The sequence below is a fragment of the Acidovorax sp. M2(2025) genome (genome assembly GCF_049330835.1).
GTDB lineage: Bacteria > Pseudomonadota > Gammaproteobacteria > Burkholderiales > Burkholderiaceae_C > Acidovorax.
Genome location: NZ_CP186262.1, coordinates 339377 through 451512, shown reverse-complemented (window position 1 = coordinate 451512; position 112136 = coordinate 339377). Strand labels below are relative to the sequence as shown.

The window sequence follows — 112136 nt, the reverse complement described above, 5'->3', positions numbered from 1 at the left end:
GTGCAGGCCCAGGGCCACCTTCAGCGCCTCGCGGTCGAACAGCTCGGGGTGGGCAGCCAGCAGGTCCTGGAAGATGCCGCGCTTGAGCGGGCGGAACACCGCGCCAAACAGGTGAGGGTACAGGTCGGCCAGCTGCTCCAGCACCGGGTGCGTGCGCGCTGCGGGGCGCGGCGTCGCGGCGGGCGCACCGGCGCTGCCGCCCGCGGCGTCCGGCGCTGCGGGGCGCCCGCCCGGCTTGCGGCGGTTGCGGCCACCACGGCGCGCGCCCGCTGCGGGCTGCGGGCGCGCAGCGGCGTCTGCCGGCACGGCGGCAGCGGGCGCGGCGGCAGGGGCACTTTCGGCCGGAGCCGGCACGGGCGCGGCCGGGGTGGTTTCTTGGGCGGACACGGAGTCGGTCATGGGCAATGCAGGAGCAACAAAACCCTCAATCATGCCAGCGCTTCGTCCAGCACCTCGATCCAGTGCCGCACTGGCGTGGCCGTGCCGCTTTGCAGGTGGGTGATGCAGCCGATGTTGGCCGACAGGATCACGTCGGGCGGCTGCTCGCCAAACGCCTCGCCGAGCACGCCCAGCTTGCGGTCGCGCAGCGGGGTGGCCAGCCCGGGGTGGAGGACCGAATAGGTGCCCGCGGAGCCGCAGCACAGGTGCGCTTCGTTGGGCGCGGTGCGCAGGCGAAAGCCCAGCTGGTTCAAATGCAGCTCCACGCCGCCGCGCAGCTTCTGGCCGTGCTGCAGCGTGCAGGGCGGGTGGTAGGCGTAGAGCGTGTCCGGCCGCTGCACGCGGCCGTGCAGCCGGGCGGCGAGCTCGGGCAGCAGGTCCGGCAGCAGCTCCGACAGGTCGCGCGTGAGGGCGCTGATGCGCGCGGCCCGCTCGGCGTACTGCGCGTCGTCCTTCAGGATGTGGCCGTACTCCTTGACGGTGACGCCGCAGCCCGAGGCGTTCATGACGATGGCCTCCACGCCCCCGGCCTCCACCAGCGGCCACCAGGCGTCGATGTTCGCCCGCATCTGGGCCATGGCGCCGTCCTGGTCGTTGAGGTGGAACTTCATGGCCCCGCAGCAGCCCGACTGGGGCGCGACAACGGTCTCTATGCCCACGGCGTCCAGCACGCGGGCGGTGGCGGTGTTGATGTTGGGCATCATGGCCGGCTGCACGCAGCCCGCCAGCATCAGCACCTTGCGCGCATGCGGGCGCACGGGCCAGGCGCCGGCCGCACGGGGCGCGGGCACCTTGGCCTGGAGCGAGACGGGCAGCAGGCCGCGCACGGCCTGGCCGGCCTTCATGGCGGGGGCGAACAGGGGCGAGGGCAGGCCTTCCTTGAGCGCCCAGCGCAGGGCTTTTTCGCCCAGCGGGCGCGGCACCTTCTCGTCGACGATCTTGCGGCCGATGTCCACCAGGTGGCCGTACTGCACGCCGCTCGGGCAGGTGCTCTCGCAGTTGCGGCAGGTCAGGCACCGGTCCAGGTGCAACTGCGTGGCACGCGTGGGCTCGGCACCCTCGAGCACCTGCTTGATGAGGTAGATGCGGCCGCGCGGGCCGTCCAGCTCGTCGCCCAGCAACTGGTAGGTGGGGCAGGTGGCGGTGCAAAAGCCGCAGTGCACGCACTTGCGCAGGATGGCTTCGGCCTCACGGCCTTCGGGGCGCGCGGCGTATTCAGGGGCGAGTTGGGTCTGCATGGTGCGTGGAGGATCGAAACAGGGGAAGGCAGCCGGAGGCCGGGCCACAGGTTCAATGGGGCGCTTGCGCGTCCGTCCCGCGCTCCGCAGGGGCGGCCGGCGGCGGCGGCACCGGCGCGGTCGCCGGGGAGCCCCGCTGCAACAGCAGCAGGCGCAGGCGTTCGCGGTCGGTCCACAGCGGCGGCAGGGACAAGCCCAGCAGCACCAGCGCCAGCGGCACCACAAACACGAAGCCGACGTGCTTGAAGCCCGCAGCCCCCACCAGGCCGCCGGCAAAGAACATCCCCACCAGCCCCGCGAACAGGCGCAGGCGCTCGCGGTTGGCGCGCACCTGCTGCTCGGGCGCGATGCCCTGGCGGTTCCAGTACAGCATCTTGCCCATCTCGATGCCCAGGTCGGTGACCACGCCCGTCATGTGCGTGGTGCGGATCTGCGCCGACGACATCTTGGTCACCACGGCGTTCTGCAGCCCCATCAGGTAGGCCAGCACCAGCACCGTGAGCGGCACCGAGAACGGCGTGCGCCAGCCCAGGGTGATGGCGCCCATGAGCCCGAAGAGCAGCATCAGCGCGGCCTCGATCAGCAGCGGCAGGGCATAGGTGCTGCGCAGGTGGTGGTGGCGCGCCCAGTTGACCAGGATGGCCGTGCTGCCCGCACCCGACATGAACGCCCACAGCGCCCCGACCGCGCCGAGCGCGAGCTTCATGTTGCCCAGCACCAGGTTGTCGGCCAGCGACGAGAGGAACCCCGTCATGTGCGAGGTGTACATGTGCACCACCAGAAAGCCCCCCGCGTTCACCGCGCCGGCGTTGAAGGCCAGCAGCAGGCCCAACGTGCGGTTGCCGGCGATGGTCCGGCGGTGTCCGGTGAGGTGCAGGAGGCGTCGCATGCGAAACGGTTCAGAAACGGGAGGGACAGGAGACGGAGAACGGCCGGGCGTGCCTACCAGCCCGTCGCCATGCGGCCGGGATTGAAGATCCCGGCGGGGTCGAAACGCTGCCGGAGGCGGGCGTGGATCTGCTCCAGTGCCCGGGAAGGCAGGGCCCAGGGGCTGTGCGCGTCGCGCGCACCCTCGTCCGCCGCCCTGAAAATCGTAGCGCTTCCGCCGGCCGCACGCGCGGCGTCGCGCAGGGCGTCGCCCGCGCCCTCCGGGGCCTGCACCCAGCGCAGCGCGCCGTGCCACTCCACCAGCGGCTGCGCGCCGCCGGGCAGCGCCAGCACCGGCGCCGCGGCCGGCACGGACAGGCGCCACAGCGCGTGGCCCGGCTGCTCGGCGCGGGCCAGGAACCAGGGCAGGGTCTGTTCGCGGCAGGCGGCCCAGTCGGCCTGCACGCTGGCTTGGTCCGCCATGCGCGTGCCGCCCAGGGTGCGGCAGGCAGCTTCCACCGCCGCGGCGGCCCCGCGCAGCCGCACATACAAGGTGCCCAGCCCGGTGCCGGGCACCCAGCAGCTGGCATTGAGCGGCAGCGGGCGGCCGCCCCACGCCTGCAGGCTGCGCAGGGCCTCGGCCTGGGGCATGTCGTCAAACCGCAGCGTGGCTTCGCCCGGCGCCACGGGCAGGACCTTGAGGCTCACCTCGGCCAGCAGGCCCAGCGTGCCCCAGGCCCCGGCCATGAGGCGCGACACGTCGTAGCCGGCCACGTTCTTCATGACCTGCCCGCCAAACTGCAGCACCTCGCCGCGGCCGTTGACCAGCGTGGTGCCCAATACGTAGTCGCGCACCGCGCCCACGCTGGCCCGCGCAGGGCCCGACAGGCCCGCCGCGACCATGCCGCCCACGGTGGCCTGGCCGCCGTCCTCGCGGGCGAAGTGGGGCGGCTCGAACGGCAGGCACTGCCCGCGCTCGGCCAGTGCGGCCTCCAGGTCGGCCAGCGGCGTGCCGGCGCGCGCGGTGACGACCAGCTCGCTGGGCTCGTAGGCCACGATGCCCTGCAGGGCGCGGGTGTCGAGCACCTCGCCGCGCAGCGCCCGCCCGTGGAAATCCTTGGTGCCCCCGCCCCGGATGCGCAACGGGGTCTGGTCGGCGGCGGCGGCGCGCACGCGCTCGGCAATCTGGGCAAGGGCGAGATCCATCCGTGCATCGTACCGGCAGCCGCGGCCCGTGCCGCCGGCGGCAAGCGTGAATTTTTTAAACAAGGTGCGTGAAGCGCGGCCCGGCCGGAGCCTGCACCCGCCGGGGCAGCACCCGCCAGACGGAAAAAAACCCGCCCTGGGGGGGCGGGTTGGGGAACCTTGGAGTAACTCTCGCTTGTTCTTGTTGCGACGCTGCGGCGCCACCAGACACCGCAGCGCGTGGGGTGCCGGCAGGTCAGCGGTTGTACGCCGTCTCGCCGTGCGAAGTGATGTCCAGGCCTTCGCGCTCGTCTTCTTCCGACACGCGCAAGCCGACCGTGAGGTCCACGATCTTGTAGGCGACGAACGAAACCACCCCCGACCACACGATGGTCAGCAGCACGGCCTTGGCCTGCGTCCACACCTGGGCGGCGATGGAGTAGTCGGCCGCAGTCACCATGGAAGCAGTCACCCAGTCGGCCACGTAGCCGGGGCCGCCCAGGCCGGGCGCGTTGAACACGCCGGTGAGCAGCGCACCCACGATGCCGCCGATGCCGTGCACGCCGAACACGTCCAGCGAGTCGTCGGCGCCCAGCAGGCGCTTGAGGCCATTGACACCCCACAGGCAGGCGAAGCCGCCCACCAGGCCGATCACCAGCGCGCCGCCGATGCCGACGTTGCCGGCCGCAGGCGTGATGGCCACCAGGCCCGCCACGGCGCCGGACGCAGCACCCAGCATGGAGGCCTTGCCGCGCATGAGCGCTTCGCCCACGCACCAGGCCAGCACGGCAGCGGCCGTGGCCACCAGCGTGTTGATGAAGGCCAGGGCGGCGAAGCCGTTGGCTTCCAGGGCGGAGCCGGCGTTGAAGCCGAACCAGCCCACCCACAGCAGCGAAGCACCCACCATGGTCAGCGTCAGGCTGTGGGGCGCCATGGCTTCCTTGCCGTAGCCGATGCGCTTGCCCACCATGAAGGCGCCCACCAGGCCCGCCACGGCGGCGTTGATGTGCACCACGGTGCCGCCGGCGAAGTCCAGCGCGCCCCATTGCCAGATCTGGCCGGCCTTGCCGGTCATGGCATCGGCCACTTCCTTGGAGGCATAGGCGTCCGGGCCCATCCAGAACCACACCATGTGGGCGATGGGCAGGTAGCTGAAGGTGAACCACAGCACCATGAACAGCATGACGGCGCCAAACTTGATGCGCTCGGCGAACGCACCGACGATCAGCGCACAGGTGATGCCGGCAAACGTGGCCTGGAAGGCGGCGAACACCACTTCCGGGATCACCACGCCCTTGCTGAACGTGGCCGCGTTGGCGAAGGTGCCGGCGGCGTTGTCCCAGATGCCTTTCATGAACAGCCGGTCAAAGCCGCCGACGAAGGCGCCGCCCTCGGTGAAGGCCAGGCTGTAGCCGTAGATGAACCACAGCACCACGATCAGCGAGAACGTCACCATCACCTGCATCAGCACGGACAGCATGTTCTTGCTGCGCACCAGGCCGCCGTAGAACAGGGCCAGGCCGGGCAGCACCATCAGGATGACGAGCAGCGTGGAGGTCATCATCCACGCGGTGTCGCCCTTGTTGGGCACGGGTGCGGGGGCTTCGGCGGCCGCCGGTGCGGCAGCGGCCGGGGCCGGTGCGGCGGCAGGAGCCGCGGCCGCAGCGGGAGCTTCGGCTGCAGGGGCCGCAGCGGCAGGCGCTGCAGCGGCCGGCTCCGAAGCCGCCGGTGCCTGGGCCAGGGAAAGATTGCCCAGGGTCAGCAGGCCCAGCCCCAGGATGAAGGAAGCAAGCAGTTTTTTCATGGCGTTTCTCTTCTTGGATGCAATGCGGCCGGCCCTTACAGGGCTTCCTTGCCGGTTTCGCCAGTGCGGATGCGCACCACCTGCTCCAGGTGGGTCACGAAAATCTTGCCGTCGCCGATCTTGCCGGTGCGGGCAGCGCTTTCAATCGACTCGATCACGCGGTCCACCAGGTCGTCGGCCACGGCGGCCTCGATCTTCACCTTGGGCAGGAAGTCGACCACGTATTCCGCGCCGCGGTACAGCTCGGTGTGGCCCTTTTGCCGGCCAAAGCCCTTGACCTCGGTCACCGTGATGCCTTGCACGCCGATGTCGGACAGGGCTTCGCGCACCTCGTCCAGCTTGAAGGGCTTGATGATGGCTGTCACCATTTTCATTGGAAGGTCCTCCTATGCGGGCGCCCTGGGCGCCCACTGCGATTTACAGGGTTTTCGTGAGCGTGACGATCAGGCGCGACTTGTTGACGGGGCCGTAGTACGCCTTCTTGGTGGCGCCCACCACGGCCGCGCCCAGGGACACGCCCGAGCCGAAGTCATAGGCACCGCCCAGGCTGTAGTCCATGAAGTTCGGCGCCGTGATGTCGCCGCCGAAGCGCGTGAAGCCGACCGATGCCTTGAGCGTGATGCTGGGGGCCACTTCCTGGGCGAACGCCAGGTTCAGGTAGCCGGTATTGCGGCCCTTCAGGCCGGGGCCGGCGTAGGCGAAGTAGTCCTTGGACAGGGTGTGCGAGTACTTGGCGGTGACCGGGCCGAAGGTGGCGGCGCCATACACCTCGGTGGTGTTGCCGGCGCTGTTGCCGGGGTAGATGTAGGTCAGCAGGCCCACGTCCAGGTCGGCGCCGCCGGCCTTGAACTTGTAGCCGCCGTACAGGTCGGACTCCAGCGAATTGCCGGAGAGCCAGTCCACGCTGGAGTTCCAGTTGCCCACATAGAAACCGCTGTCGCCGAAGGCGTAGTCAAAACCGCCCTGCAGCGCCGGCTTCACGGCCTTGACCTTGGAGATGTCCTGGTCCTGGCCGCGAAACTTGTAGTTCGTGGTCAGGCTGACGTTGCCGGTGAGCTGGGCACTGGCCAGCACGGGAAGGGTTGCAACGAGGGCGACGCCCAGGGTCTTGATGATGGCGCGGTTCATATGTTTCCTCCGGTGGGACAAAGTAGGGACATGCGGCTCTAAGCACGGACCGTGCCACGCGCCGGTGCACCGCACCCCGGGCTGTTGCGCCGCGTTACAACGATCCCCGGTACAGTGACAGGCACACGCCTGCCGCCACGCACACTCTTGGTGCAATACGCAGGCCCCCCGCACTAAAACAACAGAGATCGCACCCAACTGGGGAGAAACCGTTTCATGAGTCTTGCTTTGGTGCAAAGCCGCGCCCTTCTGGGGCTGCAGGCACCAGCCGTCACCGTCGAAGTGCACCTGGCCAACGGCCTGCCCAGCTTCACGCTGGTCGGCCTGGCCGAGGTGGAGGTGAAGGAGGCGCGCGAGCGGGTGCGCTCGGCGCTGCAGAACGCGGGGCTGGAGTTCCCCCACAACAAGCGCATCACCGTCAACCTGGCCCCGGCCGACCTGCCCAAGGACTCCGGCCGGTTTGACCTGCCCATCGCCCTGGGCATCCTGGCGGCCAGCGGCCAGGTGGACGCCGCCCGGCTGGCAGGCTACGAATTTGCGGGCGAGCTGTCGCTGTCGGGCGAGCTGCGCCCCGTGCGCGGCGCCCTGGCCACCAGCCTGGCCCTGCAAAGCCAGCAGGTGGACGTGGCCCTGGTGCTGCCCCCGGGCAGCGCCGAGGAAGCCGCCCTGGTGCCCAGCGCCCGGGTGGTGCGGGCGCGGCACCTGCTGGACGTGGTGCGCGCCTTCCTGCCGCCCGGCAGCCAGGCCGTGCCGGACGCAGGCGGCCCCGCGGCCGACGCCGACGGTGGCGACGGCTGGACGCGCCTGCAGCCCACGCCCCTGGCCGCCGCCGGCACCGGCCCCGACATGGCCGACGTGAAGGGCCAGGCCACGGCCAAGCGCGCGCTGGAGATCGCGGCGGCCGGCGCCCACAGCGTGCTGATGGCGGGGCCGCCCGGCTCGGGCAAGTCGATGCTGGCGCTGCGCTTTGCCGGGCTGCTGCCGGCCATGACGGTGGACGAGGCCCTGCAGAGCGCGGCCGTGGCCAGCCTGGCCGGGCGCTTCCAGCCCGCGGCCTTTGGCGTGCGCCCGACCGGGGCGCCGCACCACACGGCCAGCGCGGTGGCCCTGGTGGGGGGCGGCTCGCCGCCCCGGCCCGGCGAGATCTCGCTGGCCCACAACGGGGTACTGTTCCTGGACGAGCTGCCCGAGTTCCCCCGTGCCGCGCTGGAGGCGCTGCGCGAGCCGCTGGAGACGGGCCACATCACCATTGCCCGGGCGGCCCAGCGCGCGGACTTTCCGGCGCGCTTTCAGCTGGTGGCCGCGATGAACCCCTGCCCCTGCGGCTTTCTGGGCTCCAGCCAGCGCGCCTGCCGCTGCACGCCCGACCAGATCCACCGCTACCAGGCCAAGCTCAGCGGCCCGCTGCTGGACCGCATCGACCTGCATGTGGAAGTGCCCGCCCTGCCGGCCGAACAGCTGGTGCAGGCGCCCGCCGGCGAGGCCACGGCCGCCATCCGCACCCGGGTGGAGGCGGCCCGCGCCCGCGCCGTGCAGCGCCAGGGCAAGGCCAACCAGGCGCTGCAGGGCCAGGAGATCGACGCCCACCTGCACCTGGAAGACGCGGCCGCCAAATTCCTCAACACCGCCGCCGCGCGCCTGGGCTGGTCGGCCCGCAGCACGCACCGGGCGCTGAAGGTGGCCCGCACCATTGCCGACCTGGCCGCCAGCGACACCACCCAGGTGGCCCACGTGGCGGAAGCCGTGCAGTACCGCCGCGTGCTGCGGCAATCCCCGTGACCTGCAAACTATAAAAATGATAGCTGCCTGCGCTTGCTGCACAAGCGCCAGGGGCTGATTTTCATCAAACCCCACGCAACGCGCTGCCGCAACCCGCAGGCGGCCCGGCACAATCGGCCCATGTCTTCCACCAGCGTCCGCACCCGCAAGAAACCCCAAGGCACCGCAGCCCCTGTCAGCGAGCCCCCCGCCCAGGGCGTGGAGACGGTGGACACCGGCTTCCTGCGCACGCTGGTGGGCTACAACACGCGCCGTGCCGCGCTGGCCATCATCGAAGTCTTCATGGAGCGCATGGCCGTGTACGACCTGAAGGTGGTGGACTTCTCGGTGCTGTCGCTGGTGGCGCACAACCCGGGCGTCACCTCGCGCCAGCTGTGCGCCACGCTGGGCGTGCTGCCGCCCAACCTGGTGGGCCTGATCGCTGGGCTGGAAAAGCGCGGCCTGATCGAGCGTCGCCCCCACCCCAGCGACGGCCGCGCCATGGGCGTGCACCTGACGCCCGCGGGCGCCGACCTGACGGCCCAGGCCGAATACACCGCCGCGCAGCTGGAGGTGGACGCCACCGCGCGCCTGACGGCCACGGAGCGCAAGACGCTGATCCGGCTGCTGCAAAAAATCTATCTGCCCGCAGGGGCGTAAGCGCACGCTGCACGTCCACGGCGCTGCTGCGCTTCGCCAGCGCCCACGCCGCTTGCGCTGAGCTTGCTATTGATTCGGCTCCCTTGAAGTTACCCCCCCGTTCGGGCTGAGCTTGCCGAAGCCTCGCGCGGCGCTTCGACTGCGCCCAGTGAACGGTTTCAAGTTCGTTGATGCCGACTGGATAAAGGGCTTTGGCGGGGCGCCCAGGCTTCGACAGGCTCAGCCCGAACGGATGGTGAGGGCAAAGGGCAAAACAAAGGGCAAAAAAATGGGGCGCATGTCGCGTGCCTCAGGCCGCGTGTGCCGCCGCCTTGGCCGCCAGCGCCGCGGCCAGCCCGCCCCACTGCTCCTGGAACAGGCCCGGGTCCATGGTCTTCACATCGCGCAGGATGGGCTTGAAGCCCATGTGGGCCAGCACGTCGCGCTCCAAGTCGATGCCGGGCGCGATCTCGATCAGCTCCAGCCCTTCGGTGGTCAGGTGGAACACCGCGCGCTCGGTGACAAAGAGCACGTTCTGCTCGCGCTTCGCGGCATCCAGCCCGTTGAAGGTGATCTGCTCAACCTTCTCGATGAACTTGCGCGAGCGGCCTTCTTTCACAATTTCAAGGCGCCCATCGCCCACCTTCACCTCCAGGCCGCCTGCGGTGAACGTGCCGCAGAACACCAGGTTCTTGGTGGAGCGCGTGATGTTGACAAACCCACCGCAGCCCACGGGCCGGCCGTTGAACTTGCTCACGTTCACGTTGCCGTGGTTGTCGGCCTGCGCCAGGCCCAGGAAGCTCGCGTCCAGGCCGCCGCCGTCGTAGAAGTCGAACTGCAGCGACTGCTCGATGATCGCGTCGGCGTTGTAGGCCGTGCCGAAGTCGCCCAGCTGCGCCGGGATGCCGCCGGTGATGCCGCTTTCCACGCTCAGCGTGAACTGGTCGGACACGCCCTCTTCCGCCGCCACCGAGGGCACGCCGGCCGGGATGCCGATGCCCAGGTTGGTGATGGCGCCGCGCTTGAGCTCCATGGCCGTGCGGCGCGCGATCACCTTGCGCTCGTCCAGCGGCATGGGCTCCAGCGTGTGCAGCGGCACGCGCACGTCGCCGGCCAGCGCCGGGTTGAACTGCGTGGCGATGGTCTGCATGTGGTTCTCGGGCTGGCTGACCACCACGTAGTCCACCGACACGCCGGGCACCTTGACCGACTTGGGGTGCAGGGTGCCGGCCTTGACGATGCGCTCCACCTGCGCGATCACGATGCCGCCGCAGGCCTTGGCCGCGTGGGCGATGTTGATCTGCTCCAGCAGCACGCCTTCCTTGTCCAGCGTGAGGTTGCCGTTCTCGTCGGCCAGCGTGCCGCGGATGATGGCCACGTCGATCTTGGGCGAGGGGTAGAACAGCCATTCCTCGCCGTTGAACTCCACCAGCTTGACCAGGTCTTCGGTGGACTTGCTGTTGAGCTTGCCGCCTTCGATGCGCGGGTCCACAAACGTGCCCAGGCCCACCTTGGTCAAGAGCCCCGGGCTGCGGCTGGCGATGTGGCGCGTGAGGTGCGACAGGCTGCCCTGCGGGAAGTTGTAGGCCTCCACCTCGCCGTCGAACACCATCTTCATCATCTCGGCGCCGGTCTGGCCGAAGTGGCCCGCCACGGTGCGCTTGATCATGCCGGGGTGCGCAAAGTGCACCATGCCCGCGTCCTTGCTGTTGCCGATGGCGCCGCAGGCCCAGGTGGTCACGTTGCGCGGGTGGCCTTTTTCCAGGAAGTTTTTCTCGACGCCCTTGAGTACTTCCTCGGGCAGGCTGGAGACGGCCAGGCCGCCCAGGAAGATGGTGGCGTTGTCGGGGATCAGGGCCCCGGCCTGGGCTGCGGTGATGATTTTCATGGTGCTGTGCTCTGCAAGAAGATGGGGAGACTGGGTTTACGCGTCGGTGTTTTCAATGAGCAGCGCAATGCCCTGCCCGCCGCCCACGCAGGCGCTGGAGATGCCGTAGCGCAGGCCACGGCGGCGCAGCTCGCGCGCCAGCGTCACCGTCAGCCGCACGCCGGTGGCTGCCAGCGGGTGGCCCAGCGCAATCGCACCGCCGTTCACGTTGAGCTTGTTCAGGTCCAGGCCCAGTTCGCGGCCCACGGCCAGGGTCTGCGCGCCCTGGGCTTCGTTGATTTCAAAGAGGCCGATGTCCTCCAGCGTGAGCCCAGTGCGCGCCAGCAGCGCGCGGATGGCCGGGGCCGGTCCGATGCCCATGTACTCGGGCGCCACGCCCACGGCCGCCACGCCGCGCAGGCGAGCCAGGGGCTTGAGGCCCCGCTGCTGCACATAGGCGTCGCTCGCCACCACGGCGCCGGCTGCGCCATCGACCAGGGCCGAGCTGTTGCCGGCCGTCTGCACCCCGCCGGGGTACACGGTGCGCAGGCCTGCCAGGGCCTCGACGGGCGAGGGGCGCGGGTGCGTGTCGCGGTCCAGCTGCGCCACCTTGCGCGGCAGCGTGATGCCGCGCGTGGCGTAGCCTTCCAGTTCGAACTTTTCGCTCGCCACGGGCACGATCTCGCCGGCCAGGAAGCCGTCTTCCTGCGCCTTGAGCGCGCGGGCGAAGGACTGCGAGGCGTAGGCGTCCACGTCCTCGCGGGTGATGCCGTACTTCTTGGCCAGGTTCTCGGCCGTCTCGATCATCGTCACCGGGCCGGCGGTGTCGATCAGCGCTTCCATCAGGAAGTCCTTGAACTCCACGGGCGCGCCCAGCTTGAAGCCCGTGCGGTGCGTGTAGGCCGCAATCGGGTTGCGCGTCATCGATTCCGTGCCCACGACCAGCGCCACATCGGTGTAGCCCAGCGCGATCTGGTCGGCCGCCTGGCGGAACAGCTCGAAGCCCGTGCCGCAGATGCGCGCCACCAGGATGGCCGGCACCGCTTGCGGCACGCCCGCGTACAGGCCGATGTGGCGCGGCAGCACGTAGGCGTCAAAGTCGGCCTGCGCCATGGAGCCGGTGATGACCGAGCCCACGTCCGCCGCGGGCACGCCGCTGCGTTCGAGCACGGCGCGGGCCACCTTGATGCCCAGGTCGGTGGGCGACACGTGGCCCAGCGCGCCGCAGTAGTCCACCATGGGCGTGCGCACGCCGTCCACCAGCCAGGCGTTCAACGGTGCAGAAAAGGAAGAGGTTGCAGTGGTCATGGGGATCAGGCCTTGGAAGTCACTTTGCTGTCGGTCACGCGGATCACCGTGGCATAGCCCGTGTCGCCGGCCGCGCAGCCGGTGAACAGGCCCACGCCGCCGCCGCGCAGCACCAGCTCTTCGATCAGTTCGATGATGGCGCGCATGCCGGTGGGCGCCTGCGGGTGGCCCCAGATGATGGAGCTGCCGTAGTTGTTCATGCGCTCCCAGGCAAAGCCGGTGTCGCGGGCCAGGGCGATGTCGTTCACGGCAAACGGGTTGTGCGTCTTGATGGCGGCCACGTCGCCAATGGACAGGCCCGCGTTCTTGAGCGCGTTGAACGCGGCAGGCGACGGCGCCATGGGCATGTAGCCGGCTTCCACGCGCGACATGCCAAAGCCCAGGATCTCGACTTCGATGCCGGGGTCCGTGGCCACGGCGCGGGCGCGCTCGCGGGTGGTGACGATGGCGCCCGCATTGCCGTCGGCCGGGTGCGTCTGGCCGCCGAAGGTGACGGTGCCGCCTTCCTTGACCGGCTTGAGCTTGGCCAGACCTTCGGCCGTGGTGGGGAAGATGCCTTCGTCGGCGCTCAGCGTGCCGGTCTGCTTGCGGAACTTGGAGTCGGTGACGGGCACCTCGGCCATGTAGCGCTTCTGGAAGGCGCGGTCGCCCGCCAGTGCCTCCTGGTACTGGTGGTAGCGGTGCAGCTTGAGCGCGTGCTGCTCTTCGGTGCTGATGCCATAGCGCGCGGCCACGTTCTCGCCGGTCTGCAGCATGGGGTTCTTGGCGTAGGGGTCGTGGCCCATGTTGTCGGGCACCCAGTGCTCGGTGATGCCGTAGCCGCCGGTGCCGCTCGAATCGGGGTAGTACACCACCGGCCCGTTGGATTGGCGGTCGGCCATCACCAGGAGCGCGCTGGTGGCCGTGCCGCAGGCCACCTCTTGCGCGGCCATCTGCAGCGCGCGCACGCTGGTGGCGCAGGCCTGCTGCACCGTGGGGCCGGCCACGCGGTCGATGCCCATCATGCCGGTCACCCAGGGCAGGCCATAGAAGCTGCCCTTTTGCGGGTTGGTGATGCCCAGGATGGCCAGGTCCACGGCCGAGAGGTCGTAGCCGCGCGCGGTGAGCGCCTGCTTGCCCACGGCGGCAGCCAGCGGCAGCGCGTTGAGGTTGGCCAAGGTGCCCTGCCACTTGGCAAAGGGCGACGACCAGTAGATACCGTAGGGAATGAAGGCGTTCATGGCAGGTCCTTGGTGGCGGTTGCGCTGTATTTTAGTTATTTATCATAACCAAATGTGCACGCACGAAAGCTAGGGAAACCACCTACCAAAGAGCGCGCCTGCGGCCTTGTTTTAGTTATTTTCGATAACCATAATTTGAGCAACCTCAATGCCACACACCATGACCCAATCCCCCGACATTTCCCTGGAAATCCGCGGCGAACGCGAGGAAATCGCGGTCATCCGCCTCACCCGTCCCGCCAAGCGCAACGCGCTGAACGACGGCCTGATCCTCGCCCTGCGCGATGTGATGGAGCGCCTGCCGGCCAGCGTGGGCGCGGCCGTGATCGACGGCGAGGGCGAGCACTTCTGCTCGGGCCTGGACCTGTCGGAGCTGAAGGAGCGCGATGCCGGCCAGGGCCTGCACCACTCGCGCATGTGGCATGCCGCGCTGGACCGCGTGCAGTTCGGCCCCGTGCCCGTGGTGGCCGCGCTGCACGGCGCCGTGGTGGGCGGCGGGCTGGAGCTGGCCAGCGCCTGCCACATCCGCGTGGCGGACGAGACCACCTTCTACGCGCTGCCCGAAGGCTCGCGCGGCATCTTCGTGGGCGGCGGCGGCGCGGTGCGCATTCCGCGCCTGATCGGCACGGCCCGCATGACCGACATGATGATGACCGGCCGCGTCTACAACGCGCAGGACGGCGAGCGCGTGGGCTTTGCGCAGTACCTGGTGCCCACCGGCACGGCCTTCGACAAGGCCTTCGAGCTGGCCCAGCGCATCGCGCAGAACGCGCCGCTCACCAACTACGCGCTGATGCACGCCCTGCCGCGCATCGCCGAGCAGCCCGCCGACCAGGGCCTGATGGCCGAAGCCATGATGGCCGCCATCGCCCAGAGCGCGCCCGAGGCCAAGGCCCGCGTGCGCGCGTTCCTGGACGGCAAGGCCGCCAAGGTCAAGAAGGCCTGACCATGCGAGCCCCCAACCGCGCCAGTGAGTTCCTGAAAGCACCCATGATGGCAACCGACTCCACCCCCCGCTTCCGGCCGCTGCGCTTCGGCGTGACCGAGGTCACCACCCGCCCGGGCGCCAACGGCGTGCTCTACGTGCGTGCCACGCAGGACCTGCAGCCCCACCCCGTGCGGCTGACCGACCGCCTCGCGCATTGGGCCGAAACCACGCCCGACCGCACCTGGATGGCGCAGCGCGTGCGCAACGCCGACGGCAGCCTGGGTGACTGGCGCCACATCAGCTACCGCGAGGCGTGGGCATCGGCGCGCCGCATTGCCCAGGCGCTGCTGGACCGCAAGCTGAGCGCCGACCGCCCCGTGGTCATGCTCAGCGAGAACGACCTGGAGCACGCGCTGCTGTCGCTGGGCTGCCTGGTGGCGGGCGTGCCGCAGTGCACGGTGTCGGCCGCCTACTCCACCGTGAGCAAGGACTACGACAAGCTGCGCCATGCCGTGAACACGCTCACGCCCGGCCTGGTGTTTGCCAGCAGCGCCGAGCGCTTTGGCCCCGCCATCGAGGCCACGGTGGGCGCCGACGTGGAGGTGGCGCTGATCGAAGGCACGCTGCCCGGCCGCAGCGCCACGCCGTTCAGCGCACTGCTGGCGGCCGAGCCCACGCCCGCCGTGGACGCCGCACACGCCGCCATCACGCGGGACAGCATCGCCAAGTTCATGTTCACCTCGGGCTCCACCAAGTCGCCCAAGGCCGTGATCATCACGCACGGCATGTGGACGGCCAACATGCAGCAGATGAACCAGTCCATGCCGGTGCTGACCGAGGAAGACCTGGTGCTGGTGGACTGGCTGCCCTGGAACCACACCTTTGGCGGCAACCACAACTTCGGCATCGTCATCTACAACGGCGGCACGCTGTACCTGGACGAAGGCCGCCCCACGCCCGCCGGCATGGCAGAAACCATCCGCAACCTGCGCGAGATCGCGCCCACGGTGTACTTCAACGTGCCCACGGGCTTCGAGGTGATCGCGCACACCATGAAGACAGACGCCCAGCTGCGCAAGAACCTGCTCAGCCGCGTGAAGATGTTCTTCTTTGCCGCCGCCGCGCTGTCGCAGCCCATCTGGGACGCGCTGTTCGAGGTGGCCGAGCAGGAGGTGGGCGAGCGCATCGTGATGAACACCGGCCTGGGCATGACGGAAGGCTGCCCCTTCTGCCTGGCCGTGAACAGCCCCTTTGTGCAGGCTGGCGACATCGGCGTGCCCACGCCGGGGCTGGAGCTGAAGCTGGTGCCCATCGACGGCAAGACCGAGGTGCGCTACCGCGGCCCCAACATCACGCAAGGCTACTGGCGCAATGCCGAAGCCACGCAAGAGGCGTTTGACGAGGAAGGCTTCTACTGCTCGGGCGATGCCGTGAAGTGGATCGACGAGGCCGACCACAACCGGGGCCTGAAGTTCGACGGCCGCATTGCCGAGGACTTCAAGCTCTCCACCGGCACCTTCGTGAGCGTGGGGCCCATGCGCGCCAAGATCATCGCCGCCTGCGCACCCTATGTGCAGGACGCGGTCATCACCGGCATCAACCTCAAGGAAGTGGGCGCGCTCCTGATCCCCACGCCGCACGTGCGCACCCTGGCGGGCCTGCCGGAGGACGCCAGCCTGCAGCAGGTGCTGGAGAGCGCCCCCGTGCAGCAGCATTTCCAGAACCTGCTCAACCAGCTGGCCGCCCAGGCCACCGGCAGCGCCACCCGCGTGGCCCGCATGCACCTGATGGCCGCGCCCCCGTCGCTGGACAAGGGCGAGATCACCGACAAGGGCTCCATCAACCAGCGCGCCGTGCTCAAGCACCGCGCCAGCCTGGTGGAAGCCATGCACGACGGCAAGCTGCCATTCACCCTCGTGCCCCAGCAATGAACTGACCTGAACTGAACGACTACCCAAGGAAAAGCACCATGCAGATTCAAGGACAAGCCGCCCTCGTGACCGGCGGCGCATCGGGCCTCGGCGAAGCCACCGCGCGCGCACTGGCAGCCCAGGGCGCCAAGGTGGCGGTGCTGGACCGCAATGCCGAGCTGGCCGAAAAAGTCGCTGCCGACATCGGCGGCGTGGCCTGCCCCTGCGACATCACCGACCCGGCCAGCGTGCAGGCCGCCATCGACAAGGCGGCGGCCGCCCACGGCCCCGCGCGCATCCTGATGAACGTGGCCGGCATCGGCAGCGCCAAGCGCGTGGTGCAGCGCGACGGCAGCGCCGCGCCGCTGGAAGACTTCGTGCGCGTGGTCAACATCAACCTGATCGGCACCTACAACGTGAGCCGCCTGTTTGCCGCGGCCTGCAGCAAGCTGCCCGTGCTGGACAACGGCGAGCGCGGCGTGATGCTGTTCACCGCGTCCGTCGCCGCCTTTGACGGCCAGGTGGGCCAGCAGGCCTACAGCGCGTCCAAGGCGGGCCTGGCCGGCATGACGCTGCCCATGGCACGCGACCTGGCCCAGCACGCGATCCGCGTGTGCACCGTGGCGCCGGGCCTGTTTGCCACGCCGCTGATGAAGGAGCTGCCCGAGGCCGTGCAGCAGTCGCTTGCCGCGAGCATCCCGTTTCCGCCACGCCTGGGCAAACCCGAAGAGTTTGCCGAGCTGGCCTGCCATATCGTGACGAACGGGCACCTGAATGGCGAGGTGATTCGCCTGGACGGCGCCCTGCGCATGGCACCACGGTAATGCACCCCCTGAGTCGCTTCGCGCCTTCCCCCTCTCCTGCGGGAGGGGGACGCCACCCGTGGCCTGGCAAAGCCAGTTCCACGGTGGCACTGGCTTGCGCAGCGCCCGTTTGAAGCGCCTCAGGAAATGAGTCGCCATTCGCCAGATAACAAGAGAGCGTGCAAGCGCCCCCGTTTTAGTTCTTGAGAGTTCCGTCAGACACAACCAGGAGACACACCATGACCATCACCCGCCGTCAACTCGTAAAAGCCTTGGGCGCCAGCGCCGCGCTGGGCGCCCTGCATCCCTTTGCCGCCCATGCCCAGGTGGACCAGGTGAAAGTGCTGTTCGGCTTCCCGGCCGGCAGCTCGGGCGACACGGTGGCGCGCCGCGTGGCCGAGAAGTGGGCCGGCAGCGCGTTCAGCAAGAACGCCGGCGTGGTGGAGAACAAGCCCGGCGCGGGCGGGCGCATTGCGCTGGAAACGCTCAAGGCCGCCCCGGCCGACGGCTCCGTGCTGGCGCTGGCGCAGGTGTCGGCCATTGCCAACTACCCGCACATCTACAGCAAGATGAACTACACCGACAAGGACTTCGCGCCCGTGTCGATCGCGGCCATCATGCACCACGGCCTGGCCGTGGGCCCCATGGTGCCCGCCAGCGTGAAGACGGTGAAGGACTTCCTGGCCTGGGCCAAGGCCAACCCCAAGGACGCCAGCTACGGCTCGCCCGGCGCGGGTTCCACCCCCCACTTCCTGGGCGCGCTCCTGGGCATCAACAGCGGCGTGGAGCTGCGCCATGTGCCCTACCGCGGCTCCATCCCCGGCGTGACGGACGTGGTGGGCGGGCAGATCGCCGCCATGGTCACGCCGCACGGTGACTTCATCGCCAATTACAAGGCCGGCAAGCTGCGCATCCTGGCCACCTCGGGCCCCAAGCGCTCCATCTACGTGCCCGACGTGCCCACGTTTGCCGAGCAGGGCTTCCCCGAGCTGACCACGGAAGAATGGTTCGGCTTCTACGCCCCGGCCGCCACGCCCAAGCCGGTGATTGCTGCCGCCAACGCCGCCATCAATGCCGCGCTGAAGGAAAAGTCCGTCATCGACAGCCTGGCCATCGTGGGCCTGATGCCCCACGGCTCCACGCCCGAAGAGCAGGCGCGCTGGCAGAAGGCCGAGTACGACACCTGGGGCCCGCTGATCAAGAAGATCGGGTTCACGGCAGAGTCCTAGAGAGCCCCCCCTGAGGCGCGTCGCGCCTTCACCCCCTCTCTCACGCTGGCGCGTGGGAGGGGGGACGCCGCCAGCGCGGCGGCCCTCGCCTGGGGCGCGCCGGTATCGGCGGGTGGAGGGGAAGCGCGACGGTTGCAGTGCGCCGCCGCCCACCTCGCCCCGAACCGTTCGGGCTGAGCCTGTCGAAGCCGTGGCGCGCCTACCCCCACCGTTCGGGCTGAGCCTGTCGAAGCCAAGGCACGCCGCGGTGACAGCCCTTCGACAGGCTCAGGGTGAACGGTTTCGTGTCACTTCAAACCAAAACAGCCTCCAGCGCTTACCCATCAAGCGCAAGCAGCTATCAAAACAAGAGCATCCCATGCCCGCACGCGACTCCCTTGCCGACATCCAGTTCCTGCTGACCGAGGTGCTCTGCGCCCCAGCGCAGTGGCAGGCGCTTGCGCCGTTTGCCGACACCGATGGCGGGCTTGCGGCGCAGGTGCTGGACGAGGCGGCCAAGTTTGTCGACACCGCCGTGGCCCCGCTACAGCGCACGGGCGACGAGGTGGGTTGCCGGTTTGAGGCAGGCACCGTGACCACGCCCCCCGGCTTCCGCGACGCCTACCAGGCCTTCTGGCAAGGCGGCTGGCCGTCGCTGTCTTGCGCGCCAGACGATGGCGGCCAGGGCCTGCCAGCAGTGCTGGAGTGTGTGCTGTTTGAATGGCTGGCCGGTGCCAACCACGGCTGGACCATGGCCCCCGGCCTGCTGCACGGCGCGTACGAGTGCATCAAACACCACGCCAGCGACGCGCTGAAAGCGCAGTACCTGGAGAAGGTGGCCACCGGCGAATGGCTGGCCACCATGTGCCTGACCGAAGCCCACGCGGGCAGCGACCTGGGAATGGTGCGCACGCGGGGCACCCCGCAGCCGGACGGCAGCGCGCGGGTGAACGGCAGCAAGATCTTCATCTCCGGCGGCGAGCACGACCTCACGGACAACATCGTGCACCTGGTGCTGGCGCGCCTGCCCGATGCGCCGGCGGGGCCCAAGGGCCTGTCGCTGTTCCTGGTGCCTAAGGTGCTCCAGGATGGCAGCCGCAACGCCGTGGTCTGCGAACGCATCGAAGAAAAAATGGGCCTGCACGGCAGCCCCACCTGCGTGATGCGCTTTGACGACGCCACCGGCTGGCTGGTGGGCGAGCCGAACAAGGGCCTCGCCGCCATGTTCGTGATGATGAACGCCGCCCGCCTCCATGTGGGCCTGCAAGGCATCGGCCTGCTGGAGGCCGCGTGGCAAAAGGCCAGCGCCTACGCCGCCGAGCGCCGCCAGATGCGCGCGCCCGGTGCCAAGGACACCAGCCTCATTCAAGACCACCCCGCCATCCGCCGCATCCTGCACACGCAGCGCGCGTGGATCGACGGCGGCCGCGTGCTGGCCTACCACACCGCCCTGCAGCTGGATGTGGCCAAGCACCACCCCGACGCGGCCGAGCGCGCCGCCGCGCAGCGCTGGTGCGCGCTGGTCACGCCCGTGCTCAAGGCCGCGCTCACCGACCAGGGCTTCCACGGCGCCAGCGCCTGCCTGCAGGTGTTTGGCGGCCACGGCTACGTGAGCGAATGGGGCATCGAGCAGATCGTGCGCGATGTGCGCGTGGCCATGATCTACGAGGGCACCAACGAGATCCAGGCCATCGACCTGCTGGTGCGCAAGGTGCTGGCCGATGGCGGCCAGGGTTTGGCGGCGCTGCTGGCCGCGCTGCCCGGCAAGGCCCCCACGGCCGCAGCCAGCGCCCGCCGCCACGCCCTGGTCGAGATCACGCAGACCCTGGCCATTGCCGCGCAGACCGACCCCGAGCTGCCCTACTGGGTGGCCGACGACTACCTGCGCGCCGTGGCGCTGGTGCTGCTGGAATGGGCCTGGGGCCAGATCGGCGCCGCCCGCGACGCGACCGCCGCGCCAGACCGCTGGAGCGCGCCCGCCCAGGCCTTTGCGCAGTGGGTGCTGCCCGAGTTCGACCTGCGCGCCGGCATCCTGCGCCAGCGCATCGCCCAGGCCTTTGAGGTACGCCCCAAAGAGGCCGCCAGCGCTTGATGCGCAAGCGCTAGCAGCTCCTGATTCAGTAGCAAATCCATCTTCCGCCGTTCTCCCACCCACAGCGTGTAGAGGCCGCGCTGCGGGCTGTCCTGCGCCTCGATAAACCACAGGAGACAACGCCATGCGCTTGAAGATGATGAGAAGACACCGGATGCGTGCCCACCACCCCCTGGCCGTATCGGCCGCGGCGGCCGCGCTGCTCATGGGCTGCGGCGGCTCGTCCGATGCCGCCCTGCCCCAGCTCTCGGCCGCCACGCCGGCCACGCTGCAGTCCTGCGCCACGCTGGCCACCAGCCTGGCCCTGCCCGACACGCGCATCACCTCGGCAGAGCAAGTGCCCGCCGGCCCGCTCACGCTGCAGGGCGCGACCACCCAGGCGCCCGCGCACTGCCTCGTCAAGGGCAAGATGAAAGAGCGCACCAGCCCCGTGGACGGCGCCAGCTACGCCATCGGCTTTGAGATGCGCCTGCCCGTGGAGTGGAACGGCCGCTTTCTGCACCAGGCCAACGGCGGCCTGGACGGCAGCGTGGTCACCGCGCTGGGCTCGGTGAGCGGCGGCGCCCCCGTGGCGCCCGGCCTGGTGCAAGGCTTTGCCGTGCTCAGCTCCGACGCCGGCCACGGCGCGCCCACCCCCTTCTTTGGCGTGGACCCGCAGGCCCGGCTGGACTACGGCTACCAGGCCGTGGGCACCCTCACCCCCATGGCCAAGAACCTCATCAAGAGCGCCTACGGCAAGGCCCCCGACCGCTCGTACCTGGCCGGCTGCTCCAACGGCGGCCGCCACGCCATGGTGGGCGCATCGCGCTATGCCGACCAGTACGACGGCATCCTGGCGGGCAACCCCGGCTTCCACCTGCCCAAGGCCGCCACCACGCAGCTGTGGAAGGCCCAGCAGTACGCCCAGGTATCCACCAAGGACGCCACCACCGGCCTGCCCGACCTGACCACCGCCGTCACGCCCGCCGAGTTCAAGCTCATCAGCAGCAAGATCCTGGCGAAGTGCGACGCGCTGGACGGCGTGGCCGACGGCCAGGTCAACGACGTGGCCGCCTGCCAGGCCGCCTTCAACCTGCAAACCGACGTGCCCACCTGCACCGGCGCACGCGACGGCAGCTGCATCACCAGCGCGCAAAAGAGCGTGCTGGCCAGCATCTTCGCCGGCCCCAAGAACAGCAAGGGCGAAGCGCTGTACGCCGGCACCTGGTGGGACCCCGGCATTGCCGGCGCCAACTTTGCGTCCTGGCACTTCGGCTCCCCCGCCACGCGGGACGCGGGGGCCGTGGCCTTCATCTTCACCTCGCCCCCCTCCACCGTGCCGGCGTTCACCGCCATCCCCGGCATGCAGTACGCGCTGGGTTTCAGCATGGAGACGGACTATCCCAAGATGTTCGCCACCACGGCGCAATACGCCGAGTCGCCCTGGTCCTATATGACCCCGCCCGATGAGGCGGACCTGAGCCCGCTGAAGAACCGGGGCGCCAAGATGATCGTCTTCCACGGCGTGGCCGACGGCGTGTTCTCGCCCATGGACACCGCCCACTGGATGGACCGCCTGCAGGCGAATCACAACGGCAAGGCCGCCGACTTTGCCCGCCTGTTCCTGGTGCCCGGCATGAACCACTGCTCCGGCGGCCCCGCCACCGACCAGTTCGACATGCTGGCCCCGCTGGTGGCCTGGGTGGAGCAAGGCAAGGCGCCCGACAGCGTGACGGCGAAAGCACGCGGCGCAGGCGCCAACGTGGTCAACACCGAGCTGCCCGCCAGCTGGTCCGCCCACCGCACCCGGCCGTTGTGCGTGTACCCGAAGGTGGCGCGCTACAACGGGACGGGGGATGTGGAGAGTGCGAGCAGCTTCACCTGCAAGTGATCCGTGCTTGAAAAGCGGGAAGTCCGGCGCAAGCCGGGCTTCCCTTTTCTTTTTATGCCTTGGCGCGGGGCTTCATGCGGAAACTGACGCCCATGCGGTTGATGGCGTTCATGGTGGCAATCGTGAGCGTCAGGTCCACCAGGTCCTTCTCGCCAAACACGGCCAGTGCGGCCGCATAGGCTGCATCGGAGGCATGGGTCTCGCTCACGCGGGTCACTTCCTCGGCCCAGGCCAGCGCAGCGCGCTCCTGCTCGGAGAACAAATACGCCGCCTCATGCCACACAGGCACAAGCACCACCTTCTCCACCGACATGCCTTGGGCCAGCAGGTCGCGCGTGTGGATGTCGATGCAGTGCGCGCACCCGTTGATCTGCGACACGCGCAGGAAGATCAGGTGCGTCAGCAAGCTGGGCAGGCCCGTGCCCTGGGTGGCGAAGTGGTGCAGCGTCCCGATGGCCTTGGCCCCCTCGGGCGACACGTTGAACCAGACAGCGCGATTCATACAGCAGTTCCTTTACGTTGAATGTTGGGCGGGGGCGATATCGGCCTCCTGCTCTCAAGACGTGTGAAGTGAAGCGCTGTGACAGATGCGGGGAAATGGCGGCGGACCTCTTTCGTGGTTGCCTGGGAAGAACACGGCAAGGCACCTGACAACGTGACGGCGAAGACACGCGATGCAGGCGCCAATGTGGTCAACAACGAGCTGCCCGCCAACTCGGCCGCTGTGTGCACCCGAAGCTGACACCTACAACGGGCCGTGGACCTGTCCGGAAGTATCAGAGGGGTTTTATTAAAAGTGTAAACTTGACAAAATTCCTCTGGAGATAGAAACAAATGGGCAAGCCGCTGAAGAATCCGCCGGTGTATTTCACGGTGGTTCAGGTCCGCTTCAACGCCGTTCTTAACCTCAAGGAGAAATACCTTCCGCTGATTCAGGACGGCCTGCGCAAGATGGGCTATCCGGTCTATCTGCAAAAACAGGCGTTTGCCCTTCACCTGGAGGGTGGACAGGGTGCCCCCAAGATGGTGCCTATCGAACAGTACTTCTTCAGCAATCCGGCGCAGACCCACGTGTTTGTGCTCGGCAATGATGTGCTGACCTTCCAGTCCACTGACTATGGGAACTTCGAGAGCTTCTCCGAAGCGTTTCTGAAAGGGCTCGCGCTGGTGCATGACGTTGTCGAGCTGGCGTTCACCCAGCGCATCGGCCTGCGCTATCTCGACTTCGTTCTACCCAAAGAGGGCGAGCCGCTGGAGCTCTATCTGCATGCCGGGGTGTTCGGTCTGAGTGCGGAACTCGGAGGTGCGTCGATACACGCGTACACCGAGTCACTGACCCAGCACGGTCAGGTACAACTGCGCTCGCGCATCGTGCTGCAGGATGGCGGTGTGGCGTTTCCACCGGACGTCGCTCCCGACGACATGAAACTGCAGCCTCGCTTCCTAGAAGGAAAGGGGCGACATGCAATTCTGGACAGCGACGGGTTCGTGGAGGAGCGGCATGACTACTCCCTGGATAATGTGAAGAGTCGGCTTGTTGACATCCACAAGGTCATTGGTGAAGCCTTCAAGAAGGCCACCACCGAGCACGCACACCAATTCTGGGAGGAATGATGGTCGCTTTCGTGGCAGATTTGCCCTCTTGGCAGGCAGGGTCGTTCGGATATCAGAGCCCGGCGGCGTTGTATGCGCGTGCTCCGGTGCAACAGCGGCCACTGCCGGCGCTCCAGCCCGGCACCGGCGGCTTCGCATCGGCTGAACTGCTGCGTCAGCCCTGGGGCTACGCCATGGTCTCCGTCGAGTACGAGGAACCGGCTTCGCCCTACGCGTCGATGATGGAGCAGGTACGCACCGGCTTTGGCCGCAACATGTCGCGACTGCCCGAGGTGTTCGGCGTCTCTCGTCAGGCACTCTACAACTGGCTCAACGGGGATACGCCCGCCGCGTCCCAGCACGCCCGCATCAGAAGCCTTGCGGAGGCCGCAGCCGTGTTCCAGGCGAGGGACTTCAAGCCGACCGCTGTTTCACTGGACCGGGTTCTGAGCGGCGGGAAATCGTTTCTCCAGCTGATGTCCGAAGGCGCAGATGGACGAGCCACGGCTGAAAAGCTGGTCAGGGTCATGGAGCGTTCCGCGCAGGCCAAGGGGCGGCTGACCAGTCTCTTGGTAGACGAAAAGCCAGTTGCCCTGTCGGCGTCGGACCTTGGGTCGGCCGCGCGTGACGAACTCTGATTGGCAGGAAGACCGATGGAAAGCTGGTCGCGCGAGACCTCTTGGCGACAGGGCTGTGTCCTGAAGGAGTCGACTGCGAGCGCACTTGGACTGGCGCATGAGAGTGACCCCGCATGCACCTGTGTGATGGTCGTCTCGCACGACTGCGACCTTGCCAACGACAACCTTATGATTGAACCGGACGTCGAGGTCATCGTCGGCCGCACGGTCGACAAAGAGGATGGGAACTACGCCTGGGCCAAGGCGCCCAGGACCCTGCATTTGCGCCTCCAGGAAGATGGAGCCGACCAGGTGGTCGAACTGGTGTCCACCCGCAAGCGCACGATCCCCAAGTCAGCCTTGGCCGCACACGAGCCGGATGCGGCTTACGCTCTGGATGCACGGGGCCTTAGTGTGCTGCGCGAGTGGCTGTCATCGCGCTACCAGCGAGCAGCGTTCCCGGATGCGTTTGTGGAGCGGATGAAGAGCACCGAAGCCGACCGGAGGCTGGCCAGGGCTCTGAAGGGATATGGCGCACACATCTCGTTCGTGTTCTTCAAGCTTCAGGGCGGTATTGTGGAGCGCGCCGCCGGGGACCCCTATGTGTTAGACGTGGTCCTTGTCCACCCAGAAGGGGACGATGCCGAGGAGGCCATGGACGCAGCCGAACAGGCCGCATCAAAGGTTGAATCGGTGCTGCGCACAAGGCTCACCGACCCATCGGTTATCCAGCTACGCAGCTGCATCACTCTGTGCGAGAGTGAAATCACCATCGCCCAGTCACGCCTGCTGATCCAGTGGCGCTTGGAGTACATGACGCTATCTGCCGACGACGAACAGCTCGGCATGCCATTGCATTGACCGGACCGGAGCGCCGATCAGCGAAGTCAGCAGCGCCCTGGTGTCATCGGCGTCCTGCGGTTGCCTGTGTGCAGGCGACACACAGCGATGCATCCAAGGGGCATATATGACATCTGTCGGTCAACGCACTTGACTGCAAATAGCCGCTTTCCGCGTCATTCAATCCGTCGATCCTCAGACTTGAACGACCGAGTCCCGCCTCAAGCAGCCAGTCCATAGCGCTGACGTTCCGCAAAATCATGGCCTGGGCAGGATTGAACTCCCGAGCTGGGGTGGTTTGCACTTAGTTGGATTGATGCAGCCAAGACCTTCGCAGCAATCAGCGCCTATTCCGACGCGTCCAGTGCCCGTCCGGGCAAGCCTTGACGCTTGCTGGCTTCCTCTTTCGCCTTCTTCCCTTGGTCGTAATGCCACTTGATGGCAAAGAACATGCCGGTGCCAAACACGGCCACCTTGAACACAATGAAGACTATCGGGACCCAATCCATCTTTGAGATTTTCCTGGCTGTTGATGGGCACTGTCGGATGTGAAGTGCACTGCCTCAAAACGCTGCATCGGCAGCTTCATCGTGTTCAAGCCATCGTCGAATCGCACATCGACAGCACCGGGCAAATGATCTGAAAACTAGGTGCGATGCTATCCAGCCTGCGTTGCGGGCGTAAGCATCAGTTCTGTTTAAATTTACCGTAGCAGATAGTGAGTAGCGTGCAAGGCGGTTACCGGTGGATCAGCGCACCAGGTGGAGCGTGTCGAAGGGGCGTGAAGGGAAGTAAACGAATAGCTCGTTTCGATTGCACCGCGATAACGAGTTGCAGAGCCGGAAACGAAGCAAGCGTTTCTATTTCAGCTCATGCTTCCGCCGGACCACCCGGAAGGGACGGCACGCCGGCGCCACGATCCGCGCAAGTGAAAAAGGCTTGCCAGGGGAATCCCTGCGCAAGCCTTTCGTTGGTTGCTGCACTCTCTCTATTGGGTCGGCGTCAACGCACTTGAAACCGTTCGCACTGAGCTCATCGAAGCGCCGCGCGAGGCTTCGACAGGCTCAGCCCGAACGGGTGTTGTAAGTTCAAAGGCGTCCACTTTCAGATGGACGCTCAACACCGCCCCCTCCGGCAACCAGCGCGCCAATGCGCGCTACCAGATGCTCAGAACGGCAACCCCACGTAGTTCTCCGCCAGCGAGCCCAGCGCCTTCTCCGACGAGAACAGGTACGCCAAATCCGTGTCCTGCAGCTTCTGGTCGTAGGCCAGCGAGTCGGGGAAGGTGTGCAGCATGGTCGTCATCCACCACGAGAAGCGCTGGGCCTTCCACACGCGGGCCAGGGCCTTTTCGGAGTACTTGTCCAGGCCGGTGCTGTCGCCGTTCTTGTAGTGGGCGACCATGGCGTGGTACAGGTAGTAGATGTCGGATGCGGCGCTGTTCAGGCCCCGGGCGCCGGTGGGCGGCACGATGTGGGCGGCGTCGCCCGCCAGGAACAGGTTGCCGTAGCGCATGGGCTCGGCCACGAAGGAGCGCAGCGGGGCGATGGACTTTTCGATGGAGGGGCCGGTGATCAGGCGCTCGGCCACCTCGGCGGGCAGGCGGCGCTTGAGTTCGGCCCAGAAGGCCTCGTCGGACCAGTCTTCGACGTTGTCGGACAGCGGCACCTGGATGTAGTAGCGGCTCAGCACCTGCGAGCGCAGCGAGCACAGCGCAAAGCCGCGTTCGTGCTTGGCGTAGATCAGCTCGGGCGAGACGGGCTTGGTGCGCGAGAGCACGCCCAGCCAGCCGAAGGGATACACCTTTTCGTATTCCTTGAGCACGTCGCGCGGGATGGACTTGCGGCTCACGCCATGGAAGCCGTCGGCGCCGATGACGAAGTCGCAGTCGATGCGCACCACCTCGTCGCCCTTGCGGTAGGTCACGTAGGGGTTGGCGCTCTTGAGGTCGTGCGGCTGCACGTCTTCGGCGTTGTGGATGACGATGCCCTTCATGCGGTCGCGCGCTTCGTACAGGTCGCGCGTCAGCTCGGTCTGGCCGTAGACGACCACGGAGCTGCCGCCGCTGTACTTGTGCAAATCGACCCGGTCCATCTTGCCGTCGTGGGCGATCATGAAGCCGTCGTGGATCTCGCCTTCCTTGTCCATGCGCTCGCCGCACTGGGCTTCGCGCATCAGCGCGGCAAAGCCGTGCTCCAGCACGCCGGCGCGGATGCGGCCCAGCACGTATTCGCGGCTTTGGCGCTCCAGCACCACGGTTTCAATGCCCTTGAGGTGCAAGAGTTGCGACAGCATCAGGCCCGAGGGGCCTCCGCCGATGATGCAAACCTGGGTTTTCATGGATGTCTCCTTCGGATGGTGGTTCATGACATTGATCAAAACGACCACCCAAAGATACGTGTCACAGTCGCCGGCATGAATGGACGGATGGAGCCAGAACATGCACTTTTCGAACATTGAGGGTATACGCTCATACAGCCTGTTCGGCGAGTCGCAACACCTCCCCGACGTGCTGCACTGCGAGACGATTGCCGAGCGCTCGGTGCTGCACGACTGGGAACTGGCGCCCCACCGGCACGCGCGGCTGCACCAGGTGCTGCTCATTACCTCGGGCGGGGGCGTGGCGCACCTGGACGGCGAACGGCACCCTCTGTTTGCGGGCGCGCTCATCAATGTGCCGCAGGGGCATGTGCACGCGTTCCGCTTCACGCAGCACACCGAGGGTTGGGTGGCCACGCTGGCCGATGAGCTGATGGACGAGATCCTGGTGCGCGTGGGCGATGTGCGGCGCGACCTGGCCCGCCCGGCCGTGGCGCCCGCGCCCCCGGAGCTGCACCAGGCCATGGCCCAGGTGTGGGCCGAGTTCTCGGGCCGTGGCAAGGCGCGGGCACTGGTGCTGCGCGGCCTGGGCGCCACGCTGCTGGGCTGGGTGGCGCGCGCCATCGACGAGCACGACCCCGCCGACGCGCCGGCGCCGGAGTCCGGCCTGGTGCAGCGGCTGGAGGCGCTGATCGAAGCGCATTTTCTGGAGCATTGGCAGGTGGCCGACTACGCGCGGGCGCTGGCCGTGTCGCCCACGCACCTGAGCCGCGTGGCCCGCGCCGCAACGGGCGTCTCGGCCCAGCGGCTGATCGAGGCGCGCCTGATGCGTGAAGCGCGGCGCAACCTGGCCTACACGCACCTGGGCATTGCCACCATTGCCTACACGCTGGGCTATGCCGACCCGGCCTACTTCACCCGGGCCTTCACCCGCGACGCGGGTTTGTCGCCGCGCAGCTTCCGGGCGCAGGTGGCGGCTTCGGTGGCAGCGCACGCCGGGCCGTGACGGCCTGCTGACACGCCGCTGTCAGCAGGCCCCGCACACCATCAGGGCTTCGGTCATTCATCTTCCCCAACGACAAGGAGCCCCTCATGAAAAACGCCATCGCCTGGTTTGAAATCCCCACCACCCAGCTGGACCGTGCCCAGGCCTTCTACGAGGCTGTGCTGGGCCAGCCCATGCGCCGCGAGGCCATGGGCCCGAGCGAAGGCGCGGTGTTTGCCTACGACCCCGCCGCCGATGGCGCGGGCGGCGCGCTGATGATGGGCCCAACGGCGCCGCGGGTATCGGACAGCGGCACACTGGTCTATCTGGACGCATCGCCCTCGCTGGATGCGGCGCTGGAGCGCGCGGTGGCCCACGGCGGCCGCGTCGCCCTGCCCCGCCAGGCGCTGCCGCCGGGCATGGGCTACTTTGCCCACATCCACGACCTGGACGGCAACCGCGTCGGGCTGCATGCGCCCCAGTGACGACTCTCTTCTCATCGCACAAGGAGACTTCCCATGGAAACACAGGAACTGCACCGCGGCCGGCTGATCGACCACATCCAGCTGGTGGTGCGCGACCTTGCGGCCAGCCGCCGGTTCTACGGAGCGGTGCTTGACGCACTGCATGTGCCGATGGGCGGCACGGCCGAGGATTACTTCTGGGCGGACGAGCTGTTCGTCTCCACCGCCGACAGCGTGGCCGCGCAAGGCCACCTCACCGGGCGCCACCACCTAGCCTTCCAGGCGCGGGACCGGGCGATGGTGGACGCCTTCTACCAGGCCGCCCTGGCCCACGGCGGCAAGGACAACGGCGCGCCGGGCGAGCGGCCCTACCACCCCGGCTACTACGCCGCCTTTGTGCTGGACCCGGACGGCAACAACATCGAGGCCGTGTTCCACGGCGAGGCGCAGCGCAGCGCGCCGTCGGTGAAGATCACGTTCTGATGCGCGATCTGCGGCGCGGCGGACGCACCGCAGGTCAATCAGTCAGCCCGCCTCCGGCCGGGCCAGGCCGCGCAGCGGGATGGGCGTGGAGAACACGATGGACGTGCGGGTTTCTCCATAGCCATTGATGTCGCCCAGGAAGCGCTCCAGATCGGGCAGGTCGCGCGCAACGACCTGCATCACATACGAGTCGTTGCCGCTGACATGGTGGCATTCCAGCACGCGGGGCGACTGGCGCAGCTTGTCGATCAGCGCCTTCTTGCCGGGCTGCGGCACGTTGATGCCCACCACCGCCCGCACACCGTAGCCGACCTTGGCGGGGTCGATGTCGGCATGCACGCCGCGCACCACGCCCGCCTCCTGCAAACGCCGCAGGCGCTCCAGCGTGGCGGGCACTGAGAGGCCCACGGCCTCGGCCAGCTCCTTGAGCGAGGCGCGGCCATCGGCCTGCAGCGCACTGATCAAGCGCCAGGCTTTTTCATCGACTTCCATGCAAGCCTTTCCCAACGAACGCAGAAAAAGAAGAAACCCAATTCTGGATTCACCGAATTTTCCGCATTCTCCACCGCCAGCCGCCCCCCTAGCATCGGTGCATGGACTTGACGACCTCACTCACGGTATTTCTGCAGGCCGCCGTGATCGGCGTGCTCATCGCGGCCCCCGTGGGCCCCATCGGCCTGCTGACCATGCAACGCACCCTGGAACGGGGCCTTGCGGCCGGGCTGGCCACGGGCTTAGGCGCGGCTGCGGCCGATGCGGTGTATGGCGCCGTGGGCGCCTTCAGCGTGCGCTGGCTCATCGACGGGCTGACCAGCGCCAAGACCCCGCTGGCGCTGGGCGGTGGCGCGCTGCTGCTGGTGCTGGCCTGGCGCACCTGGCACGCGCCCGTGGCCCACACCGCCGCGCCGGCACGCGATGCGCGGGGGCTACTGGGCCTGGCGGCCGGCACCTTTGCGCTGACGCTGGCGAACCCGGCCACCATCGTGTCGTTCATTGCGGTGTTTGGCTCGCTAGGGGCAGGCCGGCCCAGCCTGCCGTCGCCGTGGTGGATGGTGGCCGGCGTGCTGGCGGGCTCGGCCGCGTGGTGGCTGCTGCTGACCAGCGCCATCGCCCACCAGCGGCAACGCTTTACGCCGGCCTGGCGCCAGCGCATCAATCGGGCATCGGCCCTGCTGCTGGGCGGGTTTGCGCTGTGGCAGTGGGGGCAGCTGGTCTGAGCCAGCGCCCTGAGCAAGGCGGCTCCACCAAGGTACTGACACTGCGCTGTCAGCAGCGCGCCCGCACCATCGGCGGCTTGTTTCCCCAGGAGGCTTTCATGACGCATGCATTGCTGCAACACACCCTTTGGCCGGACGCCGAGCCCGCGCGCAGGTCCGTGCCGGCGGCAATCTCTGCCGGCCCCACGCACCGCAACTGGATCGCGGTGGCCAGTGCCCAGCATGCCCGCAGAGGCTGCGCCACGCCGGGCGCGGGCTTCATGCAGGTGTGCCACGGCAAGGCCGCGCCGCTGCGCCGCGTGCAAGCGGGGGACCGGGTGGCCTACTACGCGCCCACCGTCACGATGGGCGGCAAAGAGAAATTGCAGGCATTCGTCTCCATCGGCATCGCGCAGCCCGGCGATCCGTATGCGTTCGACATGGGCGGCGGGTTCGTGCCCTTCCGCAAGGATGTGGCCTATGTGACGGCGCAGGAGGCGCCCATCGCCCCGCTGCTGGACCGCTTTGAATTTGTGGAAGACCGCACGCGGTGGGGCGCCAAGTTCCGCTTCGGGCTGTTCGCGGTCAGCGACCACGACATGCGCCTGATTGCGCAGGCCATGCAGGCGGACGTGCGGCTGCTGGGTCTTGCATGACGCGGGCTCTCGCGCGCAGGCCGCGCGCAGAGCCGGGCGCCGTCAGCACACGGCCATGAGCCTTTCCACCACCCGGCGCTGGGCCAGGGTGAGGGCGCGGTAGCCATGGCGCAGCCAGCGCTGCACGATGGCGTGGATTTCGCGTTCGCCAGCGGACATGGTGTTCTCCTTGTGGATGGTGCAACGGCATCGGCAGGGCGCCTGCCGCAACGGGCGGCGAACGCCCCGGCCGTTCGCCAAGGCCCCCGCCCCGGTGCCACTGTGCCCATGTGCGCCGAAGCTGGTGGCGCAATGAAGGGGCGGGATTGGGGCTTTTTCCGCCGCTGGCCACGGGCGCTCAGGGCGCCGTGGCGCCCGGCACCTAGGCGTCGACCACGGCATGGGGCGGATCGGTCGTTTCGGCCCGATTGTGCTGCGGAACGCTTCGCCGGAAAAGCTATTAATTTGATAGCTTCCAGCGCTTACCCCATAAGCGCTGGAGGCCAAAAACGCCTTGAAACAAGCGCTCAGGGGTGCGCCGGACCTGCCCGCACGCGTGCCAGCGCCGCGGGCACGTCGCCCCATGCGGGCCTGCCGGGTGCATAGCGCTGGCGCAGGTAGTACGCCAGCTCGGTGATCTGCGCATCGCTGAGCGCGTGGCCGAACGCGGGCATGAAGCCGATGTCGCGCGCGGCGGGTTCGCGGATGCCGTGCACGATCACCTGCAGCAGGTTGTCGGGCCGGTCGCTGTGCAGGTTGGTGTTGAGCGCCAAGGGAATGTTCACGCCCAGCAGCTGGGGCCCGTCGCCATCGTGGTGGCAGGCGGCGCAGGCGCCGTTGAACAGGCGCTGGGCGGCGCCGGGCAGTGGCGCCTGTGCGGCCGCCTGGGCCACCAGCGCGGGGGCGGTGACCTGCGCGACAGGCTCCGCAGGAACCGCCTGGAACGAAGCCAGGTACGTGGCCATGGCGCGGATGTCGCTGTCGGGCAGCTGGGCCAGCTCGCGCACCACCGGGGCCATGGGACCGGAGGCGCTGCCGTGCTCGGGGCTGTGGCCGTGGCGCAGGTAACGGTAGAGCGCATCGGCGCTCCACGGCACGGGGGCTTTGGACAGCGCGGTGAGCGCGGGAGCCTCCCAGCCGTCGATGAGCGTGCCCGACAGGAAGGCCGCGCCGCCCTGCTCTGCGCCCAGCGCATTGCGGGGCGTGTGGCACGCGCCGCAGTGGCCCACGCCCTGCACCAGGTAGGCGCCGCGGTTCCATTCGGGCGGGCGGTTCGGGTCCGCCTGGTACGGCGTGGCGTCGTGGAACAGCGCGTTCCAGCCGGCCATGAGCGGGCGCACGCTGAACGGGAAGGCCAGCTCGGTCTTGGGCACCTCGGCGCGCACGGCGGGCTGGGCCATCAGGTAGGCGTACAGCGCGGTGAGGTCGTCGTCGCTCATCTTGGCAAACGCGGTGTACGGAAACGCCGGGTACAGGTGGCGGCCATCGCGCGAGATGCCTTCGCGCAGGGCGCGCTGGAAGGCGCTGAAGGACCACTGGCCGATGCCCGTCTCGGCATCGGGCGTGAGGTTGGTGGTGTAGACCTTGCCAAAGGGGGTGTCCATGGCGCGCCCGCCCGCGTTGGTCGTGCCACCGGGCGCGGTATGGCACACGGCGCAGTCGCCCGCCGCAGCCAGGATGCGGCCGCGCTCGATGGTGGCGGCGTTGTAGACCGCTGCGCCGCTGGCGGTCTGCGCCACGGGCGCGATGGACGGGCGCCAGCCCAGCAGCGCGGCACCCACGGCCAAGAGGCCCGCCGCCAGCGCGCCCGCACGCGCCCACACGCTGCGGCGGCGCGGCCAGGGCGCGTTGGCAGGCAAGGTGGGTGCGGGCAGTTCCAGCGTGGGCAGCACGTCGGCGGGCTGCATGGGCGTTGCGCTGCCTTCCGCACCGGCGCCGGCGGCGGCGGCCTCGGCAGCGGCGGTCAGCGGGTTGAGCCCGGCGCGCACCACCTCAGGGGTGAACGGCGGCGCGCGAAAGCGCACGCCCGTAGCGTCGAAGATCGCGTTGGCAATGGCCGCCGTGCCGGGCACCGAGGACGATTCGCCCGCGCCCAGTGGCGCTTCGTCCTGCCGGGGCATGTGCATGACCTCGATGACAGGCACCTCGCGGAAGCTCAGGATGGGGTAGCTGCCCCATTCGCGGGTGTCCACGGCCTGCTTCACGGGCTCGAAACGCACCTGCTCCTTGAGCGCGCGGCTGGTGGTCTGCAGCACGTTGCCGTGCACCTGCTGCTCCACGCCAGCAGGGTTGACCATGAGGCCCGCGTCGTGCCCCACGACCACGCGGCGCACGTGGACCTCGCCGGTGCGCTGGTTCACGTCCACATCGGCCACCCAGGCAGCCCAGGCCGCGCCAAAGCCGGGCCATTTGCTGTGGATGTAGCGCGCGTACGCAAAGCCCTGGCCCTGCACCCAGTCGCCGCCCGCATCCACCTGGCGCGGGCTGGTGCGCGGCTGCCAGCCGGCCTTGGCAGCGGTGGCGCGCACCAGCTCGGCCGCGCGCGGGTCGTTCAGCAGTTGCAGACGGAATTCGACCGGGTCCACGCCTGCCGCCGTGGCCAGCTCGTCCACATACGACTCGTGCGCGAAGGAGTTGGGCAGCGCCGACACGCCGCGCAGCCACGACGCGCGCACGATGGGCGGCATGTCGTTGACGGCGACGCGCAGGTTTTCATAGCCGTACGGAGGGCGGGCGGTGCGGTCGCCCATTTCGTAGGCCTGGGCGGTGGGCTCGATGGTGCGCGTGAGCAGCAGGGCCAGCGTCGGCGCGCCGTTGGAGGGGTAGGACGTCTCGAAGTCGTACGCCGCCACGGTGCCATCGGCGTTGAGCCCGCCGCGCACCTGCATGAGCTGGGCCGTGCCCTTGGGCTCCCACAGGTGCTCCTGCTCGCGCGTGAGCTGCACGCGCACCGGCGCGCCCACGGCACGCGAGAGCAGCGCGGCATCGGCCGCCACGTCGTCGGCGCCGTTGCGGCCGTAGCAGCCCGCGGCCTCCATGCGGATGAGGTCGATGTCCACATCGGCCATGCCCATCAGGCGGGCCAGGTCGGCGCGCAGCACGTGCGGGTTCTGCGTGCCGGCCCACACGGTCATGCGCGGGCGGCCGGTGCCGTCCTCCTGCGCCCGCCACTCGGCCACGGCGCACGAGGGACCGATGGACGCGTGCATCTGGTACGGCCACACATAGGTGCGCGGCATGGGCTGGTCGGCGGCGGCCAGGGCCGCATCCACATCGCCCTCGTCCACCAGGCGGCGCTGCGTGGCGGGGTTGGCGCGGATGGCCTGGGCAATGGCCTCCGGGCTGTCCTGGCGCGGAAAGCCGGGCCAGTCCTTCCAGCGCACCTTCAGGTCGCGCAGGGCTTGCTCGGCCTGTTCTTCGCGCTCGGCGACGATGCCCACGAAGTCGCGGACCACCACCACGGCGCGGATGCCGGGGATGTGGGCGATGGACTGCTGGTCCACCGATTCCAGCGTGTTGCCGATGAAGTCGCCATGGTCAGCCCCCGCATACGGCGGGCGCACCACGCGGCCGTGCAGCATGCCGGGCACGCGCATGTCGTGCACGAAGACGAGTTCGCCACTGACCTTGGCGGGAATGTCCACACGCGGGACCGACTGGCCGACGAGGCGATAGTCGGCTGCGGCTTTCGTGGGGGTGGCGTCGGCAAGTTCCAGGGTGGTGCGTTGGCCGGCCAGCAGGTCGGCATAGCGCACGTGCACGCTGGGGTCGACGGCAGACTGGACCACGCCGTGGTGCACGCGCAAGGTGTCCGCCGGCACATGCAAGCGCTCGGCCGCGCGGGCCAGAAGCCAGTGGCGGGCCTGGGCCGCCGCAATGCGCAGCGGCTTGGCGTGGATCTGGAGGGACGCGCTGGCAATGGTGGCGCCCTGGTTGGGCGCGCGCGTGGTGTCGCCCAGCACCATGTGCACGCAGGGCAGCGGCACGTCCAGCTCTTCGGCCACGATTTGCGCGAGCGCGGTGCGGATGCCGGTGCCCAGGTCCACGTGGCCGTTGAGCGCGGTGACGCTGCCGTCGTCCCACACGGCGATGAGGATCTCCACGCCCTCGGCCGGGTTGCCGGCCACCAGCGCGGGCTGGCCCTTGACCGGCGGCGGCGCGGGCGGCGGGTTGCGCACCACCAGCAGCACGCCGTCGGCGGCATGGAAGTCGGCGCGGGAGCGCGGTGCCTGCGCGCGCGGCTGCGGCGTGGAGGGGGGCCCGCTCATGCCTGGGCCTCGCGCAGCAGCACCGCCGCGCGCTGCACGGCGCGAACGATCTCGACATGCGTGCCGCAGCGGCACAGGTTGGACGACAGCGCGCGGCGGATGGCCGCCTCGTTGGGGTCGGGGTTGCGCTCCAGCAGGGCCACGGCCATCATCACCATGCCATTCAGGCAGTAGCCGCACTGCGCGGCCTGCTCTTCTACAAAGGCCTGCTGCACGGGGTGCAACGCATCCGCACGCCCGCAGCGTGCGGGCAGGCCTTCGAGCGTGGTCACCTCGCGCCCCGCCACGCCCTGCGCAGGTATCACGCAGGCCCGCGCGGCGACCCCGTCCACCAGCACCGTGCATGCGCCGCACTGGCCCAGGCCGCAGCCGTACTTGGGGCCGTTGAGCGCGAGGTCGTTGCGCAGCACGTGCAGCAGCGTGGCGCTGGCGGCCGTGGGGGTGGGCAAGGCGCAGGGCTGGCCGTTGACGAAAGTGACTGGTTGCATGTCTTGGATGGCCCTACGCTTGGGCCACAGATGGCGTGGTGACACCGACAGCGTATGAAGAGCGCACTGCCCAGACCAGTGGCCGCCGCGCAAGGGCCGCCCCGCCGCGCTGGCGGCGTCCCCCTTCCCGCATTGCGCAGCAATGCGAGAGAAGGGGGAAGGCGCGAAGCGCCACAGGGGGTAGCGCCATATCCTCAGCGCTTCAAGGTTCCCGTGCGCGTGTACATCTCCAGGTCCACGAAGTTCGAGCCGTTGTGGTTGTTCGGCCCGTACTGCAGCGGAAAATCGCCCAGCTTCGTCGTGCCCATGTCTTCCATCGCCTTGATGAAGCCCTCGCGCGTGAGGTTGCGGCCCGCGCGCTTGAGCCCTTCCACGAACACGCGCGCGGCGATGTAGCCCTCCAGCATGGTGTAGCTGTCGATCTTTTCGCCCGCGTCGGCACGGTCCTTGCGGTAGTCGGCCACGATGGGCAGGCGGCTGGCCTGGGGCGACGGCACGATGCTGGCCGTGACCAGCCCCTCGATGCCGCCGTTCAGGCGCTGCGCCGAACCGGGCGCATCGGTGATGCCCACCGAGATGGTGTACAGCGGCGACGCAGCGCCCGCCGCGCGGTAGTCGCGCAGGAACACCTCCACCATCTTGCCGGCCATGATCATCACCACCGCACCCGGCTGGGCCTTGGTGAGCTGGGCCACCTGGGGCTTGGCGTCGGTGGCGGCAATCTCCATGGGCACGGAGTCCACCACCTTCACCTTCAGGCCCTGGGCAATCTGCAGGCAGGTGTCGAGGTTGGATTTGCCGAACGCGCTGTTCTGGTAGATGACGGCGATGTTGTTGATGCCCAGCGTGGCCAGGTGCCCCACGATCTTGCGCAGCTCGGCCTCGTAGCTGGCGCGCACATGGAAGAGATAGCGGTTGTGCGCGGTGCGGAAGGACGTGGTGCCCACCAGGGGCGCAAACATGGGCACGCCGGCCTTTTCGGCCAGGGGCATGGCGGCAATCAGGTTGCCCGTGGCCACATAGCCGATGAGGGCGAAGACCTTGTCTTCGTCGATGAGCTTGGCGGTGTTCTCGGCCGTCTTCTTGGGGTCGTAGACATCGTCGTAGGAGACCAGCTCCAGCGTGCGGCCCTGCACGCCGCCGGTCTTGTTCACCTTGTCGAAGACCAGGGCGATGCCCGCCTTGTAGTCCACGCCGAAGTCCTTGGCCGGGCCGGTGAACACGGCCGACTGGCCCACCTTGATGCGGGTGTCGGTAACCCCCGTTTCTGCGGCCGCTGCCCCTGACCACGCCACACCGGCCGCCGCCAGGCCCACCATGGCAGTCCGGCGGTCGATGCATCCATCCTCCACTCCTCGACACTTCATGTAGCGCTCCTTACATAAAGGCGCAAGTTTCAGGGTTGGCATGGCCGGTGCGCAAGCACCGGGCCGTGTGATATTTTGTAACCGTCGGAAGGCGTGGGCTGCGCACCACACGCCGGTTTTCACACGCTCAGGTAGGCGCGCCGCACCTCGTCGTTGGCCGTCAGCTCAGCCATGCTGGCCTGGTAGCGGATCTGGCCCTTCTCCAGCACATAGGCCCGGTCGGACACCAGCTCGGCAAAGTGCATGTTCTGCTCGGACAGCAGGATGCTCACGCCCTGCTCCTTGAGCTCCAGGATCATGTGCGCCATCTGCTCGACGATCACCGGCGCCACGCCTTCGGAGGGCTCGTCCAGCAGCACCAGGAACGGGTTGCCCATGAGCGTGCGGGCCACGGTGAGCATCTGCTGCTCGCCGCCGCTCATGCGGCCGCCCGGGCGCTCGCGCATCTCGCCCAGGTTGGGGAACAGCTGGAACAGGCGCTCGGGCGTCCACACCGGCGCCGCCGAGCCGTCGGGCCAGGTGCGCGCGGGCTGGCGGCCCACCTCGAGGTTCTCCATCACCGTGAGGTCGGTGAACACGCGGCGGTCTTCCGGCACGAAGCCCAGGCCCAGGCGCGCAGCCTCGTGCGGGTCGCCGCGCGAGAGATCGTGGCCCATGAAGCGGATGCTGCCCTTGCGCTTGGACAGCAGCCCCATCAGCGTCTTGAGCGTGGTGGACTTGCCCGCGCCGTTGCGGCCCATCAGCGCCACGACCTCGCCCCGGCGCACCTCGAGATCCACGTCGTACAGGATCTGCGCCGCGCCGTACCAGGCCTGCAGGCCCTGGGCCTGCAGCAGCACTTCTTTGTTGTTGTCGCTCGTCGTCATGGTCATGCCGGGGTGGCCGCAGCAGCTGCGGGCTTCTTTTCAAACGTCTTGCCGGTGCCGAAGTACACCTCCTGCACCTTGGGGTGGTCGCGCAGCTCCAGGGGCTTGCCTTCGGCGATGAGGCGCCCGCGCGCCAGCACGATCATGCGGTCGGCATAGGCGAACACCACATCCATGCTGTGCTCGGTGAAGAGCACCGCCATGTTGCGGTCGATCACGAGCTGCTTGGTCAGCGCCATCAGCTCGTTGCGTTCCTTGGGCGCCATGCCGGCCGTGGGTTCGTCCATGAGCAGCAGCTTGGGGCTGTTGGCCATGGCAATCGCCAGCTCCACGCGCTTGACGTCGCCGTAGGCCAGCACGCTGCAGGGGCGGTCGGCCTGGGCCTTCATACCCACCTGGTCGAGCAAGGACAGCGCCTCGCTGCGCTTGTGGTCCGAGGCCTTGCGCCACATCGAGAACAGCCGGTGGTCGTGCGAGATGAGCGCCATCTGCACGTTCTCGACCACGGTGAGCGAGGCGAACGTCTCGGCAATCTGGAACGTGCGGCCCACACCCAGGCGCCAGATGTCCCGCGGCCGGCGCCCCACCAGTTCCTGGCCGTCCAGCAGGATGGAGCCCGCGTCGGCCGCGAGCTGGCCGTTGACCATGTTGAAGGTGGTGGACTTGCCGGCGCCGTTGGGGCCGATCAACGCCAGCAGCTCGCCCGCGGCCAGTTCGAAATGGATGCCATCCACGGCCTTGACGCCCCCGAAGGATTTGCCCAGGCCGGCGACTTTGAGCAGGCTCATGCCTGGCCCTCCTTTGCTTCACGCCGGTTGTCGAAGACCTGCCGGATGGCGCCCGCGATGCCCTGCGGGAAGAGCAGCACCAGGATCAGGATGATGGCGCCCAGCATGGCGCGCCAGTAGTCGGTGTTGCGGGCCACGGTGTCGTGCAGCCAGGTGAAAGTGACGGCCCCCACCACCGGGCCGGCCAGCGTCTGGATGCCGCCCAGCAGCACCATGACCAGCCCATCCACCGACTTGCCCACGTGCAGCGCCTCGGGGGAAATGCTGCCCTTGGAAAACGCGAACAGCGCCCCGCCCAGGCCGGCGAACACGCCGGCGATGACGAACGCCGTCCACTGCATGCGCTTCACGTCGATGCCGATGGCATCGGCCCGCAGCACGGAATCCCGCCCCGCCCGCAGCGCGTAGCCAAACGGCGAGAACAGCACCCGGCGCAGCAGCAGCACGCCGCCCACGACCAGGGCCAGGGTGAGGAAGTAGTAGTTGCGCTTGTCCGACAGCCACTCGGCCGGCCACACGCCGGTCAGGCCGTTGCTGCCGCCCGTGAAGCCGTCCCACTGGTAGCAGATGGCCCAGGTTATCTGTGCAAAGGCCAGCGTGAGCATGGCCAGGTACACGCCCGACAACCGCACGCAGAACCATCCGTAGAGCAGCGCCCCCGCGCCCGCCGCCAGCGGCGCCAGCACCAGCGCCAGCTCCATCGGCATGCCGGCCGCGCGCACCAGCAGCGCGGCGGCATAGGCCCCTAGCCCGAAGTACGCCGCATGCCCGAACGAGTGCATGCCCGCCGGCCCCATGATGAAGTGCAGGCTGGCCGCGAACAGGGCGGCGATGAGCAGGTCGATCATCAGCACCGTGAAATACGGCGAGCCGGCCGTGAGGAACGGCAACGCCACCAGCACGGCCACCAGCGCCACGCCGCCCGCCCGGTACCACGGCGGCGAGGCGCGCAGCGGCGCTTCTGGCAGGCCGGCGTTGCGGCTCACGCCCTGCGGGCGGCCCATCAGGCCCCACGGCCGCCAGACCAGCACCACCGCCATCACGAGGAACTCGACCACCAGCGTGAGCTTGGAGAACGAGACGCTGATGCCGAAGATCTCCACCACCCCCAGCCAGATGCACACCGCCTTGATTTCGGCAATCAGCAGCGCCGCCACGTACGCGCCGGGAATGGACCCCATGCCGCCCACGACCACCACCACAAAGGCGGCGCCGATGGTGTTGAGGTCCATCTCCAGTGTGGCCGGCTCGCGCGGCAGCTGCAGCGCGCCGCCCAGGCCCGCCAGCAGCGCGCCCAGGGCGAACACGGCGGTGAACAGCCAGGCCTGGTTCACGCCCAGGGCGCCCACCATCTCGCGGTCCTGCGTGGCGGCGCGCACCAGCGTGCCCCAGCGGGTGCGGGTCAGCAGCAGCCACAAGAGGCCCAGCACCACGGGGCCGACGACGATCAGGAACAAATCGTACGAAGGGAACTGCCGCCCCAGGATGTTCACCGAGCCCGACAGCCCCGGCGCGCGCGGGCCCAGCAGCTCTTCAGGGCCCCAGATCCACAGCGCAGCGTCCTTGATGACCAGCACCAGCGCGAAGGTGGCCAGCAGCTGGAACAGCTCGGGCGCCTTGTAGATGCGGCGCAGCAGCAGCACCTCCACCGCCGCCCCCAGCAGGCCGACGGCCACGGCCGACAGCAGCAGTGCGGGCCAGAAGCCCAGGCCCGTGCCCAGCTTGGCCACCAGCGAGTAGGCGATGTAGATGCCGACCATGAAGAACGAGCCGTGCGCAAAATTCACGATGCGCGTGACCCCGAAGATCAGCGACAGCCCAGCCCCCACCAGGAACAGCGAGGATGCCCCCGCCAGCCCGTTGAGCAGCTGAACGACAAAACTCGAAAAACTCATCGAAGTCTCCGCGATGCAATATGCGCACCGCCCACAGCCTATGAAACCGGCGCACTCCCCACCAGGGCAGCCGGGCAAGGGCCACCCCGCAGCGAGGGCCGCGTCCCCCTTCCCGCGCGTGGCGCGAGAAGGGGCTGAGAGGCGCGGCTCCACGCCTGCAAGTGCAGGCATGCGCGTCCTCGAAGAGCGAACGTTTCGCGCGTTCGCACCGAGCGGCGAAGCCGCTCAGGGGGATGCTCCTTATTCAGGACGCATCTTCTTGACTTCGTCGTTCGACGGCTGCACCTTCGCGCCGTCGACGTAGCGGTAGTTCACCATCACGCCCTTGCCGCCTTCGTTCTTGGTGCGGCCCACGAAGCCGCCCATGGTGGACTGGTTGTCTTCCGGGCGGTAGACGATGGTGCCGAACGGCGTGGGCACCTGCAGGCCCTTGAAGGCGGCCACGAGCTTTTCCGCATCGGTGGAGCCGGCCTTCTTCATGCCTTCGGCCAGCGACTTGATGGCGCTGTAGCCCACGATGGAACCCAGGCGCGGGTAGTCATTGAACTTGGCCTGGTAGGCCGTTTGAAAGGCCTTGTGCTCCGGCGTCTGGATGCCGTACCAGGGGTAGCCGGTGACGATCCAGCCGTTGGGTGCCTCGTCCTTGAGCGGGTCCATGTACTCGGGCTCGCCGGTCAGCAGGCTGACCACTTCGCGGCCCTGGAACAGGCTGCGGGTGTTGCCCTCGCGCACGAACTTCGACAGATCGGCGCCGAAGAGCACGTTGAAGATCGCGTCGGGCTTGGCGTCGGCCAGCGCCTGCACCACGCTGCCCGCGTCCACCTTGCCCAGGGGCGGGGCCTGCTCGGCCACGAACTCCACGTCCGGCTGCGCGGCCTTGAGCAGCTGCTTGAACGTGGCCACGGCCGACTGCCCGTACTCATAGTTGGGGTACACCAGGGCCCAGCGCTTCTTCTTGAGGGCTGCAGCCTCCGGCACCATCATCGACACCTGCATGTAGGTGGAGGGCCGCAGCCGGTAGGTGTAGCGGTTGCCGTTCTGCCAGACGATCTTGTCGGTCAGCGGTTCGCCCGCCAGGAAGAAGAATTTCTTTTGCTTGGCGAAATCGGTGAGCGCCAGGCCGACGTGCGAGAGGAACGAACCAGTCAGCACGTCCACCTTCTCGCGCGAGACCAGTTCCTCCGCCGCGCGCACCGCGTCGCCCGGATTGCCGTTGTCGTCGCGGATGACCAGCTGGACCTTCTTGCCCAGCACGCCCCCGGCGGCGTTGATCTCGTCCACCGCCAGCTCCATGCCCTTCTTGTAGGGCTCCAGGAAGGCGGGCTGGGCCTTGTAGCTGTTGATCTCGCCAATCTTGATGGCATCCTGTGCATGCACGGGGGCCAGCGTGAGAGCCAGCGCGGCAGCCGCCGTGGCACGCATGAGGGTTTGTCGCATCGTCATGGGAAACACTCCTGAAAGGTGGGGTTGGAGGGAAAGGTCCGTGGGAAAGCGCCGTGCGCGATGGTAGTGCGGCCAGGGCGCTCAGCGCAGGCCGTCAACACCCTGGATGTCGGAAACCTGCAGGCCGCCGATGCGGGCCAGGGGCCGGCCGCTGGCCGTGACGGCGACCGCGACCACGATTTCGTTGGCGCGCGGCGCATCGGCCACGCGGGCTTCCATGGCATCGAAATGGCTGCGCACGTAGGCGGCATCCTTGTGGCCCAGGGGCACATCGATGGCCGTGCCCAGGCCGCCCACCTTCTTGCTGGAGGGCACCAGGGCCGCGCCCTTTTCCACCGCCGCGCGCAGCGGCGCGCCGAGCTTGGGATGCAGGAGGGCGGCTGCGTGCTCCAGCTCCCCGGCCTCGCCGACGATGGCCGCCTTGCCGTAGCTCTGGGCCTGGCCGGGTTCGATGCCCAGGGCCTGCACGCAGCGCTGGCCCAGCAGGCCGCCCAGTTCTTCGCCCATGGCGATCAGCGCATCCAGGTTGTCGGCATAGCGGCCGGCATACGGGTTTTCAATCACGGCCATGGCGAGGGCGCGGCGCGCGGGCGGCTGCACCTCGCGCCCCATTTCGATGCGCACTTCGTCGGTCTGAACAATGATCTTCCGGATCTTGGCGGTCATGTCTCATGCTCCTTCGGTCTAGGGGTTGAGCGGGGGGCTTGCCCGCTCAGCGCAGGCCATTCCACTGGCTGATGTCTTGCGCCTTCAGGCCGCCGACGCGCGCGTGGATGCGGGCACCGGTGCTCATGGCCAGGATGAAGACAATTTCATCGGACGCGGGTGCTCCCGGCACACGCACCTCGATGGCGTCGAAGTGGCTGCGCACATAGCTCGCGTTGATATGGGTCAGCGGCACATCCAGCGCCGCGCCCGGCCCGCCCACTTTCTTGGTGGAGGGCACGATGGCCAGGGCATTGGCCTTCTGCCCGGTCTTGGCTTCGGCCTGGCCCTGCGCATAGGCGTTGCGGTCGCCCTTCCAGCCCAGCAGCTCGCGCATGGCGTAGCCGCCCGGCACATGCCACAAGGCGCCATGCTCCAGCTCGCCCGCGGCCCCCACGATGGCGCCCTTGCCGTAGGTCTCGATGCGCTCTGCCGGCACGGCCATGGCCCCCAGCAGCCGGCGCGCCATGTCCAGGCCCACGTCCTGCAGCGCGTCCATCATGGGCAGGATGTCGGGTTCGTACCGGCCCGCGTACGGATTGGTCAGCACCGCACCGATGGCGCCCCGCAACAGCGGCACATCGGCCTGCGGCCCGAATTCGTGCCGGACTTCCTCCACATGGGTGAAAACGCGTCGTATCTGGATCATTGTGAAAGCCTGTGGTTTTCGTTAAGCAAATACCGAACCAACTACCGATTCCTCAACCCCCTCGCGCGGCCCTGGCGCAGCCAGCACCGCCTGCGCCGACGCCGTGGCCATGGACCGGCCTTGGCACACCAGCAAGGCGCCCCACAGCAAGCCGTCGGCCTGCAATTCTTGCGCCTTTTGCCAGCCGGCGCGCAGCGCAGCATGCACGATGTCCGAAGGCAGGGCCGGCACATCCACCGTGACCAGCAGGTCGCCCAGGTCGCTGTCATCCCGCACCTGCCACGCGGGAGCGCGGCGAACCCGCACGTCCTGCACGTTGACGGCATTGGCAACGACGGTGGCAGCCGCATCGGCCTGCGCCGCCGTGGCGGCCAGCACGGTCACGCTGTCGGCAATGCCCAGCGACTGGCTGCGCCCGCGCCATCCACTGGTGGCCACGCCCCGCACCGGCAAGGTGCTGGCAATGCGCACGGTTCCATCCAGCGCTATGCCGCGCGCCCACGCCGCCGCATTCAGCGCGGACAGGTCAGCGTACACGCCCACGGTGACAGAGCGGCCGGGCGCCAGGTACAGGGCGATGTCTCCGCCGTTGTTCACCCATGCCCGGTCGATGCCCTCGCCCCCGCAGGCGTCCAGGATCTCTTGCGCCACAGCCCCCGCCACCGCCGCCATGGGCGTTATGAAGCCGGCACGGTACGGCGCGCAGGCGGCCCACATGCGGCGCGCGACGGCACCGCGCAGGGGACAGTCGGCCCCCACGGGCGCGCGCAGCGCCGCCAGCTCGGCCACCAGCTCCTGCAAGAGCCCATCAAAGCGCTGCCAGGCGCGCTCATGCGCCCGGGCCACCGCCAGTGGCGCCCCGTCGACCTGCAGGACGAGGTCGATGGGACCATGCTGGAAGTGCCAGCGGCCACCCGGCAGGAGCTTTCGGCAGGCATTCATGGCGAACGGCGGCGTTCAGCCCAGCAAGGGCGGCTGCCCGAGCGGCCAGGGGTTGGAGGCCGGCAGCGCCTGCCACTGGCGCGCCTGGGGCGCGCCATCGTTGTGCCACGCACCGTGCGCCAGCACCTCGCGCAGGCTGCGGATCTGCTCGACATGCCCGCCCAGCGCGGCATAGTCTGCCCGCCGCATGCTGAACTCGATGGGCGCAACGATGGCCGGCGTGGGCACGGTGCCAAAGCTGTTGTCCGGCATGCGCAGCACGTCGGCCATGACGGTGATGCCGCCGCCCGGCCACACGTAGGCCGGCGCGCCGCCACACGTGACGTTGACCAGCGCCTGCTTGATGGACCGCGTGAGCAGCACGGGGTTTTCGGTGACGCCCGCGCGCAGGCTGCCGCCGGCCCCGCCCAGGAACAGCACGGAAGCCAGCGACGGCTCGCAGTTTTCGCCAATGCGGTCCACGATGCGCCGCACACCCTGGGGCATGGACGCCTCGACCGGGCGCAGCGCCTCGTCCAGCACATACCAGGATGCGTGCTCGCCGGTGGTCGACGTCATCAGCAGGCGCAGCCCGGGCCACGCGACAGCGGGATCCCAGCCTTCGATGATGGACAGCGGGTCCGCGATGTCGGTGCCGCCCCAGCCCGTGCCGGGGTTCGCGACCTGGAAGTAGCGGCCCGGCGTGGATTTGCGCCCGCGCATCTGGATGCCGGACGGCCTCATGTCCAGGCAGCGGCCGGCCTGGTGCTCGGTGAGCACCCCGGTGATGTGGTCATCCACCACGACCACCTCGTCCACATGCCCGTAGAACTGGCGCGCAAAGATGCCGATGGCCGCCGAGCCGCAGCCCACGCGCATGCGCTGCTCGGCCACGCCGTTGACGATGGGCGCCTGCCCGGCCTGGATGACGAGCTGCGATCCGCCGTCGATGGTGAGCTCCACCGCCTGCTTGTTGCCCAGCAGCTGCATCATTTCGGCGGTGATGCGGCCTTCCTTCTTGGTGCCGCCGGTCAGGTGGTGCACACCGCCCAGCGAAAGCATCTGGGAACCATATTCCGCCGTGGTCACATGGCCCACGACCTCGCCCTTGCAGCGCACATTGGCCTGCTCCGGGCCGAGAAAACGGTCGGTGTCGATCTTCACCTTGAAGCTGCAGTAGCTGAAGATGCCTTCGGTGACCACCGTGACCATGTCCACGCCCTCGACCTGGGAGCCCACGATGAAGGGCGCGGGCTTGTAGTCTGGGTAGGTGGTGGACGAGCCCACGCCCGTCACGAAGACCTCCTCGGAGAGCAGCAGGTCTCCCGACCACGGCGGCGGCACCTGGGGGGCGCCCGCTGCGCCTTCGCCACCCGCCGGCCCTTGGGTCCCTGGGACTCCTTGGCCCCCCTCTGCCGGCGCTGCCGGGCGTGCCGCAAACGGCACCAGCGCGGGCTCGTCCGCTTCCAGGGTCTTGCGCAGCAGCACCACCGGGTCCAGCCGCACCAGCACGCCGGCCTGGTTGGCGTAGCGGTCGCAGGCGCCCGCGCGGCCTTCCGAGATCTGGCAGAGCACCGGGCAGGCGTTGCATTCCACCTTGGCGCCGCTCATGCGGTCGTTGCGCGGCCGCGCGCGCTCGAGCACCTGCGGCAGGTCTGGCGTGTCCATGCCGGGAAGCCCGTCGGTCTTGGTGTGTTCTGTCATCGTGCGGCCCATCCATTGCATTGATGCAAGTGCTTGTACGCGCTTGGCGTTTTGTGTAGCATTCACTTAACTTAAATGTTGTGAACGCTACATTGATCGCGAATGTAGCGGAATCGCCAAGGGTCCGCAATGGTGTTTTTGCGGCCCCAAAAACGGTGCATGAGGAGCCCCAAAATGACGCACGTTGTGACGGATGCCTGCATTCGGTGCAAGTACACCGACTGCGTCGACGTCTGCCCGGTCGACTGCTTCCGCGAAGGTCCCGAGTTTCTGGTGATCGACCCGGACGAATGCATCGACTGTGCGGTGTGCATTCCGGAGTGTCCGGCCAATGCGATCTACGCCGAAGACGACTTACCGCAAGGCCTGGAGAACTTCCTCGCGTTCAACAAAAAACTGGCGCCCACCTTGCCCACAATCACCAAAAGAAAGCCGGCTTTGCCAGATGCGGAACAATGGAGGGTTGTGAGCCACAAGCTTTCCGGCCTGGATATCGCGTGGTAGAGCCTTTCCGGGGCCCCGGCTTCAGCCAGCTTTCCTTATTAGCTACCAACTTTTCCTTCTAACGCACCATGAGCGCTTTTCTTGACGAACGCGTCCTGACGGTTCACCACTGGACCGACCGCCTGTTCTCCTTCACCACCACGCGCGACACCGCGCTGCGCTTTTCCAACGGCCATTTCACGATGATTGGCCTGCGCGGCGAGAACGGCAAGCCGCTGCTGCGGGCCTACAGCATCGTGAGCCCCAACTACGAGGAGCACCTGGAATTCCTGTCCATCAAGGTGCCCGACGGCCCGCTGACCTCGCGCCTGCAGCACATCAAGGTGGGCGACACCATCGTGGTGGGCAAGAAGCCCACCGGCACGCTGCTCATCGACTACCTGCTTCCGGGCAAGCGCCTGTACATGCTGTCCACCGGCACGGGCGTGGCTCCGTTCCTGAGCCTGATCCGCGACCCGGAGACGTACGAGAAGTTTGAGGAAGTCATCCTGGTGCACGGCGTGCGCGAAGTGAAGGAGCTTGCTTACCACGACTACATCACGCAGGAGCTGCCCCAGCACGAATTCCTGGGCGAGATGGTCACGAAGCAGCTCAAGTACTACCCGACGGTGACACGCGAGCCCTTCAAGCACCAGGGCCGCGTCACCACCATCATTGAAAACGGCCAGCTCGCCCGCGACCTGGGACTGCCCGCACTGAATCCCGCGGAAGACCGCGTGATGATCTGCGGCAGCCCGGAGATGCTGCGCGACCTCAAGCACATGATGGAAGAGCGCGGCTTCAACGAAGGCAACACCACGAAGCCGGGCGACTTCGTGATCGAACGCGCCTTCGCAGAGCAGTGATCCCACGGCGGGTCCCCCGGGAAAGCCCCGGGAGGCCGGCCCCACTCCTTCAGGACCCGCCATGTCTGCCACTCCCACCAAGGCCCGCACCGCGTCCAGCCGAGCCCACTCCGCGCGCAAACCCGGGGTCCGCGAGCAGGCCGCCCAGACCACGCGCGACAACATCCTGAAAGCGGCGATCAAGGTATTTGCCCGCTATGGGTACGAAGGCGGCAGCGTGGAGAAGATCTCCAAGGCGGCCAAGTCCTTCGACCGGATGATCTATTACTACTTCGGCAGCAAGGAAGGCCTTTTCATCGAGGTCCTGGAAGAAACCTACCGCCGCATGAACGATGCCGAGTCCAAGCTGGATCTCGACACGGCCCAGCCCCTGGAGGCCCTGCAGGACGTGATCCGGTTTGTGGTGGGCTACTACCGCAAGAACCCGGAGTTCATCACGCTGCTCAATACGGAGAACCTGCACAAGGGCAAGCACATCTCCAAGTCGATGCGCGCCCGTGAATACTCGTCGCCGGCCATCGAAGTCATCCGCAGCGTGCTGGACAGCGGCCAGGCGCAGGGCCTGTTCCGCAAGGACGTGTCGGCGCGCGATGTGTACCTGCTGATTGCGGCCACCGGCTACTTCTACATGTCCAACCGGCACACGCTGTCTGCCTTCCTGGGCGAAGACCTGGAAACGCCCGATGCGCTGGCGCACTGGGAAGCCTTCGTCATCGATACGGTGCTGCGCGCCGTGGCGCCGGGCCCGGTGCGCCCCAAGGGCAAGGCCGCCGCCTGAGCCCGCCGATTTTCGTTGCGCGGGCGCCCTGCCCGCATTCCCCACCCCCACCAGGAGAATCCATGGCAGAAGCAGCGGCCGGCGGCAAATCCGGCAAAGTCGTCATCAAGAATATCGGTCTGTTGTTGTCGGGAGACCTGGACCGCCCCATCCTCGACGCCGACACCCTCGTCGTCCATGACGGCCTGATCGTGGCCGTGGGCCGCGAAAAGGACTGCGACACCGAGCACGCGCAGACGGTGATCGACGCACGCAAGACGTGCGTGGCCCCGGGCCTGATCGACAGCCACGTGCACCCCGTGTTCGGCGACTGGACGCCGCGCCAGAACCAGCTGGGCTGGATCGACTCCACGATGAATGGCGGCGTGACCACCATGGTCTCGGCCGGCGAAGTCCACCTGCCGGGCCGGCCCAAGGACATCGTGGGCCTGAAGGCGCTGGCGATCACCGCCCAGCGCGCGTTCGACAACTTCCGCCCTGGCGGCGTGAAGGTGCTTGCCGGCGCGCCGGTGATCGAGAAGGGCATGACCGAGCAGGACTTCAAGGACCTGGCCGATGCGGGCGTGAAGCTGCTGGGCGAGGTCGGCCTGGGCTCGGTCAAGGCCGGCTACGAGGCCAAGGACATGGTGGCCTGGGCCCGCAAGCACGGCATCCAGAGCACCATCCACACGGGCGGCCCGTCGATTCCCGGCTCAGGCCTGATCGACAAGGACGTGGTGCTGGAGGCCGATGCCGACGTGATCGGCCACATCAACGGCGGCCACACAGCCCTGCCCTGGAAGCATGTGTGCGAGCTGTGCGAGAAGTCCTCCCGGGCCATCGAACTGGTGCACAACGGCAACGAGAAGATTGCCATCCAGGCCGCGCGCGCGGCCATGGAGCTCAAGTGCCCGCACCGCGTCATCCTGGGCACCGACGGACCCGCGGGCTCGGGCGTTCAGCCGCTGGGCATGCTGCGCATGATTGCGCTGCTGTCCAGCCTGGCGGACATTCCTGCCGAACTGGTGTTCTGCTTTGCCACCGGCAACACCGCGCGCCTGCGGGGCCTGAACTGCGGCCTCATCGAGGTGGGCCGCGCTGCGGACTTCGTCTTCATGGACCGTGCCCAGCACACGGCCGGCGCTTCGCTGCTGGAGAGCGTTCAGCTGGGGGACATCCCCGGCATCGGCATGGTGATGATCGACGGCATCGTGCGCTGCGGCCGCAGCCGCAACACGCCGCCCGCCGCCGAAATCCCGGTGGTGCTGTAGGCCGCCGCACGCGGCGGCCCGCAGCGTCAATACGTGTCGGCGACGCGAACGGTTCCCGGCTGCGCGGGGCCGTAGGGCTCGGCGGCCCGGGTCGGTGCGCCGTCGTCCACGCGGAAGCCCTTGCCCTGGAGCACCACGGGGGTTCCCACGGCCGTGGGCTGCGCGCGCGTGAAACGCCGCACCGAGCCGTCGTCCATGCGCACGGCGATCTGGTACACCGTCTGGGTGCGGGTGCGCTCCTCGACCTTGTGGCCCACGTAGCCTCCGCCCACGGCTCCCAGCACCGTGGCGGCCGTGCGGCCCGACCCCTTGCCGATCTGGTTGCCGACCACCGCGCCCAGCACGCCGCCCGCGACGGCCCCCACGCCGGTGGCCGGGGCAGCCTGCTGCACGGCGTCCACCGATTCCACCCGGCCGCAGACGGCGCAAGCTGGCGCTGGCGCCACGGTGCGCACCGGTTGCGGGCGCGGGTGCGCGGCAGGCTGCTGGGCGGCATACGCCGGGGTGGCCGGCGGCGCGGCGGCGGCGGCCCGCACGGCGCCCAGGCCCCGGGGCAGGTTGCTCTGACTCTGGGCGCCCTGAGCTGCGGGCGGGTTGGGCGCAGCGGCAGCGCCGGGTGGCGGGACCGGGGCCGCAGCCAGCTCGGCCGGGGCGCTTGCGGTGGACTGTGGGGCGCGACTTTGCACGACCAGCGTGGTGCCCAACGCCACCACGCTCACGCCCAGCACGCCGACAGCGGCCCACAGCCATTTGATGGAGGGCCCGGCGGCGGCAGCCACGCCCGCCGGCGGCGCCGGGTGCTGCTCTGGTGAAACGACAAGGCTCATGAGGATTCTCCGAAGAAGGTCTTGAGGTTCCAGACACAACGCTGGAACAAGGCCCGCAGCCTACCGGCCCGCACCCCAAAAGCGCACGAAGGCGCTGTAAGGGACGTAAGAAGCTGTTTGCAGAGCATCCTCTTGCACCCAGGCCGTGTTCCCATGCCTTTTGGCCGCTCGCGCCCGGCTCCAAGCCCGGCGCGCGAGCGGGGTACGGAACGAAAAGGAGCCCCCATGGCCGGCCAGCCCGCCGCACAGATCCGCATTGGAATTTCAGGGTGGCGCTACGCACCCTGGCGTGGCGCGTTCTACCCGCCCGGCCTGCCCCAGGCCCAGGAGCTGGCCTTTGCCGCGCGCCAGTTTCCGGCGATTGAGCTCAACGGCTCGTTCTATTCGCTGCAACGCCCGTTTAGCTACCAACGCTGGGCGGAGCAGACGCCGCAAGGCTTTGTATTTGCCGTCAAGGGCCCGCGCTACATCACCCACATCCTCCGGCTTCGGGACATCCGCCCGGCGCTGGCCAACTTCTTTGCCTCGGGCGTGCTGGCGCTCGGGCCCAAGCTGGGGCCCCTGCTGTGGCAGCTGCCACCCGGCCTGGCTTACGAAGCGGGCTTGCTGGACGAGTTTCTGGCCCAGTTGCCCCACGATGGCGAGGCCGCGCTGCGGCTTGCCGGCGAGCGGGAGGCGCGGATGCACGGAAAGGAGTGGCTGGGCCCGGTTGCGCCCTTGCGCCTGCAGCACGCCCTGGAAGTGCGCGACCCCAGCTTCTGCCAACCCGCGGCGGCCGCCCTGCTGCAGCGCCACGGCGTGGCCCTGGTGGTGGCGGACACGGGCGGGCGCTGGCCCGAACTGGGCGATGCCACGGCAGACTTCGTTTACATCCGCCTGCACGGCGCGCCGAAGCTGTACGCCAGCAACTACGGGCAGGCGGAGCTGGCAACCTGGGCCGAGCGCCTGCGCGCCTGGGCCGGTGGAGGCATGCCGGCCGGCATGGCGCGGCTGGCAGCGGCGCCCCCGCCGGCGCGGCCGCGCAATGTGTTCTGCTTCTTCGACAACACCATGAAACCCTTCGCGGCAGAGAATGCGCTGGCACTGGCCCGGATGCTGCAGCTACACGACCAGTTGCAGCTGCCGCGTTGAACCCGCCCAAGCCCGGCTCAGGGATGCGCTGCACGGCCGGCCCCGGCATCTGCCTGCCGGAGCGCTGGCGCCGCGCCTTCCTGAAACGCCCGGGCGCAGCTGGCAGAGAACAGCAGTACGGCCGACGAGAAGTAGATCCACATCAGCAGCACCACCAGCGAGCCCGCAGCGCCGTAGGCCGACACGATGGCGGCGGTCGACAGGTACCAGACCAGGATCTGCTTGCCCACCGTGAACAGCGTGGCGCCCACCACGGCGCCCGCCACCAGGCAGCGCAATGGGGGTTTGGAGCCCACGCCGATGCGCATCAGGCCCACAAACAGGGCCACGGCAAAGCCGAAGGCCACCGCTTCGTTCACCAGCTGCAATACCGGGGCCAGCGGCAGCAGCGACAGGTGCGCGCCTGCCCAGTGGGCCAGCACATTGATCAACGTGGACAACACCAGGGAGACCAGCAGCAAAAAGCCCAGGGCGAGCACGTAAGCCAGGCCGCGCAATCGCAGCGATGCCATGTGCCACCAGGCGGCGCGCGGCTGGGCCGGTGCTCCGCCCCGCCACAGGTGACTCAGGGCCGACTGCAGCTCCACGAACACGCCGGTGGCCCCCGACAGCAAGACGGCAAACCCCAGTAGCGAGGCAATGCGCCCTTCTGACGGCGCCTGCGCGCTGGCCAGCGCCTGGCGCACCACTTCGGCGACCTGGCGTCCCATCACACCCTGCACCTGGGCAATCAGACTGCTTTCCAGGTAGCTGCGGTCCACCCACCAGCCCAGCACGCCCACCAGCAGCAACAGCAAGGGCGCCAGGCTGAGCATGCCGTAGAACGACATGGCGGCGCTCATGCGCAGGCCGTCTGCGTCCAGCCACAGCGTGGTGGCGCGCCAGAAGGGCTGCAAGGGCCTCCACACCGGCTGGGCCAGGTGCAGTGCGCGTTCTTTGAGGGGGACAGCGGTCATGCGGCAAGCCTAAACCCCGGGGCAGTCCGCGTCCAGCCGGGGACTCCGGCAGCCGGGGTAGGCGCTGTCCCACACGCGCGCGAGCGCCGGCGGCGGGGCCGATATCCTTGCGGCTCCACTACCTGCCTGCCGGAGATGCCCCTGATGGATTCCCGCTCCCTTGAACGCCTGCGCGCCACCCTCCAACGCCACGTGGACGACGGCCTGCTGCCCGGTGCGGTCGCGCTGGTCCACCACCAGGGCCGCACGGTGCTGCGGGAGGCGGTGGGCTGCCTGCGGCCCGGCGGGCCTGCCATGGCCGCCGACAGCCTGTTTCGCATCTACTCGATGACCAAGCCCATCGCGTCGCTCGTGGCCCTGATGCTGATGGAAGAAGGCCGGCTGCCGCTGTCCCGGCCCGTGGCGCACTATCTGCCCGCGTTTGCCGGCCAGCGGGTGTACGACGCGGCCACGGACACCACGGTGCCTGCCGCCCGCGAGGCCACCGTGCAGGACCTGCTGCGGCATACCGCCGGCTTGAGCTATGCCTGGGAGCCGGGCGCCGTGCCCGACCTGTACCGGGCGGCGCGGGTGGGTTCGCGCCACCGCACCAATGCGGAGCTGGCCGCGGCGCTGGGCCCCCTGCCCCTCGTGCACCCGCCCGGCAGCCGCTGGGAGTACAGCCGCGCCACCGATGTGCTCGGCGCCGTGCTGGAGGTGGTGGAGGGCGACACCCTTGGCGCCATCCTGCGGCGGCGCGTGCTGGAGCCGCTGGGCATGCGCGACACCGGCTTTCACGTGGCGGCTGCGGAACAGCACCGGCTGGCCGAGCCGTTTGCGCGGGACCCGCAGACCGGCGCCGGGGTGACGCTGAACGATGTCTCGGCCCCGCCGGCCTTTGAGTCGGCGGGCGGGGGCCTGGTCTCCACGGCCGATGACTACGCGCGGTTTTTGCGGGTGATGCTGGGGCGCGGCACCGGCCCAGGCGCCGACGACCATCCCGTGCGCCTGGTAGGGCGCGCCACCGTGGACTTCATGACGGCCAACCACCTGGGCGACATCCCGGTGGTCGGGGACATTCTGGCCCCCGGCTACGGGTTCGGATTGGGCGTGGCCGTGCGCACGGCCGCCGGGCAGACGGCCTGGCCTGGCACGCCGGGGTCGTACAGCTGGAGCGGCATGGCCGGCACGGTCTTTTTCGTGGACCCGGCGGAAGACCTCTTTGCCATTTTGCTGACCCAGGCGCCGGGGCAACTGCGCTACCTTGGGGAGCTCTACCCCGCCCTGGTTTACGCAGCGCTCTGACCCCGGGGCGCCCGGGGGGCCTATACACTCCCTCCCATCACCGGCGGCACGGGAGTGCGGGCTGGGCGGCTCATCACCAGGCCGGGCGCAAGCCGCCCGCTGGGAACGGATCAAAACACTTCTATGCAGATTCGCTGCGCACTGGTCGGGATGCCCGGCTCGGGCAAAACCACCATCGGGCGCCAGCTGGCGGCCCGCGCGGGCGTACCCTTCGTGGACCTGGACCACCGGCTGGAACAGATGCTGGGCACCAGCATCCGGCAGTTCTTTGAAGCCGAAGGCGAGGCCGCCTTTCGGGACCGCGAGGCCCAGGTGCTGGCCGAGGTGGCCCGGCAGCCCGGCGGCATGGTGCTTTCCACCGGCGGGGGGGCGGTGCTCCGGCCGGAAAACCGCAAGGTGCTGCAGGAGTTCGGCAATGTCCTCTACCTGCGCGCGTCGCCCGAAGACATCTACAAGCGCGTCAAGCACGACAAGACGCGCCCCTTGCTGCAGGGCGGGAACCCGCTGGACAAGCTGCGTGACCTGTACGCGCAACGCGACCATTTGTACCGGGAAGCCGCCCACTACGTGATCGAGACCGGGCGCCCGACGGTCCACACGCTGGTGAACATGATCATGATGCAGCTGGAGATGGCGGGGAGCGCGCAAACCACCGCGGCCGGCGGATTGGCGTGAAGGGACACCCCGGGCCTCGGTTCGGCGCCAGTACCGGCCCCCGCCCTGGCGCAACCGCTCTATTCAAGGCAAAAATGGGCTCTAGCGCCCGCGAATAAAGCGCAAACAGCTATTGTTTTGATAGCGTTTTCCGCCCTGGCGGCCGCTGCCTTACTGCAGCTTGCTCCCGGGGTTACCGGCACGCGCCGCAGGGGCGGTCGGAGCGGCCGCGTACACTTTTTTGGCACCGGCCCGTTGCCCGGTTTCTCTTGTCTGGTCATCCACCATGTCCACCCCAGCCCTGCCCCTGGATCCCGCCGTCTGTCCGCTGTGCGGCGGGCCCAATGCATGCGCCATGGCGCAAGGCCAGCCGGCCGAGCGTTGCTGGTGCATGCAGGCGACCCTGAACCCTGCGGCGCTGGCCGCGGTACCGGAAGCGCTTCGGCGCAAGGCCTGCATCTGCGCACGCTGCGGCATGCATTTGGCAACACCCAGCCCCGGAGAGGCGCCGCCAGCGCCGATATGATCGAACGCTTTGCACGCACAAGGATCCGATATGCCCACGTACCACATTGAAATGATGGAAGGCCGCACGGTCGAACAGAAGAAGAAGCTGGTGGAAGAAATCACCCGCGTTTCCGTGGAAATCCTCGGCGGCTCCCCCGAGTCGGTGGACATTCTCATCACCGACGTAAAGCGCGAAAACTGGGCGACCGGCGGCAAGCTCTGGACCGAGCGCTCCTGACCCCCGGCGCCCCGGCGGCTGCCCGGCACAGCCAGAACGGCCACGGCCTGACAATGACTTCTTCCAGCTCCCCCTCGGTGCTTCAGGCGCGGTACGGCGAGCGCTACCGCTGGCTGCTGCTGTTCTCGGTGATGGTCGGCACCATGGCCTCCATCATGTCTTCGACCATCGTCAACGTGGCGATTCCGGACATGAGCCACTACTTCACGCTGGGCCAGGCCCGGGCGCAGTGGGTGACCTCGGGCTTCATGGTGGCCACCACCGTCTCCATGCTGACCACTCCGTGGCTGTTGTCCCGCTACGGGTACCGGGCCACCTACGTGGGTTCGATGGTGCTTCTCCTGGCCGGCGGCATCGCCGGGGGCCTGTCGCAGAGCTTCGGGCTGGTGCTGGCGGCCCGGGTGGCCGAGGGGCTGGCAGCCGGGGTGGTTCAGCCCATTCCGGCGGTCATCATCCTGTACGCCTTCCGGCCCCACGAGCAGGGGCGTGCCAGCGGCGTCTTCGGCATGAGCGTGGTGCTGGCACCGGCGCTGGGCCCCAGCATTGGCGGCCTGCTGGTCGACTGGTTCGGCTGGCGCTCGATCTTCTTCATGGTCGTGCCGCTGTGCCTGGCATCGCTGGTGCTGGCCTACAAGTTTGTGCCCGTCACCGCCCCCGGCGGTGTCGAGGCCAACCGGCGCGGCGAACCCCTGGACTGGCGTGGCCTGTTGTTAGGCGCGGGCGGCACTTTGTGCCTGCTCAATGGCCTGGTGTCGCTGCACGGTGGCTCGATGGCACCGGCCCTGGCCCTGCTCGGCGCAGCCGGGGCCTGCGTGGCCGCCTTCGTGGTCTGGCAACGCCGCCTTGCCCGCCTGGGCCGCAGGCCGCTGATGGACTTGCGGCTGTTCCAGTCCCGCCAGTTCGCCATGGGCAGCATCGTGGCCTTCATCTACGGGACCGCCTTGTTCGGCTCTACCTACCTGCTGCCCGTGTTCCTGCAGCTGGGGCTGCAATTGTCCGCTTCCCATGTCGGCACCCTGATGCTCCCCGCGGGGCTGGTGCTCGCCGTCACGATTGCGATGGTGGGCCGGCTGGCCGACCAGCATCCGACGCATTGGCTGGTCGGCACAGGGCTGGCCTTGCTGGCAGCCTCTTTTGGATTGATGGCGCTGGTCAGCAGCCATACCTCGCTGTGGATTCTCGTGGCCCTGGCCATCCTGGGCCGGGTGGGGCTGGGGTTCATCCTGCCTTCGCTGAACCTCGGCTCCATGCGTTCGCTCGACAAGACCCTGATCTCGCAGGGCTCCAGCGCCATCGGCTTCGTGCGCATGCTGGGCGGGGCGGCGGGGGTGAGTCTCTGCGGTATCGTGCTGGAATGGCGGTTGAAGGTGCACGGCGTGTCCTTGGCGCCGGGGCTGGGAGACAGTGCGCGCATGGCCGCCTTCGGCGAGACCTTTCTCATGCTGACCGGGCTGTGCCTGGTGGCGCTGGTCGCCGCTTGGCAGCTCAACGAACGCCGCCCAGGCGACGAAACCATCGCCTCGTGAGGTGCTCCGTGCTGCCCGGATGCTCCGCAGCAACCACCCTTCGAAGGCCGGGCGCGCCCCGGGCCTCCGCGAAGATTTCCAGGCCCTCCGGCCCATTACCCCCATCGTCAAGTGCAAGGACGTGAGCCACCATGTGCCAACTCCTGGGAATGAATTGCAACACGCCGACCGACATCACGTTCAGCTTTTCCGGCTTCGCGCAGCGGGGCGGCAAGACGGACCACCACGCGGATGGCTGGGGAATCGCTTTTTTTGAAGGCCGGGGATTGCGGCACTACGTGGACCACCTGCCCGCGGCCGAGTCGCCGGTGGCCGACCTGATCCGGCACTACCCGATCAAGAGCGAAAACGTCATTGCGCACATCCGCAAGGCCACCCAGGGCCGGGTGAATCTCGAGAACTGCCACCCCTTCGTGCGCGAACTGTGGGGGCGCTACTGGGTGTTTGCCCACAACGGCGATCTCAAGGACTTCCGTCCCCGCCTCCACGCCCATTTTCGGCCGGTCGGCCAGACGGACAGCGAACACGCCTTCTGCTGGATCATGCAAGAGTTGGCCAAATCGCACGCCAGCGTTCCGTCAATCCGGGAACTCACGCTGACGCTGGCCGAACTGGCCTCCCGCATCACGCCCCACGGGACCTTCAATTTCCTGCTGTCACAGGGCGACGCGCTCTGGGCCCATGCCACCAGCAGCCTGTACTACCTGGAACGCCGGGCACCGTTTGGCCCGGCCCAGTTGAGCGATGACGAACTGGAGCTGGATTTTTCGCAAGAAGCGTCCGCAACCGACGAAGTGGCTGTCATCGCCACCAGTCCCTTGACGCGGAACGAGGCATGGACCGCTCTGGCCCGCGGCGAAATGGCGGTGTTTGAGAAGGGCCGCAGGTTGGCGATCTCGCCCGCCCAGTGAAGGCAAGGCGTCTGTATTGGGCCTGCCTGAAATGGAGTGCGAGAGCGTGTGGCGCGGCGCATTGCGCGCCCTGGGCATGCCCGCCCGCGAACCTATGGGGTGGCGATGTGCGCCCGCCAAAGCGGGCTTGAACTCCGTCCTTGCTCCCGTTCCTGCGGGTTTTCGGATCGGAGATGTCTGAACTTTTTGCGCAACTGCAAAGCAAAACGCCCTTCTACTCATAGAGCAGAAGGGCGGTTTGGGGCTGTAAGAGCCTGACGATGACCTACTTTCACACGGGTATCCGCACTATCATCGGCGCAAAGTCGTTTCACTGTCCTGTTCGGGATGGGAAGGAGTGGTACCAACTTGCTATGGTCATCAGGCATAACTTGGTGCTGGGCAGTGGTTGAGGACTGCCTGGCGAATTCATAGAGTTTGGAATCAGTTTTAGTTTTGACTGCGTCTAACTTGGCATAACAGACTTTGAGCTTTTGCACAGATGTGCGTTGGCTATCAAAGTTATAGGGTCAAGCCGCACGAGCAATTAGTATCAGTTAGCTTAACGCATTACTGCGCTTCCACACCTGACCTATCAACGTCCTGGTCTTGAACGACTCTTTAGGGGGCTCAAGGCCCCGGCAGATCTCATCTTGAAACGAGTTTCCCGCTTAGATGCTTTCAGCGGTTATCTCTTCCACACTTAGCTACTCGGCAATGCCACTGGCGTGACAACCGATACACCAGAGGTGTGTCCACTCCGGTCCTCTCGTACTAGGAGCAGGCTTCCTCAAATCTGCAGCGCCCACGGAAGATAGGGACCAAACTGTCTCACGACGTTTTAAACCCAGCTCACGTACCTCTTTAAATGGCGAACAGCCATACCCTTGGGACCGGCTACAGCCCCAGGATGAGATGAGCCGACATCGAGGTGCCAAACACCGCCGTCGATATGAACTCTTGGGCGGTATCAGCCTGTTATCCCCAGAGTACCTTTTATCCGTTGAGCGATGGCCCTTCCATACAGAACCACCGGATCACTATGTCCTGCTTTCGCATCTGCTCGACTTGTCAGTCTCGCAGTTAAGCACGCTTATGCCATTGCACTATCGTCACGATGTCCGACCGTAACTAGCGTACCTTCGAACTCCTCCGTTACGCTTTGGGAGGAGACCGCCCCAGTCAAACTGCCTACCATGCACTGTCCCCGATCCAGATGATGGACCTAGGTTAGAACCTCAAACACACCAGGGTGGTATTTCAACGTTGGCTCCATGAGATCTAGCGACCTCACTTCAAAGCCTCCCACCTATCCTACACAGATCTGTTCAAAGTCCAATACAAAGCTACAGTAAAGGTTCATGGGGTCTTTCCGTCTTTCCGCGGGGAGATTGCATCATCACAAACATTTCAACTTCGCTGAGTCTCAGGAGGAGACAGTGTGGCCATCGTTACGCCATTCGTGCAGGTCGGAACTTACCCGACAAGGAATTTCGCTACCTTAGGACCGTTATAGTTACGGCCGCCGTTTACTGGGACTTCAATCAAGAGCTTGCACCCCATCATTTAATCTTCCAGCACCGGGCAGGCGTCACACCCTATACGTCCACTTTCGTGTTTGCAGAGTGCTGTGTTTTTATTAAACAGTCGCAGCCACCGATTTTTTGCAACCGCGTTGGGCTCCCTTTGTACAAGATCACCTACTTGCGGCATACCTTCTCCCGAAGTTACGGTATCAATTTGCCGAGTTCCTTCTCCTGAGTTCTCTCAAGCGCCTTAGAATACTCATCTCGCGCACCAGTGTCGGTTTGCGGTACGGTCGTCAATAGCTGAAGCTTAGTGGCTTTTCCTGGAAGCAGGGTATCACTCACTTCGGCTGCAAGCAGCCTCGTTATCACCCCTCATCTAAGCCCGGCGGATTTGCCTACCAGGCACGACTACAGGCTTGAACCAACATATCCAACAGTTGGCTGAGCTAACCTTCTCCGTCCCCACATCGCACTATTGATCGGTACAGGAATATTGACCTGTTTCCCATCAGCTACGCATCTCTGCCTCGCCTTAGGGGCCGACTCACTCTACGCCGATGAACGTTGCGTAGAAAACCTTGCGCTTACGGCGAGGGGGCTTTTCACCCCCTTTAACGCTACTCATGTCAGCATTCGCACTTCTGATACCTCCAGCATCCGTTACCAGACACCTTCACAGGCCTACAGAACGCTCTCCTACCACGTGCAATAAATTGCACATCCGCAGCTTCGGTAACTGGCTTAGCCCCGTTACATCTTCCGCGCAGGACGACTCGATCAGTGAGCTATTACGCTTTCTTTAAATGATGGCTGCTTCTAAGCCAACATCCTGACTGTTTTAGCCTTCCCACTTCGTTTCCCACTTAGCCAATTTTAGGGACCTTAGCTGGCGGTCTGGGTTGTTTCCCTCTTGAGTCCGGACGTTAGCACCCGGTGCTCTGTCTCCCAAGCTGTACTCTTCGGTATTCGGAGTTTGCATAGGTTTGGTAAGTCGCCATGACCCCCTAGCCTAAACAGTGCTCTACCCCCGAAGGTAATACTTGAGGCACTACCTAAATAGTTTTCGGAGAGAACCAGCTATTTCCAAGTTTGTTTAGCCTTTCACCCCTATCCACAGCTCATCCGCTAGTTTTGCAACACTAGTCGGTTCGGACCTCCAGTACCTGTTACGGCACCTTCATCCTGGCCATGGATAGATCACTTGGTTTCGGGTCTACACCCAGCGACTGATTCGCCCTATTCGGACTCGATTTCTCTACGGCTTCCCTATTCGGTTAACCTTGCCACTGAATGTAAGTCGCTGACCCATTATACAAAAGGTACGCCGTCACCCTTGCGGGCTCCGACTTTTTGTAAGCATGCGGTTTCAGGATCTATTTCACTCCCCTCCCGGGGTTCTTTTCGCCTTTCCCTCACGGTACTGGTTCACTATCGGTCGATTACGAGTATTTAGCCTTGGAGGATGGTCCCCCCATATTCAGACAGGGTTTCTCGTGCCCCGCCCTACTTTTCTCTAACTTAGTACCACACGTCTGCTTTCGCATACAGGGCTATCACCTACTATGGCCGGGCTTTCCATCCCGTTTTGCTAACAGTCGTGCTATCACTAGAAGGCTCTTCCAATTTCGCTCGCCACTACTTTCGGAATCTCGGTTGATGTCTTTTCCTCGAGCTACTGAGATGTTTCAGTTCACCCGGTTCGCCTCGCATGACTATGTATTCATCATGCGATACCTCTTGCGAGGTGGGTTTCCCCATTCAGAAATCTCCGGATCAATGCTTATTTGCCAGCTCCCCGAAGCTTATCGCAGGCTATCACGTCTTTCTTCGCCTGTAATCGCCAAGGCATCCACCACATGCTCTTAGTCACTTGACCCTATAACTTTGACATCTCTTTCAAGATATCGCCATCATCTTCAAGGACTTGCCAGGTCTTTCACCTGGCGCGTTATGCCGTAATGTGAATATTTCCTCGATATCACTATCAAAGAACATTCGTCATTACTGAATTTCAATCAGCTTTCGCTTATTGAATATTCGTTTTGACGCAATCAAAAAATTGTCATCAGAGGCACGGTCTGCACTAAACCTTTACGAATGTGCAGTTTCCTCTGACAACGCTGATTCGACTCTATGAATTTTTAAAGAACAGCCGATTGATCAATCGATATTGATCAACAACAAAGTAGCCTCTTGCAAAGCCACTTTGGTGTTGAATTACCAGTGCGTTGGTGGTGGAGGATGACGGGATCGAACCGACGACCCCCTGCTTGCAAAGCAGGTGCTCTCCCAGCTGAGCTAATCCCCCAGTGTCCTCTCACGTATCTTGCCATCGGAATTTGGTGGGTCTAGTTGGGCTCGAACCAACGACCCCCGCCTTATCAAGACGGTGCTCTAACCAGCTGAGCTACAGACCCATTCCACATCCAAGCGAATCCCTTCGCTGGTCTGCGGCTTCTTCCAACAACCGATAAGTGTGGGCGTTCAATCTTGAATGCTGTTTTCCAGAAAGGAGGTGATCCAGCCGCACCTTCCGATACGGCTACCTTGTTACGACTTCACCCCAGTCACGAACCCTGCCGTGGTAATCGCCCTCCTTGCGGTTAGGCTAACTACTTCTGGCAGAACCCGCTCCCATGGTGTGACGGGCGGTGTGTACAAGACCCGGGAACGTATTCACCGCGACATTCTGATCCGCGATTACTAGCGATTCCGACTTCACGCAGTCGAGTTGCAGACTGCGATCCGGACTACGACTGGCTTTATGGGATTGGCTCCCCCTCGCGGGTTGGCAACCCTCTGTACCAGCCATTGTATGACGTGTGTAGCCCCACCTATAAGGGCCATGAGGACTTGACGTCATCCCCACCTTCCTCCGGTTTGTCACCGGCAGTCCCATTAGAGTGCCCTTTCGTAGCAACTAATGGCAAGGGTTGCGCTCGTTGCGGGACTTAACCCAACATCTCACGACACGAGCTGACGACAGCCATGCAGCACCTGTGTTACGGCTCTCTTTCGAGCACTCCTCTATCTCTAAAGGATTCCGTACATGTCAAAGGTGGGTAAGGTTTTTCGCGTTGCATCGAATTAAACCACATCATCCACCGCTTGTGCGGGTCCCCGTCAATTCCTTTGAGTTTCAACCTTGCGGCCGTACTCCCCAGGCGGTCAACTTCACGCGTTAGCTTCGTTACTGAGTCAGTGAAGACCCAACAACCAGTTGACATCGTTTAGGGCGTGGACTACCAGGGTATCTAATCCTGTTTGCTCCCCACGCTTTCGTGCATGAGCGTCAGTGCAGGCCCAGGGGATTGCCTTCGCCATCGGTGTTCCTCCGCATATCTACGCATTTCACTGCTACACGCGGAATTCCATCCCCCTCTGCCGCACTCCAGCGATGCAGTCACAAATGCAGTTCCCAGGTTGAGCCCGGGGATTTCACATCTGTCTTACATCACCGCCTGCGCACGCTTTACGCCCAGTAATTCCGATTAACGCTCGCACCCTACGTATTACCGCGGCTGCTGGCACGTAGTTAGCCGGTGCTTATTCTTACGGTACCGTCATGAACCCCCTTTATTAGAAGGAGTCTTTTCGTTCCGTACAAAAGCAGTTTACAACCCGAAGGCCTTCATCCTGCACGCGGCATGGCTGGATCAGGCTTGCGCCCATTGTCCAAAATTCCCCACTGCTGCCTCCCGTAGGAGTCTGGGCCGTGTCTCAGTCCCAGTGTGGCTGGTCGTCCTCTCAGACCAGCTACAGATCGTAGGCTTGGTAAGCCTTTACCCCACCAACTACCTAATCTGCCATCGGCCGCTCCGTTCGCGCAAGGCCTTGCGGTCCCCTGCTTTCATCCTTAGATCTTATGCGGTATTAGCAAAGCTTTCGCTCCGTTATCCCCCACGATCGGGCACGTTCCGATGTATTACTCACCCGTTCGCCACTCGTCAGCATCCGAAGACCTGTTACCGTTCGACTTGCATGTGTAAGGCATGCCGCCAGCGTTCAATCTGAGCCAGGATCAAACTCTACAGTTCGATCTTGATTTTTTCGCTCTTTCGAGCAACTCATAAAAAGAATTGAAGTGAACTTCACTTCTATCTCATGAGCGTTTAAGTGCTATGCACTCGGTTACTAGAACCTTGGCACTCGCCATCAAACGCCCACGCTTATCGGCTGTATGTTTTTAATGAACCAGACAACAAATCAGACCGAAGTCTTCTCTCTTATCTCGACCTAGCTGCGATCAGCTGAGCCTTGAATTCTAGCACGGTTTTTAAAGAACCGTCAAACTTTTTGAAAACTTTTTTGTTTTCATCACCGATCAGATTCAGCACCTTGCAGCACCACCTTCGATCAGCGAAGCCTTGAATTATATACCGGTTTTTACGCCGCTTGCAACCCAAGACCAAACTTTTTTTCTTCTTTACCTCCGCAGCATCTGTCCCCTAAAGAACTAGCAGCGCGGGTAGCGAAGCCCTCTACTATAGCACTGGTTTGGGGGGCTGGGGAATTCCCTGGAAGATTTTTTCCGTTCTGACCCAGACGAACGCGCCCTCAGGCGGCAGCCGCCTCCAAGGCACCCACAAACGCCGCAGCGACGTCGTACCCCGTCTGGTCGAAGATCTCCTGGAAGCAGGTGGGGCTGGTGACGTTGATCTCGGTCACGCAATCCCCGATCACATCCACCCCGGCCAGCAGCAGTCCCCGCTCCTGCAGCACCGGCCCCAGGGCGTTGCCGATCTCCCAGTCGCGCGGCGACAGCGGCCTGGCGACGCCTTTGCCGCCCGCAGCCAGGTTGCCGCGCACTTCGCTGCCCTGGGGGATGCGCGCCAGACAGAAGGGAACAGGCTTGCCTCCAATGATGAGCACCCGCTTGTCGCCGTCGATGATCTCGGGCAGAAACTTCTGCACCATCACGCTCTGCGCACCGTGGCGGTTCAGCGTCTCAGTGATGCTGCCCAGGTTGAGCCCGTCGGGCCCGACGCGGAAGATGCCCATGCCCCCCATGCCGTCCAGCGGCTTGAGGATGATGTCCTGGTGCTCGCCATGGAAGCGCCGGATATCGCCCGGGTCGCGCGTCACCAGGGTGGGCCCGATGAATTCGGGGAATTCCATGATGGCGAGCTTTTCCGGGTGGTCGCGCAGGGCGCGGGGCTTGTTGAACACCCGTGCGCCGTCGCGCTCCGCCTGCTCCAGCAGGTGCGTCGCATAGAAGTACTCGCTGTCGAAGGGCGGGTCCTTGCGCATGAGCACGGCATCGAACTCCACCAGCGGGGCGGTGCGCTCCGGCTGCGCGCTGTACCACTGCGCGGGGTCCCCGGTCAGCTGGATATCGCACACACGGGCGGCCACCTTGCTGCCGCGCTGCCACACCAGGTGCTGGGGTTCGCACACCGCCAGGGTGTGGCCGCGGCGCTGGGCCTCGCGCATCATGGCGAAGGTGGTGTCCTTGTAGATCTTGAAGCTGGGCAGCGGGTCGGCAATAAAGAGCAGTTTCATGGTGCTTGGAATCACTAAATAAGAACACTGGAGCGCACCGGGCCTTGCGCCTGGAGCAACCCGTGGCTCACGCGGGCCCCGCGGGCCGACGCCCGTACTGTTGCACAAATAGCGCAAGGCTGCCGGCCACCACGCCCCAGAAGGCCGAGCCCACCCCGGCCACCACCACGCCGCTGAGCGTGACCAGGAACGTAATCACCGCCGCCTCGCGGTGCAGTTCGCTGCGCACCGCCATGGCCAGGCCGTTGCCGATGGTGCCGAGCAGTGCCAGCCCGGCGATGGCCACCACCAGCTCCTTGGGAAAGGCCGTCAGCAGGCCGGTGATCACCGCGCCCACCAGGCCGATGGCGACGTACAGGGCGCCGCAGCTCACGGCCGCCGTGTAGCGCCGGTCGCGGTCCTCATGGGCTTCGGGCCCCATGCACATGGCGGCCGTGATGGCGCTGAAGTTCAGCGCAAACGCTCCGAACGGCGCCAGGACCAGCGTGGCGAGTCCGGTCAGCGTGATCAGCCGGGACACGGGCAGGTCATAGCCCGAGGCACGGATCACGGCCACTCCCGGCAGGTTCTGCGAGGCCATGGTGACCACGAAGAGCGGAATTGCCAGGCTGATGGTGGCGGCCAGGCTGAATTGCGGCGCGGTGAAGACCGGCAGGGCCATCTCCAGCTGGACGGCAGACCACGCCATCTGCCCCTGCAACGCCGCAAACGCCACGCCCACCGCCAGCGTGATGACCACGGCGTAGCGCGCAGCCAGCCGGCGCGCAAGCAGGTAGGCGGCCCCCATGCAAAGCACCAGCGGCAGAGCCGTCTGCGCCGCCGCAAACGCCTGCAGGCCAAAGCGCGCGAGCACCCCGGCGAGCAGCGCCGCCGCGATTTCCATGGGAATGCGGTCCATCACCCGTTCAAACCACCGCGTGGCGCCCGCCACGGTGATCAGCAGGGCGCTGACCATGAAGGCGCCCACGGCCTGCGCCATGGTGAAGCCGCCCGCCAGCCCGGCCGTGGCCAGCACCGCCGCGCCGGGGGTCGACCACGCCACCATGACCGGCTTGCGCAGAATGAGCGAGGGCACCAGCGAGCACAGGCCCATGCCGAGCCCCAGCGCCCACATCCAGGACGTGACCTGCACCGGGGTGGCGCCGAAGGCCTGGGCGGCTTGGAACACGATGGCAACGGAACTGGTGAACCCCACCAGAACGGCCACAAACCCCGCGGTGAACGCGGACAGGCTCAGGTCTTTGAAAAACTGCATGGGGCGCGATTCTGGCACTGCGCACCGGGCGCCGCGGCGCGGCGGGCCGTCTGCAAGGGGCGCAGGCACGACGGGGGCGCAACCAGCCGCTAGATAGCCAAATTGCCCTCTAGCGCTTTACCATAAAGCGCTAGCAGCTATAACTAATATAGCAACACTCGCTCCACTGCCTCGGCTGGCGTGCCGCCCCTCCGCGCGGGCGGCGCCGGTTCACGCGCCAGCGCTGCCCGGGTGGGGAATGCCGTCCACGGGGCATTCCTCGGTGCCCACCATGGGCCGGGTCAGGGCCTCGACAGCTGCGCGGGTTCCTTCGGGGTCGGACACCCAGCGCTGGTAGAAGGCGTAGGGGCAGGCCGCCACGCCGCTGGCGCCTTCGCCCGAGTGGATCAGGCCGCTGTAGCCGCGGTGCAGCAGCTTGAAGAGGTGGTTCTCGCTCTGCCCGTGCTTGCGGAAGTCCCGGATCAGGCGCTTGGACAGCGCCGCGTACTGCACGCCCATGGATTCCTCGCCGCACTCGCCCAGGGTGCGGCCATCAAAGCCGATGAGGGCGCTGTGGCCGAAGTAGCTGTACACGCCGTCAAAGCCGGCCGCGTTCGCAACGGCCACGTAGCTGTTGTTGGCAAAGGCCATGGCCTTGCTCATCAGGATCTGCTGCTCCTTGGCGGGGTACATATAGCCCTGGCAGCGCACGATCAGTTCGGCCCCCTGCATGGCGCAGTCGCGCCAGATCTCAGGGTAGTTGCCGTCATCGCAGATGATGAGACTGATCTTCAGGCCCTTGGGGCCGTTGGTGACGTAGGTGCGGTCGCCGGGGTACCAGCCCTCGATGGGGGTCCACGGCATGATCTTGCGGTACTTCTGCACGATCTCGCCCTGGTCGTTCATCAGGATGAGCGTGTTGTAGGGCACCTTGTGCGGGTGCTCCTCATGCCGCTCGCCGGTGAGCGAGAAAACGCCCCAGACCTTGGCCTGGCGGCAGGCGGCCGCGAAGATCTCGGTCTCCTCGCCCGGGATGGTGGCGGCGGTGTCCATCATCTCCTGGCGGTCGTACAGGATGCCGTGGGTGCTGTACTCGGGAAAGATCACCAGGTCCATGCCCGGCAGTCCCGTCTTCATGCCGATCAGCATGTCGGCAATCTTGCGGGCGTTGTCCAGCACCTCGGCCTTGGTGTGCAGGCGGGGCATCTGGTAGTTGACGACCGCCACACCGACGGTGTCCATGCTGCTTGAAATGTCGCCGTGGATCATGGCGTGGGCTCCTGCAAATCAGATCAAGGGAAAGCGCGGCCTCAGTGGCTGATCATCCAGGGCCGCTTGGAGGGAAAGGCCTTGGCGCCATCGGGTGCCGTCACGGTGCTGCTGCGCCTGCCGCCTCCGCCCGCGCTGCAGCAGCCGCACCCGGCGGGATGGCGCAGCCGGCCGTAGCTGCCCGCGTCGCCGTCGCGCGAGGAGCGCGGCGCGTGCCGGGCGCGCTCGTTGGTGTCGAACGCGCGCCGCTGCTCCGGGCTCACGCAGGCCAGGTGGGGCGCGTGCGCGAACACGCGCGCGGCCGGCGCGCCGCAGCCGGGGCAATCGCAGGGCTCGTTGCGCTGCGCGATGCTGCGCAGTGCGTCGAAGGGGCCGCAGGAGGCGCAGGCATAGTCGTAGGTGGGCATGGGCGTTGGGGGTGAAGTGAGGGAGCGGCGGGTGCAAGGCCAGGCGGCGCAGCCGGCCTACTTGTCCTGCGAGATCGGCATGTCGACACTGCCGTCCAGCACCTTCACGGGGCCTGCCGACGTGGGGTTGATGTCAAAGTCGAAGATCTCCGTCGGCAGCCACAGCGTGGCGCAGGCGTTGGGCACGTCCACCACGCCGCTCACATGGCCCTGCACCGGCGCGGTGCCCAGGATGGAATACGCCTGCGCACCGCTGTAGCCGAACTTCTTCAAGTACTCGATGGCGTTGAGGCAGGCCTGGCGGTAGGCGATGGTGACGTCCAGGTAATGCTGCTTGCCTTGCTCATCCACCGAGATACCCTCGAAGATGAGGTAGTCCTTGTAGTTGGGCGTGATGGGGCTGGGCTTGAAGACCGGGTTCTTGATGCCGTACTTGGCCATGCCGCCCTTGATGAGGTTCACGCGCATGTGCACCCAGCCCGCCATTTCGATGGCGCCGCAGAAGGTGATCTCGCCGTCGCCCTGGCTGAAGTGCAGGTCGCCCACCGACAGTCCGCCGCCTTCCACGTACACGGGGAAATACACCTTGGAGCCGCGTGAGAGGTCCTTGATGTCGCAATTGCCGCCGTGCTCGCGCGGGGGCACGGTGCGCGCGCCCTCGGCCGCAGCCTTGGCGCGGGCCTCGCCCTGCAGCTTGCCCATGTGCGCGGTGGCCGGCGCCGGTGGGTTGGCCAGGCCGGGCACGCGGGTGGGGTTGGTGGCAATCAGTGCCGCCTCGCGCTCGTTCCAGGTGTCCAGCATCTTCTGGTCGGGCAGGCAGCCGATGAGGCCGGGGTGGATCAGCCCCGCGAAGTTGACGCCGGGAATGTGGCGGCTGCGGGTGAACAGGCCGTGGAAGTCCCAGATGGACTTCTGCGCCAGCGGGAAGTGCTCGTCCAGAAAGCCGCCGCCGTTCTTCTTGGAGAAAAAGCCGTTGAAGCCCCACAGGCTGTCGTCCCGCGCGCCGATGTCCAGCAGGTCCACCACCAGCAGGTCGCCGGGCTCGGCGCCCTTGACGCCCACGGGGCCCGAGAGAAAGTGCACCGTGGAGAGGTCGACGTCGCGCACGTCGTCCGCGCTGTCGTCGTTCTTGATGGCGCCGCCGGTCCAGTCATAGGTTTCCAGCTTGAACTCGGCGCCCGGCTCCACCCAGACGGCCATGGGGATGTCGGGATGCCAGCGGTTGTGCACCTGCGGGTTGTCATACGGCGATTGGTTGAGGTCAACCTTGATGAGGGTCTCGGCCATGGTGTGCTCCTTGGAGTGACGAAAAAGGGTGAGGCTGGGGCTGCGGGGCTGCCGCGCGGCGCGCCCTCAGACGGAGAGGTACGCCTTGATGTGCTGCTGGTCGGTGTCGGCGCGGGCGGTCTCGTGCACCAGGCGCCCGCCCTCGATGACGAACAGGCGGTCCGCCACGTCCATGGCAAACGAAAGCACCTGCTCGCTGACCACGATGGTGATGCGGCGCAGCTTGCGGATCTCGTTGAGGGCCTTGGCGATGTCCTTGATGATCGAAGGCTGGATGCCCTCGGTGGGCTCGTCCAGCAGCAGGACCTTGGGGTCGGTGACCAGCGCGCGGGCAATGGCCAGCTGCTGCTGCTGCCCGCCCGAAAGATTGCCGCCCTTGCGACGGCGCATGTCCCACAGCACGGGAAAGAGCGCGTAGATCTCGTCGGGAATGCGCTTGTCCTTCGCGTTCTCCAGGCCGGTCTGGATGTTCTCTTCCACCGTGAGGGTCGGGAAGATCATGCGCCCCTGCGGCACGTAGGCAATGCCCTTGGCCACGCGGCGGAAGCTCTCGTCGCGCGTCACGTCCTGGCCCGCCACGCAGATGCTGCCGCTCTTGGCGGGCAGCACGCCCATCAGGCTCTTGAACAGCGTGGTCTTGCCCATGCCGTTGCGGCCCATGATGGCCACGGTTTCGTTCTCGCGGCCCTCGAACGAGATGCCGTGCAGCGCTTCGCTCTGGCCGTAGGCGACAAACAGGTCTTCGACTTTCAGCATGGTTGTGCTCCAGAGAGTTCCGGCCGGTGGCCATCGAATGTGGCGCCCGCACTGCGCGGTCCAGGCCAGCGGCCGCCGCGCAAGGGCCGCCCCGCCGCGCTGGCGGTGTCCCCCTTCCCGCAGTGCGCAGCAATGCGAGAGAAGGGGGAAGCTGCGCAGCCGCTCAGGGGGATGTGTTGCATCTCAGTGACCCAGGTACACGTCGATGACCTTGGGATCGGCCTGCACCTTCTCCATCGGGCCTTCGGCCAGGATCTTTCCCTGGTGCATCACCGTGACCTTGTGGGCAATGCGCTTGACGAAATCCATGTCGTGCTCGATCACGATCACCGACCGGTTCTGGCAGATGCGCTGCAGCAGCTCGGCCGTCAGCTCGCGCTCGCGGGCGCTCATGCCGGCGATGGGCTCGTCCAGCATCAGCAGCTCCGGCTCCTGCATCAGCAGCATGCCGATCTCCAGCCACTGCTTCTGTCCGTGGCTGAGCAGGCCGGCCTCGGTGCCGAGTTTGTCGCCCAGGCCGATGTCTTCGGCCACCACCTGCACGCGGGCGCGCACCGCGTCCGTGCAGCGGAAGGCCAGCGCGCCCAGCACCGAGCGGCCGGCGGGGTAGGAGACCTCCAGGTTCTTGAACACCGAGAGGTTCTCGTAGATGGAAGGCGTCTGGAACTTGCGGCCGATGCCCAGGCGCACCCGCTGGTGCTCGGGCATGCGGTTGAGCTCCTCGTTCTTGAACTTGATGCTGCCGCCGGTGGCGCGCGTCTTGCCGCAGATGAGATCCAGCAGCGTGGTCTTGCCGGCGCCGTTGGGGCCGATGATCACGCGCAGCTCGTTCTTGTCCACGTACAGCGTGAGGGCGTCGATGGCCTTGAAGCCGTCGAACGACACGCTGAGGTCTTCCACGGCCAGGGTGAAGTCGGTGTTGCTCATGGCGTGCTCCGGGGGAAAATCAGGCGCCCTGCCCGGTCGCGCCGGTCGGTGCGGTGGCGGGGGCTGCGGCGGCGTTGCCGGCGGCTGCCGCGGGCGGCGCCGGTGGCCGCACCGCTGCGCGTCGCAGCGCTTCGCGCCGCCCCTGCCACCACGGCACGATGTGGCTTTCCCATAGCCCGGCCAGGCCCATGGGGAACGCCATGGTCACGCCGATGAACAGCGCCGCCATCAGGAACAGCCACAGGTCGGGAAAGCTCTCCGAGAAGAACGTCTTGCCCGCGTTGACCAGCAGCGTGCCGTACACCGCGCCCACCAGGCTCATGCGCCCCCCCACGGCGGCATAGATCACCATCTCGATGGAGGGCACGATGCCCACGAAGCTGGGCGACATGAACCCCACCTGCAGCGTGAACAGCGCGCCGCCGACGCCAGACAGTGCCGCGGCAAGGCAGAACGTGAAGATCTTGAAGTCAGCCACGTCGTAGCCCGAGAAGCGCACGCGGTCTTCCTTGTCGCGCATGGCCAGCAGCAGCGTGCCCACCTTGCCCGTCTGGATCCACCGGCACAGCACGATGGCGCCCAGCAGCAGTGCCACACACACGTAGTAGAGGATGACCTTGGCGCTGTCGGTGCGCGTGTCCCAGCCCCAGAGGGTCTTCAGGTCCGTCATGCCGTTGACGCCGCCGGTGTAGCCCTGCTGGCCGATGATGAGCACCGTGAGGATCAGCGCGACCGCCTGGGTGATGATGGCGAAGTACACCCCGCCCACGCGGCGCTTGAACATGGCAAAGCTGATGAGCCAGGCCAGCAGCGTGGGCACCGCCACCACGGCCGCCAGGGCGAACGGCAGGCTCTTGAAAGGCACCCAGAACGACGGCAGGGCCGTGAGCTGGTTCCAGTCCATGAAGTCCGGGATGCCGGGGGTGGACTGGATCTGCGTGCTGACCGGATCCGACGCCTCGAGCTTGAGGAACATGGCCATGGCATAGCCGCCCAGCCCGAAGAACACGCCCTGCCCCAGGCTGAGCACGCCACCGTAGCCCCATACCATCACCAGGCCGATGGCCACAAAGGCATAGGTCAGGTATTTACCGACCAGGTTCAGGCGGAAGACGTCCAGCGCAAGCGGTAGCACCACGGCGAGCAGCGCGGCCAGCAGCACCAGGCTGGCGAGCTGGTACCTCTGGATCCAGGCTTTGAGGGCATTCATTGGGTAACTCCGTTGAGAACGTGGGGCATCAGCGCCGGACCTTCGAAGCGAACAGCCCCTGCGGCCGCACCATGAGGATCAGCACGATGAGCGAGAGCGTGATCACCTTGGCCATGGATCCGGCCAGGAAGAACTCGGTGATGGACTGCGTCTGCGCGATGCCGAACGCCGAGACCACCGTGCCCAGCAGGCTGGCCGCGCCACCGAAGGTGACCACCAGGAATGCATCGACGATGTAGAGCGATCCCGATGTGGGGCCCGTGGAGCCGATGGTGGTGAAGGCCGCCCCTGCCACGCCCGCAATGCCGCAGCCGATGGCAAAGGTGAGGCGGTCGGTCCGTTGGGTGTCGATGCCGATGGCATTGGCCATCACGCGGTTGCTCACCGTGGCGCGCACCCGCAGGCCCCAGCGGCTCTTGTGCAATGCCAGCAGCACGCCCGCCGTGACCACCGCCGTCAGCGCCAGCACGAACAGGCCGTTGATGGGGATGTCCAGACCCTCGGCCGGGGCCCAGGAGCCCATCAGCCAGTCCGGCAGCGTGGGGCTGACCTCCTTGGGGCCGATGAAGGTGCGAAAGCACTGCTGCAACGCCAGGCTGATGCCCCAGGTGGCCAGCAGCGTGTCCAGCGGGCGCTTGTACAGATGGCGTATCAGGCCCCACTCCACCAGCCAGCCCGCCATGAAGGCGAACCCGAAGGCGGCCACGATGGCCACCGGGAAGTAAAACGGCATGAAGCCCGGCGCATACTGCCCCGTCAGCACCGAGCCGAGGTAGATGGTGTAGGCGCCGATGGTCATGAACTCGCCATGCGCCATGTTGATCACGCCCATCTGGCCGAAGATGATCGCCAGCCCGAGGCCCATGAGGAGCAGCACCGCGAACAGGCTCAACCCCGCGAAGCCCTGCATCAGGCCGATGTTCATCATTTCGGAGAAAGTCATGGTGCAGCTCCTGCGTGCAAGCCCAGCGGAAGACATGGCGATCCGGGGCGCAGCGAGGGAGGGCTGGCCTTGCCGGACGCACGGAGGCGCGGCGCGCCTCGGCGGGTGATTACTGGTAGCCCTTGGGGAAGGGATCGGGCTTGATCAGCTCGGGCGATTCGGACACCACCTTGAACGTGCCGTCCGGCTGCCCCACCGCGATGCGCGACTTGCTCCACAGGTGGTGGTTGGCATCCACCTTCACGTAGCCTTCGGGGGCGGTCTTGAGCTCGATGCCGGGCGATGCGGCCACCACCTTGTCCACGTCGAAGCTCTTGGCCTTCTCGACCGCGGCCTTCCACAGCCAGGGGCCCAGGTAGCCGGCCTGCGTCACGTCGCCGATCACCGCGTTGGGGCCGTACTTGGCCTTGAAGGCGGCCACGAACTTCTTGTTGTTCTCGTTGTCCAGGGTCTGGAAGTACTTCATCGACGAGAAGAAGCCGGTGAAGTTCTCGCCGCCCACGCCGGTCATCTCGTCCTCGGTGACCGACAAGGTCACCAGCAGCTGCTTGTCGCCCGTGATGCCCGCGGCCTTGAGGGCCTTGTAGAAGGCAACGTTGGAGCCGCCCACCACGGCCACGAACAGGCAGTCGGGCTTTTGCACCTTGATCTTGTTCATCAGCGAGCCGAAGTTCGTGCTGCCCAGGGGGTAGTACTCCTCGCCAACGACCTTGCCCTTCTGGAAATTCTCGATGTGCTTGCGCGCGATCTTCATCGAGGTGCGCGGCCAGATGTAGTCCGATCCGATCAGGAAGAAGGTCTTGGCCTTCTTCTCCTTCTGCGCCCAGTCCAGGCTGTAGAGGATCTGCTGCGTGGCCTCCTGCCCGGTGTAGATCACATTCTTCGACTGCTCCAGGCCCTCGTAGAACGTGGGGTAGTACAGCAGGCCGTTTTCCTTCTCGAAGACCGGCAGCACGGCCTTGCGCGAGGCGCTGGTCCAGCAGCCGAAAACGGCGGCGCAGCGGTCGTTGATGAGCAGCTTCTTGGACTTCTCGGCGAAGGTGGGCCAATCGGAGGCCCCGTCTTCCTTGATGACCTTGATCTTGCGGCCCAGCACGCCGCCCATGGCGTTGATCTGGTCGATGGCCAGCTGCTCGGCCTGGATGGAGCCGGTCTCCGAGATGGCCATGGTGCCCGTGGCGGAGTGCAGCTGGCCCACCGTCACCTCGGTGTCGGTCACCGCCAGCTTGGTGGTATTGACCTGGGCCGTGGGCTGGGCCAGCGACCAGGCCGGGAATCCCGCCACGGAGGCAGCGCCCAGCGCCTGCAGCACGCGGCGGCGACCGGTGTCCGTGGCGGCGGTGCCGATGGCGTGGGGGTCGAATGGAAGCTTCTTCATGGAGACACTCCTTGCGGGAACAGGGTTGGTGAAAAGGCGTTGGTGGAAGCGGGTTCCGCCATGGCCTGAAGATTAGGGACAACCCTGCTGCCGGCCCATACGTCAATTAACGTAGCCGTGTGCGCACCCCGGTGGGGCGCGCGGCCAGAGAACGCTTCTTGCTTGGCCCGTGCATGCCCTCACCAGACCCCAGCGTGGCCGCGGCGACACCGCAGACGCAGACCATCTTCCGCTTCCGCCGCGAATACAACGCGTGGGTGGCCGACGAGACCATGGAGGACTACGCGCTGCGCTACACGCCCAAGAGCTTTCGGCGCTGGAGCGAATTCCGCGTGGCAAACACCGCCTTCGGCTCGCTGTCGTTCCTGGCCCTCGAAGCCATCGGCGGGGCCATCGCGCTCAACTACGGCTTCTCGAATGCGCTGTGGGCCATCCTGGCCGTGGGGGTGCTGATCTTCTGCACGGGCCTGCCCATCGCCTACTACGCAGCGCGCTACGGGCTGGACATGGACCTGCTCACCCGCGGCGCGGGCTTCGGCTACCTCGGGTCGACCATCACTTCGCTGATCTACGCGGTGTTCACGTTCATCTTCTTCGCGCTGGAGGCGGCCATCATGGCGCTGGCCCTGCAGCTGGTGGTGGACTGGCCGCTGCAGTGGTGCTATGTGCTGTCGTCGCTGGTCATCCTGCCCCTGGCGATGCGCGGCATCACGCTGATCTCGCGCCTGCAGGCCTGGACGCAACCGCTGTGGCTGTTCCTGCTGTTGCTGCCTTTCGTGTGGATCGCCCTGGACCAGCCCCAGCTCTACCGCGACTTCGCCGGACTCTCGGGCCTGCGCAGCGGCAGCAGCCAGTTCAACCCGCTCATGTTCGGCGCGGCCTGCGCGGTGATCTTCTCGCTGGTGGTGCAGATCGGCGAGCAGGTGGACTTCCTGCGCTTCCTGCCCGAACGCACCGCCGCCAACCGCTGGCGCTGGTGGGGCGCCGTCCTGGTGGCGGGGCCGGGCTGGATCGTCATGGGCATGCTCAAGATGGCGGGCGGCGCCTTCCTCGCGTTCGCGGCCCTGCAGTTCGAGGTGGGCGCCCACCGCGCTGCCGAACCCACCCAGATGTTCCTCGCGGGCTTTCAGCAGGTGATGCAGGCCCTGGGCCTGCCCGGCCTGGCGGTGGCGGTCACGGTGCTCTTCGTCGTGGTCTCGCAGACCAAGATCAACCTGACCAACGCCTACGCGGGCTCGCTGGCCTGGTCCAACTTCTTTGCCCGCATCACCCGCAGCCACCCGGGGCGCGTGGTGTGGCTGGTGTTCAACGTGGGCATTGCCACGCTGCTGATGACGCTGGGCGTGTTCGGCGCGCTGGAGAAAGTGCTGGCCGTCTACAGCAACGTGGCCATCGCCTGGGTGGGCGCGCTGGTGGCGGACCTGGTCATCAACAAGCCGCTGGGCCTGTCGCCGCGGGGCATCGAGTTTCGCCGGGCGCACCTGTACGACTTCAACCCCGTCGGCCTGGGGGCCATGGTGGTGGCCGCCGCCGTGGCCTGCTGCGCCTACGCCGGGCTGCTGGGCGAGACTGCCGCGGCTTTCTCGCCGTTCATTGCCCTGGCCCTGTCGATGGCGCTGGCCCCGCTGTTCGCGTGGTGGACGGGCGGGCGCTACTACCTGGCCCGCCCGCCGGCGGCCGGCTGGGCGCCCGGCGAGCTGGTGCGCTGCACGGTGTGCGAGAACCGCTTCGAGTCCGAGGACATGGCCCGCTGCCCGGTCTACGGTGCCGCCATCTGCTCGCTGTGCTGCTCGCTCGAGTCACGCTGCCACGACCGCTGCAAGACGGGCTCGCGCGCGGCCGAGCAACTGCGCTCACTGGCCGCCCTGCTGCTGCCGCGCACCTGGGCGGCCAAGGTGAACTTTCGCCTGGGCCAGTACCTGATGGTGTGGATATCGCTCTGCGCGGTGATCGCCTTCGTGGTGGGCGTGGTGTATGTGCAGGAAGGCCTGGAGACCCCCGCGCAGTTCCTGCGCATGCCGTTCCTCAAGGTGTATGCCCTGCTGGCGCTGCTGGCCGCGGTGTGTGCCTGGTGGGTGGTGCTGAGCACCGACAGCCGGCGCATGGCGCAGGACGAGTCGGAACGCCAGACGCAGCTGCTGCTGCACGAGATCGAAGCGCACAAGCGCACCGACGCCGAGCTGCAAGCCGCCAAGGACCACGCCGAGCAGGCCAGCCAGGCCAAGACGCGGTATGTCGCCGGCATGACACACGAGCTGCGCTCACCGCTCAACAGCATCCTGGGCTACACGCAGATTCTGCTCAAGCACCCGCAGACCGAGGGCTGGCTGCGCGAGACCCTGTCGACGATGCAGCACAGCGGGCAGCACATGCACGCGCTGATCGACGGATCGCTCGAACTCGCTCGCATCGAGGCGGGACGCCTGCGGCTGGACCTCACGCCGGTGCCGCTGCCCGACCTGATGGCAAGCATCGAGGCCATGCTGCGGCCGCAGGCCGAGGCCAAGGGCCTGCGCTTCCGGGTGGAGACACTGGGCAGCATGCCTTCCTGGATCCGCGCCGACGCCAAGCGCCTGCGCCAGATCCTCATCAACCTGCTGTCCAACGCCGTGCGTTTCACGGAGCGCGGCGAGGTGCGGCTGCGCATGGACTTTCGCGCCCATGTGTCGCGCCTCGAGGTGATCGACACCGGCATCGGCATCGAGCCGCAGGACATGGAGCGCATCTTCCTGCCTTTCGAGCGCGGCAGCGCGGGCCGGCGCGCCAGCGTGGCCGGCACCGGCCTGGGGCTGACCATCACGCATCTGCTGACCGAGCTGATGGGCGGGCAGCTCACCGTCAGCAGCCAGCCGGGGCGGGGAAGCACGTTCACCGTGCGGCTGTACCTGCCGGACATCCCCGTGGACCCGTCCTGGCCCACGCCCAGCACCGTGACGCTGCGCCCCGTCATCGGCTACCTGCCGCCGCAGCGCACGCTGCTGGTAGTGGACGACCAGCCCCTGCAACGCCAGCTGCTGGCCGGCTTGCTGGTACCCCTGGGTTTCGTGGTGCGCGAAGCCGCCAGCGGCCGCGAATGCCTGGAGATCGTGCGCCAGACGCCGCCCGACCTGGTGCTGCTGGACATCACCATGGACGACCTGGACGGCTGGCAGACCGCGGCCCTGCTGCGCTCCCAGTACTCCGCCGGGGAACTGCCGATTGTGTTCGTCTCGGCCAACCTGTTCGAGCAAGAGGCGCAGCGCATCCGTGCAGCGCAATGCCAGGGCTTCGTGGGCAAGCCGGTGGTGGAGTCGGAACTGCTGCAGGCGCTGGAGCAGGCGCTGCAGATCGAATGGCTGCGCGACAACACGCCGCACCTGCCGGCCCCCGTGCCCCTGGTGTCCCCGGTGTCCCCGACGCCGTCTGCAGCAGGCCCCGCCGCCGCCGGGGAGCCGCTGCCGGAGGCGGTGCGCCTGGAGCTCGTCCGGCTCGCGCGCTCCGGCCAGGCCAGCGCGCTGCGTGAACGGCTGCGGCGCGCCCGGGCGGAGCTGCCAGCCCACGCCGATCTGCTGGCAGCGCTGCAAGCCCATGCCGACCAGTTCGACTTCGAAACCGTGGCCCGGCAGTTGCGCGAGCCCGACCCCGCGCCCCCTTCCGGAGTGACTCCATGAACGAACCCGCGCCCCAACGCGTCATCCTGGTGGTGGACGATGCCCTGGACACCCTGCGCATGCTCTGCGACGCGCTAGCCGCCGAAGGCTACGCCGTCCTGGCCGCCCGCGACGCCCCGGAGGCTCTGCAGCGCTTCGACGCCACCGTGCCGGACGCCGTGCTGCTGGATGCGGTGATGCCGGGCGTCGACGGCTTCGCGCTGTGCCGGCAGATCAAGGCCACGCCCGCGTGGTCGCATGTGCCCATCGTTTTCATGACCGGGCTGTCCGACACCGAGCAGATCGTGCGCGGCTTCGCCAGCGGCGGCGTGGACTACGTGGTCAAGCCGCTGCGCATCCCGGAAGTGCTGGCCCGCCTGGCCACCCACGTACGCAACGCACAGGCCACGCGGCTGGCGCGGGACGCCGTGGACGTCGCCGGCCTGGGGGTGGTGATGCTGGACGGCCAGGGCCGCGCGGCCTGGCGCTCCCCCCAGGCCTCCCGCTGGCTGGAGGCCGCGTTCGCCCAGTCCGAAACACCCGCGGAAGCGGCCGCCGCCTGGCTGGTGCAGGCGCGCCGCGCCGGCTCGCAGACGCTGGCCCTGAGCGACGGCCGGCTGCTCCTGGCACGCCACATGGGCGAGAGCGGGCTCGGAGAATCGATGCTGCTTCTCAGCCAGGCAGCGCCGGAGGCCGCCGCGCCCCGCGGTCTGCAGCAGGCCGCACTGACGCCCCGCGAGACCGAAGTCCTCTCATGGCTGAGCAAGGGCAAGACCAACCGCGACATCGGCGACATCCTCGGCATGAGCCCGCGCACGGTGAACAAGCACCTGGAGCACATCTTCGAGAAGCTGGGCGTGGAAACCCGCACGGCCGCCGCCGCCGTGGCCGGCCAGCTGCTGAACAGCTGACGCCCAGGCACCCCGGCGGGTGCACCACTGGATTTGAATGAGAATGGCCTGCAGCTCTTGTCCAGCAAGCGCCTACAGCTATAAAATCAATAGCATCACAAGTTCGGCGCCAGCAGCCGCGCCAGCACCTTCTCGTCCATGCCGCGGCGCTTTGCCATGTCCTGCAGCTGGTCCTCGCCGATCTTGCCGACGTTGAAGTACACGGCCTGTGGGTGGCCGATGTAGAAGCCGCTCACGCTGGCCGCGGGGGTCATGGCCAGGCTTTCGGTCAGGGCCATGCCGATGTCTTCGGCGTTGAGCACGCGGAACAAGTCGGTCTTGGCGCTGTGGTCCGGGCAGGCGGGGTAGCCGGGGGCGGGGCGGATGCCCTGGTACTTTTCGCCAATCAGCTCCTCGTTGGAGAGGTGCTCGCCCGCTGCGTAGCCCCACAGATCCTTGCGCACGCGCTCGTGCAGGCATTCGGCAAAGGCTTCGGCCAAGCGGTCGGCCAGGCTCTTGAGCATGATGGCGGAGTAGTCGTCCAGCGCGTCGACAAAGGCCTGCTCTTTTTTCTCCACGCCCAGGCCGGCTGTCACGGCGAACAGGCCGGCGTAGTCGGCAATGCCGCTGTCCTTGGGGGCCACAAAGTCGGCCAGGCAGCGGCTGGGGCGCATCACGCCGTCGATCATCTGCTTTTCGGTTTGCTGGCGCATGCCGTACCAGGTCATGGCGACTTCGGTGCGCGTCTCGTCGGTGTAGAACTCGATGTCGTCGCCCACGCTGTTGGCGGGCAGCAGGGCCATCACGCCACTGGCGCTGAGCCAGCGGCCTTCGATGATCTTCTTGAGCATGGCCTGGCCGTCGGCCATCACCTTGCGGGCCTGCTCGCCGACGATCTCGTCCTCCAGGATGGCGGGGTACGGCCCGGCCAGGTCCCAGGTCTGGAAGAACGGGCCCCAGTCGATGTACCGGGCCAGCTCGGCCAGGTCAAAGTTTTTGAACACGCGGCGGCCCAGCGCACGGGGCACCGCAGGCTGGTAACCGGCCCAGGCGATGGGCGTGCGGTTGGCGCGGGCTTTTTCCAGCGACCACATGGGGGTCTGCTTTTTGTTGGCGTGCTGGGTGCGGACCTTTTCATAGTCGGCGTTCAGCTCGTTCACGTAGTTGTGCACGCCATCGCCCAGCAGGCTCTGGGCCACGCTCACGCTGCGCGAGGCGTCCGGCACGTAGACCACGGGGCCTTCGTAGTGCGGGGCGATCTTCACCGCCGTGTGCACGCGGCTGGTGGTGGCGCCGCCAATGAGCAGCGGGATCTTCTTCATGCGGAAGTAGTCGTCCTTCTGCATCTCGCCAGCCACGTACTGCATCTCTTCCAGGCTGGGGGTGATGAGGCCGGAGAGGCCCACGATGTCCGCGCCCTCGACCTTGGCCTTGGCCAGGATCTCGTGGCAGGGCACCATCACGCCCATGTTCACCACCTCGAAGTTGTTGCACTGGAGCACGACGGTGACGATGTTCTTGCCGATGTCGTGCACATCGCCCTTGACGGTGGCGATGACGATCTTGCCCTTGCTGCGCACGTCGCGCCCGGCCAGCTCGTCCTGGCGCTTTTCTTCCTCGATGTAGGGGATGAGGTGGGCCACGGCGCTCTTCATCACGCGCGCGCTCTTCACCACCTGGGGCAGGAACATCTTGCCCGCGCCGAACAGGTCGCCCACCACGTTCATGCCGTCCATGAGCGGGCCTTCGATCACGTGCAGCGGGCGGCCGCCCTTGGCCAGGACCTCGCGGTAGGCCTCTTCGGTGTCTTCCACGATGAAGTCGGTGATGCCGTGCACCAGCGCGTGGGACAGGCGCTCGCCCACGGTCTTGGGGTGCTCGGGCGTGCCACGCCATTCGAGCTTCTTGCTCTCGTCCTTGGCGCCGCTCTTGGCGGTTTCGGCGATCTCCACCAGGCGTTCGCCGGCGTCGGGGCGACGGTTGAGCACCACGTCTTCCACGCGCTCGCGCAAGGTGGGTTCGAGCTCGTCGTACACGCCCACCATGCCCGCGTTGACGATGCCCATGTCCATGCCGGCCTGGATGGCGTGGTACAGGAACACGGTGTGGATGGCCTCGCGCACCGGGTCGTTGCCGCGGAAGCTGAAACTGACGTTGGACACGCCGCCCGACACCTTGGCGCCGGGCAGGTGCTGCTTGATCCAGCGCGTGGCCTCGATGAAATCGACCGCGTAGTTGTTGTGCTCTTCGATGCCGGTGGCCACGGCAAAGATGTTGGGGTCGAAGATGATGTCCTCGGGCGGAAAACCCACCTCATCCACCAGGATGCGGTAGGCGCGCTCGCAGATCTCGATCTTGCGGGCGTAGGTGTCGGCCTGGCCCACATCGTCAAACGCCATCACCACCGCGGCCGCACCATAGCGGCGGATGAGCTTGGCCTGGCGCTTGAACTCCTCCACGCCTTCTTTCATGCTGATGGAGTTGACGATGCCCTTGCCCTGGATGCAGCGCAGCCCGGCCTCGATCACCTCCCACTTGGAGGAGTCGATCATGATGGGCACGCGGGCGATGTCGGGCTCGGACGCGATCAGATTCAGAAAGCGCACCATGGCGGCCTTGCTGTCGAGCATGGCTTCGTCCATGTTGATGTCGATGACCTGCGCGCCGTTTTCCACCTGCTGGCGGGCCACGGCCAGGGCCTCTTCGTACTGGCCGTTCAGGATCATGCGCGCGAACGCCTTGGAGCCGGTGACGTTGGTGCGCTCGCCCACGTTGACGAACAGGGTGCCCTGGCCGATGGAGACGGGCTCCAGGCCGGAGAGTTTCAGGGGGGGGACGGACAGATCGGACATAGGCTCACCTGCGGGGCACGGGGTTCAGGTGAGCGTCGTTGGAAGGGAAAACCGCTGCACCCAAGCCTGACGGCTGTTCCTGGTGAGGCCGCTGCAACGCTCCTTGGGCGAGCAGGGGATTTTACTGAGAACCCGCCCGGGCGTTCAGCGCACCGGCAGGAACTGCAGGAAGGTGCCGCCCACAAGGTTCTGCACGTAGCTGATGGCCGCGCGGCGGTACTTCTCGGTGGTGAAGGCGGCCAGCAGGTCCAGGCGGGCGATGATCTTGCCAAACTCCCGCTCGAAGCTCAGGTTGCGCCCCCGGGCGCCGATCTCGTCGGCCAGCAGCAGGGGCTGGCCCTGGGCGTTGCGGCGCTGGGCCAGCAGCCACACGGCCGTCTCCACGTTGCGGGCGGCGTTGTAGAGGTGCTGGGCGTCCACGCCGTCCAGCAAGAAGAACTCGGTCTTGCCGCCATGGGCGGTGATGATCATGTCGGCCGTGGCGTGGACAAACGCCGCCACGCGGTCTCCGGGGAACTCCGGGGCCAGCGCCAGGGCCATGGCGGCAATGTCCCGCCGCCCCTGCAGCGGCGCCCAGGCCTCGCGCTGCAGGACGGCGGTGCGCACCTGCTCCAGCGCCTGCTCGCGGCTGGCGGCGCCCCCCTTGCGCCATTCGGCCGGGTTGCGGCGGTAGAGCTTGTCGGCAATGCGGAACAGCCCTTCCAGGTTCTCCTGCATGGCCAGCGTGGCCATGCGGTTGGCGTCGGACTGGGCCAGTTCGCCCGCCCCGGCCGCGGCCCCTTTCACCTCGCCGCGCGGCGTGGGGGCCGTGCTGGCGCAGCCCGCCAGTGCCAGGCCCAGCCACACGCAGGCCAGCCGCCGCGGCGCGGACGCGGCGGCCATCAGCGGGGAAGTGGTAGGGAGCCCGTGCATGGGCGCGGATTATCGGGCGCCGGCTTCCGGCCGGGCAGGACCGCCACAGGGTTCACATTGTTTGACGATGGTCCGGCGGCGCAGCGCCACTGGCCGCTCACGCGGGCGTGAGGGCCGAGGCCGGCAGGCCGAACAGGTGGTCGAACACCCAGTTGAAGACAAACGTGTAGCACAGGAAGAAAACGATCAGCCCCAGGTCCATGACAAAGGCCTGCCACAGGCTGATGCCGAACCACCACGCAAACAGTGGAACCAGCGTGAAGACCAGGCCGCCCTCAAACCCGATGGCGTGCGCCACCCGCCGGCCCACGCTGCGGCCCCGCACCGCCTGGCGCGACTCCCAACGCTCGAAGGCCCAGTTGAAAACGATGTTCCACACGATGGCGATGGCCGACGCGGCCACAGCCACCACGCCCGAGTGCCCGGCGCCCTGGCCCGTGAGCAGCGACAACCCGGCCGTGGCCGCCCCGATGGCAACCAGCTCGTACAGGCTCACGTACAGCAGGCGCCGCCGGGGGCCCTGCAATCCAAAAAGAACGGGTTTGGGGATGTTCATGGGCCGCACTTTATATTTGTGCGCCTGACATATAAAGTCAGCTTATTTCAGATTTTTTGATAGGTTGGAGCCCATGGCTTTCCACTCCGACAGCGTGCAGGTGTTTCTGGCCGTGCTGGACCACGGCTCCTTTTCGGCCGCCGCGCGGGCCCTCTCGCGCGTGCCCTCGGCCGTGAGCATGACCATGGCGCACCTGGAGGCCGAGCTGAGCGTGCAGCTGTTCGACCGCAGCGGCCGCGAGCCCCGCCCCACCGCGGCTGCAAGGGCGCTGGAGCCGCAGGCCCGGCTGCTGGCGGGGCAGCTGCAGCAGCTCAACGCCCAGGCGCTGGCGCTCACGCAGGGGCTGGAAGAACGCCTGACGCTGGCCATCGCCCCGGAGCTGCTGGCCGCCCGCTGGACGGGGCCCCTGGCCGCGCTGGCGCAGGAATACCCGCTGCTGCAGGTGGAGGTGCTGGCCGCCCCGCAGGGCGACGCGCTGGCGCTGCTGCACAGCGGCCGAGCCCAGCTGGCACTGGTGTTCGAGCGGCCCAGCATCGACGGCCGCGAGGGCTTTCAGGAAGTGGGCACCGAGACCCTGGTGGCCGTGATGGCCCCGCAGCACCCCGTGCTGGCCGCCGCACGCGCCGCCGCCCAGGCGCGCGGCGAGCCGCCCGGGCACGCCCGCCTGCGCGAGGAGCACCTGACCACCACGCGCCAGATCGTGGTGGCCAGCCGCGACCTGGGGCACACCGACCCCCGCTTCGTGTTCGCCCGCCACCACTGGCGCACCGACAACCACCTGGCCGCCCTGGGCCTGATCGAGGCCGGCCTGGGCTGGGGCTGGCAGCCGCGCGCCCTGGTGCAGCCGCGCATCGCGGCGGGCACGCTGGTGGAAATGCCGTTCGAGAACCTGAGCAACGGCACGGCGCTGTGGGTGGATGTGGTGTGGTCCCGGGAACGGCCGCTGGGCCTGGGCGCGGCCCGCTTCGTGGCGCTCATGCGCGAAGGCGCCGGCGGCCGGCCAGGCCCGGGCGCGTGCAGCCCCAAGGCCCCGTGACCACCGGCCGCGGCGGGACCAACGGTGTTCCAATGGAGGCAACGGGCGGCGACCGCCCGCACTTCCGAAGAGCCACCACCATGCCCGCACCCCTGGATACCAGCCGCTCCTCCGACTTCCTGCACCGCCTGCGGCCTTGGCAGCCCGCCGGCAAATCCGCCGTGTCGCTCGACGACTTCGACCCCGGCGCCAAGCCGTTCTCGCTGGGCGACAAGGTCCGGGACAAGGCGGCGGTGGAAGACCTGGCCGTGGAGCTGGACGCGCTGCAAAACCTGTTCTACGCCGACAAGCGCTACAAGCTGCTGGTGGTGCTGCAGGGCACCGACACCTCGGGCAAGGACGGCACCATCCGCGGCGTGTTCGGCCGAATGAGCGCCCTGGGCGTGCACGCCGTGGGCTGGAAGGCCCCCACCGAGACCGAGCGCGCACACGACTACCTGTGGCGCATCCACCAGCAGGTGCCGCAGGCCGGCGACATCACCGTGTTCAACCGCAGCCACTACGAGGACGTGCTGGTGCCCGTGGTCAACGGCTGGATCACGCCGGCGCAGCACCGCCAGCGGCTGGCCCACCTCAACGACTTCGAGCGCATGCTCAGCGAGACGGGGACCATCGTGCTGAAGTTCCTGCTGCACATCAGCTTTGACGAGCAGCGCGAGCGCCTGCAGCAGCGCCTGGACGACCCGGCCAAGCACTGGAAGTTCAGCATGGACGACATCACCGTGCGCAAGCAGTGGGCCGACTACCGCCGCGCCTACGGCGAGCTGCTGAGCGCCACCCACACCCCCTGGGCGCCCTGGACCATCGTGCCGGCCGACTCCAAGACGCACCGCAACCTGATGATCGCCACCGTGCTGCGCGAGGTGCTGCGGACCCTGGACCTGCGCTATCCCACCGGCGACCCATCGCTGACCCACTTCACCGTGGAGTAGCCCGCGCAAGCGCGCCAAGGCCGGGGCGCGCAATGCCGCGCTGCAGCATGGACGCGGCTTTCGCAGGGTTATGCACAAAATGCATTAGCCACAAACACTCCGGCCTTGGACACTGCGAGGGGCGCGGACATAAGCTTCGCGGCCTGAACCGATCCCACAAGGAAATTCACCATGTCGCACCCCGTCGGCGCCCCTGCCGCGCACCCGCACCCCCTGCCCTCCTACCTGCAGGCCGACAACCTCGGCCCCTGGGGCATCTACCTGCAGCAGGTGGACCGCGTCACCCCGTACCTGGGCCACCTGGCCCGCTGGGTGGAAACGCTCAAGCGCCCCAAGCGCGCGCTGATCGTGGACGTGCCGATCGAGCTGGACAACGGCACCATCGCCCACTTCGAGGGCTACCGCGTGCAGCACAACACCAGCCGCGGCCCGGGCAAGGGCGGCGTGCGCTTCCACCAGGACGTGACGCTGTCGGAAGTGATGGCCCTGTCGGCCTGGATGAGCATCAAGAACGCGGCCGTGAACGTGCCCTACGGCGGCGCCAAGGGCGGTATCCGCGTGGACCCGAAGAAGCTGTCGCTGGGTGAACTGGAGCGCCTGACCCGCCGCTACACCAGCGAGATCGGCATCATCATCGGCCCCAGCAAGGACATCCCCGCCCCGGACGTGAACACCAACGGCCAGATCATGGCCTGGATGATGGACACCTACTCCATGAACACCGGCGCCACCGCCACCGGCGTGGTCACCGGCAAGCCCGTGGACCTGGGGGGGTCGCTGGGCCGCGTCGAGGCCACCGGCCGCGGCGTGTTCACGGTGGGCGTGGAGGCCGCCAAACTCACGGGCCTGACCTTGCAAGGCGCCCGCGTGGCCGTGCAGGGCTTTGGCAACGTGGGCGGCATTGCCGCCAAGCTGTTTGCCGAAGCCGGCGCCAAGGTGGTGGCCGTGCAGGACCACACCGGCTCCATCTTCAAGGGCGACGGCCTGGACGTGCCCGCCCTGCTGGCGCATGTGAAAGCCCGCGGCGGCGTGGGCGGCTTTGCCGGCGCCGACGTGATGAAGCCGGAAGAGTTCTGGGGCGTGGATTGCGAAATCCTCATCCCCGCCGCGCTGGAAGGCCAGATCACCAAGGACAACGCCGGCCAGATCAAGGCCAAGCTGGTGATCGAAGGCGCCAACGGCCCCACCACCCCCGAAGCCGACGACATCCTGAACGACAAGGGCGTGCTGGTGCTGCCCGACGTGATCGCCAACGCCGGCGGCGTGACGGTGAGCTACTTCGAATGGGTGCAGGACTTCTCCAGCTTCTTCTGGAGCGAGGACGAGATCAACGCCCGCCTGGTGCGCATCATGCAAGAGGCGTTTGCCGGCGTGTGGCAGGTGGCCCAAGAGCACAAGGTGAGCCTGCGCACCGCCACCTTCATCGTGGCCTGCCAGCGCATCCTGCATGCGCGCGAGATGCGCGGGCTGTATCCATAAGCCCCCCCCTGAGCGGCTGCGCCGCTTCCCCCCGAGGGGGGACGCACCCGGTGGCCTGGCGAAGCCAGTTCCACGGGCTGTATTGGAAGCCCCCCTGAGCCGCCTTTCGGCGCCTTCCCCCCGGGGGGGACGCACCCAGTGGCCTGGCGAAGCCAGTTCCACGGGTGCACTGGTCTGGGGGCGCGCCCTTCGGCACCGACGGTCGTCACCCGTCAGCCCGCCCCCGGCTGTTCACGCTGAGCCTGTCGAAGCGCCGCGCAGAGGTGGGCAGACTTGGGTACTGCGAGCAGGTACGCAGGCCCCCGCAAACCACCGCCAGCCGCCGCGATCCGGCCCTGGCGGTTTCTTTTTGCTTCCGCAGCGGTGCAGGCGGATCAAGCCAGCGGTGCGGGCCCCACGGGCTCCGGCGGCAGCACGCCGCGCATCGCCAGGCAAAACGGCTGCACACAGGCGGCCCGCGCGGCGTAGGGGCAGCCCGCCGTCTCGCACAGGCCCGACGCGCCGTTGCGGGCCTTGTCCTCTTCGCGCGGCACCTGGCCGCTGGCTTGCAGCACGGCCATCTGCGTCCAGGGGTCGAGGCGGCCCGACGTGGCTTGCTGCAGCAGGTCGCGCCCGTACACCGTGGCGGCCAGCTGCGGCTGGAAATCGAGCACCAGCAGCGCGCTGGTGCGCGGAGCGGAGGGTTCCATGCCCTGCAGCACCAGCGCCACCACGCCCGACTGCAGTGCCTTCCCGCTGCCCGCCAGCGGCACCTGCAGCGGCGCGGGGGCTGCGACGGCGATGGTTGCCGCTGCCGCACCGGAGGGCGCGGACGCCGCGGTGGGCGCCGCCTGTGCGGCCAGCCAGGGCACCGGCACCCGCAGCGTGAGCGCAAAGCCGCGCGGGCCCTCGGGCGTCTGGGCCGTGCCCTGACCCACCAGCCAGGTCTGCAGCGGCGGCTGCCCGGCATCCAGCGAACCATTCTCCAGCGCCTGGGCCAGTTCCATGGGCCAGGGCTGGGCGGACACGACGCGCTGCGGCGCACCGCTGCCGGCCGTGGCCTGTTCCACCAAGGCGCTCACCATGCGCATCAGCGGCGCGCCGAGGCCCGACGCGGGCCAGGCCGCCGCGCCGCTCACGGCCGGCGCCGCCCCGGCGGGAACAGGCACAGGCAGGGGCGCCGGCACCGCGGATGCGGACCCGGCACCGCGCTGCGCACCGGCGGCGCGCCCCGCCGCATCTGGCGGGAACGGACCCGGCACCGCCGCCCGCCGCGGGTCAAACCCCGCGCCCAGCTGCTCGCGCGCCTGGGCCGAGATGCTGGCCTTGTCCGACGGCGCAGGCGTTGGCAGCGGCGGCGCCCCGGTGGGCGGCGATGTGGGCGTTGGCTGCGGCGCGGCAGGGTCCGCACCGGGCCGCGCCGGCACCGGCGCCGGCTTGTCGAGCCCTAGCAGGGACGCCTGCCGCTGCAGCGCCGCCTCGGCCAGGAACTGGGCCACGGGCGGCAGGGCAGCGCTGCGGGAAGGGTCGATGGGGGCAGCCATTCGGAGCAAGGCGAGGGGATGCCAGATTCTGGAACGATTGGGCCGCTGTGAACAGGCCGGGTGCCGCGCCTCAACCGCGCAAGTCGATGTCTTCGAACGCTTGCAGCACGTCGACCTGCTTTTTCAGCCAATCCGCGGAGGCCGAGCTGGTGCCCCAATGATGAAGCCGCCCAGCGGCTTCCCCAAGATTCCACAGGTGCCGGAGCTGCAGGAACAAGGGCAACGCGGCGAGGTCGTCCGCGTGCACCTGGCCGCCCGCGGCTCGGTAGCCGCCCAGGTAGCCGGCCCAGCGCTCCTGCAGCGTGTCATCCGGCGCCTTCAAGCCTTTGCGGACCAGATAGGACCAGGGCATCACGCTCAGGTCATAGGCGAGGAAGCCGGGGCCTGCATCGTCAAAATCAAAGAACACCGCCCGCCGCACGCCGCCTGCGTCCGTGCTCACATGGTTGTTGAAGCCGTGCGTGTCGCCGTGGCACAGCACGCGCGTCAGCCGCTCTTCGGCCGCAGCCAGCGCCTGCAGCAAGCGGTGTATCCGCAGAGTGTACGTGTCCAGCAGCTCGGCCCCCAACTCCGGGTGGTCCTGGAGGTAGCCGAGCGTGCGGCCGGCGAGGTGGTGCCCGTCCAGCAGGTAGCGGCTCGGCGGGCCGGCGTATTCGCGCGCCGCGCCGTGGATGAGGGCCAGCGTACGGCCGGTCAGCTCAAAGTCTTCCAGCGTGTCGGGCACCACGCCGTGGGCATGGCAAAACAGCGCCAAGGCGCGCGGCCCTTCGGGAAATTGCAGCGGGACGTGCGTGCGCCCATCCGCCAGCCACACGGGCCCCGCTGCCCCGACGCCGTTCGCTTGCAGGTGGGACAGCAGTGCGACCTCAAACTCGATATTGAAGGGGCCGCGTGGCCGGATGGAATACAGCCGCGCCACATAGCGCCTGCCGTCCGCCGCGTGCACCGCGTAGTTGTCATTCAAGCCGCGCCGAATCAGGTGGCACTGCTGCACGGCCATGCCGTAGTACTGCTCCACCCAGCGGGCGACGGAAGCCGCTGCGGCCGTGGTGTGGGTGGGGATGAGGTCGGGATCGGAAGGGAGGCATTGGGCCATGGCCCATTGTCGGGCCTGCATGGCCGCCCTCCATCGTTGGGCGGCCGGACGCCGGCCTCCGCAGAAGCCGCAGTGCAGGGCGCGTTCCAATGCACTTGATAGCTATCAAATAAATAGCAGCCAGCGGTTACCAAATAAGCCCTGGAGGCCGATTTTCCTCAAATACTCCGCCACCGGAGGCCGGCTGGCGGGGAATCCGGCACACTGGCGCCATCCGTCCCATCCGCCTCGCGCACTGAACTTTGAAGGAGATCTTTCCATGCTCCCCAGCGTCGCCGTCTTCGGCATTCTCCGGTTTCCGCCCGAGCGCATGTCCGAAGTCCGCCCCCACCTGAAGGCCTTGGTCGAGGCGACCTACCGGCATGACGGGTGCCTGGCCTACGATGTTGCCGAAGACCTGTTGGATCCCGGGCTGGTTCGTTTCTCCGAACTGTGGCCCGACCACGCAAGCCTGGCGCGGCACCTGCAGGCGCCCCACATCGAACCCTGGCGCACGGCCGCCCGCGACTGCGGCTTGTCCGAGCGCAAGTTCACTGCGTACGACGTTGCGGGCTCCCGCAGCGTCTGACACCTGCGCCGCCGCTGAGGGCGAAGCGGCGGCCCGCCGCTGCTGTCACACGGCCAGTGCCGGCTCGGGCGCTGCCGCAGGCGGCTGCGCTTCGATCACCCGCGCCAGCAGCGCGCCGCTGTAGCGCGCGGGCAGCGGAATCCACACGCGCACGGGGCTGCCCTGCGCCACCTGCACGGGCTGGCCTTCGACATTGCGCATTTCGTGCAGGCGCACGGTGGTGTTGCCGCTGGGGTGCACCACCTCGATCAGGTCGCCCACGGCAAAGTGGTTCTTGGTTTCCACCAGCACCCAGTCACCGTTCAGGCCCGCATCGGCCAGGCCCTCAATGCCCAGCACCTCGCCCACGTACTGGCTGCGCTGGGTGACGGAGTGGCCGCTGAGGTAGTTCTGGTAGTCGTTGCTGGGGCGGCGCTCCAGCAGGCCGCCGGTGTAGCCGCGGTTGGAGAGGCCTTCCAGCTCGATCAGCAGCTCGGGGTTGAAGGGGCGGCCGGCCACGGCGTCGTCAATGGCGCGGCGGTACACCTGCGCGGTGCGGGCCACGTAGTACAGGCTCTTGGTGCGGCCTTCGATCTTGAGCGAATCGACGCCGATCTGCGTGAGGCGCGCCACATGCTCCACCGCGCGCAGGTCCTTGCTGTTCATGATGTAGGTGCCGTGCTCGTCTTCCATGATGGGCATGAGCTGGCCGGGGCGGCCGGCCTCTTCGATCAGGTAGACCTTGTCGGCCTTGGGGTGGCGCTGTCCGCTGCCGGTGGTGGAGGCGAAGGCTTGCTCGGCCTTTTGCTGCGCGGCCTCGAAGTTGAAGTCGCCTTCCATCTTCTGCGCGATGGCTTCGCCGGTGGTGGGGTCGATGTCGGCGTCGTGCGTGGCGTAGTTCCAGCGGCAGGCGTTGGTGCAGGTGCCCTGGTTGGGGTCGCGGTGGTTGAAGTAGCCGCTGAGCAGACACCGGCCCGAGTACGCAATGCACAACGCGCCGTGCACGAACACTTCCAGCTCCATGTCGGGGCATTCCTGGCGGATTTTTTCGATCTCGTCCAGGGCGAGCTCGCGCGAGAGGATGATGCGCGACACACCCATCTTCTGCCAGAACTTCACCGTGGCCCAGTTGGTGGTGTTGGCCTGCACGGACAGGTGAATCTCCGTCTCCGGCCACTTCTCCTTCACCATCATGATGAGGCCGGGGTCGGCCATGATGAGCGCATCCGGCTTGCAGTCAATCACCGGCTCGATGTCGCGCAGGTAGGTGCGGATCTTGTCGTTGTGCGCAATCAGGTTGCTGGTGACGAAGAACTTCTTGCCGCGCGCGTGGGCCTCATCAATGCCTTGCTTGATCTGCTCCAGGCGGAACTCGTTGTTGCGGGCGCGCAGGCTGTAGCGCGGCTGGCCGGCGTACACCGCGTCGGCACCAAAGTCGTAGGCGGCGCGCATCTTGTCGAGCGAGCCGGCGGGCAGGAGGAGTTCGGGGGCTTTGAGGGTGGTCATGGAATACCTCTGAATCTGAATGAGGGCAGCATCAATCCACCCATATCCGTTCGGCCTGAGCCTGCCGAAGGCTGGCACCGGGCTTCGACAGGCTCAGCCTGAACGGTAGGGGGAATGCGGCCAGTGAAACCATGGCAGTCGGGGCGCGAAAACCTCAGCGCTGCATCAGCGGCAGGCCCGCGAGGGAACCCACGGCCTGCGGAAAGTCTTCGGCATCAAAAGCCTTGTCGCCCTCCGCATCGGCCACGCCATTGGGCACCAGGCCCTTGAAGTCAAACTGGCGCGGGTCCATGAAGTGCGAGGGCACCAGGTTGCGCAGCGCCACGGCCATGTTCTCGATGCGGCCGGGGTAGCGCTGCTGCCAGTCGCGCAGCATCTGGCCGATCTGCTTGCGCTGCAGGTTCTCCTGGCTGCCGCACAGGGTGCACGGAATGATGGGGAAGTTGCGAATCTCCGCCCAGCGCGCCAGGTCGTCCTCGGCCACATAGGCCAGCGGGCGGATGATGAGGTGGTCGCCCCGGTCGCTTTGCACCTTGGGCGGCATGCCCTTGAGCTTGCCGCCGAAGAACATGTTCAGGAAGAACGTTTGCAGCATGTCGTCGCGGTGGTGGCCCAGCGCGATCTTGGTGGCACCCAGCTCGTCCGCCACGCGGTAGAGGATGCCCCGGCGCAGGCGGCTGCAGAGGCTGCACATCGTCTTGCCCTCGGGGATGTGCTGCTTGACGACGCTGTAGGTGTCCTGCGTCTCGATGTGGAAGGGCACACCCACCTGGGCCAGATAGTCGGGCAGCACATGGGCCGGAAAGCCGGGCTGCTTCTGGTCGAGGTTGACGGCCACCAGCTCGAAGCGGTTGCCGTTGCGCTCCTGCAGCATCCGCAGCACGTCGAGCAGGCCGTAGCTGTCCTTGCCGCCCGACACGCACACCATCACCTTGTCGCCGTCTTCGATCAGGCCGAAGTCGGCGATGGCCTGGGCCACCTGGCGCACCAGGCGCTTTTCGAGCTTGGTGGCCTCGTGCGTTGATTTGCTATCTTTTGAATAGCTTTCAGCGCTTGCTACATCAGCGCTGGAGGCCAGTTTCATTCAAACCTCTGCGGGGTAGAACATCTGGCGCGTGGGCACGCCCTCCACCGCCTTGGCAATGGCGCCAATGTGGTCCGGCGTGGTGCCGCAGCAGCCGCCCACGATGTTGACCAGGCCCTCGGCGGCAAATTCGTGCACCAGGCGGCTGGTGACCTCGGGCGTTTCGTCGAAGCCGGTGTCGCTCATGGGGTTGGGCAGGCCGGCGTTGGGGTAGCAGCTGATGAAGGTGTCCTCGGCCACGCGGTTCAGCTCCTGGATGTAAGGGCGCATCAGCGTGGCGCCCAGGGCGCAATTGAGGCCGATGGCCAGCGGCCGCGCGTGGCGCACGCTGTGCCAGAAGGCGGTCACCGTCTGCCCGCTCAGGATGCGGCCGGAGGCATCCGTGACGGTGCCGCTGATGATGATGGGCAGGCGCTCGCCGCTCTTTTCAAAGAACTCGTCGATGGCGAACAGCGCGGCCTTGGCGTTCAAGGTGTCGAAGATGGTTTCGACCAGCAGCACGTCGGCGCCACCTTCGACCAGCGCCTCGGTCTGCTCGTAGTAGGCGGCGCGCAGGGTTTCAAAGTCGATGTTGCGCGCGCCGGGGTCGTTCACATCGGGGCTGATGCTGGCCGTCTTGGGCGTGGGGCCCAGGGCGCCGGCCACAAAGCGGGGGTGGTCGGGCGTGCTGAACTTGTCGCAGGCGGCGCGGGCCAGCTGGGCGGATTTCAGGTTCATCTCGCGCGCCAGATCGGCCATGCCGTAGTCCTCTTGCGCCACGGTGGTGGCGCCGAAGGTGTTGGTCTCGATCAGGTCGGCGCCGGCCGCCAGGTAGCGCTCGTGGATGTCGCGGATCACGTCGGGACGGGTGATGGACAGCAGCTCGTTGTTGCCCTTCACGTCGCGCGGAAAGTCCTTGAACCGATCGCCCGCGCCGTCGGGGCCGTCGTAGCCCTCGCCCCGGTACTGCGCCTCGCCCAGCTTGAAGCGCTGGATCATGGTGCCCATGGCGCCGTCGAGGATGACGATGCGACGGGCGAGGATGTCCGGGAGCTGCGCGGCGCGCGTGTAGTGGAGGGGTTGCATAGCCCGCTATTGTAGAAAGCCGGGCTGCGCGGGCGGGCCGGGCCACGGCGTGCCCGGCAGAGGCCTGGGGCTATCGCAGCTGCCGCAGGTAGTTCCACTCGAACGCGCGCTTGGCCCAGTGCAGCGCCTTCATGGGCGGCAGCATGAGATGCCGCGTGGGCGTGCGGTAGACCAGCGTGCCGCTGTCCAGCGCGTCCACGATGCAGGCCAGCTCGGCGCCGAAGGTGGCCTGGCCGGGTTCGCCGCGCAGGTCGGCCAGCAGGTTGGGCGCGGCGGCGCGGGCCTGCAGCTCGGCCATGTGGGCCTGCTTGGGCATCCATTCGGGGCCGGGGAAGCTGCCTGCGTCGCCCACCACGTACACGCGCGAGAGGCCCGGCACGCGGCAGTGCGCGTCGGCCTGCACCAGCCCGCCCGGCGAGCGCGGCAGGGGCGCATTGTCGAACCACAGGTTGCCGGTGAGGCCGGGCATGAACAGCGTGAGGTCGCTGGCGATCTCGCCGCCCTGGGTGACGACCTTGCCGGCTTCGAACCGGACCAGCGGATGCCCCAGGTGGGTGTGGATGCCGCGCCGGCCCATCTCGGCCAGCAGGTGCTGCACCACGCCCGGCCCCAGGCGCGCGCCGGGCTCCGCGGCCGGGCTGAAGAAGGTGAGCGTGAACCGCTCGCGCCGGCCCTCGCGCCGCAGCAGGGTGTCGATGCCGAACAGGAACTCGAAGATGGGCCCGCCGCGCATGGACTGCGGCTCCTGCGGGTTGCCCGCAAAACCCAGCGCCAGGGCGCCGCCGCCCAGGGCGCGCAGCCGGTCGCGGATCTGCTCGGCCGCGGCAATGCCTTCGCACGGCGTGCTCGCATGCTCGATGCCGGGCAGCTTGCGCAAAAAGCGGCCGCCCGTGGCGATGACCAGCGCGCTGTTGGGCACCGGGCCCGCGCTGGTCAGCACGGTGCGGCCGCCGTCGGCCAGGCCGGTGACCTCGGCCTGGACGTACTGCACGCCCATGCGCTCAAAGAACGGGGCGAGCGGCACCACCAGATCCGGCCCACGCCGCAGGCCCGCGGGAATCCAGATGATGCTGGGCAGGTAGTGGAATTCCGGCCGCGCGGCGATGACGGTGATGGCCGCATGGCGGTCGCGCTGGCGCAGCGCGCGCACGGTGGCCACGGCGCCAAAGCCGGTGCCGAGCACGCAGATGGGGTGGGATGCGGTCATGGCAGGCAACTCCAGGGGGTTGATCACGCGGTGGGGCGGCGCAAGGCCATGGCGTGCAGGGCTTCGTCGCGGCTGGCAGTGCCCAGCCAGGGGTGGTGCATGCGCTGGGTGAGCAGGTTGCTCACCGTCCACCCACCGCAGGAGTGGCCGGGGAACAGCAGCGTTTCGGGCGGATGGGGCAGCACGCGGGCCATGAGGCTTTCCCACAGCTGCGCGGGCGCTTCCACGCCGGGGGCTTCGGGGCACTGCAGCGGGCTGAGCACGCCGCCGCAAAACAGGCGGTCGCGCCACAGATAGCTGCGCCCGTGGTGCGTGTGGCCGGGCGTGGCCAGGCAGCGCAGGTGCTGCGCGCCAAACGGGAGCAGGTCGCCGTCGCGCAGCAGTGCCGGCGCGGGCCACGGCGCTGCGCGGTGCGGCTGGGGCCCGGCGGCGGCGTGGTGGGCATCTGTCTCGACGGTGGCCACGGCCCGCAGGCCGTGCTCGGCCAGCATGGCGTGGATCACGCTGGCATCGGCGGGCCGGGGGTCGATCAGCACCGCCTCGCGGGCCTCGAGGTCGGCCAGCAGGTAGGTCAGCAGGCCGCTGGAGTCGTCGTGGAGCATGCGGAAGTACATGGCGCAGCCTCAGAACGTGTGGACGATCTCAGCCCCACCAGCGGACGGCGGCGGCCAGCGCCAGGGCCAGCACGCAGGTCCAGCCGGAGAACAGTGCGCGCCACAGCCGGGCGCGGGGCACAAAGCCCACGCCGCGCACGAAGGCGGCCGACATGGCCAGGAACACGAGGCCGGCCAGCCGGTGGTCAGCGCCGCCGCCGGCCTGCGCCAGCAGGCGCGGGTCCAGCGTGGCCAGCACCATGATGGCCACGGCCGCCAGCAGGCAGGGCCAGTGGGTGGAGGCGGCGGGCGCCGCCGCAGCAGCGCCGGCAGCGGCGGGCGAATCGTGGGGTGGCCGCATGGCTTCAGCCCCCCTCGCGCTGCGCCAGCGACTGCTGGCGCGCGGCCTCGGTCTCGCCCCACATCGCGTTGAGGATGGCCAGCAGCACCGCAAAGCCGACGCCCAGAACCCATGCGAAATACCACATCGTGCAACTCCTTGAGGAAGGCCGTTTCGTTTGTTTTTCAGTAGGCCGCGTGATCGTGCTCGCGGATGTACGACTCGGTCACCTTGCCGCGCATGACGCGGTAGGCCCAGCTGGTGTACGTGACGATGAGCGGCATGAAGATCAGCGTGGCCCAGAACATGATGCCCAGCGTGAGGTGGCTGGAGACGCTGTCCCACACCGTGAGGCTGGAGGCCAGGTGCGTGCTGGAAGGCATGACGAACGGGAACATGCTGGCGCCGGCCGTGCCGATGACGCCCACCACCGCCAGCGACGACGCCACGAAGGCGCACAGCGTGCGGCGCGCGGCCAGCAAGGCCGCCGCGGCCAGCGCGCCGGCCACGCCCAGGGCCGGCAGCAGCCACAGGGCGGGCGCGGCGGCGTAGTTGGCCATCCACGCGCCGGCCTCGCGCACCACGGTCTTGGCCAGCGGGTCGGGCAGCGCCGCCGCCTGCACGGCCGACGTGATGCGGTAGCCCTCGATACCCTGCAGCCAGACGCCCGCGCCCACGAAGCCCAGCACCAGCACCAGGGCGGCGCCGATGCCGGCGGCCACCGTTCGGCGCTGGATCTGCGCCTCGGTGCGGTGGGCCAGGTAGGTGGCGCCCTGCAGGGTGATCATGGCGCTGCTGACCACGCCCGCCAGCAGCGCAAACGGGTTGAGCAGCGCCCAGAACGAGCCGCTGTAGGTGGGCATGAGGTAGTCGTCAAACAGGAAGGGCACGCCCTGCAGCAGGTTGCCAAAGGCCACGCCGAAGATCAGCGGAGGCACGGCGCCGCCGATGAACAGGCCCCAGTCCCAGGTGGAGCGCCACAGCGGGTGGTGGATCTTGCTGCGGTAGTCAAAGCCCACGGGCCGGAAGAACAGCGCCCACAGCACCGCCAGCATGGCCCAGTAGAAGCCGCTGAAGGCCGTGGCATACACCAGCGGCCAGGCGGCAAAGATGGCGCCGCCGCCGGTGATGAACCAGACCTGGTTGCCGTCCCAGTGCGGGCCCACGGTGTTGATGACCACGCGGCGCTCCACGTCGCTGCGGCCCACGAAGGGCAGCAGGGTGCCGACGCCCATGTCATGCCCGTCCATGATGGCGAAGCCGACGAGCAGCACGCCCACCAGCAGCCACCAGATCACCTTGAGGGTGGGGTAGTCCAACATTCTCGTTACTCCTCGGCAGGTTTCAGTGGGCGATGGCGGGGGCGGGTTCGTTGGCGTAGCGGCCGGTGCCCAGGCTGCCCGGGCCCATGCGCGCAAACTTGACCATCAGGAACATCTCCACCCCCAGCAGCACGGTGTAGAAGCCCACGAAGCCGGCCAGCGACCCATACAGGCTTTGCACGCTGAGGCTGGAGACGCTCAGGTGCGTGGGCAGCACGCCGTAGATCGTCCAGGGCTGGCGGCCGTACTCGGCCACGAACCAGCCCAGCTCGCACGCGAGCCAGGGCGCCGGCAGCATGGCGAGCGCCCAGCGCAGGAGCCAGCGCTTTTGCATGCAGGCGCCGCGCAGGGTGGACCAGAAGCTCAGCGCAAACAGCGCCAGCATCAGGAACCCCAGCCCCACCATCACGCGGAACGACCAGAACATGGGCGTGACGCGCGGCACGGTGCTGTCCACGGCCTGCTGGATCATCGCGGGCGTGGCCTGGCTGACATCGTTGGTGTACTTGCGCAGCAGCAGCCCGAAGCCCAGGTCGGCCTTGAGCGCATCGAAACGTTCCCGGGCCGCCACGTCGTCGCGGTGGGCGCGCAGCGTTTCCAGCGCCTTCACGGCGTCGATGCCGCGCACGATGCGCTCGCGGTTCTTGGCCTTGATGTCGTGGATGCCGGGGATCTGCTTGTCGACCGACCGCGTGCCGATGAGGCCCATCACATAGGGAATCTCGACCTCCCAGTCGTTCTTCTGCGCGGCCTCGTTGATGCCGGCGACGAGCTTGAGCCCCGCGGGCGCGGGCTCGGTCTCCCACATGGCCTCCAGGGCGGCCATCTTGGTCTGCTGGGCCTCGCCCACCGTGTAGCCCGATTCGTCGCCCAGCACGATCACGCTGAGCACCGAGGCCAGGCCAAAGGCCGACGCCACGCGGAAGCTGCGCTTGGCGAACTCCACGTCGCGGCCCTTGAGCAGGTACCACGCCGACACGCTGAGCACGAACATGGCGCCCGTCACATACCCGGCCGACACGGTGTGCACGAACTTGGCCTGGGCGTCCGGGTTGAACACCACGGCCCAGAAGTCCACCATCTCCATGCGCATGGTCTGGTAACTGAACTCCGCGCCCACGGGGTTCTGCATCCAGCCGTTGGCCACCAAAATCCACAGCGCCGACAGGTTGGTGCCGATGGCCATGAACACGGTCACCATCAGGTGCTGCGTGCGGCTGAGACGGTCCCAGCCGAAGAAGAACAGGCCGATGAAGGTGGACTCCAGGAAGAACGCCATCAGCCCTTCGATGGCCAGAGGCGCGCCGAAGATGTCGCCCACGTAGTGCGAGTAGTACGCCCAGTTGGTGCCGAACTGGAACTCCAGCGTGATGCCGGTGGTGACGCCCAGCGCAAAGTTGATGCCGAAGAGCTTGCCCCAGAAGCGGGTCATGTCCTTCCAGACGGTCTGGCCGGTCATCACGAACACGCTCTCCATGATGACCAGCAGCCAGACCATGCCCAGCGTGAGCGGCACAAACAGGAAGTGGTACATCGCCGTGGCCGCGAACTGCAGGCGCGACAGGTCCACCAGATTGTCGGAAATCACTGGGAAGCTCCTTCGGTAGAGACGACCGCCGCCGCGCCCGCCTGGCGTGCGGCGGCATCGGCGTCCACGGGCACCCGGGCATCGCGGACGAACACCCACCACAGCAGCACCAGCACCGCCAGCTTGATGAGCACGGCATGCATGAGGTAGCGCCAAAGGCGGCGGTCAATCGGGTTCATGGCCGGTGCTTTCCAAGTTCCGTGCCAGCGCACTGCCTGAGAAAAATCAAGGACTTAGCGGGGTGCCGGATGGCAGAGCTGCCATAATGGCAGTCATTCGCCGCCAAATTGGCAGCACCGTCTGCCAGGGAGTTGCCCCATGTCCGCCCCGCCGCCCGAGCTCGTTTCCTACCTGGAGAGCCTGCCGGTACCGCACATCCTCATCGACCCGCGCTACCGCATCCTGGCCGCCAACGCGGCCTACCGCCGCCAGTTCGGCACCGGCAGCTCCGTCATCGGGCGCACCTGCCACGAGGTCTCGCACCACTTCCAGCGGCCCTGCGACCAGTCGGGCGAGAGCTGCCCGATGGCGCTGGCCCGCCAGTCCGGGCAGCGCGAACGGGTGCTGCACCTGCACCACACGCCCGGCGGCGAGGCCTATGTGAACATCGAGCTCGTGCCCCTGGCCAATGCGCAGGGCGAGCAGGCGTTCTTCGTGGAGAAGATGGAGGAACTGCCGGGCGCCGAGGGCACGCACAGCCGCCCGGGCCTGGTGGGGCGCGCACCGCCCTTTCGCAAGATGCTGGAGCTGATCAGCCGCGTGGGGCCGTCCCGCGCCGCGGTGCTGCTGGTGGGCGAGTCGGGCACGGGCAAGGAGCTGGTGGCGCGCGCGATCCACGAGGCCAGCCCGCGCGCGCGGGGGCCGCTGGTGGTGGTGGAGTGCTCGTCGCTCACCGAGACGCTGTTCGAGAGCGAGCTGTTCGGCCACGAGAAAGGCGCCTTCACCGGCGCCACCAGCAGCAAGCCGGGGCTGGTGGAGTCGGCCAGCGGCGGCACGCTGTTCCTGGACGAGGTGGGCGACATCCCCCTGCCCATGCAGGTCAAGCTGCTGCGCCTGCTCGAAACCGGCACCTACCGCCGCGTGGGCAGCACCGCGCTGCGCCAGGCGGACATCCGCGTCGTGTCCGCCACCCACCGCGACCTGGCCGCGCTGGTGGCGGCCGGCCTGTTCCGCGAAGACCTGCTGCACCGGCTGGGCGTGTTTCCGCTGCGGCTGCCCCCGCTGCGCGAGCGGCTGGAGGATTTGCCCCTGCTCGTGCAGGCGCTGCTCGGCCGCGTGGCGCCCGACCGCGCGCTGGCCCTCAGCACCGAGGGCATGGCACTGCTGGCACGCCACCCGTTCACGGGCAACATCCGCGAACTGCGCAACGTGCTGGAACGGCTGACGCTGCTGTGCGAGGGCGATGTGGCCCCGGCCGCGCAGGTGGAGACGGCGCTGGCGGCCTCGCTGGTGCTGCGCGCGGGCTCCAGGGCCCCGGCTGCGTCCCCGGCGCTGCCGCCGGCCGCCGCACCCCGCACCCTGCACGCGGCCGAGACCGAGGCCTTCCTGGCCGCCGTGGCCCGCCACCAGGGCAGCAAGGCGGCGCTGGCCGCGCAGCTGGGCATCAGCGAGCGGTCGCTGTACCGGCGGCTCAAGGCGCTGCGGCTGGGCGGCGGCTCCAGCGCACAATAGGCGCTTTGCCAGCGTGCGGGCCCGGCCCCGCAGTTTTAAGCAAAAATGGCCTCCAGCGCCTTATAGACAAGCGCTGACAGCTATCAATTTCAGAGCATCCGTTTGTCCGCCCGTCCGTCCTCCTCCCCTTCGCCCGCCCACGCCGTCCTGCAGGACGTCTTTGGCTACGAGCAGTTCCGTGGCCCGCAGCAGGCCATCGTCGAGCACGTGATCGCAGGCGGCGATGCGCTGGTGCTCATGCCCACGGGGGGCGGCAAGTCGCTGTGCTACCAGGTGCCGGCCATCGTGCGCCAGCAGCAAGGGCGCGGCGTGGCGATCGTGGTGTCGCCGCTGATCGCGCTGATGCACGACCAGGTGGGCGCGCTGCACGAGGCGGGGGTGGAGGCGGCGTTTCTCAACTCCACGCTGAGCTACGACGAGGCGCGCGACGTGGAGCTGCGCCTGCAGACGGGCGGCATCACGCTGCTGTACGCGGCCCCCGAGCGGCTGAACACCCCGCGCTTCCTGGGCCTGCTGGACGACCTGTACCAGCAGGGCGTGCTCAGCCTCTTTGCCATCGACGAGGCGCATTGCGTGAGCCAGTGGGGCCACGACTTCCGGCCCGAGTACCGCGCGCTCACCGTGCTGCACGAGCGCTACCCCGGCGTGCCGCGCATCGCGCTCACGGCCACGGCCGATGCGCTGACGCGCGCCGACATCGTGGAGCGGCTGCAGCTGGAGGGCGCGCAGCACTTCGTGAGCAGCTTCGACCGGCCCAACATCCGCTACCGCATCGAAGAGAAGAAGGAGCCGCTGGCGCAGCTGCTGCGCTTCATCGAGCGCGAGCACCCGGACGACGCGGGCGTGGTGTACTGCCAGTCGCGCAAGCGCGTGGAGGAGATGTCAGCCGCGCTGGTGGACGCGGGCCTCAAGTCCCTGCCCTACCACGCGGGCCTGCCTGCCGAGGTGCGCCAGCAGAACCAGGACCGCTTCCTGCGCGAGGAAGGCATCGTGATGGTGGCGACCATCGCGTTCGGCATGGGCATCGACAAGCCCGACGTGCGCTTTGTGGCCCACGTGGACATGCCCAAGAACATCGAGGGCTACTACCAGGAGACGGGCCGCGCGGGCCGCGACGGGCTGAACGCCGACGCCTGGATGGCCTACGGCCTGCAGGACGTGGTGAACCAGCGCCGCATGATCGACGAGAGCCCTGCCAGCGAAGAGTTCAAGCAGGTGATGCGCGGCAAGCTCGATGCGCTGCTGGCCCTGGCCGAAGCCACGGACTGCCGGCGCGTGCGGCTGCTGGGCTACTTTGGCGAGCACTCCACGCCCTGCGGCAACTGCGACAACTGCCTGAATCCACCTGCCGTGTGGGACGGCACCGATGCCGCGCGCAAGCTGCTGTCCACCATCTACCGCGTGCAGCAGGCCAGCGGCCTGACCTTCGGCACCGGCCACATCATGGACATCGTGCGCGGCAAGGACACCGAGAAGGTGAAGCAGTTCGGGCACGACAAGCTGTCCACCTTCGGCGTGGGCAAGGATTATTCAGAACCCCAGCTGCGCGGCGTGCTGCGCCAGCTGCTGGCCACCGGGGCCGTGGGCTTGCAGAAGGTCATGCTGGAGAGCGGGCACAGCTTTGACACGCTGAGCCTGACCGAAGGCTCGCGCCCCGTGCTGCGCGGCGAGGTGCCGGTGCAGCTGCGCGAAGCCACCGCGGCCGCGCCGGCCAAGCGCAGCAGCACGCGCACCCGCAAGGGCAGCGCACCGCCCGCCGCCGCCAACCTGGGCCCGGACGCGCAGGTGCGCTTCATCAACCTCAAGGCCTGGCGCGCCGAGGTGGCACGCGAGCACAACCTGCCGGCCTACGTGATCTTCCACGACGCCACGCTGGCCGCCATTGCGGAGCGCGCGCCCACCACGCTGGACGACCTGCAGGGCATCAGCGGCATGGGGGCGAAGAAGCTGGAGGCCTACGGCGCCGACGTGCTGCGGGTGGTGCAGGGGTAACCGCCGGGGCGGCCGGCGGCGAAGGGGCCCGGCGCCGTGCCGGGCCGGGGTGCGGTCAGCACGGTCAACTCGGTCGCAAGGTCAGGGGGCCGTGCCCATCACCGCCAGCGCATAGCCGAAGTACTCGGGCACGCAGGCGGTGTGGCCGCTGGGCACCACGCTATTGCATTCGCGCAAGCTGACCGGCGCGCCGCCGCTGGCGCGCAGGGTGTCGTAGGCCGACACGGAGGCGGCAAACGGCACGGTGGCGTCGTCGCGGCCGTGGAACAGGTACACCGGCACGCTCGGCGTCCAGCCCCAGTGCACGCTGTTCTGCTCGCGCAGCGTCTCCTTGTCGTCGGCCAGGTAGGTGTCCAGGAAGCGCGCGTCGTAGCGCACGTCGGCATCGGCCGGCACCAGGGCGCGCAGCAGCAGGCGGCGCACTTCGTCACGCACGGTGGAGCCCAGGTGGCTTAGCGCGCCGGGGCTGAGCATCCAGCCCACGGCGGGGTACTCGTCGCGCACGCGCTCCAGCTGGGTGTCCAGGGTCACCTGCATGTCGAACGGGCCGGCCGCGGGCAGCGTGGCACGCAGCTGCGGCAGCAGCGGGCTGTGGGAGCGCTCCATCTCGCGGTGCGCGGCCATGGTGGCATAGCCGCCTTCGGAGTAGCCCAGCAGGTACAGCTGGCCGTTGTCGGCCACCTGCGCGGCGCGGCGCCACTGCTGGGCGGCATCCAGCATGTCGAGCACGGCGCGGGCCGTGGCCTGCGACTGCAGGTAGGGGTGGGCCGAGGCGTTGCTGTGCGCAAAGCCCACATAGTCCGCCGCGACGACGATGTAGCCCAGCGAGGCCAGCACCAGCGGCGGCTCGCTGGGCGCCAGGTTGAGCGAGGGCGCTTCCGCATTGGTGAACGTGGTGGCGTGCTGGTAGCCCAGCACCGGGCTGGCGGCGGCGCCTGCGGCCTTCTTGGGCACGGCCACGAGGCCGGAGGCTTCCACCAGGGCGCCGTCGGCGTCGCGCGTGAGGTAGGTCAGGCGGTAGGTGGCAACGCTGTAGCGCGGCTGCAGGGGCGGAATGCGGCCCGTGCCCGCGGCCACCGCGGCGGTGAAGGAGTCGACACCGATCTCGGACAGGCTCTGGGCCGACAGCAACTGCCCCTGCTGGCGGGGCGGCGTGGATGGCACGGACGGCCCGGATGGCGTGGAGGGTGTGGACGGCTCTGAAGGCACGGGCGTGGTCCCGCCACCCCCGTCGCTGCTGCTATCGCTGTCTCCGCCACCCCCGCCGCAGCCGGTCAGGGCCAACGCCAGCATCCCCAGGGCCAGGGGCATCGCGCGCCATTGCATGTGTTTTCTCCTTCACTCGACAGTGCGATGAGGATAAGGGCGCGCCCGCGCCGCGCAGGGCCTGGAAAAGATCGTTGACAGACAGCGGCTCACACCGCCGGTCCGCCGCGCACCACGGCCCCTGCCAGCCCGGGCAGGGCCTGGGCCACGCCCTGCTGCAGCGCCTGCCGGGCGGCGGGGGCGCTGCCGGGCAGGCGCGGGTCGGCACAGGGCTGCAGCACCCAGTCGCGCAGGCCCAGGTGGCGCAGCTCCGTGCCCAGGGCCTGCAGTTCCTCTTGCGGGAACAGGCCCGGGTGCCAGGTGGTGCGGCACTCGTGCGCCACGCCGCTGGCCAGCAGCAGCGCCAGCGACGCGCGCACCCGCTCACCGCTGCCGGGCGCGCCGGTGACGGCGGCCATGCGCGCCCAGGGCGCCTTCACGTCCAGCCCGACCCAGTCCAGCAGCGGCAGCGCCGCGGCCAGGCGCTCGGGGTACATGCCCCCGGTATGCAGCGCGGTGGCGAAGCCCAGGGCGCGCACCTGCGCCAGCGCATCGGGCAGGCCGGCCTGGGCCAGCGGCTCGCCGCCCGAGAAGACCACGCCGTCCAGCAGGCCGCGCCGCTGGCGCAGCAAGGCCAGCACGTCGCCCCAGCCCAGCGCGCCGGGCTGCGCGGCGTCCAGCAGGCCGGGGTTGTGGCAGTAGCCGCAGCGCCAGGGGCAGCCCTGGCAGAACACCACGGCCGCCAGCTTGCCGGGAAAGTCGATGGTGGTGAGCGGCGTCAGCCCGCCGATGCGCAAGGCCTCGGCCGGGGCGGAGCGTGCCATGCCCTAGCGGCCGCGCGCGGGCTCGGTGAAGAACTGGCGTTCGTGGTGCTCGCCCTGCTTGCCGGTGTTGAAGCTGGCCACGGGGCGGTGGTAGCCCATCACGCGGGTCCAGACTTCGCAGGGCTGGCGCTCGGCGTCGGTGAGCTGCACGGCGGCCAGGTCCGCGGACTCGGGAGTGGAAAGAGGACGCATGGAAAAACTCCTTGGGGTTGAAAATGCTTTTGTTTTGATAGCTTTCGGCGCTTGCCACGCAAGCGCCGAAAGCCTTTTTTGCTTAAAGACTTGTGTCAGGCCGCCAGGCGCCGCCGCTTGGCCTGCAGCCGCTCCTCGTCGCAGCGCGGGCAGAACTTGTGCTCGCCGGCCAAATAGCCGTGCGTGGGGCAGATGGAGAACGTGGGCGTGACGGTGATGTAGGGCAGGCGGAAGTTCGTGAGCGCCCGTTTCACCAGCTCGCGGCAGGCGGCGCCGCTGGAGATGCGCTCGCCCATGTACAGGTGCAGCACGGTGCCGCCGGTGTACTTGCCCTGCAGGGCCTCCTGCCGTTGCAGCGCCTCGAACGGGTCGTCGGTGAAGCCCACGGGCAGCTGCGACGAATTGGTGTAGTACGGCTGCTCGGCCGTGCCCGCCTGCAGGATGGCAGGCCAGCGCTTCTTGTCTTCCTTGGCGAAGCGGTAGGTGGTGCCTTCGGCGGGCGTGGCCTCCAGGTTGTAGAGGTGGCCGGTTTCTTCCTGGAACTGCGCCATGCGCTCGCGCACATGGTCCAGCAGCCGCAGCGCGAAGGCATGGCCCCAGTCGCTGGTGATGTCCTGCGCGCCGCCCGTGAAGTTGCGCACCATTTCGTTGATGCCGTTCACGCCCAGCGTGGAAAAGTGGTTGCGCAAGGTGCCCAGGTAGCGCTTGGTGTAGGGGAAGAGGCCGTCATCCATCAGGCGCTGGATGAGCTTGCGCTTGGTCTCCAGACTCTGCTTGCCCAGTTCGAGCAAGCGGTCCAGCGCGGTGAACAGACCCGCTTCGTCGCCCGCATGCAGGTAGCCCAGCCGCGCGCAGTTGATGGTCACCACGCCCAGGCTGCCCGTCTGCTCGGCGCTGCCGAACAGGCCGTTGCCGCGCTTCAAAAGCTCGCGCAAATCAAGCTGCAATCGGCAGCACATGGAGCGCACCATGTTCGGCTCCAGCTCGGAATTGATGAAGTTCTGGAAGTACGGCAGCCCGTACTTGGCCGTCATGTCGAAGAGCCGCTCTGCGTTCTCGCTCTCCCACGGAAAGTCCTGGGTGATGTTGTACGTGGGGATGGGAAAGGTGAACACGCGCCCCTTGGCGTCGCCGGTGGTCATCACGTCGATGTAGGCGCGGTTGATGAGGTCCATCTCGGCCTGCAGGTCGCCGTACGCAAAGGGCATCTCCTGCCCCGCGATCACGGGCACCTGCTCGCGCAGGTCTTCGGGGCAGGTCCAGTCGAAGGTGAGGTTGGTGAACGGCGTCTGCGTGCCCCAGCGCGAGGGCACGTTGAGGTTGTAGACCAGTTCCTGGATGCACTGGCGCACGGCGGCATAGTCCATGCCGTCCTTGCGCACGAAGGGCGCCATGTAGGTGTCGAACGACGAGAACGCCTGCGCGCCCGCCCACTCGTTCTGCAGCGTGCCCAGGAAGTTCACGATCTGCCCCACGGCCGAACTCATGTGCCTGGCCGGCCCGGCCTCCACCTTGCCCGGCACGCCGTTGAGCCCCTCGTGCAGCAGCGTGCGCAGCGACCAGCCAGCGCAGTAGCCGCTGAGCATGTCGAGGTCGTGGATGTGAATGTCGCCGCTGCGGTGCGCCTCGCCGATCTCGGGCGTGTACACGTGCGAGAGCCAGTAGTTGGCCGTGACCTTGCCCGCCACGTTCAGGATCAGCCCGCCCAGGGAGTAGCCCTGGTTGGCGTTGGCGTTCACGCGCCAGTCGGCGCGGGTGAGGTATTCGTTGATGGAGCTTTCCACGTGCACCAGCGCCTGGCGGTCGGCGCGCAGGGTGGCGTGCTGCTCGCGGTAGACGATATAGGCGCGCGCCGTGGCCAGGTGGTTGGCGGCGATCAGCGTCTGCTCGGCCACGTCCTGGATCTGCTCGATGGTGGGCGCCTCGCCATGGAAGCGGTGGATCAGCACCTTGGTCACCTGCGCGGCCAGCAGCTGCGCCTCGTCCTCGCCGTACTCGCCCGTGGCGGCACCGGCCCGCCGCAGCGCCGCGCGGATGCGGTCGGCATCAAAGGGAGCCCGTTGGCCGTTGCGGTCGATGACCTCGCGCGGCAGGCAGACAAGGGTGGACGCCATGGAAAAGCCCGATCTTCGTAAAACGGTTGAAAACACTACCTATGGTGTTCACGATACCCATCAAACACTATAGGTAGTTTGATCCCGCACAAACGCGCACCCCACGCGGGCAAAAAAAAACCGGCCCAGAAGGCCGGCAGAAGGAAGGTGCCGTCAGGCCCTACCGATGGATTCAGGCGAGCGTGCGCAAGGTGCTCAGGGGATGCGCGGGCCGCGGCCGCAGGGACCGAAGAGGCGCTTCAGGCGCAGTGGGCCGTCTCCTCCTCCTCGATGCGGGGATAGAAGTCGCGGTCCTCGCGCTGCATGCGTTCAAAGACGCGGCGCAGCACCGCATTGGCTTCTTCGCGGAAGCCCTGCGGATCGCGGCGCACGTTCTCGGCGGTGTTCCAGCGCCGCGCAAAGGCGTCGTAGGCGCTGGCGATGGACGCCATCTCGCTCTGGTACTGGCGGCCCATGCGCGCCAGGTCGGGATTGCCGCCCCGCTGCAGCGCGGGGTACAGCACCTGGTCTTCCACGGCCAGGTGCAGCTTGATGGTGCCGCTCATGGCCACGATGCCCTGGGCGATGGAGCCGGCATGGATTTCCACGCCCGCGTGGGCCAGCGCCCGCAGCGTGGCGATGCTGCGCAGGATGTCCGTGTGCTGGTGCTTGAATTTGTCGAGGTTCATAAGGAAAAGCGCGGTGCGGCGGTGAAGGGCTTTCGGGTATCGCAAGCCGCGGGCCAGCCGGCGTGCCCTTGCGAATCAAGGACTTGGCGCAGGGCAGGTGTTTTTCACCCCGCCAATCAAGGTGTTTTTCACCACACCAGGGTAATATGCACCATGCTTGAAAACCCCGTGCTCGCAGACCTGGCCACCGACCTGCCGCAGGCCGTGCGCCTGCAGCGGCTGGCGGCCCACCTGCGGGCGCGCTTTCGCTGCGGGGCCGTGGCGCTGCTGCAGCTGGAGGCTGACCACCTGCGCCCCGTGGCGGTGGACGGGCTGGTGCCCGAAGCCCTGGGGCGGCGCTTTGCCGTCAGCCAGCACCCCCGGCTGGCGGCCATCCTGGCGCGCGGCGAGGTGACCTGCTTTCACCACGACAGCCAGCTGCCCGACCCGTACGACGGCCTGCTGGACACGCTGGTGGGCGAGCCCCTGCCCGTGCACGACTGCATGGGCACGCGCCTGGAGGTGGACGGCAAGCCCTGGGGCGTGCTCACCCTGGACGCCTTGCAGACCGGCACCTTCGGCGAAGACGCACGCGCCGCGCTGGCCGGCTACCGCGTGCTGGCCGAGGCCGCGGTGCGCATCTCCCGGCTGGAACGCGAGGTGCAGGCCCTGCGCACCACCCCGCCCCTGCGCGCTGGCGACGACGAGCGCGGCGCCGTCGGCGGCGACGCCGACCAGGAGATCGTGGGCCAGAGCGCCCCGCTGCTGCGCCTGCTGCACGAGCTGGATGTGGTGGCCGCCTCCGACCTGCCCGTGCTGCTGCTGGGCGAGACCGGGGTGGGCAAGGAACTGTTTGCGCGCCGGCTGCACCGCCAGTCGCCCCGCCGCAGCAAGCCGCTGGTGCATGTGAACTGCGCGGCCCTGCCCGAGTCGCTGGCGGAGAGCGAGCTGTTCGGCCATGTGCGCGGCGCGTTCTCCGGCGCCGTGACCGACCGCCCCGGCCGCTTCGAGGCCGCCGATGGCGGCACGCTGTTTCTGGACGAGGTGGGTGAGCTGCCCCTGCCCGTCCAGGCCAAGCTGCTGCGCACGCTGCAGAACGGCGAAATCCAGCGCCTGGGCGCCGACCGCCCCCGCCGCGTCCATGTCCGCGTGATCGCGGCCACCAACCGCAACCTGCGCGAGCAGGTGACGGCCGGGGCCTTCCGTGCCGACCTGTACCACCGCCTGTCGGTGTACCCCGTGCCCATCCCGCCGCTGCGCGAGCGGGGCAACGACGTGCTGCTGATCGCCGGCCGGTTCCTGGAGCTCAACCGCGCCCGGCTGGGCCTGCGCAGCCTGCGCCTGTCCAGCGCCGCCCAGGAGGCGCTGCGCCGCTATGCCTGGCCCGGCAACATCCGCGAGCTGGAACACGTGATCAGCCGCGCCGCCCTCAAGGCGCTGAGCCGCAGCGGGGTGAACCGGGCGGACATCGTGACGCTGGAGCCGGCGCTGCTCGACCTGGAGTCCAACACGGCCGTGCCCCCCGCGGCGGCTGGCGCCACCCCCGCGCGCCCGCCCGCGCCGCCCCCGCCGGCGGGCGAAACCGGCACGGCCCCCGGTCCCCTGCGGGACGTGGTGGACGCCTGCCAGCGCGCGCACATCAGCGCCGCGCTGGGCCGCTGCCAGGGCAACTGGGCCCAGGCCGCGCGGATGCTGGAGGTGGACGCCAGCAACCTGCACAAGCTGGCACGGCGGCTCGGGCTCAAGTAGTTTGCTACTATTTTTATAGCTTTTTGCGCTTGACTGGCGGGCGCCAGAGGCCATTTTTCTTCACAGACCTTCGCGGCGGCGGCGCGCTCCCGGGACTGGGCCACAATGGCGCCATGCTCACCCTCCAAGACATCCGCGACGCCGCCGCCCGCCTACAAGGCCAGGTGCTGGACACGCCCTGTGTGGAATCCAAGACGCTCTCGCAGATCGTGGGCGCGCAGGTGTTCCTGAAGTTTGAAAACCTGCAGTTCACCGCGTCGTTCAAGGAGCGCGGCGCCTACAACCGCCTCACGCAGCTGTCGGCCGACGAGCGGGCGCGGGGCGTGGTCGCCATGAGCGCGGGCAACCACGCGCAGGGCGTGGCCTACCACGCGCAGCGCCTGGGCCTGCGCGCGGTGATCGTGATGCCGCGCTTCACCCCGGGCGTGAAGGTGGAGCGCACGCGCGGCTTTGGCGCCGAGGTGGTTCTGCACGGCGACACGCTGGAGGAAGCGCGGCAGCACGCCTATGCGCTGGCCGAGCGCCAGGGCCTCACGTTCGTGCACCCCTACGACGATGAGGCCATCGCCGCCGGCCAGGGCACGGTGGCGCTGGAGATGCTGGCCGCGCAGCCGGATCTGGACACCCTGGTCATCGCCATCGGCGGCGGCGGCCTCATCGCCGGCATGGCCACGGCGGCCAAGGCCGTCAAGCCCGGCATCGAAGTGGTGGGCGTGCAGGCATCGCGCTTCCCCTCCATGGTCAACGCCGTGCGCCACACGCAGCACCCGCAAGGCACCTCCACCATTGCCGAAGGCATTGCCGTGGGCACGCCCGGCAAGATCACCCAGGAAGTGGTTGAGCGCCTGGTGGACGACCTGCTGCTGGTGGACGAAGGCGACATCGAGCAAGCCGTGCTGATGCTGCTGGAGATCGAGAAGACCCTGGTGGAAGGCGCGGGCGCCGCCGCGCTGGCGGCCCTGGTGCGGCACCCCGAGCGCTTTCGGGGCAAGCGGGTGGGGCTGGTGCTGTCGGGCGGCAACATCGACCCGCTGCTGCTGGCCGCCATCATCGAGCGCGGCATGGTGCGCTCCGGCCGCCTCGCGCGCATCAAGGTCAGTGCGCGGGACGTGCCGGGCGTGCTGGCCCGCATCACCGCCACCGTGGCCGACGCGGGCGCCAACATCGGGGAAGTGCACCACCAGCGCGCCTTCACGCTGCTGGCCGCGCAAAACGTCGAGATCGAACTGGTGCTGCAGACCCGCAGCAAGACCCACGTGCAAGAGGTGCTTGCCCAGCTGCGCAGCGCGGGCATGGAAGCCGTGCTGCTCTGAGCCGCAGGGCCAACGCCCTTTCGGGAACCCCGTGGGTCGCCATCGCCCCTCCCACTTCCTCCCGCAGGGCCGGCGCCCGGCGGGCTTGGCCGCCGGGACCCTGCACGGCTAGAATGCGCAAGTTTTGTTTCAAGCAAGCACCTGGAGACCGCCCATGTCCGACCCGACCACTGCCCATGCTTCCCCCGCGCCTTCGAACGACCCCGTGGAAAACGTGGTGCACGTCGTGCCCATGGTGCTGCCCGTGGTCGGCGGCATCATGATGCTGCTGCTGGCCTTCATCGCCGTGTACATGACCTGAGCGTCCGCCACCGCGCACGCCAGAAGCCAGAAAGAAGCCCCGCGCCGCGGGGTTTTTTTTCGCCCGCCGTCCCTCCAGCACATCCTTCCCCCGCCCCCACACCCCAAGGAGCCTTCCCATGAGACCCGGCCACGCCCTCGTTCTTTTTTCCGGCGGACAGGATTCCACCACCTGCCTGGCCTGGGCGCTTTCGCAGTTCGCCCGCGTGGAGACCATCGGTTTTGACTACGGCCAGCGCCACCACGTGGAACTGCAGGCCCGCCAGTCCGTGCTGGCGGGCCTGCGCGAGCAGTTCCCGCAATGGCGCGAGCGCCTGGGTGAAGACCACCTGCTGGACCTGTCCGTGCTGGGCCGCATCAGCGACACCGCGCTGACCCGCGAGACGGAGATCCAGATGACCACCGCCGGGCTGCCCAACACCTTCGTGCCCGGGCGCAACCTGCTGTTCTTCAACCTGGCCGCTGCCGTGGGCTACCGGCGCGGACTGCACACCCTGGTGGGCGGCATGTGCGAAACCGACTTCTCCGGCTACCCCGACTGCCGCGACGACACCCTCAAGGCCTTGCAGGTGGCCGTGTCGCTGGGCATGGGCCAGCGCTTCACGTTCGAGACGCCGCTGATGTGGCTGGACAAGGCCGCCACCTGGGAGCTGGCCCGCACCCTGGGCGGCGACGCGCTGGTGGAGCTGATCGTCACCGCCTCGCACACCTGCTACCACGGCGTGCGCGACACCTTGCACGCCTGGGGCTACGGCTGCGGCGAGTGCCCCGCCTGCGCATTGCGGCGCGCGGGATTCGAGCGGTGGCGGACAGGCAATGCCTCCTGAGCCTGCCCCGACGCACCAGGCTCAGGCACTCGTCCTGGGGCGGCCCTTCAGCACATAACCCTATGCATTTTTTGCATTATTTTCACCCCTGTCTGACAGACACGGCCGGGCTGGCTTCATAAAATTGACATCCCAGCCGACCCGCGGAATCCGTGGAACTAGCCCCTCCACCCGCGGGGCACCACCACGGCAGCCGCCCGCCGACTGAGCCACGAAGCCGTTTTCTCAAAGGCAGCGCTCAGCATCTGCACTCTGCGCCAGGCCTTGGCCGCCCCCGGGCGCTTCCTTTGAAAAGACCGTTTTCAACTTAGGAAGCTCCCGATGAACGCACCCACCATGCAGGGCCTGAAGCTCAACGCCCCCGCCTACGTCAAAAACGCCCGCCTGCTCGCCTGGGTGGCCGACATGGCCGCCCTGTGCAAGCCCGACACCATCTACTGGTGCGATGGCTCCAAGGAAGAGTACGACCGCCTGTGCCAACAGCTGGTCGATGCCGGCACCTTCAAGAAGCTCAACCCCGCCAAGCGCCCCGGCAGCTACCTGGCCTGCTCCGACCCGTCCGACGTGGCCCGCGTGGAAGACCGCACCTACATCTGCTCGGCCAAGAAGGAAGACGCCGGCCCCACCAACAACTGGATGGCCCCCGCTGAAATGCGCGCCACGCTGCAGCCCCTGTTCGACGGCTGCATGAAGGGCCGCACCATGTACGTGGTGCCGTTCAGCA

Annotated in this window: 97 protein-coding genes, 2 tRNA genes, 3 rRNA genes and 1 riboswitch (2 of these 103 running past the window's edge); of the genes, 40 read left to right on the top strand and 62 right to left on the bottom strand. The window is 67.7% G+C overall.

All coding sequences use genetic code 11. The features are described from left to right. The 7 genes from ACOYR3_RS02025 to ACOYR3_RS01995 form a co-directional block, all read right to left on the bottom strand. Positions 1-399, bottom strand: partial view of a ProQ/FINO family protein gene (locus ACOYR3_RS02025; RefSeq protein ID WP_422844857.1) — the start only. Its footprint begins 453 nt before the window's first position; 399 of the gene's 852 nt are visible here — the first part of the coding sequence; its start codon is at positions 397-399; its stop codon lies beyond the left edge, outside the window. A 29-nt stretch (positions 400-428) separates the two neighbouring features. Beyond that, positions 429-1676, bottom strand: coding sequence for a glycolate oxidase subunit GlcF (gene glcF / locus ACOYR3_RS02020; RefSeq protein ID WP_422844856.1), 1248 nt, complete (start codon positions 1674-1676; stop codon positions 429-431). A 52-nt stretch (positions 1677-1728) separates the two neighbouring features. Next, complete coding sequence (locus ACOYR3_RS02015; RefSeq protein ID WP_422844855.1) at positions 1729-2565, bottom strand: YoaK family protein; 837 nt, start codon at positions 2563-2565, stop codon at positions 1729-1731. Positions 2566-2618: 53 nt separating this feature from the next. Beyond that, the gene (glcE, locus tag ACOYR3_RS02010) at positions 2619-3749 is read right to left on the bottom strand and encodes a glycolate oxidase subunit GlcE (RefSeq protein WP_422844854.1); all 1131 of its coding nucleotides are present in this window, start codon (positions 3747-3749) and stop codon (positions 2619-2621) included. A gap of 235 nt (positions 3750-3984) precedes the next feature. Further along, entirely contained in the window at positions 3985-5532 is a 1548-nt protein-coding gene (amt, locus tag ACOYR3_RS02005; protein ID WP_422844853.1) for an ammonium transporter, read from the bottom strand. 35 nt (positions 5533-5567) lie between these two features. Continuing rightward, complete coding sequence (glnK, locus tag ACOYR3_RS02000; protein WP_010466918.1) at positions 5568-5906, bottom strand: P-II family nitrogen regulator; 339 nt, start codon at positions 5904-5906, stop codon at positions 5568-5570. 43 nt (positions 5907-5949) lie between these two features. Then, a complete protein-coding gene (locus tag ACOYR3_RS01995; protein ID WP_422844852.1) occupies positions 5950-6660 on the bottom strand; it encodes a TorF family putative porin in 711 nt (236 codons plus the stop codon). A 216-nt stretch (positions 6661-6876) separates the two neighbouring features. On the opposite strand from ACOYR3_RS01995, the gene ACOYR3_RS01990 reads away from it, so the two are divergent. Then, positions 6877-8439 carry a YifB family Mg chelatase-like AAA ATPase gene (locus tag ACOYR3_RS01990; protein ID WP_422844851.1) on the top strand — a complete coding sequence of 521 codons (1563 nt, stop codon included), beginning with the start codon at positions 6877-6879 and terminating at the stop codon, positions 8437-8439. Positions 8440-8559: 120 nt separating this feature from the next. Continuing rightward, positions 8560-9078 (top strand): MarR family winged helix-turn-helix transcriptional regulator, encoded by a 519-nt coding sequence (locus tag ACOYR3_RS01985; RefSeq protein WP_422844850.1) that lies wholly within the window; start codon positions 8560-8562, stop codon positions 9076-9078. A gap of 289 nt (positions 9079-9367) precedes the next feature. On the opposite strand, the gene ACOYR3_RS01980 is transcribed toward ACOYR3_RS01985, so the two are convergent. The 3 genes from ACOYR3_RS01980 to ACOYR3_RS01970 are packed head-to-tail and all read right to left on the bottom strand — an operon-like array spanning position 9368 to position 13452. Next, positions 9368-10945 (bottom strand): acyl CoA:acetate/3-ketoacid CoA transferase, encoded by a 1578-nt coding sequence (locus ACOYR3_RS01980; protein ID WP_422844849.1) that lies wholly within the window; start codon positions 10943-10945, stop codon positions 9368-9370. A gap of 36 nt (positions 10946-10981) precedes the next feature. Beyond that, entirely contained in the window at positions 10982-12232 is a 1251-nt protein-coding gene (locus ACOYR3_RS01975; RefSeq protein ID WP_422844848.1) for a thiolase family protein, read from the bottom strand. 5 nt (positions 12233-12237) lie between these two features. Next, positions 12238-13452, bottom strand: a complete 1215-nt coding sequence (locus ACOYR3_RS01970) for a thiolase family protein (RefSeq protein ID WP_422844847.1) — start codon at positions 13450-13452, stop codon at positions 12238-12240. A gap of 160 nt (positions 13453-13612) precedes the next feature. On the opposite strand from ACOYR3_RS01970, the gene ACOYR3_RS01965 reads away from it, so the two are divergent. The 6 genes from ACOYR3_RS01965 to ACOYR3_RS01940 all read left to right on the top strand — a co-directional run bounded on the left by ACOYR3_RS01965 (position 13613) and on the right by ACOYR3_RS01940 (position 22263). Further along, positions 13613-14398 carry a crotonase/enoyl-CoA hydratase family protein gene (locus ACOYR3_RS01965; RefSeq protein WP_422844846.1) on the top strand — a complete coding sequence of 262 codons (786 nt, stop codon included), beginning with the start codon at positions 13613-13615 and terminating at the stop codon, positions 14396-14398. 44 nt (positions 14399-14442) lie between these two features. Further along, a complete protein-coding gene (locus tag ACOYR3_RS01960) occupies positions 14443-16311 on the top strand; it encodes a feruloyl-CoA synthase (protein WP_422846511.1) in 1869 nt (622 codons plus the stop codon). Positions 16312-16349: 38 nt separating this feature from the next. After that, on the top strand, positions 16350-17114 hold the full coding sequence (locus tag ACOYR3_RS01955; protein ID WP_291487927.1) for an SDR family NAD(P)-dependent oxidoreductase: 765 nt from the start codon (positions 16350-16352) through the stop codon (positions 17112-17114). 218 nt (positions 17115-17332) lie between these two features. Further along, a complete protein-coding gene (locus tag ACOYR3_RS01950; protein ID WP_422844845.1) occupies positions 17333-18322 on the top strand; it encodes a Bug family tripartite tricarboxylate transporter substrate binding protein in 990 nt (329 codons plus the stop codon). 358 nt (positions 18323-18680) lie between these two features. Next, on the top strand, positions 18681-20393 hold the full coding sequence (locus ACOYR3_RS01945) for an acyl-CoA dehydrogenase family protein (protein ID WP_422844844.1): 1713 nt from the start codon (positions 18681-18683) through the stop codon (positions 20391-20393). A gap of 154 nt (positions 20394-20547) precedes the next feature. Further along, entirely contained in the window at positions 20548-22263 is a 1716-nt protein-coding gene (locus ACOYR3_RS01940) for a tannase/feruloyl esterase family alpha/beta hydrolase (protein ID WP_422844843.1), read from the top strand. Positions 22264-22315: 52 nt separating this feature from the next. Here the strand turns inward: ACOYR3_RS01940 and ACOYR3_RS01935 are convergent, their stop codons facing one another. Then, entirely contained in the window at positions 22316-22765 is a 450-nt protein-coding gene (locus tag ACOYR3_RS01935; protein WP_422844842.1) for a carboxymuconolactone decarboxylase family protein, read from the bottom strand. Positions 22766-23097: 332 nt separating this feature from the next. Between ACOYR3_RS01935 and ACOYR3_RS01930 the strand changes: the two genes are divergently transcribed. The 3 genes from ACOYR3_RS01930 to ACOYR3_RS01920 all read left to right on the top strand — a co-directional run bounded on the left by ACOYR3_RS01930 (position 23098) and on the right by ACOYR3_RS01920 (position 25334). Next, entirely contained in the window at positions 23098-23877 is a 780-nt protein-coding gene (locus tag ACOYR3_RS01930) for a TIGR04255 family protein (RefSeq protein WP_422844841.1), read from the top strand. Next, a complete protein-coding gene (locus ACOYR3_RS01925) occupies positions 23874-24494 on the top strand; it encodes a hypothetical protein (RefSeq protein WP_422844840.1) in 621 nt (206 codons plus the stop codon). The genes ACOYR3_RS01930 and ACOYR3_RS01925 overlap by 4 nt, the downstream gene beginning before the upstream one ends. A 126-nt stretch (positions 24495-24620) precedes the next feature. After that, a complete protein-coding gene (locus tag ACOYR3_RS01920) occupies positions 24621-25334 on the top strand; it encodes a hypothetical protein (RefSeq protein WP_422846510.1) in 714 nt (237 codons plus the stop codon). A gap of 326 nt (positions 25335-25660) precedes the next feature. On the opposite strand, the gene ACOYR3_RS01915 is transcribed toward ACOYR3_RS01920, so the two are convergent. Together ACOYR3_RS01915 and pobA are read right to left on the bottom strand one after the other, a co-directional pair. Continuing rightward, the gene (locus ACOYR3_RS01915) at positions 25661-25822 is read right to left on the bottom strand and encodes a hypothetical protein (protein ID WP_422844839.1); all 162 of its coding nucleotides are present in this window, start codon (positions 25820-25822) and stop codon (positions 25661-25663) included. A gap of 658 nt (positions 25823-26480) precedes the next feature. Beyond that, positions 26481-27653 (bottom strand): 4-hydroxybenzoate 3-monooxygenase, encoded by a 1173-nt coding sequence (gene pobA / locus ACOYR3_RS01910; RefSeq protein WP_422844838.1) that lies wholly within the window; start codon positions 27651-27653, stop codon positions 26481-26483. Positions 27654-27753: 100 nt separating this feature from the next. On the opposite strand from pobA, the gene ACOYR3_RS01905 reads away from it, so the two are divergent. The 3 genes from ACOYR3_RS01905 (at position 27754) to ACOYR3_RS01895 (ending at position 29564) form a co-directional block, all read left to right on the top strand. Next, a complete protein-coding gene (locus ACOYR3_RS01905; RefSeq protein ID WP_422844837.1) occupies positions 27754-28638 on the top strand; it encodes a helix-turn-helix domain-containing protein in 885 nt (294 codons plus the stop codon). A gap of 86 nt (positions 28639-28724) precedes the next feature. Then, positions 28725-29102 carry a VOC family protein gene (locus ACOYR3_RS01900; RefSeq protein ID WP_422844836.1) on the top strand — a complete coding sequence of 126 codons (378 nt, stop codon included), beginning with the start codon at positions 28725-28727 and terminating at the stop codon, positions 29100-29102. A 33-nt stretch (positions 29103-29135) separates the two neighbouring features. Next, positions 29136-29564: a VOC family protein gene (locus ACOYR3_RS01895; RefSeq protein WP_422844835.1), complete on the top strand. Its 429-nt coding sequence runs from the start codon at positions 29136-29138 to the stop codon at positions 29562-29564. 42 nt (positions 29565-29606) lie between these two features. Here the strand turns inward: ACOYR3_RS01895 and ACOYR3_RS01890 are convergent, their stop codons facing one another. Further along, complete coding sequence (locus tag ACOYR3_RS01890; protein WP_422844834.1) at positions 29607-30056, bottom strand: Lrp/AsnC family transcriptional regulator; 450 nt, start codon at positions 30054-30056, stop codon at positions 29607-29609. 101 nt (positions 30057-30157) lie between these two features. On the opposite strand from ACOYR3_RS01890, the gene ACOYR3_RS01885 reads away from it, so the two are divergent. After that, entirely contained in the window at positions 30158-30781 is a 624-nt protein-coding gene (locus tag ACOYR3_RS01885) for a LysE family translocator (RefSeq protein ID WP_422844833.1), read from the top strand. Between the two features lie 98 nt (positions 30782-30879). Further along, entirely contained in the window at positions 30880-31416 is a 537-nt protein-coding gene (locus tag ACOYR3_RS01880) for an EVE domain-containing protein (RefSeq protein ID WP_422844832.1), read from the top strand. Positions 31417-31922: 506 nt separating this feature from the next. Here the strand turns inward: ACOYR3_RS01880 and ACOYR3_RS01875 are convergent. The 11 genes from ACOYR3_RS01875 to ACOYR3_RS01825 form a co-directional block, all read right to left on the bottom strand. Continuing rightward, complete coding sequence (locus ACOYR3_RS01875) at positions 31923-35663, bottom strand: molybdopterin cofactor-binding domain-containing protein (RefSeq protein WP_422844831.1); 3741 nt, start codon at positions 35661-35663, stop codon at positions 31923-31925. Next, complete coding sequence (locus ACOYR3_RS01870) at positions 35660-36151, bottom strand: (2Fe-2S)-binding protein (RefSeq protein ID WP_422844830.1); 492 nt, start codon at positions 36149-36151, stop codon at positions 35660-35662. Before ACOYR3_RS01870 ends, ACOYR3_RS01875 begins: the two co-directional genes overlap by 4 nt. A gap of 194 nt (positions 36152-36345) precedes the next feature. Further along, a complete protein-coding gene (locus ACOYR3_RS01865) occupies positions 36346-37518 on the bottom strand; it encodes an ABC transporter substrate-binding protein (RefSeq protein ID WP_422844829.1) in 1173 nt (390 codons plus the stop codon). 119 nt (positions 37519-37637) lie between these two features. After that, positions 37638-38390 carry an ABC transporter ATP-binding protein gene (locus tag ACOYR3_RS01860; RefSeq protein WP_422844828.1) on the bottom strand — a complete coding sequence of 251 codons (753 nt, stop codon included), beginning with the start codon at positions 38388-38390 and terminating at the stop codon, positions 37638-37640. Then, on the bottom strand, positions 38387-39172 hold the full coding sequence (locus ACOYR3_RS01855) for an ABC transporter ATP-binding protein (protein WP_422844827.1): 786 nt from the start codon (positions 39170-39172) through the stop codon (positions 38387-38389). Before ACOYR3_RS01855 ends, ACOYR3_RS01860 begins: the two co-directional genes overlap by 4 nt. Continuing rightward, complete coding sequence (locus ACOYR3_RS01850) at positions 39169-41067, bottom strand: ABC transporter permease (protein WP_422844826.1); 1899 nt, start codon at positions 41065-41067, stop codon at positions 39169-39171. The genes ACOYR3_RS01855 and ACOYR3_RS01850 overlap by 4 nt, the downstream gene beginning before the upstream one ends. Positions 41068-41307: 240 nt before the next feature. Continuing rightward, entirely contained in the window at positions 41308-42510 is a 1203-nt protein-coding gene (locus ACOYR3_RS01845) for an ABC transporter substrate-binding protein (RefSeq protein WP_422844825.1), read from the bottom strand. Positions 42511-42591: 81 nt separating this feature from the next. Beyond that, a complete protein-coding gene (locus tag ACOYR3_RS01840) occupies positions 42592-43176 on the bottom strand; it encodes an amino acid synthesis family protein (RefSeq protein ID WP_422844824.1) in 585 nt (194 codons plus the stop codon). Positions 43177-43222: 46 nt separating this feature from the next. After that, complete coding sequence (locus tag ACOYR3_RS01835) at positions 43223-43864, bottom strand: amino acid synthesis family protein (protein ID WP_422844823.1); 642 nt, start codon at positions 43862-43864, stop codon at positions 43223-43225. 21 nt (positions 43865-43885) lie between these two features. Then, positions 43886-44806, bottom strand: a complete 921-nt coding sequence (locus ACOYR3_RS01830; protein WP_422844822.1) for a UPF0280 family protein — start codon at positions 44804-44806, stop codon at positions 43886-43888. A gap of 15 nt (positions 44807-44821) precedes the next feature. Continuing rightward, positions 44822-46489: a 6-hydroxynicotinate reductase gene (locus ACOYR3_RS01825; RefSeq protein WP_422844821.1), complete on the bottom strand. Its 1668-nt coding sequence runs from the start codon at positions 46487-46489 to the stop codon at positions 44822-44824. 174 nt (positions 46490-46663) lie between these two features. Between ACOYR3_RS01825 and fdxA the strand changes: the two genes are divergently transcribed. The 4 genes from fdxA (at position 46664) to ACOYR3_RS01805 (ending at position 49866) form a co-directional block, all read left to right on the top strand. Beyond that, positions 46664-46993: a ferredoxin FdxA gene (gene fdxA / locus ACOYR3_RS01820; protein ID WP_422844820.1), complete on the top strand. Its 330-nt coding sequence runs from the start codon at positions 46664-46666 to the stop codon at positions 46991-46993. Between the two features lie 68 nt (positions 46994-47061). Then, positions 47062-47838 carry a ferredoxin--NADP reductase gene (locus ACOYR3_RS01815; RefSeq protein ID WP_291489039.1) on the top strand — a complete coding sequence of 259 codons (777 nt, stop codon included), beginning with the start codon at positions 47062-47064 and terminating at the stop codon, positions 47836-47838. A gap of 61 nt (positions 47839-47899) precedes the next feature. Further along, entirely contained in the window at positions 47900-48616 is a 717-nt protein-coding gene (locus ACOYR3_RS01810; RefSeq protein WP_422844819.1) for a TetR family transcriptional regulator, read from the top strand. A gap of 62 nt (positions 48617-48678) precedes the next feature. Beyond that, positions 48679-49866, top strand: coding sequence for an amidohydrolase family protein (locus ACOYR3_RS01805; RefSeq protein ID WP_422844818.1), 1188 nt, complete (start codon positions 48679-48681; stop codon positions 49864-49866). Positions 49867-49892: 26 nt separating this feature from the next. Here ACOYR3_RS01805 and ACOYR3_RS01800 read toward each other — a convergent pair whose 3' ends face one another. Beyond that, the gene (locus ACOYR3_RS01800; RefSeq protein ID WP_422844817.1) at positions 49893-50693 is read right to left on the bottom strand and encodes a glycine zipper 2TM domain-containing protein; all 801 of its coding nucleotides are present in this window, start codon (positions 50691-50693) and stop codon (positions 49893-49895) included. Between the two features lie 225 nt (positions 50694-50918). On the opposite strand from ACOYR3_RS01800, the gene ACOYR3_RS01795 reads away from it, so the two are divergent. Next, positions 50919-51824: a DUF72 domain-containing protein gene (locus tag ACOYR3_RS01795; RefSeq protein ID WP_422844816.1), complete on the top strand. Its 906-nt coding sequence runs from the start codon at positions 50919-50921 to the stop codon at positions 51822-51824. 17 nt (positions 51825-51841) lie between these two features. Here ACOYR3_RS01795 and ACOYR3_RS01790 read toward each other — a convergent pair whose 3' ends face one another. Beyond that, the gene (locus tag ACOYR3_RS01790; RefSeq protein ID WP_422844815.1) at positions 51842-52780 is read right to left on the bottom strand and encodes a YihY/virulence factor BrkB family protein; all 939 of its coding nucleotides are present in this window, start codon (positions 52778-52780) and stop codon (positions 51842-51844) included. A 144-nt stretch (positions 52781-52924) separates the two neighbouring features. Between ACOYR3_RS01790 and ACOYR3_RS01785 the strand changes: the two genes are divergently transcribed. From ACOYR3_RS01785 to ACOYR3_RS01760, 6 genes are all read left to right on the top strand, one after another. Further along, positions 52925-54064: a serine hydrolase domain-containing protein gene (locus ACOYR3_RS01785; protein ID WP_422844814.1), complete on the top strand. Its 1140-nt coding sequence runs from the start codon at positions 52925-52927 to the stop codon at positions 54062-54064. A gap of 123 nt (positions 54065-54187) precedes the next feature. Beyond that, positions 54188-54739, top strand: a complete 552-nt coding sequence (locus ACOYR3_RS01780; protein ID WP_422844813.1) for a shikimate kinase — start codon at positions 54188-54190, stop codon at positions 54737-54739. Positions 54740-55004: 265 nt separating this feature from the next. After that, positions 55005-55244, top strand: a complete 240-nt coding sequence (locus tag ACOYR3_RS01775; protein ID WP_422844812.1) for a cysteine-rich CWC family protein — start codon at positions 55005-55007, stop codon at positions 55242-55244. 30 nt (positions 55245-55274) lie between these two features. Further along, positions 55275-55463, top strand: a complete 189-nt coding sequence (locus ACOYR3_RS01770; protein WP_291489047.1) for a 4-oxalocrotonate tautomerase — start codon at positions 55275-55277, stop codon at positions 55461-55463. Between the two features lie 53 nt (positions 55464-55516). Further along, positions 55517-56989 carry a DHA2 family efflux MFS transporter permease subunit gene (locus tag ACOYR3_RS01765; protein ID WP_422844811.1) on the top strand — a complete coding sequence of 491 codons (1473 nt, stop codon included), beginning with the start codon at positions 55517-55519 and terminating at the stop codon, positions 56987-56989. Between the two features lie 131 nt (positions 56990-57120). Then, a complete protein-coding gene (locus ACOYR3_RS01760; RefSeq protein ID WP_422844810.1) occupies positions 57121-57900 on the top strand; it encodes a class II glutamine amidotransferase in 780 nt (259 codons plus the stop codon). A 252-nt stretch (positions 57901-58152) separates the two neighbouring features. Here ACOYR3_RS01760 and rrf read toward each other — a convergent pair. From rrf to urtA, 15 genes are all read right to left on the bottom strand, one after another. Continuing rightward, a 5S ribosomal RNA gene (gene rrf, locus ACOYR3_RS01755) occupies positions 58153-58265 on the bottom strand. A 140-nt stretch (positions 58266-58405) separates the two neighbouring features. Then, a 23S ribosomal RNA gene (locus ACOYR3_RS01750) occupies positions 58406-61284 on the bottom strand. Between the two features lie 356 nt (positions 61285-61640). Next, positions 61641-61716, bottom strand: a tRNA-Ala gene (locus ACOYR3_RS01745). A gap of 32 nt (positions 61717-61748) precedes the next feature. Further along, positions 61749-61825, bottom strand: a tRNA-Ile gene (locus ACOYR3_RS01740). 91 nt (positions 61826-61916) lie between these two features. Next, a 16S ribosomal RNA gene (locus ACOYR3_RS01735) occupies positions 61917-63445 on the bottom strand. Together the 16S, 23S and 5S rRNA genes with 2 tRNA genes alongside form the textbook arrangement of a ribosomal RNA operon. Positions 63446-63965: 520 nt before the next feature. Next, positions 63966-64910: a glutathione synthase gene (gene gshB / locus ACOYR3_RS01730; protein ID WP_422844809.1), complete on the bottom strand. Its 945-nt coding sequence runs from the start codon at positions 64908-64910 to the stop codon at positions 63966-63968. Positions 64911-64977: 67 nt separating this feature from the next. Next, positions 64978-66165, bottom strand: coding sequence for a benzoate/H(+) symporter BenE family transporter (locus ACOYR3_RS01725; protein WP_422844808.1), 1188 nt, complete (start codon positions 66163-66165; stop codon positions 64978-64980). Between the two features lie 210 nt (positions 66166-66375). Then, a complete protein-coding gene (locus ACOYR3_RS01720; protein ID WP_422844807.1) occupies positions 66376-67413 on the bottom strand; it encodes an aliphatic amidase in 1038 nt (345 codons plus the stop codon). Positions 67414-67454: 41 nt separating this feature from the next. Next, entirely contained in the window at positions 67455-67820 is a 366-nt protein-coding gene (locus ACOYR3_RS01715) for an FmdB family zinc ribbon protein (RefSeq protein ID WP_291487888.1), read from the bottom strand. A gap of 57 nt (positions 67821-67877) precedes the next feature. Next, positions 67878-69107: a formamidase gene (gene fmdA, locus ACOYR3_RS01710; RefSeq protein WP_422844806.1), complete on the bottom strand. Its 1230-nt coding sequence runs from the start codon at positions 69105-69107 to the stop codon at positions 67878-67880. Positions 69108-69173: 66 nt separating this feature from the next. Continuing rightward, complete coding sequence (gene urtE / locus ACOYR3_RS01705) at positions 69174-69863, bottom strand: urea ABC transporter ATP-binding subunit UrtE (RefSeq protein WP_422844805.1); 690 nt, start codon at positions 69861-69863, stop codon at positions 69174-69176. A gap of 183 nt (positions 69864-70046) precedes the next feature. Beyond that, positions 70047-70790 carry an urea ABC transporter ATP-binding protein UrtD gene (urtD, locus tag ACOYR3_RS01700; RefSeq protein WP_422844804.1) on the bottom strand — a complete coding sequence of 248 codons (744 nt, stop codon included), beginning with the start codon at positions 70788-70790 and terminating at the stop codon, positions 70047-70049. Positions 70791-70809: 19 nt separating this feature from the next. Continuing rightward, positions 70810-72000: an urea ABC transporter permease subunit UrtC gene (gene urtC, locus ACOYR3_RS01695; protein WP_422844803.1), complete on the bottom strand. Its 1191-nt coding sequence runs from the start codon at positions 71998-72000 to the stop codon at positions 70810-70812. A gap of 28 nt (positions 72001-72028) precedes the next feature. Beyond that, positions 72029-72943, bottom strand: a complete 915-nt coding sequence (gene urtB, locus ACOYR3_RS01690) for an urea ABC transporter permease subunit UrtB (RefSeq protein WP_422844802.1) — start codon at positions 72941-72943, stop codon at positions 72029-72031. Between the two features lie 109 nt (positions 72944-73052). Then, positions 73053-74321, bottom strand: coding sequence for an urea ABC transporter substrate-binding protein (gene urtA, locus ACOYR3_RS01685; protein WP_422844801.1), 1269 nt, complete (start codon positions 74319-74321; stop codon positions 73053-73055). A 173-nt stretch (positions 74322-74494) separates the two neighbouring features. Here urtA and ACOYR3_RS01680 point away from each other — a divergent pair, with 173 nt between their 5' ends. Continuing rightward, a complete protein-coding gene (locus tag ACOYR3_RS01680; protein WP_422844800.1) occupies positions 74495-77971 on the top strand; it encodes an ATP-binding protein in 3477 nt (1158 codons plus the stop codon). Beyond that, positions 77968-78861: a response regulator gene (locus ACOYR3_RS01675; protein WP_422844799.1), complete on the top strand. Its 894-nt coding sequence runs from the start codon at positions 77968-77970 to the stop codon at positions 78859-78861. The genes ACOYR3_RS01680 and ACOYR3_RS01675 overlap by 4 nt, the downstream gene beginning before the upstream one ends. Before the next feature lie 95 nt (positions 78862-78956). Here ACOYR3_RS01675 and metH read toward each other — a convergent pair whose 3' ends face one another. The 3 genes from metH to ACOYR3_RS01660 form a co-directional block, all read right to left on the bottom strand. After that, the gene (gene metH / locus ACOYR3_RS01670; protein ID WP_422844798.1) at positions 78957-81692 is read right to left on the bottom strand and encodes a methionine synthase; all 2736 of its coding nucleotides are present in this window, start codon (positions 81690-81692) and stop codon (positions 78957-78959) included. 23 nt (positions 81693-81715) lie between these two features. After that, positions 81716-81803, bottom strand: a riboswitch (S-adenosyl-L-homocysteine riboswitch). 33 nt (positions 81804-81836) lie between these two features. Then, positions 81837-82574, bottom strand: a complete 738-nt coding sequence (locus ACOYR3_RS01665; protein WP_422846650.1) for a hypothetical protein — start codon at positions 82572-82574, stop codon at positions 81837-81839. A gap of 127 nt (positions 82575-82701) precedes the next feature. Further along, entirely contained in the window at positions 82702-83160 is a 459-nt protein-coding gene (locus tag ACOYR3_RS01660; RefSeq protein ID WP_422844797.1) for a PACE efflux transporter, read from the bottom strand. A 73-nt stretch (positions 83161-83233) separates the two neighbouring features. On the opposite strand from ACOYR3_RS01660, the gene ACOYR3_RS01655 reads away from it, so the two are divergent. The 3 genes from ACOYR3_RS01655 to ACOYR3_RS01645 all read left to right on the top strand — a co-directional run bounded on the left by ACOYR3_RS01655 (position 83234) and on the right by ACOYR3_RS01645 (position 86607). Further along, positions 83234-84196 carry a LysR family transcriptional regulator gene (locus tag ACOYR3_RS01655; protein ID WP_422844796.1) on the top strand — a complete coding sequence of 321 codons (963 nt, stop codon included), beginning with the start codon at positions 83234-83236 and terminating at the stop codon, positions 84194-84196. 80 nt (positions 84197-84276) lie between these two features. Further along, positions 84277-85128, top strand: coding sequence for a PPK2 family polyphosphate kinase (locus ACOYR3_RS01650; RefSeq protein WP_422844795.1), 852 nt, complete (start codon positions 84277-84279; stop codon positions 85126-85128). Positions 85129-85299: 171 nt separating this feature from the next. Continuing rightward, the gene (locus ACOYR3_RS01645) at positions 85300-86607 is read left to right on the top strand and encodes a Glu/Leu/Phe/Val family dehydrogenase (protein WP_422844794.1); all 1308 of its coding nucleotides are present in this window, start codon (positions 85300-85302) and stop codon (positions 86605-86607) included. A 374-nt stretch (positions 86608-86981) separates the two neighbouring features. On the opposite strand, the gene ACOYR3_RS01640 is transcribed toward ACOYR3_RS01645, so the two are convergent. Together ACOYR3_RS01640 and ACOYR3_RS01635 are read right to left on the bottom strand one after the other, a co-directional pair. After that, the gene (locus ACOYR3_RS01640) at positions 86982-88130 is read right to left on the bottom strand and encodes a hypothetical protein (RefSeq protein ID WP_422844793.1); all 1149 of its coding nucleotides are present in this window, start codon (positions 88128-88130) and stop codon (positions 86982-86984) included. Between the two features lie 70 nt (positions 88131-88200). Then, the gene (locus ACOYR3_RS01635) at positions 88201-89247 is read right to left on the bottom strand and encodes a phosphotransferase enzyme family protein (RefSeq protein WP_422844792.1); all 1047 of its coding nucleotides are present in this window, start codon (positions 89245-89247) and stop codon (positions 88201-88203) included. Positions 89248-89485: 238 nt separating this feature from the next. Between ACOYR3_RS01635 and ACOYR3_RS01630 the strand changes: the two genes are divergently transcribed. Next, complete coding sequence (locus tag ACOYR3_RS01630; protein WP_422844791.1) at positions 89486-89794, top strand: putative quinol monooxygenase; 309 nt, start codon at positions 89486-89488, stop codon at positions 89792-89794. A 45-nt stretch (positions 89795-89839) separates the two neighbouring features. Here ACOYR3_RS01630 and yegQ read toward each other — a convergent pair whose 3' ends face one another. The 10 genes from yegQ to cydP form a co-directional block, all read right to left on the bottom strand. Continuing rightward, positions 89840-91279: a tRNA 5-hydroxyuridine modification protein YegQ gene (gene yegQ, locus ACOYR3_RS01625; protein WP_422844790.1), complete on the bottom strand. Its 1440-nt coding sequence runs from the start codon at positions 91277-91279 to the stop codon at positions 89840-89842. Between the two features lie 154 nt (positions 91280-91433). After that, on the bottom strand, positions 91434-92363 hold the full coding sequence (gene ttcA, locus ACOYR3_RS01620) for a tRNA 2-thiocytidine(32) synthetase TtcA (protein ID WP_422844789.1): 930 nt from the start codon (positions 92361-92363) through the stop codon (positions 91434-91436). Further along, on the bottom strand, positions 92364-93428 hold the full coding sequence (locus ACOYR3_RS01615) for a homocysteine S-methyltransferase family protein (protein WP_422844788.1): 1065 nt from the start codon (positions 93426-93428) through the stop codon (positions 92364-92366). It lies immediately after the preceding gene. 70 nt (positions 93429-93498) lie between these two features. Further along, positions 93499-94635 (bottom strand): NAD(P)/FAD-dependent oxidoreductase, encoded by a 1137-nt coding sequence (locus ACOYR3_RS01610; RefSeq protein WP_422844787.1) that lies wholly within the window; start codon positions 94633-94635, stop codon positions 93499-93501. Positions 94636-94658: 23 nt separating this feature from the next. Further along, the gene (locus tag ACOYR3_RS01605; RefSeq protein ID WP_422844786.1) at positions 94659-95249 is read right to left on the bottom strand and encodes a hypothetical protein; all 591 of its coding nucleotides are present in this window, start codon (positions 95247-95249) and stop codon (positions 94659-94661) included. A 28-nt stretch (positions 95250-95277) separates the two neighbouring features. Further along, the gene (locus tag ACOYR3_RS01600; RefSeq protein ID WP_422844785.1) at positions 95278-95589 is read right to left on the bottom strand and encodes a cyd operon YbgE family protein; all 312 of its coding nucleotides are present in this window, start codon (positions 95587-95589) and stop codon (positions 95278-95280) included. A gap of 4 nt (positions 95590-95593) precedes the next feature. Continuing rightward, the gene (cydX, locus tag ACOYR3_RS01595) at positions 95594-95716 is read right to left on the bottom strand and encodes a cytochrome bd-I oxidase subunit CydX (RefSeq protein WP_291487840.1); all 123 of its coding nucleotides are present in this window, start codon (positions 95714-95716) and stop codon (positions 95594-95596) included. A 37-nt stretch (positions 95717-95753) separates the two neighbouring features. Further along, positions 95754-96890 carry a cytochrome d ubiquinol oxidase subunit II gene (gene cydB, locus ACOYR3_RS01590; RefSeq protein WP_422844784.1) on the bottom strand — a complete coding sequence of 379 codons (1137 nt, stop codon included), beginning with the start codon at positions 96888-96890 and terminating at the stop codon, positions 95754-95756. Between the two features lie 22 nt (positions 96891-96912). Further along, complete coding sequence (locus ACOYR3_RS01585; protein WP_422844783.1) at positions 96913-98478, bottom strand: cytochrome ubiquinol oxidase subunit I; 1566 nt, start codon at positions 98476-98478, stop codon at positions 96913-96915. After that, complete coding sequence (gene cydP, locus ACOYR3_RS01580) at positions 98475-98657, bottom strand: cytochrome oxidase putative small subunit CydP (RefSeq protein ID WP_422844782.1); 183 nt, start codon at positions 98655-98657, stop codon at positions 98475-98477. The genes ACOYR3_RS01585 and cydP overlap by 4 nt, the downstream gene beginning before the upstream one ends. Positions 98658-98796: 139 nt before the next feature. Between cydP and ACOYR3_RS01575 the strand changes: the two genes are divergently transcribed. Further along, the gene (locus tag ACOYR3_RS01575) at positions 98797-100149 is read left to right on the top strand and encodes a sigma-54 interaction domain-containing protein (RefSeq protein WP_422844781.1); all 1353 of its coding nucleotides are present in this window, start codon (positions 98797-98799) and stop codon (positions 100147-100149) included. Between the two features lie 102 nt (positions 100150-100251). Continuing rightward, on the top strand, positions 100252-102141 hold the full coding sequence (gene recQ, locus ACOYR3_RS01570) for a DNA helicase RecQ (RefSeq protein ID WP_422844780.1): 1890 nt from the start codon (positions 100252-100254) through the stop codon (positions 102139-102141). Between the two features lie 81 nt (positions 102142-102222). On the opposite strand, the gene ACOYR3_RS01565 is transcribed toward recQ, so the two are convergent. From ACOYR3_RS01565 to ACOYR3_RS01545, 5 genes are all read right to left on the bottom strand, one after another. Continuing rightward, positions 102223-103467, bottom strand: coding sequence for an alpha/beta hydrolase family protein (locus ACOYR3_RS01565; protein WP_422844779.1), 1245 nt, complete (start codon positions 103465-103467; stop codon positions 102223-102225). A gap of 89 nt (positions 103468-103556) precedes the next feature. Beyond that, complete coding sequence (locus ACOYR3_RS01560; RefSeq protein ID WP_291487830.1) at positions 103557-104270, bottom strand: anaerobic ribonucleoside-triphosphate reductase activating protein; 714 nt, start codon at positions 104268-104270, stop codon at positions 103557-103559. Between the two features lie 3 nt (positions 104271-104273). After that, positions 104274-104462, bottom strand: a complete 189-nt coding sequence (nrdD, locus tag ACOYR3_RS01555) for an anaerobic ribonucleoside-triphosphate reductase (protein ID WP_422844778.1) — start codon at positions 104460-104462, stop codon at positions 104274-104276. Between the two features lie 95 nt (positions 104463-104557). Beyond that, on the bottom strand, positions 104558-106576 hold the full coding sequence (locus ACOYR3_RS01550; protein ID WP_422844777.1) for a ribonucleoside triphosphate reductase: 2019 nt from the start codon (positions 106574-106576) through the stop codon (positions 104558-104560). Positions 106577-106815: 239 nt separating this feature from the next. After that, complete coding sequence (locus tag ACOYR3_RS01545; RefSeq protein ID WP_291487825.1) at positions 106816-107244, bottom strand: hemerythrin domain-containing protein; 429 nt, start codon at positions 107242-107244, stop codon at positions 106816-106818. A 153-nt stretch (positions 107245-107397) separates the two neighbouring features. Here ACOYR3_RS01545 and norR point away from each other — a divergent pair, with 153 nt between their 5' ends. The 5 genes from norR to ACOYR3_RS01520 form a co-directional block, all read left to right on the top strand. Then, positions 107398-108972, top strand: coding sequence for a nitric oxide reductase transcriptional regulator NorR (gene norR, locus ACOYR3_RS01540; protein WP_422844776.1), 1575 nt, complete (start codon positions 107398-107400; stop codon positions 108970-108972). 113 nt (positions 108973-109085) lie between these two features. Beyond that, positions 109086-110285: a threonine ammonia-lyase gene (locus ACOYR3_RS01535; protein WP_422844775.1), complete on the top strand. Its 1200-nt coding sequence runs from the start codon at positions 109086-109088 to the stop codon at positions 110283-110285. Between the two features lie 154 nt (positions 110286-110439). Further along, positions 110440-110586: a hypothetical protein gene (locus ACOYR3_RS01530; RefSeq protein WP_422844774.1), complete on the top strand. Its 147-nt coding sequence runs from the start codon at positions 110440-110442 to the stop codon at positions 110584-110586. A gap of 118 nt (positions 110587-110704) precedes the next feature. Then, positions 110705-111412, top strand: a complete 708-nt coding sequence (gene queC, locus ACOYR3_RS01525) for a 7-cyano-7-deazaguanine synthase QueC (RefSeq protein ID WP_422844773.1) — start codon at positions 110705-110707, stop codon at positions 111410-111412. Positions 111413-111733: 321 nt separating this feature from the next. Further along, positions 111734-112136: the start of a phosphoenolpyruvate carboxykinase (GTP) gene (locus ACOYR3_RS01520; protein WP_422844772.1), read on the top strand. It continues 1469 nt past the right edge of the window; only the first 403 of its 1872 coding nucleotides appear in the window; it begins with the start codon at positions 111734-111736; the stop codon falls past the right edge of the window.

What these genes read in the sequence shown, in the direction of transcription:
- ACOYR3_RS01995 (WP_422844852.1), bottom strand. Translation starts at nt 6,660, where the DNA reads ATGAACCGCGCCATCATCAAGACCCTGGGCGTCGCCCTCGTTGCAACC.
- ttcA (WP_422844789.1), bottom strand. Translation starts at nt 92,363, where the DNA reads ATGAAACTGGCCTCCAGCGCTGATGTAGCAAGCGCTGAAAGCTATTCA.
- ACOYR3_RS01600 (WP_422844785.1), bottom strand. Translation starts at nt 95,589, where the DNA reads ATGCGGCCACCCCACGATTCGCCCGCCGCTGCCGGCGCTGCTGCGGCG.
- ACOYR3_RS01665 (WP_422846650.1), bottom strand. Translation starts at nt 82,574, where the DNA reads ATGGCCGCCGCGTCCGCGCCGCGGCGGCTGGCCTGCGTGTGGCTGGGC.
- ACOYR3_RS01845 (WP_422844825.1), bottom strand. Translation starts at nt 42,510, where the DNA reads ATGACGATGCGACAAACCCTCATGCGTGCCACGGCGGCTGCCGCGCTG.
- ACOYR3_RS01885 (WP_422844833.1), top strand. Translation starts at nt 30,158, where the DNA reads ATGGACTTGACGACCTCACTCACGGTATTTCTGCAGGCCGCCGTGATC.
- ACOYR3_RS01575 (WP_422844781.1), top strand. Translation starts at nt 98,797, where the DNA reads ATGTCCGCCCCGCCGCCCGAGCTCGTTTCCTACCTGGAGAGCCTGCCG.
- ACOYR3_RS01780 (WP_422844813.1), top strand. Translation starts at nt 54,188, where the DNA reads ATGCAGATTCGCTGCGCACTGGTCGGGATGCCCGGCTCGGGCAAAACC.
- ACOYR3_RS01545 (WP_291487825.1), bottom strand. Translation starts at nt 107,244, where the DNA reads ATGAACCTCGACAAATTCAAGCACCAGCACACGGACATCCTGCGCAGC.
- norR (WP_422844776.1), top strand. Translation starts at nt 107,398, where the DNA reads ATGCTTGAAAACCCCGTGCTCGCAGACCTGGCCACCGACCTGCCGCAG.
- ACOYR3_RS01850 (WP_422844826.1), bottom strand. Translation starts at nt 41,067, where the DNA reads ATGAGTTTTTCGAGTTTTGTCGTTCAGCTGCTCAACGGGCTGGCGGGG.
- ACOYR3_RS01795 (WP_422844816.1), top strand. Translation starts at nt 50,919, where the DNA reads ATGGCCGGCCAGCCCGCCGCACAGATCCGCATTGGAATTTCAGGGTGG.
- ACOYR3_RS01920 (WP_422846510.1), top strand. Translation starts at nt 24,621, where the DNA reads ATGGTCGTCTCGCACGACTGCGACCTTGCCAACGACAACCTTATGATT.
- amt (WP_422844853.1), bottom strand. Translation starts at nt 5,532, where the DNA reads ATGAAAAAACTGCTTGCTTCCTTCATCCTGGGGCTGGGCCTGCTGACC.
- ACOYR3_RS01810 (WP_422844819.1), top strand. Translation starts at nt 47,900, where the DNA reads ATGTCTGCCACTCCCACCAAGGCCCGCACCGCGTCCAGCCGAGCCCAC.
- ACOYR3_RS01560 (WP_291487830.1), bottom strand. Translation starts at nt 104,270, where the DNA reads ATGGCACGCTCCGCCCCGGCCGAGGCCTTGCGCATCGGCGGGCTGACG.
- ACOYR3_RS01940 (WP_422844843.1), top strand. Translation starts at nt 20,548, where the DNA reads ATGCGTGCCCACCACCCCCTGGCCGTATCGGCCGCGGCGGCCGCGCTG.
- ACOYR3_RS01925 (WP_422844840.1), top strand. Translation starts at nt 23,874, where the DNA reads ATGATGGTCGCTTTCGTGGCAGATTTGCCCTCTTGGCAGGCAGGGTCG.
- urtD (WP_422844804.1), bottom strand. Translation starts at nt 70,790, where the DNA reads ATGAGCAACACCGACTTCACCCTGGCCGTGGAAGACCTCAGCGTGTCG.
- glcF (WP_422844856.1), bottom strand. Translation starts at nt 1,676, where the DNA reads ATGCAGACCCAACTCGCCCCTGAATACGCCGCGCGCCCCGAAGGCCGT.
- fmdA (WP_422844806.1), bottom strand. Translation starts at nt 69,107, where the DNA reads ATGGCCGAGACCCTCATCAAGGTTGACCTCAACCAATCGCCGTATGAC.
- ACOYR3_RS01660 (WP_422844797.1), bottom strand. Translation starts at nt 83,160, where the DNA reads ATGAACATCCCCAAACCCGTTCTTTTTGGATTGCAGGGCCCCCGGCGG.
- ACOYR3_RS01775 (WP_422844812.1), top strand. Translation starts at nt 55,005, where the DNA reads ATGTCCACCCCAGCCCTGCCCCTGGATCCCGCCGTCTGTCCGCTGTGC.
- glcE (WP_422844854.1), bottom strand. Translation starts at nt 3,749, where the DNA reads ATGGATCTCGCCCTTGCCCAGATTGCCGAGCGCGTGCGCGCCGCCGCC.
- urtC (WP_422844803.1), bottom strand. Translation starts at nt 72,000, where the DNA reads ATGAATGCCCTCAAAGCCTGGATCCAGAGGTACCAGCTCGCCAGCCTG.
- fdxA (WP_422844820.1), top strand. Translation starts at nt 46,664, where the DNA reads ATGACGCACGTTGTGACGGATGCCTGCATTCGGTGCAAGTACACCGAC.
- urtB (WP_422844802.1), bottom strand. Translation starts at nt 72,943, where the DNA reads ATGACTTTCTCCGAAATGATGAACATCGGCCTGATGCAGGGCTTCGCG.
- ACOYR3_RS01900 (WP_422844836.1), top strand. Translation starts at nt 28,725, where the DNA reads ATGAAAAACGCCATCGCCTGGTTTGAAATCCCCACCACCCAGCTGGAC.
- ACOYR3_RS01980 (WP_422844849.1), bottom strand. Translation starts at nt 10,945, where the DNA reads ATGAAAATCATCACCGCAGCCCAGGCCGGGGCCCTGATCCCCGACAAC.
- ACOYR3_RS01760 (WP_422844810.1), top strand. Translation starts at nt 57,121, where the DNA reads ATGTGCCAACTCCTGGGAATGAATTGCAACACGCCGACCGACATCACG.
- glnK (WP_010466918.1), bottom strand. Translation starts at nt 5,906, where the DNA reads ATGAAAATGGTGACAGCCATCATCAAGCCCTTCAAGCTGGACGAGGTG.
- ACOYR3_RS01875 (WP_422844831.1), bottom strand. Translation starts at nt 35,663, where the DNA reads ATGAGCGGGCCCCCCTCCACGCCGCAGCCGCGCGCGCAGGCACCGCGC.
- ACOYR3_RS01975 (WP_422844848.1), bottom strand. Translation starts at nt 12,232, where the DNA reads ATGACCACTGCAACCTCTTCCTTTTCTGCACCGTTGAACGCCTGGCTG.
- metH (WP_422844798.1), bottom strand. Translation starts at nt 81,692, where the DNA reads ATGTCCGATCTGTCCGTCCCCCCCCTGAAACTCTCCGGCCTGGAGCCC.
- ACOYR3_RS01830 (WP_422844822.1), bottom strand. Translation starts at nt 44,806, where the DNA reads ATGAATGCCTGCCGAAAGCTCCTGCCGGGTGGCCGCTGGCACTTCCAG.
- ACOYR3_RS01645 (WP_422844794.1), top strand. Translation starts at nt 85,300, where the DNA reads ATGTCGCACCCCGTCGGCGCCCCTGCCGCGCACCCGCACCCCCTGCCC.
- ACOYR3_RS01800 (WP_422844817.1), bottom strand. Translation starts at nt 50,693, where the DNA reads ATGAGCCTTGTCGTTTCACCAGAGCAGCACCCGGCGCCGCCGGCGGGC.
- ACOYR3_RS01680 (WP_422844800.1), top strand. Translation starts at nt 74,495, where the DNA reads ATGCCCTCACCAGACCCCAGCGTGGCCGCGGCGACACCGCAGACGCAG.
- ACOYR3_RS01725 (WP_422844808.1), bottom strand. Translation starts at nt 66,165, where the DNA reads ATGCAGTTTTTCAAAGACCTGAGCCTGTCCGCGTTCACCGCGGGGTTT.
- ACOYR3_RS01640 (WP_422844793.1), bottom strand. Translation starts at nt 88,130, where the DNA reads ATGGCTGCCCCCATCGACCCTTCCCGCAGCGCTGCCCTGCCGCCCGTG.
- ACOYR3_RS01765 (WP_422844811.1), top strand. Translation starts at nt 55,517, where the DNA reads ATGACTTCTTCCAGCTCCCCCTCGGTGCTTCAGGCGCGGTACGGCGAG.
- ACOYR3_RS01715 (WP_291487888.1), bottom strand. Translation starts at nt 67,820, where the DNA reads ATGCCCACCTACGACTATGCCTGCGCCTCCTGCGGCCCCTTCGACGCA.
- ACOYR3_RS01785 (WP_422844814.1), top strand. Translation starts at nt 52,925, where the DNA reads ATGGATTCCCGCTCCCTTGAACGCCTGCGCGCCACCCTCCAACGCCAC.
- ACOYR3_RS01935 (WP_422844842.1), bottom strand. Translation starts at nt 22,765, where the DNA reads ATGAATCGCGCTGTCTGGTTCAACGTGTCGCCCGAGGGGGCCAAGGCC.
- ACOYR3_RS01550 (WP_422844777.1), bottom strand. Translation starts at nt 106,576, where the DNA reads ATGGCGTCCACCCTTGTCTGCCTGCCGCGCGAGGTCATCGACCGCAAC.
- ACOYR3_RS01855 (WP_422844827.1), bottom strand. Translation starts at nt 39,172, where the DNA reads ATGAGCCTGCTCAAAGTCGCCGGCCTGGGCAAATCCTTCGGGGGCGTC.
- ACOYR3_RS01965 (WP_422844846.1), top strand. Translation starts at nt 13,613, where the DNA reads ATGACCCAATCCCCCGACATTTCCCTGGAAATCCGCGGCGAACGCGAG.
- ACOYR3_RS01985 (WP_422844850.1), top strand. Translation starts at nt 8,560, where the DNA reads ATGTCTTCCACCAGCGTCCGCACCCGCAAGAAACCCCAAGGCACCGCA.
- ACOYR3_RS01770 (WP_291489047.1), top strand. Translation starts at nt 55,275, where the DNA reads ATGCCCACGTACCACATTGAAATGATGGAAGGCCGCACGGTCGAACAG.
- ACOYR3_RS01950 (WP_422844845.1), top strand. Translation starts at nt 17,333, where the DNA reads ATGACCATCACCCGCCGTCAACTCGTAAAAGCCTTGGGCGCCAGCGCC.
- cydB (WP_422844784.1), bottom strand. Translation starts at nt 96,890, where the DNA reads ATGTTGGACTACCCCACCCTCAAGGTGATCTGGTGGCTGCTGGTGGGC.
- ACOYR3_RS01675 (WP_422844799.1), top strand. Translation starts at nt 77,968, where the DNA reads ATGAACGAACCCGCGCCCCAACGCGTCATCCTGGTGGTGGACGATGCC.
- ACOYR3_RS01790 (WP_422844815.1), bottom strand. Translation starts at nt 52,780, where the DNA reads ATGACCGCTGTCCCCCTCAAAGAACGCGCACTGCACCTGGCCCAGCCG.
- ACOYR3_RS01655 (WP_422844796.1), top strand. Translation starts at nt 83,234, where the DNA reads ATGGCTTTCCACTCCGACAGCGTGCAGGTGTTTCTGGCCGTGCTGGAC.
- yegQ (WP_422844790.1), bottom strand. Translation starts at nt 91,279, where the DNA reads ATGACCACCCTCAAAGCCCCCGAACTCCTCCTGCCCGCCGGCTCGCTC.
- ACOYR3_RS01930 (WP_422844841.1), top strand. Translation starts at nt 23,098, where the DNA reads ATGGGCAAGCCGCTGAAGAATCCGCCGGTGTATTTCACGGTGGTTCAG.
- ACOYR3_RS01870 (WP_422844830.1), bottom strand. Translation starts at nt 36,151, where the DNA reads ATGCAACCAGTCACTTTCGTCAACGGCCAGCCCTGCGCCTTGCCCACC.
- ACOYR3_RS01895 (WP_422844835.1), top strand. Translation starts at nt 29,136, where the DNA reads ATGGAAACACAGGAACTGCACCGCGGCCGGCTGATCGACCACATCCAG.
- ACOYR3_RS01890 (WP_422844834.1), bottom strand. Translation starts at nt 30,056, where the DNA reads ATGGAAGTCGATGAAAAAGCCTGGCGCTTGATCAGTGCGCTGCAGGCC.
- ACOYR3_RS01955 (WP_291487927.1), top strand. Translation starts at nt 16,350, where the DNA reads ATGCAGATTCAAGGACAAGCCGCCCTCGTGACCGGCGGCGCATCGGGC.
- ACOYR3_RS02015 (WP_422844855.1), bottom strand. Translation starts at nt 2,565, where the DNA reads ATGCGACGCCTCCTGCACCTCACCGGACACCGCCGGACCATCGCCGGC.
- ACOYR3_RS01535 (WP_422844775.1), top strand. Translation starts at nt 109,086, where the DNA reads ATGCTCACCCTCCAAGACATCCGCGACGCCGCCGCCCGCCTACAAGGC.
- cydX (WP_291487840.1), bottom strand. Translation starts at nt 95,716, where the DNA reads ATGTGGTATTTCGCATGGGTTCTGGGCGTCGGCTTTGCGGTGCTGCTG.
- urtE (WP_422844805.1), bottom strand. Translation starts at nt 69,863, where the DNA reads ATGCTGAAAGTCGAAGACCTGTTTGTCGCCTACGGCCAGAGCGAAGCG.
- ACOYR3_RS01635 (WP_422844792.1), bottom strand. Translation starts at nt 89,247, where the DNA reads ATGCAGGCCCGACAATGGGCCATGGCCCAATGCCTCCCTTCCGATCCC.
- ACOYR3_RS01530 (WP_422844774.1), top strand. Translation starts at nt 110,440, where the DNA reads ATGTCCGACCCGACCACTGCCCATGCTTCCCCCGCGCCTTCGAACGAC.
- ACOYR3_RS01720 (WP_422844807.1), bottom strand. Translation starts at nt 67,413, where the DNA reads ATGATCCACGGCGACATTTCAAGCAGCATGGACACCGTCGGTGTGGCG.
- ACOYR3_RS01610 (WP_422844787.1), bottom strand. Translation starts at nt 94,635, where the DNA reads ATGACCGCATCCCACCCCATCTGCGTGCTCGGCACCGGCTTTGGCGCC.
- ACOYR3_RS01865 (WP_422844829.1), bottom strand. Translation starts at nt 37,518, where the DNA reads ATGAAGTGTCGAGGAGTGGAGGATGGATGCATCGACCGCCGGACTGCC.
- nrdD (WP_422844778.1), bottom strand. Translation starts at nt 104,462, where the DNA reads ATGCGTCCTCTTTCCACTCCCGAGTCCGCGGACCTGGCCGCCGTGCAG.
- ACOYR3_RS01805 (WP_422844818.1), top strand. Translation starts at nt 48,679, where the DNA reads ATGGCAGAAGCAGCGGCCGGCGGCAAATCCGGCAAAGTCGTCATCAAG.
- ACOYR3_RS01970 (WP_422844847.1), bottom strand. Translation starts at nt 13,452, where the DNA reads ATGAACGCCTTCATTCCCTACGGTATCTACTGGTCGTCGCCCTTTGCC.
- gshB (WP_422844809.1), bottom strand. Translation starts at nt 64,910, where the DNA reads ATGAAACTGCTCTTTATTGCCGACCCGCTGCCCAGCTTCAAGATCTAC.
- ACOYR3_RS01605 (WP_422844786.1), bottom strand. Translation starts at nt 95,249, where the DNA reads ATGTACTTCCGCATGCTCCACGACGACTCCAGCGGCCTGCTGACCTAC.
- ACOYR3_RS01860 (WP_422844828.1), bottom strand. Translation starts at nt 38,390, where the DNA reads ATGACCATGACGACGAGCGACAACAACAAAGAAGTGCTGCTGCAGGCC.
- ACOYR3_RS01815 (WP_291489039.1), top strand. Translation starts at nt 47,062, where the DNA reads ATGAGCGCTTTTCTTGACGAACGCGTCCTGACGGTTCACCACTGGACC.
- ACOYR3_RS01990 (WP_422844851.1), top strand. Translation starts at nt 6,877, where the DNA reads ATGAGTCTTGCTTTGGTGCAAAGCCGCGCCCTTCTGGGGCTGCAGGCA.
- ACOYR3_RS01650 (WP_422844795.1), top strand. Translation starts at nt 84,277, where the DNA reads ATGCCCGCACCCCTGGATACCAGCCGCTCCTCCGACTTCCTGCACCGC.
- queC (WP_422844773.1), top strand. Translation starts at nt 110,705, where the DNA reads ATGAGACCCGGCCACGCCCTCGTTCTTTTTTCCGGCGGACAGGATTCC.
- ACOYR3_RS01840 (WP_422844824.1), bottom strand. Translation starts at nt 43,176, where the DNA reads ATGACCGCCAAGATCCGGAAGATCATTGTTCAGACCGACGAAGTGCGC.
- cydP (WP_422844782.1), bottom strand. Translation starts at nt 98,657, where the DNA reads ATGAACCCGATTGACCGCCGCCTTTGGCGCTACCTCATGCATGCCGTG.
- ACOYR3_RS01945 (WP_422844844.1), top strand. Translation starts at nt 18,681, where the DNA reads ATGCCCGCACGCGACTCCCTTGCCGACATCCAGTTCCTGCTGACCGAG.
- ACOYR3_RS01880 (WP_422844832.1), top strand. Translation starts at nt 30,880, where the DNA reads ATGACGCATGCATTGCTGCAACACACCCTTTGGCCGGACGCCGAGCCC.
- ACOYR3_RS01960 (WP_422846511.1), top strand. Translation starts at nt 14,443, where the DNA reads ATGATGGCAACCGACTCCACCCCCCGCTTCCGGCCGCTGCGCTTCGGC.
- ACOYR3_RS01835 (WP_422844823.1), bottom strand. Translation starts at nt 43,864, where the DNA reads ATGATCCAGATACGACGCGTTTTCACCCATGTGGAGGAAGTCCGGCAC.
- ACOYR3_RS01565 (WP_422844779.1), bottom strand. Translation starts at nt 103,467, where the DNA reads ATGCAATGGCGCGCGATGCCCCTGGCCCTGGGGATGCTGGCGTTGGCC.
- urtA (WP_422844801.1), bottom strand. Translation starts at nt 74,321, where the DNA reads ATGAAGAAGCTTCCATTCGACCCCCACGCCATCGGCACCGCCGCCACG.
- ACOYR3_RS01630 (WP_422844791.1), top strand. Translation starts at nt 89,486, where the DNA reads ATGCTCCCCAGCGTCGCCGTCTTCGGCATTCTCCGGTTTCCGCCCGAG.
- ACOYR3_RS01915 (WP_422844839.1), bottom strand. Translation starts at nt 25,822, where the DNA reads ATGGATTGGGTCCCGATAGTCTTCATTGTGTTCAAGGTGGCCGTGTTT.
- ACOYR3_RS01615 (WP_422844788.1), bottom strand. Translation starts at nt 93,428, where the DNA reads ATGCAACCCCTCCACTACACGCGCGCCGCGCAGCTCCCGGACATCCTC.
- pobA (WP_422844838.1), bottom strand. Translation starts at nt 27,653, where the DNA reads ATGAAAACCCAGGTTTGCATCATCGGCGGAGGCCCCTCGGGCCTGATG.
- ACOYR3_RS01825 (WP_422844821.1), bottom strand. Translation starts at nt 46,489, where the DNA reads ATGACAGAACACACCAAGACCGACGGGCTTCCCGGCATGGACACGCCA.
- ACOYR3_RS01905 (WP_422844837.1), top strand. Translation starts at nt 27,754, where the DNA reads ATGCACTTTTCGAACATTGAGGGTATACGCTCATACAGCCTGTTCGGC.